A 115,343-nucleotide genomic window follows, 5' to 3' on the forward strand; every position below is an offset into this window, starting at 1 on the left:
GTTTTTTGAAATGATCAGCATTAAAAATCTTCATAAATCTTTTGGTGATTTAGATGTGCTAAAAGGTGTGGACCTTGAGGTTGAACGTGGCAAAGTAATCGTTATCATTGGTCCATCTGGATCTGGTAAAACAACTTTTCTTAGATGTATGAATTTACTTGAAGTACCTACAAATGGCTCCGTAGAAATAGATGGACATTTAATCGATTTTAATCAAAAAAAAATAAGTAAAAAATCGATCGTTTCTTTTCGAAGTTTAACTGGAATGGTTTTTCAGAATTATAACCTATTTCCTCATAAAACAGCACTTGAAAATGTTATGGAAGGTCCTATTATTGTTCAAGGAATTCCTAAACAGAAAGCAAAAGATAAATCCATTCAATTGTTAAAAAAAGTAGGTCTTGGTGACAAAATTGACTTTTATCCTTCACAATTATCTGGTGGTCAACAACAACGTGTTGGCATTGCACGTGCAATGGGTATTGAACCAAAAGTGATGCTATTTGACGAACCTACTTCAGCGCTCGATCCTGAACTTGTAGGTGATGTTTTACAAGCAATGAAAGATTTAGCCCAAGAAGGTATGACAATGGTTGTAGTAACTCATGAAATGCGTTTTGCTAAAGAAGTAGCTGATGAAGTAATTTTTATTGATCAGGGTGTCATTGTAGAGAAAGGTTCACCCTCTGAAATTTTCAACAATCCAATAGAAGAACGAACAAAACGATTTTTAGACAAAATTCAATAGATAAGTATGAACTAGTAAACCGACCCCTTTAAAAGGAAGTCGGTTTTTTTGTTTATTCGGCTTAATATACTAAACCATATAATGCTTAATGTTTGGGTGGGTATTATTTTGCAACTAATAACATTTTTATCGGCTGCGTATTATATATATTATTCGGCTAACCCTACTGCATTACAAATCAAAATGTTAAAAGCATACTTGTAACAGTACATATATTAAACGTGCATAGCTTACGCTGTGTGCGTTTTTTATTTATCTTCTATTTGCTAATCGGACTAATAAAAAAACCGTAACCAGTAACCTGTTAAAATGATTTAGCCAATACAATAACTTCAAATAAAACTATTTGAACTGAATGTGTAAAATATTCTTCCTGTAAATCAATTAGTAGCATTAAAAAAATGCCTCCTCACTAGTAATTTTGACAATTGCTTAATGAAGAGACATTTCATTTTTGATAGACTTGATGAAGTACTAAATTCAGGAATGTTGATTTATCAACGATTCAGTAGTTTATTCCATTTCTCCAACGTTATGGTATACATGTTGTACATCTTCTAAGTCATCTAGAAGATCGATTAGACGTTCGAATTTTTCAAGATCTTCACCCTCAAGGATAACCTCTGTTTGAGGAAGCATTGATAATTCTGCTACGCTAAATTCTGTAATTCCTTGTGCTTTTAATGCTTCTTGAACTGCATTGAATTGGTCTGGTTCTGCATAGATGATTGTTGTTTCTCCTTCTTCGAAAACGTCGCGAACATCTATGTCAGCTTCGATTAAAAGTTCTAAAACTTCGTCGGCAGATTTACCTTCTAAAGCAAAAACTGCTGTTGCATCAAACATGTAGGCTACTGAGCCACTAACGCCCATGTTACCTCCGTTTTTACCAAAAGTTGCGCGAACGTCTGCTGCTGTACGGTTTACGTTATTAGTTAAAGCATCAACGATAATCATTGAGCCGTTTGGTCCGAAACCTTCGTAACGTAATTCGTCATAGTTTTCTTCGCCGCCACCTTTTGCCTTTTCAATTGCGCGGTCAATAATATGTTTTGGTACACTATATGTTTTTGCACGTTCTAAAACTACTTTTAACGCACCATTAGATTCTGGGTCCGGTTCACCTTGTTTAGCAGCTACATAAATTTCACGACCAAATTTAGCATAGATGCGAGCAGTACCTTGGTCTTTTGCAGCTTTTTTCTCTTTAATGTTGTTCCACTTACGTCCCATTGGATTCACTCTCTTTCGACTAGTATAAATATAAATTGCAAAGTGGGCGTATCAAATACCCACATGGGATAAGCTATTAATTCACTGTAGTATTATACACTAAATTTAATATATTTTATAGATACAGAGAAGTGAATGATGGTTTTCTGAAACTCAGGGTGGAGATTTTACCAACATTTTACTCTTAACAAATTATAAGTTGCTCGCGTTAAGTGTATCTCCATCTTTGATTGTGCCGTATTTAAACCCTCTTTTTAACCATTTCATGCGCTGTTCTGAAGTACCATGCGTAAAACTTTCAGGAACAATATATCCCTGTGCTTGTTTTTGTAAAGTATCATCGCCAATTGCATTAGCAGCAGTCATCGCTTCTTGAAAATCCCCTTTTTCCAAGTATCCTTTACCTTGTACATAATGCGCCCAAACACCTGCATAATAATCGGCTTGAAGTTCTAATTTAACTGATAACTTATTTGCTTCTGTTTTAGAAGACTGTTGTTCTAATGCACTGACTTTAGCTGAAGTTCCTAACAAATATTGTACGTGATGACCAACTTCATGTGCGACTACATACGCCATTGCAAAATCTCCAGGTGCTTTAAATTGATTTTTTAGCTCCTGATAAAATGATAAGTCGATATATAATTTTTGATCGCTTGGACAATAAAAGGGACCTACAGCTGCACTCATATTACCGCATCCCGATTGCACACTATCGGTAAATAAAACCAGTGTAGGATCTTTGTAAATCTTGCCCTCTTTTTTAAAGACCTCTGACCATACATCTTCTGTATCAGCAAGTACTACTTTTACAAAACTTGCCAATTCCTCTTCTTCAGCTGATTGCTTATAATTAGATGTTTGATTGGTCGGAGCAACTTGGCTTGTATTATTTAGAATATCCTGTGGATTTCCACCCAACAATGTATAAATGATAACAATAATAATTCCAATTCCGCCGATTCCACCACCAATAACTGCTGGCCCTTTCATGCCACGACGATCCTCTACATTATTACTTTGTCTTCTTCCTTTCCAATCCATATCAACACCGCCCTAAAGAACTACTCTCTTTAATACATACCCGCTTATTTAGTAAATTAGACAACTTTTCTTAAAATGAATGAAGCTTTAATTTACGATAGAAAGTAAAAAAAGAGAAGCAATCTTTTACGATTTGCTTCTCATAGTCTTATCTGCTTCAATTTTATCTAATAATGCTCGACAGCCTTTTAAACATAATTGATATGTTTCCTCAAAGTCCCCTGTAAAATAAGGATCAGGCACGTCTTTTGAATCTTCTACTAAATCGAGCAGTCTAAACACTTTTTGACTCTTACTCTGGCCTAACATGGGTAATGCATTCTTTATATTGTTTTCATCCATGCAAACAATGTAATCAAAACGTTCGTAATCTTCCACCTTAATTTGGCGGCTAACTAACCCTTCGGAAGAAAGATTATATTCAGTAAGTTTTTTAATTGTCCCAGTGTGTGGTCCCTCTCCAATATGCCAATCGCCTGTACCTGCAGAATCAATATCAAAGTCTTCAAGTAAACCTTTTTCCTTAACTAAATTATAGAAAATGGCTTCAGCCATTGGAGAACGGCATATATTTCCTAAGCAAACAAATAACACTCCTGTTTTCATTAAAACGCTCCTTATATAATTCTTACATTAAAATTTAAATGGGTAAAATTGGAATTTAACTTCGCCAGTAATTGCTGAGTTTTTGATAAAACCATATTCACGACTATCACTACTATTCTGGCGATTATCTCCTAATACAAAGTAAGAATCCTTTGGTACTTTCTTTTCACCTGTTACTTGTTCTAGGGTGAAATCTTCAGTAAAATGATCGCCCATTTCTTCATATTGCTGAATCCCTTGCTTTAAATAAGGTTCCTTATATTCTTTTCCATTAATATATAATTTATCATTTTTTACTTTAATCGTATCACCTGGTAAACCAATTACTCGTTTGATATAGTGATCATCTTCTACCGGGGATTGAAAAACGATAATATCAAATCGATCTATATGGCTTGTTTTACTAATAATTATCTTATTATTATTTTCATATGTTGGTTCCATAGATTCACCTTTTACTGTAACTGGTGAAAACAAGAACTGTCTACATAATACAGCAATCACTACTGCAATTAAGATTGGCCATAGCCATGATAAAATTTCTTTACTAAAGCTTTTCTTTTCCATTTTATATCATCCTCTTATTTGTGGCTTTACTAACTACCCAACCAATATTATGCCATTCATAGAGGAGTTCTGTCATTTGATAATATAATAAAAATAAAAAAAGAGGTGTCTATTAGCTTTTGTATGAGCCAATATTCGCCTCATTAATCATCTACAGCTATAAAATTGGTTGTTCTTTAAGTGCTTCTAAATGCTTTTCTGTAATACCCAAAACCTCATACACTTTCTGTAAAGTAGTTTCTCTAACTTTACTATCACCACGTTCTATACGGCTGACAGTTTTTTGAGTGACATTTGCACGTTCTGCTAGTTGCGATTGTGTCAGCCCAACCGACATACGTTGCTTAAAAATAATTTGACTACGTTTTTCAGCCATTATTTCAAGCGGAGATTTCTCCTGTTCCACATTATGATCTTCCTGTCCAAATAAATCTACAGTAACCATCTAACCACCCCTTAAAAGAAATTGTGTAATACAGTATTCTTTTATTCCGTTACTTTTTTAAGAGTGTTGGTGACATTTTGCACCATAAAACTCCTTAGAGTTTTACTTGTGAGATCATCTCTTCTAGTTGCTCTTTTTAAAGTAACTATTGTTTCTTAGTGTTAAAATGAATTCGGTTTCGGGTAATAGAAACACTAGATTCAAGATTATTCCTTTAGTGTCACTAACAATTTAACAGCCATCCTCTGTTGGTTCATTATGCTTGCCACGCCTTTAACTTTTTTAAAAAGTCCTAAGCTTGTACAGTTACACTAAATTTACTGTTAAAAAAATGGTCAACTCTACCTGTTCACCATTCCTTTATCAAGAAAAAACTTTTACAAACTAAAATCAATCATAATAATTGAAAGACTCATATAATAAGTCTAATTTCTATCTCCCTTATTTTATATTGTAATCGAAATTTTGGAAATGTGTACCCAATGAGCAAAAATTTTTAAAATAATTTGTTTTTTCAAAACTTTAAGTTCGTTTAGGGAAATTTTAATAAAAAATTCCATACCCGCTTTAAAAAAACTATGAATCATAACTACCTCTTTGATTTAGATTTGGTTCTACTATGGTCAGTTTTTGCAAGAAATATCATTAGGGCTATTAAACTAATAGTATTTAACAATGTTCCTCCAATTAACAGGGCCCATTGAATGTTTAACGGTAAATCCTTTGTCACCGCAAATGTAATACTAAGGGAACCTACAGCAATCAAAACCATATATAGCGTTAACCCTTTAAACATTAGTCCTCGCCTCTTTCCTATAATGATCGAATCCATTTAAACGTCGCCTGAATCCACTAGGAAATGGATACTATACACGTAAAGTTAATTTTCCTTTGATGACTTTGGGTAATAGAATAAGCCTTATATTTCCAAGATATTGTTTATAATTTTTTTCAATGATATTATATGCATTTTCTTCTATAACAAAATAGTATTGAATAGTAGCTTTTGATTGGTTTAGTACACGGCACTCTTTTAAAAACATCGTCCGTTGACTTGTTATGTAGTCGTCTGTGACTTCAACAGATGCCGTTTTTAATATGGCAGCAATTTCCTCTCCCACTGTATGCTTTTCGTAAAAGTAAGTATGTAGATCAAGCTGTTTAATACACGGATTAATAAGTTCTAATTGATGCCTTTTATCTAGATATTCCTGCATTAAGAGTATTGCTAAATAATTCAAATCTTGTTCAATTCCACTAAATAATCTACGACATTCTCTAAGCACTTCTAGTTGAGAAATTGATGATTCTTTTGCGAATTGTCTGGTATTATTTGCTGCAAAAAATTGCTGTATACGATCCATTTTCTTATTAATTTTATGAGAGAGTTCCATTTTTGTATACATGGTTTCTTCTACTGGCTTCATCTTCGGATTTTGCGATTCCCTCACTACTTTATTCTTCTTTTTAGTTAATATATCCTTCGAAACTTTTATAAATTCAACACAACGGCCAAATTGTACGAAGTCCACTCTAAACTCTGCTTCCAACCAAGCAGCCGCTTGCACGTATGTGCCACTTCGAGTATTTCCCCACCATGCTTGGTATTTATATGCTGATTTAGGTAGCTTAGCATGTAGTATTTCTTCAATTTTTTCAAAAGAGAGTATGATACGCTTTTCTTGTTGTTTTGATAGGTATTCATATAGGGGTAGATACTTTCCCTGTAATGTATGACTTGCCATTTCTTCTACTCCTTCATATTCTGAAATGCTAAGTTGATTTATTTTACCATGCATATTAATAATTCTAAATATTCTTTTATTAAATACCCTAAATTCATTCAATTTTTAATCGATATCTGACTTTTGCGACTAGATTCTTAAGTATACGCAGGATGTAGGTCAAATAGCAGAGTTGTGCTCTCAATATTTCATCTTAGGCAAAATCCTTAGACCAAACCGCTGTAGCACTAAAATAAATAGAGATGTACACATTTTCTGCATACATCTCTATTAGTCATTTATTTCTTTTTCTGTTTCTGTTCTTTTAAAAACATTTCATAAAGTGGTTTTAATACTTTGGCTTCTAATTCGATATTATGTTCATATGCGTATTTCACTGCATAGCCTAGTGATATAGTCATGGCGCCCGCAATACTAGCTCCAGCTACCGTTCCAGCTGCCGGCACAAACTTTACAATTTGCCTGAAAACTGTTTTACCTATATTCCCCACAACAGTAGCAATAATCATCTCTTTTGCCCGATCTTTTGAAACAGGCTTATCATAAAGTGTTGATAATTTGACCATTAATCCTACTTGCAAGGTAGTTAGTGGAATAAAGTCTGCCCCTGGTATAGGCACTGCTCCGATAGCCGCTGCAGAAGCGCCCGCACCTAGAATCCATTTCTTTGCGGTCGCTGACTTATCCGCCATATGTTTGGCCATCAGTACTTCCTTTTTTTTATTTTCTAACTGCTCCAAAATCTTATTTTGAAGCATCACCATGTTTTCACCAGTACGTGAAGAAATAGGTGTAACTGGATATGCATAATCAGTATGGTCTTGTATATATTTCACAAGACTTGGTATATCATCTGCTGCATCAATTTTATTCAGTACTATAATGATGTCTTTGTTCACTTCACTAATTTTCTTTAATGAAGCTAGTTCTGATTCTGATAGAACCGTACCTGCTGCATTTAAAAAGAATAAAATGATATCCGCTTGATGATAGAAATCCATTGTAACAGCGGAGTTCTCCTCTTTTATATCGTCTAATCCAGGTGTATCTACAAATAGTATCTTATCTTGATAGATATATTTCTTTATTTGTTGGGTCTCACCTGGTTGTGCTCCCACATGTGCTACGTCTTTATCCATTAATCGATTGATTGTTGATGATTTTCCTGCATTGACATCACCAATCATTGCGATAAGGATTTCTTGATCTAGTTGGTCGTTTACTTCTTTTGTTTTTTCAGCGAAAATTCGATCGAATTCTTCATCGGAAAATGGTTTAAATTCATTCATAAAAACACCCCTATCGCATATAGTTTATAATTTTAAACTATATGATTTGATAGGGGATTGCAATTTTTTGAATTCTTGACTTGCGCGCTTTTGTTATATAGCTTCCTAAATCACTGCAGTCAAACCACCGTCAACCCTTATAACATCTCCAGTAATATAATCAGAAGCTTTAGCGGCTAAGAATAGCGCAGCACCTTTTAAATCTTCATCTGATCCCAGTCTTGCTAGTGGTGTTTCTTGTGTAAGATAATCTTGACTTCTTTCAATCGTTACTTTCGACATTTTCGTAGGGAAGAATCCTGGGGCAATAGCATTCACATTGATATTGTACTTACCCCACTTCGTAGCTAAATCCTTCGTTAAGGTAATCACAGCACCTTTACTTGCATTGTAGCCTACAGTATCCATTAGTTCTGGATGCGTTCCGCCTAATCCTGCTACAGAGGAGATATTAATAATTTTGCCTGATTGCTGTTTGATCATTTCACGACCAACTGCCTGGCTCATTAAGAAAGTGCCCGTTAAATTTACATCGATTACTTTTTGCCAAGCCTCAAATGGCATTTCTACCACAGAAGTCCCCCAAGTTGCTCCGCTATTATTTACCAAGATATCAATACTGCCGAATCTTTCAATAACTTCTTGTACTAATCGCTCAACTTCCGTTTGCTTCGTCACATCACACGCTATGCCAATCGCTTGAACTCCTAATCTTTTTAATTCTTCTGCCTTTTCCTCACATGCTTCAACTTTTCTAGAACAAAGTACGACATTTGCTCCTGCTTCTGCAAAACCTTGAGCAATTTGAGCACCTAATCCTCTTCCTCCACCTGTAATAATTGCTGTTTTTCCTTGTAAGCTAAACAATTCGAATATGGCCACTATACTCGCTCCCCTGTATTTACTTTTGATTGGTGTTTTTTTAGTTCAATTTTCGCAATCTGATTTCGATGTAATTCATCTGGTCCATCTGCCAATCGTATTGTACGGGAGTTTGCCCAATGTGCCGCTAACGTAAAATCAGAACTTACACCCGCAACTCCAAATGCTTGTATTGCACGGTCAATTACACGGATAGCCACATTTGGTGCAGTCACTTTAATCATAGCAATATCTGCTTTTGACTCTTTATTACCAACTGTATCCATCATATAAGCTGCTTTTAGCGTTAGTAGACGCGCTTGTTCTATTTCAATGCGAGACTCTGCTATACGTTCACGAATCACCCCTTGCTTGCTTAATGTATGATTAAGAGTTGTACGTTCTTGCACTCGAATGCACATGTCCTCCAATGCTCGCTCTGCAGCACCGATTAAACGCATGGAATGGTGGATTCTTTCTTGTGCTAAATACCTTTGCGCGATGGTAAATCCTTTTCCTTCCCCCCAAATCATATTTTCTACGGGCACCCTTACGTTGTTAAACGTTACTTCTGCATACCCTTCTGGTGCATGATCATAGCCAAATACTGACTGCATTTTTTCTATTTTGATCCCTGGAGTATCCATAGGCACTAGAATCATAGAAAGTTGTTCATGAAGTGGAGCATCCGTTTCTTTATGTTTTGCTGTGAAAATGGCAATTTTACAAAGTGGATTGCTCCCACCTGTAGTCCACGACTTACGTCCATTTAAAACATATTCATCCCCATCACGTTCAATACTTGCTTCTAAATTGGTTAACTCGCTTGAAGTAACATCTGGTTCTGTCATAGCAAAACAAGAGCGAATCTTAGCTTTTAAGAGTGGTTCAAGCCAGTGTTTCTTCTGCTGTTCAGTTCCATAACGAACCAATATCTCCATAATGCCTGAGTCAGGGGCGTTACAGTTGAAGATTTCTGGAGCAATCAACGAACGGCCCATAATTTCGCAAAGAGGCGCATATTCTAGATTTGTCAGTCCTACACCATATTCTCCATTTGGCAAAAATAAATTCCAAAGCCCCTGTTCTTTTGCCTTTGATTTTAGTTCCTCAATAATCGGCGGAATTGAGATAAAACCATTTTCTTGTTGTAGTTGTTCAGCATATACTGCCTCATTTGGATATACATATTCCTCCATAAATGTTGTAAGCTTTTCTTGAAGTGTAACCACTTTGTTTGAATACGCAAAATCCATATTCTTCTCCCCCTTTTTAACTGCTAATCCCCTTTTACCGATTATGAAATTGTTGAGATCAATGGCTATCCATATTTTTTTCTGTGAATTTCGGAAATTGGGAATCATGCATTAACTAAGTTATTTTATAAACTTGGGGGGATTATTATGACTTCAAAAGGAAAATAACTATCCAAACTGTGCAATAAAAAAAATTGCCCTTCTATTAAAAATAGAAAAGCAACACTTGAATACTATATTTTTAGTAAATAATGGACAGTTCTAGTTTTATTGCTATTTACTACGCATTTTTACTTTCGTAGTATTCTTTTAATTCGTTATAATATTTGTTTAATGATGATGTAGAAACACCGAACTCATCTGCTAAATCTTTGACTGTTATTTCAATCGGATCAAATAGACCCACTTCTCCGCCAAAACGAATAGCGCCAGCAGCAATAGCGACTGCTTTACGAGCTTTAGGTTGTCGTTCTACTACATAATCTTCCACAATATCTAATACAGTTTTTGGATCGCGGTTACGAGCTTCCAAAAACTCAAGAACTTTTAAGAATACATCTGCTTCAAAATCAGTAAACTCTCCACCCTCAAATCCATGTTCCCCAAGCTCCTTCCATAGAGTTAGAGAATGCTCCTTCCAAAATGCTTGTTCGTCCAATTGATCCTGCTCTTTAAAATTGGCTGTTACCTTTTCGAATACTTCTTGATGATCTTTTGGGAAGAAAATCATACTTGAAACGGCTAAGAAGTGATTTTCCATTTTAGAGCCATCAGGTAATGTAAAACAGAATACATGAACATCAACTGGGACAGGTTTTTCCCCTTCTCTACGTAGATGGAACATTTCATTTGTTAAAATGTTTTGAACAACCATATAGTTCTCTTCAACATCCACTACTTTAGCAATGATCATTGTTGGATGATTCCACGTTTCAATCACTTCTAATGTAGATGGACGTACCGTTTCTTTTTTCACCTTTTGCAAATAGTAATCCCAAATATCAGTTCTTTCATGGAAGAAAAAGACATCCATAGCGACAGCATCTATCATATCTTCGATTAAATAGCTATCAAGCATTTTATGCCAATTGTCTGCAAAATCTATATATGATTTATAGTCTTTTCTTAAAGGATAGACATCATAAAATGTTTGTAAGATTCTTTCTAACTCTTCCTCATATACCTCTTCAACTGTTACAGCTTCTTTTAGAGCACAGCATTTTTTGTACTTTTTACCACTACCACATGGACAGGGATCGTTACGTCCTGGCATTTTAACACGTCCTTTTAATTATAAAGTGCTTTTTTAGCATATCATTTTTCTCTCATTATCTAAAGTTTGCATCCATAGTCTACTTTTTTATTTCAAACATCATGAAATCATGGCATAAGTGTGGTACGGTTTTATTATGAAAAAATTTATTCCACTTCTCATATTATTGTTAGCCATTTTTATCTCATCTAGTCAAACTTATAATCAGCAATCAATTGTACCCTCATTACAAGAATTTTTGCCTAATAAGCCATATGAATCGTATATATCACAACTTCATTTTCACTATTACGGTATGGAAATTTCTGTTGCTACACGTGGCTATTATTATTTTCTTGAGTTTTTGGTTCGTAAGGCAACCCATTTCTTTACGTTTGGAGCTATTGGTATGGCAATTTATATTGCACTTCCCCGTAAAAAATTTAGATTTCTCATTGCAATATTGATGACTTTTCTAATTGCAGCAATTGATGAATTCCATCAATCTTTTACTGCTGGTCGTACATCTTCTTATCAAGATGTGTTATTAGATACGATTGGCGCCATTATATTAGTAGTAGTTTTCAAATGTATTCATTCACTCTTAAAAAGAAAATCCACAGAAGAATAACTTCTGTGGATTTTTCTATAACTATTTGCCAATTAAAACATCTAAGTCAATTGTTATTTCTTCAACTTTTGATTGATCAAAAGTTGCTGTTTGATGCCAGCCCATCGGTGTCATATGCAATAGCATTAGGACAAGGTTCGGCATTAAATTGACTGTTCGAGTGATTCGATTAATGGATACTTCACTAAAGTTTTCTTTAAAGCGGTCTACAGTGAGATTATTTGAATAGGACTCTTTGTCTGAATCTGCAAAGAATAATTCTCTTAGTTGCTTTAGATATCCACTTTGCGGTACTACTTTAATAACAATTCCATCAGGCTTTAAAAGTCGTCTAAATTCTGTATAATTTGCAGGTGATAAAATATTTAAAATAGCATCAAAGCTAGCCTCTTGAAAGGGGCTTTTTGCTAAATCGCCTACGCACCATATCATACCTTCATAATTCCGACTTGCCGCAATGATCCCCTCTTTTGCGATATCAATCCCTACTCCGACCATATTTTGTTTGTTTCCTTCATCAAACTGTTTTTTGATGAGTGCTAAATGTGATCCTTCTCCGCATCCTGTATCTAAAACATTTATATTCCGTCCAAATGATTTTAGTATATCTAAGATATAGTTATACAACGGTGTATAAAGTCCACTTTCGATTATTTGTTTACGAGCTTCAAACAAATCCTTTCCATACATAGACGTAGCCGGATGAGTCATAAAGTTCACGTATCCTTGTTTTGCAACATCAAATGTATGGCGATTTTCACAAGTAACCACACATTGCGCTACTGTCATTTCCTTATGACAAACAGGACAAGCAAAGATTGTTTGTTGTTCTCGCATATAATTTGCACTTATTTCTCTTTTTGATAATGACACAAAAACACCTCGATTACCTTCTTCGCTTCCATCAGTATACACTACAATTTACAACAAGGAGAAAATACTAGCGTTACTTTAAAGAAGGAACTGGATTTTCTGTTGGTAAAAGTTTTTCTTTATTCGGTGAAACAAGTGAATACTTTTCCCACTTACGGCTCTTCCATCTAAAGAATACAATTATTGCTCGGCACCATTCGTCTGCTGCTATAGCAAGCCAAACACCAACTAAACCAAAATGTAAGTTGAACACAAAAAAGTAACCTAAGGTCAAACTCATACAAACCATAGAGAAGAATCCTATAATAACTGGAAACCTTGCATCCCCTGCAGCACGTAATGTGTTTATAATCGTAATGTTAAATGTTCTCCCTGTTTCGAGTACGATACTTAATAGCAAGACAGATGTACCGATTCGAATTACTTCAGGATTATCAGTAAAAATTCGCATAAGTGGATATCGAAAAGCCATCACGAATGCAACCATTACAAGCGTAAAACCAATCGCCCACTTCACACTACTCCATAGCTGTTTATACGCATCATCTGCACGTTTTGCCCCTACATATCTGCCTACTATAATTGCAGTGCCAGAGCCAATTGCCATAGCAAATAAATACGTAAACATCGAAATATTATAAGCATATTGGCGTGCTGCTAAAGATTCGGCACCTAAATACGTAATATAATACAAGAATGTAATTTGGCATCCTTGATAAAGCACTTGTTCAAGAGCAGAAGGTACACCGATATCTAAAATTTTTTTAATATATTCTTTTGGTAAAGCTAAATAATATTTAAAGTCAATTTTAAACTCCATTACTTGGTATAAAAGCCAGAAAAACGCAACTAATGCGATAGATCGACTAATAATAGAGGAAATTGCTGCACCTTGAACGCCTAACTCTGGGAATCCAAATTTACCAAAAATTAAAATATAATTAAAGGTAATATGTAGTACATTCATGGCAACAGATACGTACATTGTTTGTCTAGTCCAGCCATGTACACGTACTATTGCTGCTGTTGCATTGATCAATGCTTGGAGGAATATTCCACCGCCGATTATAACCAAATATTTATCTGCATAAATCAGTACATCACCATGCAAATTCATTGCAGTCATCATTTGTTTGGAGAAAAAAACAAAAAACAAGCTCAATAAAAGTCCAATTACAAGGTTCATAGTGATAGCCACTGCAGTTATTTTAGGAACCTCTTCGAACCGTCTAGATCCTAAATATTGAGCTACAACAATAGAGGCACCATTACCGATTACTTCTAATATGAGAATCGTTATTTGAATAAATTGATTAGCTGCACCAACACCGGCCACTGCATCATCAGCAAGAGCGCTTAGCATAAACGTATCTGCTACGCCCATTAAAGTAAATAAAAGAACTTCTAAAAAAATGGGCCATGTTAAATGGAATAAGCTTAACTTTTCCTTTTTTCTTAAAACTTGTTCCATATTTTCGCCAATCTCCTTTTCATTCTCAAATTTTCAAACAAAACGTATACTATCACATCATTAGGTGCCTAGCTATAAGTTTTTGAAAAAAAAATCCGCTGATTTCTCAGCGAATTTAATATTATGCTTATATAAATTTCTTATACGCCCCAGTTATCAACATGAAAGCGCTTTGCTAACCATTTTCAAATTTAAGACACAAAGTAACTTATTAATAAGCCTAATGATGAAAGTAAACCGTAAAGTGTATTGGTTATCGCTGTAGACTTCATGGCAAGACCTTGTTTTGCAGGTTCATGTTCTCCTTCTCTAAAGCTCTTAATAGCTGTTATCGGTTTTTTGATACTTACTAGCACAACTAATAACCAAGGACTAACAATTCCCATCACAATTAATACAATCATCCATAAATAAGAAACCACAAATGATAGGGCTAAAAGAGTGATTGCCTTTTCACGCCCCAAAAGAATGGCTAATGTTTTTCGACCACCAATAGTATCTTCTTTAATATCACGAATATTATTGGACATATTAATGCCACCAACTAGTATTCCAACAGGGATTGAGACAAGCACACTAGTCATGCTAACTGTACCAGCTTGTATAAAGTAAGAAATCAATACAAAGGCAAAACCCATACTAAGCCCTGCAAATAATTCTCCAAAAGGAGTATATGCAATCGGATGTGGCCCTCCTGTATATAAATAACCAATTGCCATCCCTGCTACACCTATGGCAACAAGCCACCAACTACTACTTATACAAATATAAATACCTAACACAACTGCAATGGCATAAAGTAATAATGCAAAGTTTAATACAGTTTGAGGTTTTGTTCCGTGGCGAACTAATGCGCCACCAATTCCAACAGATTCAGCTGTATCTAATCCACGTTTAAAATCGTAGTATTCGTTAAATAAGTTTGTCGCGATTTGAAGACATAAACAGCAAACAAGCATTGCGATAAATAGTAACCAATTTATTTTGACATCGAACATAGCAAGTACTGTCCCTAAAATAACTGGGGAAAATGTAGCAGTTAGCGTATGAGGACGCGTTAGTTGCCACATAAGTTTCGCAGTACTGATCTCCTCGATCTGTTGATTACGATTTTTACTCATAATCTACTTCCTTTCAATCTTTATATACAACTACTAATCTTAACTGATTTTTCTCATCTATGCCAAAATTACTTTTGGAAATCATAAATATCATTTGAAATAAGATATTCTATATTGGAAAATCTATCATTTCATCTCACAATTTTTTTGAATCACTATTTAATTTTTATGCTATTTTTTTGTTACTTTTACATATAATGCAGAATGAAAACGAAGGGGGATGTGAGTATATGTGTGGAATTACAGGATGGTGCAACTTTAAAAAGGACTTATCAACACAACAATCCTTATTACATACGATGACGAAAACACTACAACAAAGAGGGCCAGATGCAGATGGATTTTGGATTGATGGACCAATAGCCTTTGGACATCAACGTTTATCCATTATTGACTTAGAAGGCGGCAAACAACCGATGAGTTATGAAAAAGAAGGGCGCCTTTACACTATTACTTACAACGGTGAATTGTATAACACTGATGAATTGCGAAAAGAGTTGCAACAAAGAGGATATCACTTTCATACAACTTCAGACACAGAAGTTTTGCTTGTTTCATATATAGAATGGCGTGAACAATTTGTCGAAAAGATTAATGGTATCTTTGCTTTAGGTATTTGGGATGAGAAAGATAAAAGTTTGATACTTGTCCGTGATCGACTCGGTGTTAAACCTTTATATTATAGTCATACACAAGACCATTTACTTTTTGCTTCAGAGATAAAAGCATTACTTGCCCATCCCGATGTGCCCGCTAATGTTGGATATGAAGGTTTAGCAGAATTATTTGGTTTAGGTCCTTCTCATACTCCAGGCAAAACTATTTACAAGCATATCCAAGAACTCCGGCCAGGTCACTTCTTAAAATATGATTTAAACGGCCTGAAAATAAGCCGTTACTGGAATGTGAAAAGTAAAATACACGAAGATTCCTTTGATGAAACAGTTGCAAATGTCAAAGATTTAGTTGTTGACGCTGTGGAACGACAACTTGTATCAGATGTGCCGATCTGCACCTTATTATCGGGTGGACTTGACTCTAGTATTATTACAGCTATCGCCGCAAATAAATTTAAAGGTACTGACAAATCACCTCTCCATACGTACTCCATCAATTATGAAGACAATGCACAATTTTTTAAAGCAAATCACTTTCAACGATCCGACGACACTTTCTGGATTGATAAAATGTCTACAGTCTTCCATACAATCCATCACTCAAAAGTAATCCCTCAAGAAACACTTATTAAGGAACTAACAGAGTCTGTCTATGCAAAGGATATGCCAGGAATGGCCGATATTGACTCTTCCCTTCTGTGGTTTAGTAAACAGATTAAAGAAACGTTTAAAGTAAGTCTATCTGGAGAATGTGCAGATGAAATTTTCGGTGGTTATCCATGGTTCTATGACAAAAATACTGAAGGTTTCCCCTGGATGCGTTCGACCAAGGAACGAATTAATTTATTAAGACCCGAATGGCGTCAAAGACTTAATATAGAAGAATATGTACAGCAAGCATACGATGTTGCTAGAAAAGAAACACCTATTTTAGAGAACGAATCTCCAAATGATGCAAAAAGAAGAGAACTTTTTTATTTGAATATGACATGGTTTATGCCGACATTACTAGACAGAAAAGATCGCACAACCATGCGTGCTGGACTTGAAGTACGAGTTCCATTTGCAGATCACCGCCTTGTCGAATATGTATGGAATATTCCCTGGGAAATAAAAAATTGTGGAAATATGGAGAAAGGTGTCTTAAGAAAGGCTATGGAAGATTTGTTGCCAAATGAAGTTCTATACCGTAAAAAAAATCCATACCCAAAAACGCATAATCCTGCTTATACAGAAGGCGTCGGCAAATGGCTCTCCTCTATTTTGCAAAACAAAAATTCAGTTCTTCTTGAGTTTTTTAACAACAAACAACTGGAGTCATTGATTGAAACAGGTGGTTCATCCTTTACAGCTCCTTGGTTTGGCCAATTAATGACAGGACCTCAATTACTCGCATACCTTATTCAAACTCATATATGGTTTGAAGAGTACAATATCAACCTAACAAATTGACATTTTATAAACATATATATAATATGTTTATATAAAACCAAACAATATATATAGACGTTTATAAAAGGGGTTGTACAATGGGCACAGAGTTATTCGAAAACGCATCTATTCAAGAACTCAAAAAAGGATACACAGAAGAGGAGCATTACTTTACTTGCTTATTATGTAGCAAAAAAATAGAAAAGGGCATTATCTATCCATATAATGAACAATTATTTGAAGCAAAGAAAATGATGCAAACACATGTTAAAGACGAACATACATCAGTTTTTGACCATCTCATTAATTTAAATAAGAGAATGACAGGGTTAACAGAACATCAAACAAACTTACTTCGTCTTTTCTATTCCGGCAAAACAGATCGTGAAATACAAAACGAGCTGGAAATTGGTAGTGTCTCAACCATTCGACAACATCGCTTTGCATTAAAAGAAAAAGAACGGCAAGCAAAAACCTTTTTAACAATGATGGAATTATTAAGAGAAAAAGATACTACTAATGAATTCGTACCAATTGAATCTACAGCAACAATGGTAGACGAACGTTACAATATTACCAATAAAGAACAACAAGAACTAATCGCAAAGTATTTCCCAGATGGTTCAGATAAAGCTATCTTAAGATTTCCCAAAAAGGAGAAGCATAAAATTGTCATACTTAGAGAAATCACTTCTCACCTATCAAAAGATATAATCTATACAGAAAAAGAGCTAAACGAGATTTTAAAAACCTATCATGAAGACTATGTGCAAATTCGACGATACCTAATCGAATATGGCTTCATAGACCGCAAAGAAGATGGCAGTGAATATTGGGTAAAAAAATAAACTACTTTTAAAGAAAGCAGGGTTCTCACAATGGATCATAAAAAAGAGCTCAAAGAACAATACAAAGAAATCCCTATTCAATCAGGTGTCTTTAAAATAACAAACAGAGTAAATGGTAAAATCTACATCGGTAGCTTCAACAACCTTAAACGCCTAAACGGATTGAAATTCCAACTTAAAACAAACACTTTTACCAACCCATTACTTCAAAAAGAATGGAATCAATTTGGTTCAGATGCCTTTACCATTGAAACAGTCGAAATGCTTAAAAAACCTGAAAAAGGTTACTTCGATGAAAAGAAAGAACTCGAAAAGCTAGAGCTAAAATGGATTGAGAAGCTACAACCATTTGGGAGCAAAGGGTACAACAAAGTAGTTGAAATCCAGTAACCCATTTGATAAGATATAACCAATTGAATAGCAACTATGATTTCTAGGGTTCCGCAAGCGCTGCTTGGTCTGGTCCGAGAGAAATCTCATAGCGCTGTTGCTATGCCACGGAAGGATAAAAGCCTGGGAGACACTGATTAATTCAGTTATCTCTCAGGCTTTTTTCTGTATAGAAAGGATGATGTATTTTGAACAAACACTGGTTGATCGTTTTGCTAGCTGTTTTATGTGAATTATTTTGGGTCGTTGGTTTAAAGCACTCACATAGTTTTTTTGCTTATGGAATAACATTCTTTGCAGCAGCACTAACCTTTTATCTACTATTACTTGCGGGGCGTTATTTACCAGTAGGCACCGCGTATACTGTTTTTGTAGGACTTGGAACTGCCGGTACAGTACTTGTTGATGTACTATTATTCGGTGAATCACTCAGCTTTTCTAAAATTCTATTGCTAGTCATCCTATTAATAGGTGTTATCGGCCTAAAAACCGTCACTACAAAAGAAACAAAGGATGGTGCTTCATAATGGCATGGATTGCAATTATTGTGGCGGGCTTTTGCGAAGTTTTTGGTGTCGCTATGATGAATCGTTGGCAAGAAAAAAAGAATATCTCTACTATACTATTATTAATCCTTAGTTTTGGACTTAGTCTTCTACTCCTTTCATATGCCATGAATACTGTATCCATGAGTACCGCATATGCAGTTTGGACTGGTATTGGTGCTTCAGGTGGAGCTTTAATCGGTATGCTGTTCTTTGGTGAATCGAAAGATTGGAAACGAATACTATTTATCGCCATGATTCTGATTTCTACAATAGGCTTAAAATTACTCTCTTAATCGTAAATTTTAATAAAGCCACTAAAAATCTCTTACTTTATTACTCTACTTTCTGAATTTTTTCATATATAATATGCAACAGAGCATTATTTTAAGAGAGGAAGATCAATGTGAACGTATTTGAAGTGACAACACAAGAAGACTTGCAAAGAGAATTTGATATTCGGTTGAAAGTTTTTGTAGAAGAACAAAAAGTTCCTCAAGAAGAAGAAATCGATTCTTATGACCATCTTGATGGTGAATGCCATCATTTCCTTGTGACAACTGATGATAATAAAGCAATCGGTACAGGCCGCATTCGCATAATTGAAGGTGTTGGTAAAATCCAACGTGTAGCGGTATTAGAAGAGTATCGTTCACATGGGATTGGTAAAATCATCATCCAAGCTTTAGAAGAAAAAGCAAAAGAACTTGGCGCTTCAAAAGTAAAACTTGATGGACAAGTACAAGCACAAGGATTTTATGAAAAATTAGGCTACGAAGTAAAATCTGATGTCTTCCTTGATGCTGGTATTGAACACGTATTAATGGTTAAAACATTCGCATAAAATATCATAACAGCTATCTTCAATAATTAATCATACATTGAAGATAGCCTTTTTTAGGATGTAGTAGTCTTCTTTGGTTTCACTAAAGTATAAATAATACCCCCGAATATAAGAAAAATACCGAGTGTTTGCCATAGAGTTGGTCTAAATTCTAATAGTAAGATATCTAGTAAAATTGCAACAACTGGATCGACAAACACTAACGCTGAGACAATGATAGTCGGTAAATTTCGTAGACTATCAAAGAATAAATAGTATACAAAACCTGTGTGGATTAAACCTGTTCCCAAGATATAAAACCAATTCCAGCCCGTCAAACCATGAAAAACACTAAAATCCATGAAAGGTAACAACATCACTATCCCAACTGTTGTCTGAATAAAGGTCATTGCATAAGAACTTAATTGCGCAATACCCTTTCCTAAAAACATGGTCATTGCATAGCAAAATGCAGAGAGAATTGCCCAAACAAAACCAGAATTAAATAATGCCGATAATGATGTAAATTCCTTCATGCCAATAATTAATACACTACCTAAAAAACATACAACAATCGCGATTATAGAGCTAAGTGACATCTTTTCTTTTAGAAATAAGCTCCCTAAAATGAGAACAAAAATTGGCGCTAAATTATAAATTGAAATAGCTATTGAGATGGACATTTCTTCAAATGCTTTAAACAAAAACACCCAATTAAGTACAATAAATACGCCACAGATGATTGTTTGAAGGACTTCTCTTTTAGACCACTTTTCCACCTTATATGTACCAGTATATAGCCACATCCCACCAAGAAAAACCGTCGCACAGATACAACGTATAAAAACGAGTTCTTCTGCAGGGATTCCTGTGTTCACTGTAAAGAAACCAATGGAGCCAAATATCGCCATCGCAATGGTCATTTTCAATATTGCCGTTATAGATACATCCAACCTAAAACTCCCTCACTTTATTTAAATCCTAATTTTGATTAATCATAACATTTTCTATAATAAAACTACTGCCCAAAACAAAAAAGCTACAGAACTTTTTCTGTAGCTCTCTTCATGTGTCTATTCGATAGGAATCCAAAGCTCTATTTCATTATTTTCTATCTTCTCATGAATATGGTATTTTTCAAAACACGGAGCTTTCCTGAAGCTAATTCCTTTTACGCTTAATAATGCCTCAAAACTTTCTGGGATTTCTTCGATGCCCTTCTCTACAATTCCGACCAAATAGCGGCCTGCAGAGATTAATACTTGATCAGGAGCGTGCATACCTTTTACAGCATTTGTAACTAAGCCTGCTACGTAATGCAATCCATCATCATTCATTGATACACAAACACCATATGAAGTTTTAGGCCTTGAATTCATCTTTTTTAATTCATGTTCAAGTTTATTCCATAAGACAGGAACATCTACCCGATTTCCACTTTGAACTGCGAATCCTTTAACAATAAAACCTTCAATTTCTTCGAATCGCGCAAACATTTAATAGACACCTCAATTCACCATCGTACTAAAAGGGAATCCCAACCTAATTAGCTTTTGTCTCTCTTTTGTTCCATTTTACTAGGTAGCATTAATACGCCAATAGCAAAAGCAATAATGCCTATATATAAAATATATTTAAAGAAATTAGCTTCTACAATACCAAGAGGATGCGCTAAGCCCATAATTAATAATATTAACCCCGCATAAAATACAAATAATCTCATTGGATTTCTTGCCTCCTTATGCGTGAATGATATTACGTTTTCTAGAATGTACAGTTCTTACTTCATTCACTAATTTGCATACTGTTACTATTCCCATTTTCCTTCTTATAAAACATTTTATTTTAAAATTTTAATGTTTACTTATTTTTTCAAATGGTAAGGAACAGTAATAACTACTACGTTTCTTCTATAGAGTAGTGAAGTTCGGATTAGTAAACTTGATTGGTTATGCAATATGTTTTGCCATCCCTTTCTCGGTATAAACTGCGGAATAACAATTGAAACTTGGCGATTTTCTTGCTTTGCTTTTTTTTCAATTTTATCAACCAATTTTGTAAGAGGTGATATTAAGCTGCGATAAGGCGAATAAAGTGCTAACAGTTTGACATCAGGAAATCTTTTTTCCCATTTTTCTTCGAATGCGTGCAGATCCTCTTTATCAAACGCTACATAGATGGCGATTAGATGCTCAGGCGATAGTAATTTTGCATAGCTTAGCGAATGTTCAACAACCTTGCTGATTCCTCCAACTGGTAACAAGACAACATTGCCATCAATAGATGGGAGCACATTGTTCAATTTATCAACACGAAGTTGTTCCCCCACCAAAATGTAATGGTTTTTAATACGATGGAACATATAAATTAACACTGGTAAAAAGATAAGCACCGGCCAAACATGATCAAATTTAGTGATGAAGAAAATCATCGCTACAACAAATGAGATGACAGCACCAATTGTATTTATCGTAAATTTACCAATCCATCCTTTTGGCTTTTCTCTCCACCATTTCACCATCATACCCGTCTGAGCTAAAGTAAATGGTATAAATACCCCAACAGCATATAAAGGGATTAGTTTCTCTGTTGAACCCTGTGTAAACAAGATGAGAATCATTGCAAATACACCTAACATAATAATCCCATTAGAATAGCCAAGACGGTCGCCTCTAACTTGGAACATTCTAGGAATATATCTATCTTTTGACAGATTTACAGCAAGTAACGGAAATGCAGAGAAACCAGTATTAGCTGCCAATACTAATATAAGCGCCGTTACCCCTTGAATAACAAAATAAAAGAATGTGCGTCCAAAGACTTCTTTTGAAATTTGCGATACAACGGTTTCTGTTGGACTAGGAGTGATACCTAAATAATAGGCAAGAAATACGATTCCACAGAATAAGACTGCAAGTAATCCTCCCATAATCACTAGCGTTTTGGATGCATTGACAGGAGCTGGATTTTTGAAATTAGGAATCGCATTCGAAATTGCCTCAACACCTGTTAAAGCAGAACTTCCGGAAGCAAATGCTTTTAAAAGGATGAATAGACTCACTCCCGCAACAGGTGTTCCTATTGCTGCATGAAGATCAGGAGAGAATTGTCCTGTTATGATTTTGTAAATTCCTACTACAATTAAAAGAACTAATGCTGCAACAAATAGATAAACAGGATAAGCTAAGACTGAAGCCGATTCTGTGACACCTCTTAAATTAATAATGGTCAAAATTAATATAAATACAATGGCTATTTCCACTCTATATGTGTGCAAAATTGGAAACGCTGACGTAATTGCATCCGTACCTGCTGATACACTAACAGCAACTGTTAAAATATAATCCACTAAAAGGGATCCACCTGAAACAAGACCAGGATTTATGCCTAAATTTTCTTTAGAAACAACATACGCACCGCCACCATGTGGATAGGCAAATATAATTTGTCTGTAGGACAAGATTAATGCTACTAATAGTACAACAACAAACGCTGCGATTGGGATGGAATACCAAAACGCGATTGCTCCAAGAGTCATCAATACGATTAATATCTGCTCAGGTCCATATGCTACAGAAGACAAAGCATCAGATGACAAGATAGCAAGTGCCTTCGTTTTACTTAGTTTTTGTTCACCTAACTCATTTGATTTTAAAGGTCTTCCGATTAACATTCGTTTTAATTTCACTTGAAAACATCCTTCTCTAAAAAAATTGGTTCACATTCAAAGCTGAATGAAAAAGAAAAAAGCCTACAAGTCATTACGAAAAAGACTTGTAGACATTATTGTTTTGCCTAACAAGCTCCACTTTTCTTCTTCTAACGCTTACGAGGTTAGCTGTCGGATTCGGACTATGAAGTAGCCCTACCTTTTAAAAGGATTCACCCCAAGGATGTAAACTATACATCCGGACGTAATCGGTTCCCCCGCGGAATTAACTTCAGCGATTTAGAAATATGAAACTTAAAACATAATTTGTGAGGTAATAGTACGCTTATTTTTTTGAAAAGTAAATAGTCAAATACATACTTTTTTGGGTGTTTTGAATTATTTTTTGGAATCCATTTGAAGCTAACTAGAAAGTATTAAGTATTCTTCCATTCAAGCTTTTTATGCGACTTTGTTTAGCAAAAAATTTCAAAGGTAAAATGCTTTTCTAATAGTTGCGGATAATATATATAAACTAATTCATAAATTAAATACCCAAAACTCCGCAGATGTTAACATCAATATTAATCGCAAAAATAAAACAGCATAATCTTTGCATATTTATTACAAAGACCATGCTGTTTTTTATTTTACAAGAATAGGTTGCTCTTTAAGAATCGAGTGTAAATCTTCTAAACTTTTAATCTCATACTTTGGTCGAATGGCTGTAGTATTTTGCTTAAGATGTGGATTAAACCAACAAGTGTCAATCCCTGCAAGCAAGCCACCTTGCATATCAGATGAAAGAGAATCTCCAATGATTAAAGTAGATTCATGATCAAACTCTGGAATTCGCGCAAATACATAATCAAAGTATTCCTTCATCGGCTTTTGATAGCCAGTATCCTCTGATACGAATATATCTTTGAAATATGGATATAGGCCAGATTCAGTTAATCGCTTATATTGCGTTTTTGATACACCGTTTGTCACAATGTATAAATGGAATTTCGTTGATACATTTTCAATTAACTCTTTTGCACCATTGATAAAATCATGATTTTCCGCTAATAACGCTTGATAACGTTCGCCCATTTTCTTGCCATCGACTTCTTTGCCATACACTTTAAAAAGAAGGCCAAAACGTGTATTAATAATTTCTTCACGTGAAATCTCTCCACGTTCATATGCAGCCCATAAACCATGATTAATCTCTTTATAACAACCTTCTACATCATCTGTTAAATCTAGGCCATTTTCAGCAAATAGACGATGCAAAGCTTCATTCTCTGCACTTGCAAAATCTAATAATGTATCATCTACATCAAATAATAATGTTTGATATTTGCTCAAAATATTCCCCCCCAATACTATTTTAGTTATAACAGAAATTAAGGGGAAAAGACATAGACTAGTTGTAATATAATTTTTATATTTTTTTCTAACCTTCTTACCTTTTCTTATGAAGAATAATCTTAAAGTGGAAAATATCCAAAATGAAAATGAGGCCCTATATAGGTAACCTCATTTTCACTCAAATTATAGTATACATATTTCTATTTAACCGATGTAGCAATTCGCAAAGCTTCTATTGGATCCTTTACATTTTCAATTGAGTAAACAATTGCATTACTTTGCCATTTCACCGTATTCCCAGTTGATGATGTGGAACTTAAATGAATTGAACCATTTGGCTTTGGTATTGGTAATGTATTTTTTTCTAAAAATTCTACCGCTTGTTTTGCCAGATCAAGACCTTTTTCAGGATTAGTTGTTCTTGCCTGAGTGGCAATTGCCCATCTTCCTTCATTCCATCCAGTAAATTGAGATCCTGCAGCTGCATCTTGGTAACCTATGATATTATGACCAAGGCTCACCTTTTGTCCACCCGTTTTGCTAAAATCTTCAAAACCGATGACATCGTTTGCTTCTTTTTCGTTACTGTACTTTTTCACCTCATACTTAGCAACCACCGAATCCTTCGGAGCCTGATCCAAAGTTTTATCATTAACTGGTGTATTCTTATCTGTTTGATAGTAAACGATTGTGTATTGATTATTACTTGTTGTTGTTTTTGCTGTTAGATATTTCCCGTTCTCTATAGGAAGTTTATTCGGAACAAGCACTGGTAAATCAGTTTTTAATTGTTTTCTTATAGAAGCAATGACACTGTCATTCTTATTTTCATTTTCTGTTGTTGATTGAACATCTTTTGGGTTTTCTGTTTCTGCATTAGGATTAGTTGTTCCTGTAGGATTAATATTACCTGTTGAGTTTGTTGTTTTACTATTTTCACTCTTCTCAACTACTGTTGTTTTTTCATTTTCATTATCAGTATTGCTTTTATCTGTATTTTGATTTGCGTTTCCTGAACAAGCGCCCAATAAATTTACTACCAAAAAGCAACTTACGACCTTCGCAGGATATTTCATTATAAGCACCTCTTTTTCTTCTGTTATTTTTTACAATTCCCTCTCCTATTGTTTATAAACATTGCATGGTATTATTCAAGGAAAACCTAAACATTTATGGCATAATTGATAATAAAAGGAGGGGTAAAATGCACTCAAAATTCAAACTAACTATAGATTCAAACGTTTATATTCATAATGCACCGGATTCGTTCACATTAGAAGATATAGAAACTTCAACAGCAAAGCCATATAACCGCGTGATTGCATTTGTATTTACAATAGAAGAACTCACTGCATATTTAAAACTATGTATCGACAATCAATTAATTACCGAACAAGGATACCTATTTTTAGTCTATCCTAAAAAAGGAAATAAAATGTACAATACTTTCATTCATCGAGATGAAATATTTCCTGCAATAGCAGTAGATGAACAAAAATATATTGCAAATAGCGATTATAAATTCGCCATGCTCTCCTCTTTAAATGATACATTCTCCATATTAACTATTAAAGTGGATAGCAAGCAAAAAGGAAAGAAGAAATCAATTAAAAGTCAATGTGTCGATGATTATATTCAAATGATTCCAAAAGTGAGGGAGTTTTTATCACAAGACCAAGAACTATTTTCATTTTATGAGTCGCTAACACCTGGATATCAAAAAGATTGGGCACGCTATGTATACAGTGCGAAAAAAGAAGAAACGAAGCAAAATCGGTTAGAGGAAATGAAAAAAATTTTAGGTCAAGGGTTTAAAACAAAAGATCTTTACCGCCAAGCACAAAAAAATTCATAATCATTAAGGAGAATGACAAAGTGAAAGATGTTAAATCGTTTTTAATGTTCCAAGGACAAGGAAAAGAAGCAATCGAGCAATATCAACAATGGTTTCCGGACCTTCATGTGGCGAACGTTTCATATATGCCAGATTCCACGCAAATAGCAATGGCTGTGCTTGACTTTAAAGGTTATCAACTATTGTTGAACGATAGTCCGATTAAACACAATTTCAGTTTTACTCCTTCCATCTCACTCTTTATAGAATGTGACACAAAAGAAGAAATTGAACGCTATGCAAAAGAAGTAGCTTCTAATGGTGGAATTCCATTAATGGAATTAAACAACTATGGCTTCTCTGAACTATTTGTTTGGATTCAAGACCGTTTTGGCGTGTCTTGGCAATTCACTTATAATCCTTCCGTTTAATCAAAAAGAAGGCATCCTCTTTTGGATTGCCTTCTTTTACTTTCATTTACTATAAGTGTATTCTTTTGTTGTTATAGAAGTTCCTCGTGTCAGACTGAGGTAGCCATTGACACATGATGTGGCATCAATAATATGAATGCCTTCTTATTATCGTTGCATCTCTTTTGTTGGTCCCAATACTCCAGGTACTGGAAGTCCCGCTTGACGAAGTAAAACTGTCATTTGTCCGCGGTGGTGTGTTTGATGGTCGATTAACGAACGTAGTAGTTTACCACGCAAAGTTGGGCCTCCAAAGCCGTTAACTGCTTCTTCTAGGCCCGCATCAGTTAATTTGGCTACTTCCTTTTTAAAGCCTTCTGCAAGTTGTTCGTAAGCATCGATAATCTCCGCTATATCTGTTGGCATTTCTTGGTTTTTCCCTGGTCCAGGTACTTGTAGTTCCGCTAAATGGCCGAACGCTGCACCAACACTAACTAAATGCCATGCTAACCAACCTAGTGTATTATGACCTTCTACAATTGCTTGGTCGAATTTATCATTTGTAATAGCTTTTAAAACTTTTAGCGTTCCTTCTGAGGATACTGTCCAATCTTCTAGAAAATCATCTATTTTCCGATACATACCGATCCCTCCATATAATAAACAATTAGTAAGAATTCCATCTTATCGAAATGCTCAAACACATGCGATTTTCAAAGGTGTTATATCCTTTTAACATATCTTCTATTTTAATGCATTTTGAATATGTGCTAAATGGTGTTTCACATGCCATGCAGTGAAACTAATATTTTCCTCTATTGAAGAGATACCACCTACGGGATGGTTCAATGTTCGCTTTAATTGTTCATCATTCAAGTTTTCCAGTAAATAAATGAGGCTTTCAAAAAGACCCTCAATCAGTTTTAGTTGACCGCCAATAGGTAAATCATAATCTGGCAACTTTGCCCATTCTGCTTCTTCATAAGGTTTAATTGTTGGCGTTTCCTCTGTGAGGGCAAGTTTAATACGAATATAACTGTTCATACTACAATCCGCAATGTGGTGCACGAGTTGGCGAATTGTCCATCCATTCTCGCGATATGTTTTTTGTTGTTCTTCATCACTCAAGCCTTTAACAGCCTTGTTTAATTGATCTGGTAGGATTCGAATATCCTCAATCCATTGTGCTATTTTGTCGCTCGAAATAACCTCTTCGCTTTGGTACTCACCAATTGGGTATCGTTCATTTGCCATTACGTTTACCTCACTTTCTTTTACTATTTAATTTTGAAATTCATATGTACATAGCAACTTTATCTTTTCGATTTAAAGATTTATATCGTAATTTTCTACATTATATCACTTTATAATTTCTATAAATAATTAATATCAAATATTCAGTCGCATAAAAAGGCCATCTTAGAAAAGTCTTTTCTAGATAGCCCTTTATCAAAAAGTATATTACTATATTCCATTTTAGTAAGGAGCGAGCTATAAGGTACCTTTATCTAATCTTCTACACTTTCACTAGTTGATACTAAAAATATTACTACATTTAGTACAAAGAATATAAAGGGCTTTAATGCAGCTTCAACACCTTGTCCTACCATTAAGTGTGTTGTAGTGGCACCGACCATTAAAACAGCCAATGCTCCACTAGAAATCGGTATAAAACCTTTTTTTACAATACCGATCAATAATCCAATAGCTGATGTGATTTCAATGGCTCCTACTCCATACATTATTAACTTTCCATAACCATAGACTTCGGTGAAATTTTTAACAATCATTGGGTTTGACATTAATTTCTTATAGCCGAAATACAAGAATGCAAGTGCCAACAATAGTTGAATTAGTCCAATTAGAGATTTCTTTAAAATCGCAACTCCTCCTCTATTACATAGTAAAGTGAAACTTCAATCAGTGGGGGTTCCGACGTACAGGACGTACTAGTGCTAATGTTGTGATTGTCGTGGCGTTTTTAGTTGGCCATCCCCCACTGATTGTTAGTTGAACCAATCGGGCATTTACGGGCAGTTATCTCAACCGCTGCTTTTTCGAATTCTCTAAAGCTTTGAGGCGAGAGTCAAAAACCAGTTAATGCGGGATAAATGCTTTACTATATACATAGTCCGAGGCTTAAGAGTTTAGAAGCAGAAGTCAAAAATAGATTATAATCGACTTTTTACTTTATTACGAAGGCGAAATAGTGAACTGTAAATAAGGCCTACATCTCATATCATAAAAAAATTGCTTTTCTATTTTTAATAGAAAAGCAATTTTGAAGACTTTGAACAACCAGTTCTCTTTTATTATTAAGCCGCTCTTGTATTAGAATTCTTTACTTTTCTGAATCTAGGGCTATTCCATAATTCAGTCCATTTCTTTATGGCGAATACGACGACAATGAGACCCAGTAAAAGCATGATGACAGATAGCACACCATTTAATGGTTTATAACCAGTAGAAGCTGAGTTCCAGTAGACGTTTTTAATCATCCAGTAGCCTGCATAGTTTACTGTCACATATAAGTAAACTAAAGGAACTAAACATGTTAGTGCGTACCAGCGTTTGTCCGCAATTTTCAAGACTACCGTCGTACCAATTACTAACCCAATGGTTGCCATTAGCTGATTGGATACACCAAATAATACCCAAATTGAGCTAATATCGCCAGAGTACAATAAATACCCCCATATGAAACAAGCAAGAGCACTTGCAAATATTGAACCAGGTAACCAATCAACTCGTTTTAAAGGTTTATATACATCGCCAAAGAAATCTTGGATTAAATAACGTGCTACACGTGTTCCTGCATCAATTGCAGTTAAGATGAACACGGCTTCGAACATTATAACGAATTGATAGAAATATGCTGCCATGTCATAGAACCATGGAATCTTTGCAAAAATATAACTCATTCCGACAGCTAGTGTTACAGCTCCTCCTGTACGTCCTTCTAAATCCATTCCGATCTCCTGAGAAAGTTCAGGTAGATGTACAGTTTGCATTCCTAATGTTTTGAATACTTCTGGGCTTGAATTAATAGCAAAGTAATCACCAGGCATTAATGCTGTTGCAGCAATCAATGCCATAATCCCCACTAAACATTCAACAAGCATCGCACCAAAACCTATTGCTCGTATATCTTCCCATTTATTAATCATCTTTGGTGTTGTACCAGACCCTACAAATGCATGGAATCCTGAAATTGCACCACAAGCAATTGTGATGGATACGAATGGCCATACAGGACCCGCAATTACTGGTCCGCCACCATGGATAAATGGAGTAAATGCTGGGAATTGAATAATTGGATTGACAAAGAATACACCTATAATTAATGCAATAAATACACCAATTTTCATGAAACTACTTAAATAATCACGTGGCGCTAATAATAACCACACTGGTAATGCTGCTGCAAAGAATGCATATATAGGTAAAATAATAGCCAGAGTCTTAATATCAAAATTCAAAAATTCCCCTAATACAGTATCTTTTATATAAGGTCCCATAAATACGCCAACCATTAATAATATAAATCCTAATGTAGAAGTGGCAACTAGATTGCCAGTCTTTTTATAAGCAATACCTACAAGCATTGCAATTGGAATGGTAATTGCAACGGCAAAAGTTCCCCAAGGATTATGCACAAGTGCATTTAAAACAACCATCGACAAACCAGCCATTGTAATCGTAATAATAAATAACATCGCTAAACCAGTACAAAAACCAGCCACAGGTCCAAGTTCATCTTTTGCTACTTCTGATAAAGATTTCCCCTTTTTCTTCATAGAAGCAAATAAAACAACAGCATCATGGACTGCTCCCCCAATGACAGCTCCGATCAATAACCACAATAATCCTGGCAAATAACCAAACTGCGCAGCTAGAATTGGACCAACTAGTGGACCTGCTGCAGCTATTGCAGCGAAATGATGCCCAAAGGTTACCCACTTATTAGTTGGAACATAGTCTTTACCATCTGCCAACTCATGTGCTGGTGTTGGTTTTGAATCATCAATTTTCAAAACCTTATTGGTAAAGAAATATCCATAAAGACGATATGCAATTACTAAAATACAAATAGAACCAATAACAACTGAAACCGCGTTCATTTTTTCATCTCCTTTTGACTCATGCAACATAATAATATGAATCTATACGTTCACTAATTATAAAAAGTTGAAAATATAGAATTTTTAGAATAAATCTATTATATAACAGTATAAAGTGATAGATAAAGAGTTTTTTATATTTTTTCAATTTTATTATTCAACATTAACATATCTGTATAATTGCTAAAAAGATATCGCAAAACATTATTTTTCACACATTTTTATTAATTATATATAGAAAAATAATATAAATTCCCTTAAAATGGCATGATAAACGGCGTCTCTTGTTATATTATCTGTATCACTTATCATTCCCTAGCTAATTTCTTTGGATAAAGTAAAACAAAATATCCCTAGTTATTTTGTAAAATTATTATTAATTAATCCCACTTAAGGTATCAACACTTTATGGAATAGCATAAACTAACGATATTAGTTAAGAAATGAATGCAATTAGTTTAGAAAGGAGTACAAAATGAAAATCACAAAAATTGGTTCTATCTATCAACTGTGCTTTATGCCGAGGCTTTTTCCTGTAAATTGTTACCTAATTGAAGAAAACGATCGTCTTACGCTAATCGATACGGCACTTTCCTTTAGTGCAAAAGGAATTATAAAGGCTGCCGCGCAGATAGGAAAACCTATCGCAAACATTGTTCTGACACATGCTCATGGTGATCATGTTGGTTCCTTGGATACGTTAAAGGCTTTACTACCAAATGTCACTGTAAGTATTTCGAAGCGTGATGCTCGATTGTTAAATGGAGATAAAACACTTTTGGATGGTGAACCAACTTCACCAATTCGAGGTGGCGTTCCAAAGAAAATTCAAACAAAACCTGATATATTGCTGAAAGACGGAAATCTTATAGGTTCACTTGAAGTTGTCACAGCCTCAGGACACACACCTGGTTCTATTGCGTTATTCGATACAAGATCTGGCAACTTAATTGCTGGTGATGCTTTTCAAGTTAGAGGTGGCATAGCCGTTTCAGGCGTTATTAAACCAACATTCCCATTTCCAGCCTTCGGAACTTGGAATAAAGAATTAGCAATTGAAAGCGCAGAAAAACTTCTAAGTCTAAATCCCAGTTTGTTAGCAGTTGGTCATGGAGATATGATTGAAAAACCTGTGCAGGTTATAAAACGCGCTATTATTGAAGCTTCTTAGGCTTGGAGGAAAGGAAGTTAAGCAAATATGGCCATTCGAAAGAAGTTGGATTTTAATGCGATTCTTCTAAAAACAACAGAACTAGTTGACGCAAAGGGGCTAGACAAATTATCTTTTAGTTTACTTGCCAAAGAACTACAGATTCGTCCACCTTCCTTATATAATCATGTCAATAGTCTTGCACAATTGAGACAGTCATTAGCTATTTGTGGTCTAAAAAAACTTTATGAATACATGACCCATGCAGCGATAGGAAAATCAGGCGATGAAGCCATTCGATCAATCAGTCATGCCCATGTTCAATTCGTTAGAAACCATCCAGGTCTTTACGAAGCAACAACGCGATTTCCAGATAAAGAAGATAAAGAATTGCAACATCAACAACAACTAATCGTAGAGCTTGTAACGAAAGTTTTAGCATTTTATAACTTACAAGAGGAAATGGAAATTCATACTGTAAGAGGATTACGCAGTATTCTTCATGGATTTACGTCAATTGAACAATCAGGTGGGTTTGAAATACCCTTAGATATTGACCAAAGCTTTACAATATTGATTGATACTTTTATAAAAGGAATACATTCTATTGCAAATGAAGGCTGAAGATTAAATAGAAAGAGGTCCAAAAATGTTTGAGATGATGAATATTGGATTACGCCTATTTATCGAACTATTTGGTCTTTTGATATATGGTTATTGGGGATTTCAAGTGGGAAATACAGCTATTCAAAAAAGTATATTTTGCATTTCAGTTCCACTAATGGTTGCAATAATTTGGGCTATGTTTGGTTCACCTAACGCAAGTTTCACGTTACCTATAGCAGCCCATTTCGTAGTAGAAATGATCATTTTCCTACTGCCTGTTGTGTTATTGATAAACGTTAATAAAGTCGTTCTAGCATATGTTTTCGGTGGAATTTTCATTGTAAATAAAATAGTTCTTCTCTATTATGGTTCATAAAATTATTGCCTTATATAAACAAAACAATAGATCAATACCACTTTCGGAGTTCTTACTCATAGAAAGTGGTATTGGTATTTATATAATTTAATTATTCAAAAAGGCTTGTATCGTTTTATTCCGATTTGTACTATGGCAGATAGCTGAAATTACAGCTACTCCATCAGCTCCAGCTTGTCGTACTTCTGGCACTGTTTGTTCTGTAATTCCACCGATTGCAACAATCGGAAATTCTGGATACATTACTCTTGCCTCGTGCAAAAAAGTTACGCCTGCAGGTTTCTTTGCATCAGTTTTAGATTTGGTTTCATAAATCGGGCCAATCCCAACATAATCTGCAAATCCTAAAACAGCTTGTTCTAATTCATCTTTTGTATGAACTGAAACGCCTACAATTTTGCCTTCAAATTTTGTACGTATCTTTTTGAGAGCAATATCGTCCTGTCCCACATGTACCCCGTCAGCGTTGATCTTCAAAGCAAGTTCTACATCATCATTTACAATAAAAGGAACACGATAGTGCTTACATAACATTTGGCAGGCTAATGCAAACTGCTCAAGTTCTTGCCCTTTTAATGCACCATCACCTTTTTCACGTAATTGGAAAAAGGTGATTCCTGCTTTAAGCGCTTCTTCTAACACATCGAGCGGACGATCAACGCAATTCTGCGTCCCCATTATAAAGTAAACCGATAAATCATTTCGATTCAACAACTATCACCTCACAAATTCCGTTTCCATTTTGATAGGCAAAGTGATTTGTTGGACCATGGCCATGACCAATGTTTAAAGGATTTTGAATAGCTAATTGCACAAACTTCTTTGCTTCAATAATTGCTTCACGGATAGTATAACCTCGTCCCAAAAATGCAGTAACAGCAGACGAAAATGTGCAGCCAGTTCCATGTGTATGTTTTGTATCAATGCGCTTTGTTGTCATGGAGAATGAAGTGCCATCTTGGAAGTAAACCGTATCAATTGCATCGATTCCTTCTAAATGTCCACCTTTCATCACAACACAAGCTACGCCCATATCAAGAATTACTTTAGCAGCGCGTTCTATATCGTCTGCTGATCTGATAGTAACTCCACTAATTTCCTCTGCCTCTGGAATATTTGGTGTAAGTACTGTGGCTAAAGGTAACAATGAAGATTTTAAAGCATTCACCGCTTCCGTTTGAAGAAGCGATGCACCACCTTTTGCAATCATGACTGGATCTATAACAAGCTGAATATCTTGATCCTTTAGGCTCTTTGCAACAGCTTCAATAATTTCTGAAGAAAAAAGCATCCCTGTTTTAACAGCTTTTACAGGTAAATCTTGTATTACCACTTCTATTTGCTGTTGAACAAATTCAGCAGATGTAGGGAAGATTCCTTCCACACCCAATGTATTTTGTGCTGTTAAGGCAGTGATTGCAGATGTACCAAAGACATCGAGCTCTTGAAATGTTTTTAAGTCCGCTTGAATTCCTGCGCCTCCACTACTATCTGATCCAGCTATAGTCATTACTATGTTCATCGTTGTTCACCTCTAGAAATATCATGTAATGCATTTAGAACTTCCACTTGGAAAGAGCCAAGTTGATTTGTTGTTGAGGCAAGCTCTGCAACAGTTTTATAGTCTTGCAAAACATCACGTAAAACAGTCAATGGATCACCCTCTACTGCTAATGCTCCACTACAAACAGCACTCAGCAAGCAGCCTGTTCCTGTTACTTGTGTCATTAACAAATTTCCTCCATCGACACTATACGTTTGCTCTCCATTCGTTAAAATATCTGAAGGACCCGTTACAATCACCATGCAATTAAACTTTTGCGCAACTTGTTTGGCTACCTTTTCAACATCGATTTCACCAATGCCGCTATCTACACCTTTCGCTTGCCATTTTACACCTGCAATACTTGCTAGTTCACCAGCATTACAACGGATTAAATTAAATTTCACTGTTTGCAGTAATTCCTGTACAGTTTGTTGCCTGTAAGTTGTAGCCCCTACGCCAACTGGATCAAGAACAACGGGTATTCTTTTCTCATTTGCTTTACGACCTGCAAGCAGCATCGCTTCCTTTGTACGTGAATTGATTGTTCCAATATTAAGTAATAATGCGGATGCGTTTGAAACCATTTCTTCTACTTCTGACGCTTCATCCGCCATTACAGGAGAAGCACCTATTGCAAGGAGGCCATTCGCTGTAAAATTTGCTACAACATAATTCGTAATACAATGAACAAGCGGGCTTGCCTTTCGAATTTTAGATATACTCATAATTTGCCACTTCACCTTTCCAATCTTCTAATGTCCAAGGCATCTCCCAAAACTTCCACTCATAATAGCAACTCTTTTTGAAGTGTGCTTTAAATAGCTGAACTTTTTCGGGTTGTTCTTCCGCAAAACGATTCATCATGGATTTTTGTAATTCGATTTTTTCTTCATAATCCGGGTTGCTATACATGGCAATCCATTCTTCATAAAGCTTGATACCAGGTTTTAGATCTTTGTACTTTTCTCCAATCTCTTGGTACAACCAAGGACATGGGAACATGGCTGCAAAGGCTTCCGCAACATCACCATTATAAGCTGCATTGTACATATGGCTTACATAGTTGTATGCGGCTGGTGCTGGTTCAAATATTTCAAGTTCATGTTCAGTAACACCAAGCTCTTTAAATACTGTACGATGTAATTCAAGCTCAGCTTCATTGATATAACGCGCGTTTTCTAGAAAATATGTCGTGTCTTCATTTGTATTAGCCTTTGATGCCGCAATAGCAAGCACTTTCGTATAATGCTTTAAATAAAAGGCATCTTGCATCATATAAAACTTAAATTTTTCAATTGGCAATGTACCCTCAACCAATCCTTTGACAAACGGATGTTCAAAGCTTCCTTCGAAGTATAAATCTGTCTCTTTTCTTACTTCCTCACAAAATGTCATTCTAAGTCCTCCTCGTGAATTACCGTAGAATGCAAAAAGTCTCTATGTATCGACATAGAGACTTTAAAGTTAGTCATTGCTCCCTACGTCAGTATTAACTGTCAGGTTCTAAGGGTCAGGTTTTACCTTCTCAACACAAAAGTGTCCCCCCGCATAAATATTTGGTTGGGTACAAAAAAGCTCGCTAAACTAAGCGAGCTACTGTACAAAAGTTACTATTTATGTACTTTGCTCCCTACGCCAGTGTTAACTGCCAGGTTCTAAGGGTCAGGTTTTACCTTCTCAACGCGATTCACGTTCCCCTGCAAATATTTAAGTTGGCTTTATCGTAGCATTTATCATGCAGCTACTCAAGGATAAATTTACCTTTTATCCCGCAGTAACGGGCAGTAAGATTCCCACCTTAAGGTTTAGAAATTTCAAAGAAGTGCAAGGTTGTGAAAAAACTGCCCGTAAAAGCCTGATTGGTAAGATACAGTGAAACTTACCGATGCGTTAGCAGAGGTCTAGTTGAACCAATCGGGTTCGTACTGTCGATTGATTGCAAGCGTACGCTTGTGATCTTAGCGACAGTAGAACGGGACTAACAATCAGTGGGAGTGAACCCCAATGATTGAAGTTTCATTTTCACTTTATTCTTCACCAATACCAGAGGTGTTCATCAAGACAATTCTCCATCCATCTGGGTCTTCAATTGTAACGCCGGATTCTTCCCAATAACCGTTCTCTGGTTTAACAGGACCATACCCCATATTTTTTAACCTATATGTGATTTGTTCAATTGTTTTATGGTCAGGAATATAGAAGACTAGCAGATTATCCTTTGTAGGAGCTGGACAGGGACTACCATCTCTATGTTGAGTGAATTCTAAATGATAGTCAAAGCCAGGAAGTCCAATCATTACCCCTGTATATCCCCTGTGCCCCTCAAATGAGCCGATATTTTTCAACCCTATTCCTTTGCAATAGAAATCCACTACTTTTTCAAGTTGATCGGTTGGGCGTGCAATTCTAATTTGTGCTACTTTCATTCCATTTGGCCAATTACTATCCATCCCTTCATCCCCTTGTCTCTCATCTATATTTTTAAAAATTTACCAATTAACTACTAAGCATTATAACAAAGGATGAATAGAAGTACCTTCAGCAATTAGGCTGATTCGAATACAAATCTAATATTCCACTTTGGAATCAAAATCCCTTTTTCAATAATATCTCTACAATCAAATTCTCTGTTATCCTCGTGTAAAGGAGCTGATTAAATGAGTAAATGGAATGCAGTTTTATATGATCAAAAACACGAGTTTGTTTCGAAATTTGGTGGCGGTTTAGTTGAAGTACTTGCACCCAAAAAGGAGAAACTATTTTAGATTTAGGCTGCGGGTAGATTGTGTAATAAAGCGTTTTTCTGCTGTTTCCCCAAAATTCTCTGTTTTAGCTGCCATTATAAAAGTTCTTAACCATTCAGTTTCCATAGACCCTCCTAGTATTTAAATACATTTATAGTAGAAAACCGTAGTATCTAAATTGCCATTAGCAGATTTTGCATACAAAGGAATTCTCCCTGCTTCCATAAAGCCTAAAGATTGATATAACTTATTTGAAGGATCTCCTTCTCTAGTATCGAGTAAGATAAGTGATCTATTTTCTAATTTTGCTTGTTTTTCTGCAATTTGCATAAGTTGACGCCCAATCCCTGATCTTCTGAACTGAGGATGGGTCATTAATTTTCCAATCTCTGCTCTGTGGGTGCCATTTTGTCTTGATTCTAAGAATAATTGAATGCTCCCTACAATTTGACCGTCCATTCGTGCAACAAATAATTTAACAGTCGAATTTAATACATTTTTCCAATAATAAACTGCATCTTCAAGTTTTAAAGGTGGTAAAAAACCGATTGATGCCCCTTCATCCACAACTTCCTTTAAAAGGCTTGAAAGTTCAATTATCTCTTTATCCATAAATTTCAATTCTTCTATTTCCACATAATTTTTCAAATGTGATCCTCCTTAAATTTTTATCATTTTATTTTACATACTATTCGGATAATTAGCATTAGAGAATGTTAAAGTTTATCATATAAAAAAGATGGCATTTCTACATTAGTAGAACACCATCTCTTCATAAAACTTATTTACTTTTAAAGATACATTCTCATCCATTCCATATAGTTACCAACTACGGATTCTAAGAATTTCACTGTACCTTCATCTGTTAAGTTTCCTTCAGCGTCAAATTTAGTATGAGCTGCTCCAACATATACTTCGTTTCCTTGTAGAACAGGTGAGCCAAGACCTTGTGCAAATAAAATATCGCGTAAATGCATTTGTGCTTTTACTGTTCCAAGAATGCCCATTGACGCACCCATAATCCAAGATGGTTTACCAATCATCACTTTATCTACACGTGATAACCAGTCAATTGCATTACCAAGGACGCCTGGGATAGATGAATTATATTCTGGTGTTACCCAAAGAACAGAATCAGCAGCTTTTACTTTTGCTTTAAAATCAAGTACAACTTGAGGTGCTTCATTTTCGATATCTTGGTTATACATTGGAAGTTCATTTAAACTTAAAATTTCTAAGTCAAATTTGTCTGCAAAATGTTTTTGAACAAACTTAGCTAACATCATATTATAAGACTCTTTGCGAATACTACCAACAATTGCAACTACTTTCATGGTATTGCCTCCTATACAAACTATTTCTATACAAGAATATTCGTAATTCGAGATAATTTCAACTAATTTGCATAATAAGGATGTACAATATGTAAACAGATAAGGATGAAATTCCCACCCTTATCTATTTTTACTTTCTTTAGTAATATGGTGATTTATATCCCCTTCATCTCCCATTAGCTCAGATATAGTGACAAATTTATACCCTTCTTCCTCTAGCTTAGGTAATATTTGTTCTAGCGCTTTAATGGTTTGTGAGCGATTACCGCCCCCATCATGAAAAAGAACTACATCTCCTGGTGATGCCCCGTCTAATACTTTTTTCGCAATCCTGTTAACTCCTGGGTTTTTCCAATCTTGTGTATCTAGATGCCACGACCATATAACGACTTTAAAACCATTTTTCTGCGCCGTGTTAATCATTTCATCTGTATAAATTCCACCAACAGGACGGAAAAGTGTCGGTGAAAATCCCGTAATGCCACTAATAATACTATTCGTTTTTTCAAGTTCTTCATCTAGTTTTGGTGATCTTGCCTTAAACATATGGGAATAAGTATGGTTTGCTAATTCGTGTCCCTCTTTATATTGACGTTTAATAATTTCAGGGTATTTTTCTGCGCTTTTACCTAATACAAAAAAGGTGGCTTTTGCATGGTATTTAGAAAGTAACTCTAAAATTTCGGGAGTGTATCTTGGATCTGGGCCATCGTCAAATGTTAAAGCAATTACTTTCTCTTCTGTTTGAATATCCCACAACACTTGACCCGTTTGCTCATAATATCTTCTACCCTTATCCGCTGCATAACTAAACCTTGCGCAAAATATGGAGATGACCAAAACGCTAACAGTCAAAATTATTATATTGTTTCGTTTCAAAATATCACCCCCATTTAATTTTTTTCAAAAGAACACTGTGACTTTAATATTTGCCGAACTAAACAAATTATGCCCTTAAAAGTATTTACATTTAATGCATTGGAAGTTTATTCAAAATGTAATTCTTACGTTTATTTATGAAGAAAAAGGTAAGAATTGATATTAAGTTGTATTTTGATTAAAACAGGAGATGAGAAAATCTAATGTCAAATATTAATCCAATACCTAAAGATGAAGGAATCGATCATAGCATCAGCCTTTTAAAAGAAGGATATTTGTATATCTCAAACAGGCGTGACCAGTTCCATTCGCCTATTTTCGAAACTCGTTTACTTGGTAAAAAAGTAATTTGTATTACTGGAAAAGAAGCTGCAGAATTATTTTATGATAATAAAAAGTTCAAAAGAAAAGATGCAGTTCCTAATAAAGTGGTTAAAACATTGTTTGGCGAGAATAGTGTACTAACATTGGATGGAGATGCACATAAAAGGCGCAAGGAAATGTTCATGTCTGTGATGACACCCGATGATCTAAAAAAGCTAACAGAAATTGCGGATAATCAATGGGCAATGGTCATTGATAAGTGGAAACAACAAGATCAGGTTATTTTATATGAAGAAGCACAAGAAATCCTATGCAAGATAGCATGTGAATGGACCGGTATTCCAATACCCAAAGACCAAATAGAACAATTAACAAAAGATTTAGTAGCTATGTTCGAGTCCCCAGCAACAATAGGGTTAAATAGTTTATTTACTAAAAATGCGCGCAATCGTGTAGAAAAGTGGCTCTGTGAACTCATTGATTCTATTCAAGAAGGTACAGTTGTTGTGGATGAAAAAACGATTTTGCACAAATTTGCTATGTATCGTGATGCAGAGGATAACCGCATCGATAGCAAAACAGCGACTGTGGAAATTCTAAATATACTTGCCCCTATGGTGGCTATTTCAATCTTTATCAATTTTCTCGCACATGCAATCCATCAATATCCTAATAAAAAGAGAAAACTTGAAGATCATAAAGAGTATGCTCATATGTTCATACAAGAGGTTCGCCGTTTCTATCCGTTTATCCCATTTGTTGCCGCTTTAGTAAAAGAAGATTTTATATGGAATGACTATCATTTTGAAAAAGATACATTAACACTGCTAGACCTTTACGGCACGAATCATGATCCCGAAATTTGGGAGAACCCTAATTTGTTCTATCCTGAGCGTTTTGCAAATTGGGAAGGAAGCCCTTTTGAATTGATTCCTCAAGGAGGCGGCGATTATTTTTTGGGACATCGATGTGCTGGTGAATGGGCAACAAACGAGCTGATGAAAGTCAGTTTAGAGTATCTCGTCAATAAACTGGATTATGAATTTCCAACTCAAGATATAAGTTTTAGCTTAAACAACATGCCTAGTATCCCCAACAGTAAGATAATCCTTCAAAATGTGAGTCCAAAAGTTAGAATTTAGTCTGCAAATTACAAAAAGAAAAGGACCATGTTATAGGTCCTTTTCTAAAATCCTTATGCAGGTTTTAAAGTATGATTCATCACTAATTCATTGTAAAGCTGTAAATCTTCTTGATATAAGTCATTATATGTTGCTAAGCTATGTTTTCTTATCATATTAAAAGTATTTTCATCTACAAGATGTAATATTTGATTGAACTTTTCTGCATTGTCCCAAGCAGTTTCTTCAAAAGTGATATTCATTTGATGTTCATCAAGAAGTGACGCTAAAAGTTGCTCATCATTGTAAATCTCACTTAACGTATATTGATCTTTCATTTCGAAAAACTCAAGTGTTTTTGAAAGTGAAGCAAGTAACGCCTCGCGATCGATTGCATGGCCTAATTCATGCATCGTAATAGTTTTTACATAAACTTCAAGTGGAACCAGGGATTGTAATTCATTCTTTGCCTCTTCTAAACGCTTGGCATCAAACCCGATATAATTCCTAATAAAATTATAGCTCATATTAATTCCTGAATGATCTTGTCTAAGTTCTAAGTCCATCTCCAAAGCATTCATAGTAGAAAGAATTATCTCAAAAAGATATTTATCTATAGAATGATCCTTCATTATATTGTCATTTCCCCTTATATTCTATTTGCATAAAAGAAACTTAATAATAATAAAAAACGCAAAAATTTACCAAACGAGATATACTATATACTATTATTTATGTATTTTCAACTAAAATATGTCAATAAAAATAATTTTAAAAACAAAAAAGGTGTTTGTAGTTGGTCAATCCAACTACAAACACCTTTACTTAGTATTATTTTGAACTCGCTTTTTAACCTAAGAAATTAATCATAGAATAACTTTTATTTATCATCATTCTTGCTACGGCGATTCCGGCTTCTAGCTTCTCCGCCTTTTCGACCAGCTTCTTCTCTACTCATTTTTTGATCGTCATCATTTTGGTTATCGTCGTTATCATTGTTATTGCGTTGGTTGCTTCTTGCTTCTCCACCTTTTTGACCAATTTCTTCATAGAAATCACGGTCATGGTTTTCAGCTGTCGCTTCTCCGCCTTTTTGACCTATTTCTTCGTAGAAATCACGGTCATGGTTTTCAGCTGTTGCTTCTCCGCCTTTTCGGCCAATCTCTTCATAAAATTCACGACCGTGGTTTTCAGCTGTTGCTTCTCCGCCTTTTCGGCCAATTTCTTCATAAAATTCACGATCATGATTTCTGGAGGTAGCTTCTCCGCCTTTACGTCCCGCTTCTTCTACAGTCATGTTACCATCATTGTTTCTGTTGCGATTGTTTTCTTTAGCCATTAGAAATTCCTCCCATAATTTTAATTTTTTTTATTTTGAACTTATTATTGTAAGCTCACTTTTTATATTCCCCTCTTCTAAAAGAGTAAACATTTATTTTTAGAATTTTAATATGTTAGTAGATAGTAGAAATCAAAAATTATAGTTAAAAAATCGAGTAGAATAATGATTATATTCTACCCGACTTTTAATTATTTCTTTTTATGGATTTGGGCGGCCTTCTGAGCCATCATGTTGCGAAAATTTCACTTCATTTTCTTTACTTAATGCATGGCGTCTTTGCGCTTCAGTAGAAATTGCTTCATTCGCCGCGATTTCATGATTAAGAGTTAGCAGCGAATTCGATTCCTCTTCTATTCCTGCTGATGAAACCGAATTGATTGAATCCAATATATCATTTTCAATAATTCGTGTTATTAATTCTTTCAAGGATGTATTTTCTATTTGTGCTCTGCGACTAAGTTCTTTAACTTGCTGATCCGATAATTGAATGGTTACTTCTTGAGTCATTAAGTATTCCCTCCTTCTCACTAGAATTATTTACTTCATACCGCTCTTGGGAGGGAAATAAACCTAACTGCGTTAATCTTCAAAAAGCCTTTATTATCTTATTTAACACAAACTAAAAGATTCAAAAGAATACTTCTTTTCTTCATACTTACCACCAATAATCAATTCGCTTCACAGGTATCGATTGAAAAATATTCTCTATGGAATCTAAATTTGTTTTTTCTACTAAAATAAGTTTGAGCTCTTTATCATCAATTAATTTCAAAGTTAATGTTCCACCATTGTCATCTAATGTATGCCACGATTGCAATTCATTGATTGTTACTTCAACAATCGCATCAAATCTAATCACATTGTTTCCTTTTTTCTTCAAAAACTGTTCACGTGAATTGATTCGATCGAATTCTTCTTCTATCTTTTTTCCTCTTGGTACAATCCATACTCTTCTAAACAAACTATATAAGATTTTTACAACTATTATATCTAATCCTCTATTTAAAGTTAGTTCCTTCATTCCATAGAGTTGTCTTCCGATTTGCCCTAACCATAATTCCTCTTGTTTAATATAAACTTTATAATAACGATCCCTGATAAAAGTATTTCCTTTAATAGCATAAAAAAACTCCATCTATACTCTCCCAATCATATAACTAACCCTTAATATTTCCCCATATTGTAACATCACTTTTATCATTTGATGCATGTTTACATAGGAATTTCCTCTTTTCATTTTCATGCGTGTGAGGTTAAAGGAAATAGAAAATGCTTTGGCACATTTTTTAATAATGGTCGTACAAACAATGTATCTTCATGATTCATAATATACTCTATGTGGAGGCTTTCACAATCGTAATCTGGCGTGAAATGGAAATGTACTTGTTCTGTATGTTCTGAAACTATTTTATTTAGAATCTTATCCAAGTTAACCTTTTTTGCGCTGATTATATCAAATATATGGAGATGATTGGTATCTTGTTTTAAAAGTAGGATGATATCATCTTCTTCGCTATAATAAATTGCATCATGAAATACTTGAATTATATAAAACATTAATAGGTGTTCATTGTTCTTCACGCTTAAAGTTGACGATACAGGTACTCTTTTTTTGGCGAATTCTTTAATCTTTTGGAAATCTTCTTGAGCATTTATGTCTAAACGCCTAATTACGTCTGAGTTAGCTTGATGTTTTTTTAAACTTGATGTTTTTAAAGTAAAACTACTTTCTAATACTTTATTAAATCCAAATTTCGGGTAAAAATCTAAAACTGAATCGTTAGCAAATAAGTAAATAAAATCATATTCCTCTTCATATTTTTCAATGATATAATTCAATAATTTTCTAGATAGACCCAGATTACGATAATTGGGATGTGTCATCACGGTTCCTACTTGTATGGCTTTATATTCTTGATCCTTTAATACAATTGTCATTTTGTTAATTGCAGCATTTGCAATGATTTGTTCTTTATTAACAAATGAGTAACAAATATAATCATCGTTCCAATATCCTTTTTCATACCATTTGTTAAAATCTATCCCAAACACAAGTTTCGCCAATTTATTAAAGCTTTCCCTATATACCTTATTGTGTTTATAGTCGCTTACTAATGAATAATTTGCCATAGAAACCTCTTTTCAAAATCATTTTGTTAGTTGGTTTATTCTATACAGTTTTCTTCTATGCGATTTAGTCCACTCATATTCTATTTAGCAAGTAGAATATTTACTATTCATATTTTTTGTCAATTATTTAGCATATTTCAATTATGTAATTTACTATTAATATCTATTGCAATCATTTCGAATATCATATATTATTTTCCTCAGGCTGATAGCGCCTCATAAAACAATTTAAAAACCTTGAAAGAATTCTATGAATTTCTTAAATCTTCTTAAAAAGGTGGAAAGTATATGAGACAAACTAACAATAGATATACAGTGAATGCTGTAGGTACAAACGGCCAAATTTACTTAACAAATTGCAAAGACAAAACTGAGTTAAAGCAATGGATTGCAAAGCATGAGCATCATATCATCAAAGAGGAACTGCAAATTATTGATAAAAAGAGAATTCAACTTTTTAAGTTATTCTCACTAAGAAAATAAATCAATAAGCATGAATTCTATTTAGTATCTTCAAGGGTTTTATCAGATTCATTTTCCTCAAATAAAAACGAATTCCCGAGTAATGGAATTCGCAAATTTTTTTATTTACTTTTAGTCGATTAAATATTTCTCTTTAGAAGTTAACAAAAGCACCAGTTCATCAAAAGACTAATGATGCTCTGAGATTATTAATGCCATTCTCTAAATAAGCTTTTAGACAGGTCAACATATATACCCAACCTTCTTTTTGGCCTATCATTTTGTTTAGTATTTTCGTGCCGCCTTCTTTAAAGCCAGATTCAGTTACTTCAATGATTGTATTATTATTATCCGAATGGGTAAATGCGATTGTTACAACCGTTTCTTCCTCTTGACTACCCCATTTAAATATAATTTTCTCATTGTCCTCCACTTCTAATACATATACAGTTACTTCTGCATCATATTCATCATATTTCCAAGTTATCCTTTTATCTTTCTCTACTCTTTCCGAACCTGATGAAAACCAATAATTGGCCATTTTTTGTGGATCTACTATTGCTTCGAATACCTCATTAACTGGTTTAGCTATTTTTAATTTCGTCGTTACTTGCATATCCATATCATCCAACCTACCTTTCGATGTCCCTTAAGTTTTGAACCTACTACTATTTTGCACAAACTCTTTTCAATTAGTACTCATTAAAAAATGGCTTTTAGCATTTTGACTATCATTCTTGGTATAAACAGAAGTATATTAAAAATTACTTCGCCAATAATCGATCCCAAAATTTCACTAAAGAAATCTTTTATACTATTATTTTCCTTCTTTTTCTTTTTCACTTTCTGTTCCTCTGACATAATAACCTGCCTCACAAACAATTATTTATTATCATTATCTTTAGTGACGTGGTGCAAATAAAATAATCGAAGCCCCAATTAGACAGATAGCTGCTCCAAGAAAATCATATAAATCTGGCGTTTTTCTATCAATTCCCCATCCCCACAAAATAGATAGAACTATAAATACTCCACCATACGCTGCATAGACTCTACCGAAAGATGGAAAGTGTTGAAATGTAGCAATCACACCATATATCACTAAAACAATTCCCCCTATAACTCCCCAGTAGAAAGGCCTTCCTTCTCTTAACGATAACCAAATCAAATAGCCTCCACCTATTTCTGCAAGACCTGCCAATATAAATAACATAATTGCATAAAACATACATTCACTTCCTCAATTACCATACTCATATATTAGTCATTATAGCGTTTTCCATTATTAAAAAGAAAATATGAGAAAATATGTAAAGCTCTAGGCTACCATCACTAATTAATGTGGGCGTAAACAATATAGTAAGATATGTGTTTAATCGGAAGGAGAAAAACAATTGAATAATCTACAAAATGAAGGAGAAAATCAATCGTTACTAAATTCTCTAAAACAAGGTGGATATATTTTGTATGCTAGACACGGAGAAGCAAATGTAGGGATGGATCAACCATATATTGATCTTTCGAATTGTTATACACAAAGAAATTTGTCCGAAACAGGAAGGAGTCAAGCTATACTGTATGGAAATACATTAAGAAGATTGCAAATACCTATAGAATATCCTATCCAAGCTAGCCCCTTATGCCGAACCATGGAAACTGCTTCACTAGCCTTTGGCGGCACGAATATACAAGCAGATAGACTAGGATATGAAATCAATACTTTAAGTAATCATTTAAACTGGTGGGAACAACTTATGATTTTAAATGATCTCCAATCAGTACTAGAAATCCCCCCAAGCGCTGGCAAAAATAGAGTGATCATTGCTCATAGTTTTCCAAACGGCCTTGGCTTAGGTAGTATCCCGTATATGGGAACAGTTGTTGTGAAGCCACTTGGAAGAGGGAATGGTTATGAGATCGTAGCAAGAATTCCTTTAGAACAACTTCAAAACCTATCATAAAGGATGGAGAGAATGTATCCATCCTTTTTGTTTTTTTAATAAAAACTTTTCATGAATGCATATCCAACTTAGTCATAATTTGAACTTGTAAATTCTACAAATAATTGAGCGGATGCACATAATGAAGCATTAGCCTTCCATGCAAGTCCTACCTCGCGCTCACAATCTATATCAGCAATTTCAAAACGGTGTACAGGTAAAGCCTCTAAACCCGCATAATAAGGTAAAATACCAACTCCAAGATTGGCAGAAATAAGCCCTGCCAAAGTTGGGACTGCTGTTCCTTGGAATACAATATTCGGTGTAAATCCCGCGTCACGACACCATGACATCAGCTGGTGTTGCATCAATAAATGATCTTTATATCCGATAAATGGCTCATCACGTAAAGCTTGAAATGATATGGATTGCTCTTTACTCAATGAATGATTAATGGAGCAATAGCCATAAAGCTGTTCTTTCTTTATGGGTACCCAGTTGAAATGACCAAAAGTACGACTAAAGCTCGTGACAAGGCATAAATCTACTTTGTTATCTTCTAAAAGTTCTAATCCTTGTCTTGAATTGCATTGTAGTAAATCAAATTGAACATCTGGATAACGCTCTTTAAAATCCCTAAGAATTCCAGGCAAAATAGTCGTACCAATTGTTTGCAAAAATGCAAGCCGAATCGTCCCATGCTTTGGGTCTTTCATACTTTGAAGCTCCTTCACACCACGATCAAGTTGCTGAAGGCTTTCTTCCACAAAGCCTAAAAACTTTTCTCCGTAGACACTAATTTCAATTGAGCGACCAATACGATTAAATAATGGAACATCAAGCTCCTGCTCCAATTTATGAATTGCCTTCGTAAGTGCAGGCTGTGATACATGTAAAAGATGGGCCGCATGATTATAATTTTTTGTCTGCGCAATTACCTGAAAATAGCGAAGTTGATGCATTTCCATAAAGACACCTTCCTTCAATAATCAATGGTTATTGAATCAATAATAACTCAGTATTAGACGTTATGGGTAGAACGGCGTACCATAACATTGTAGGAGGGAAATTCTAATGGATATTTCAACTTCAAATATAAATAAAATAACATTAGGGATGTTAATTGGGAGTCTCGTCACTTTCGCAAACCTTTATGGCCCCCAAACTTTTATCCAACATTTCACGCATGACTTTCAAATGAATGCATCTGAATCTAGTTTGGTATTATCTATATCTACTTTTACCCTTGCATTCGGTATGCTTGTGATGGCAGCTGTTTCAAATACCTGGGGTCGTAAAAACATTATGGTATTCTCACTTGTGAGCTCATCCATTATTTATTTACTTGTTGGTTTTGCACAAAATTTTGAAGTACTTTTAATATTACGTGCAATCCAAGGGTTTGCTACAGCTGGTTTTCCTGCGATTGCTGTTACGTATTTAGCAGAAGAACTATCTGGCAACCAATTCCCAAAAGCGCTTGCTGTCTATATAACTGGTAGTGGATTTGGTGGTTTCTTTGGCCGAATTGTTTCTAGTTCCGTAATGGATTTAACCAACTGGCATTTCGCTGTATTTGTACTTGCCATTTTAACTTTACTTCTTTCTATTGTTTTTATCCTTCTAGTTGAACCATCAAAAAACTTTGTGTCGCAGCAATTTTCGGTTAAAAATTGGCTAGGAGGCATTATTGCTGCTTGTAAAGATACAAAACTATGGTTCTTTTATGGCCTTGGCTTCCTTGCGCTTGGTGTTTATGTGGCTATGTTCAACTATATTAGTTTCCCATTGATCAAGGATTTTTCATTGAGTCAAACTCTTGTCGGCTTCGTCTTTGTCTTTCAGTTGATGGGCTCTATCGGTTCAATGACAGTCGGCAAATTAAGCGATCGTTATTCACGCGGTCAAATGCTTTGTGTTAGCCTAGTGGTTGTTCTAATTGGTATTAGCTTAACAGCAATCCATTCCTTACCAGTTGTATTACTCGGTTTATTTATACTAGCTTGCGGCTTCTTTGCATGGCACAACTTGGTTAGTGGTTGGGTAAGTAGCTCAGCTATACCTAATGCAAAAGCTTATGCATCTTCTCTTTACCTATTATTCTATTATGTAGGCTCTAGCGTTGTCGGAACAATTGGCGGGCACTTCTATGATACAAATGGTTGGAACGGGGTTGTAAAAATCATGATCGTTTGCTGTATTATTAGCTTCGCCTTACTTGGACTTGTAGAAGTAAAACTTAAAAAAAGACAAAACATGCTGCAGCATAAAAATGTCACTTAAAAAAATAACGTATTCTTATAAAGGGAGGCATATCTTAGTGAAATGCCTTCCTTTTTACTTTTTCTAAAGCTAGCTCTAAAGTTACGGAATTTTCATTCATTATGGTAAAATTGTCAATGAATAAAATCATTGGAGGTAAAGACAATGTTGGCTAATTTTGAAGAAAATTTACTGAAGTATGCAAAACTTTTAGTAGCGAAAGGAATTAACGTTCAACCTGGTGATTGGGTGAAGATGACTATTACAGTCGATCAAGCTCCATTAGCACGTTTAATCACGAAAGAAGCTTATGCATTAGGTGCTGAAAAAGTCATTGTCAAATGGTCTGATGATGAAATTAGTAAACTCCATTATTTACACCAACCTGAAGAAGTATTAACAGACATACCTGAATACGAAATTCAAGAATCGGAAGATCATGTCTTAAATCATCGCGTAAGTCGTCTTTCAATTGTATCTAGTGATCCTGGTTTATTAAATGAAGTAGACCCTGCAAAGGTAGCTGCTTATCAAAAGGTAGCAAGTAAAGCATTCTTGGCTCAACGTAAGGCAACTCAAAATGATGACTTGAAGTGGACTGTTGCAGCAGCTGCTGGAGCTGGTTGGGCTGCACATGTTTTCCCTGATTTGGCTACATCTGAAGAACAAGTAGATGCATTATGGGATCAAATTTTCAAAACTTGCCGTGTCTATGCGGATGATCCAATATTAGCTTGGGATGAGCATAAAGCTACACTGAATGATAAGGCTACAAAGTTAAATGAAATCCAATTTGATGCATTACACTATACAGCGCCTGGTACAGATTTAACTTTAGGTTTACCAAAGAATCATATTTGGGCAAGTGCTGAAAGTTACAATCCAAAAGGCGAAGAGTTTATCGCCAATATGCCAACTGAAGAAGTTTTCACTGCTCCAGATACACATCGTATGGACGGCGTCGTTCGAAGCACAAAACCCTTAAGCTATGCTGGCACATTAATCGAAGGCATTGAAGTTCACTTTAAAGATGGCAAAATTGTTGAAATTTCCGCTGAAAAAGGCGACGATACAATCAAGAAATTAGTACATGACAATGAAGGTGCAACTGGCTTAGGAGAAGTTGCCCTTGTCCCAGATCTATCACCAATTTCACAATCTGGCATTACATTCTTTACAACGCTTTATGATGAAAATGCCTCTAACCACTTAGCAATTGGCGCAGCTTACCCTACTACAATTCAAGGTGGGACTAAAATGAGTCAAGAAGAACTGCTAGCAAACGGCATGAATACTTCTACTGTACACGTTGACTTCATGATTGGATCTGACAAAATGGATATTGACGGTATCAAACAAGATGGTACAGTTGTTCCAATTTTCCGTAATGGTGATTGGGCAATTTAAAAATAAGTTGATATAACAAAAATTAGAGTGATGGTTAACATCACTCTAATTTTTTAATTTGTGCCTATTACATATGAACTTGGTGCTCTTTTTCTGGATTCGACTTGTATAGCCAATAGTTAAGAGGCTTTTCCATAAATTTCATATAAAAACCAATGATTTTACCAATCATGTATGCGGCAATAACAGTACCGATACCAATTGATCCTAATTCATGAATGGTTACTAAACATACGATTGTCGCTAAAATAACATTTGCAATATCACTTATAATTTTTGCTTTACCAAATATCCATTTAAAACGGTCACTAATCACGTATGTTAAAGCATCATATGGCATCAATGGTAGTTTGGAATTCAAATAAAATACTAAACCAAAAGCTACAACAAATAGACTAATAATCATATAAATCCAACTATCTACTGCTGAGTTTGGCGTTGGTAAAAAGGTTCGAGTAATCCATAATGTTGCATTAATAAAGAAACCAAAGATAAAGGCAACAATTAGCTGTACACAAAAATCTTTTAAATTTATTCGATGATTAATAATAATTTGGATTACGATAAATACTATATTTGCAAGAATGGTCGTTATACCAACAGAAATCCCTGATGCAAGTGCGATTGCATAAGCAAGTGAAGATACAGGTGACACACCTAAATTTGCCACAATCGAAAAGCTAATACCTAGCGCCAAAATAAAAAGCCCTACTATGTATATAGTCAAGCGCTTGGCGGTAATTCCTCCATTTTCCATTAGATAATTCCTTCTTTCTTCTATTATTGTATCAACAAAATCCTTGAAAAAGTTAAAAATTCTTGGAACAATTTCGTCATCATTTAAAGTTCCAATCTTCTCTACTGTGTATAGTTTATCTTTTCTGTAACAATTATAATTACAGATTAGTTCCTAGATTATGATGTATTAAGTTTGTTATCTACTTAAATGCTTTTTTACTTAGTTATTTCCACCGCTAATTAGTAAAATAACATTTACTATTTCATATTATTATAATTGATTATTCCTAAATTTAGTTATAAAATTATTACTAAATTAAACTAAGGAGAAAGTTCATGATTGAAGAATTGGCAAATGAATATATATCGTTAATTCCAAATATCTTTGGAAATTTTAGCGAATTAAATAATGATGTTACAGAACTCTCTCATATGCAAAATCACGTGATTGAATATTTATATATGCAAAATAGAGCATTAAATTTAAAAGAAATTGGCACAGGGCTACAAGTGGCAAAACAACAAATAACGCTAATTGTAAAAGAGTTAGAAATGAACGGCTATCTCAGCAAAACACCTGATTTAAAGGATAAACGTGCTGTATTAGTTTCACTCACACCTAAAGGGAAAGAGATTCTAGATTATAAATGGATGAAGATTTATCAAAAGTTTAGTCACAATCTTGCAAAGTTAAGCGAAGAAGAACAAGTAGATTTGAAGTTTGCTCTTCACAAAGTCAATGTATTACTTAAAAAGATGGACGAATAACAGGCAGACGATTAGGAGAGATCATATTGGATTTAAGCGCAACAAAGAAAATAAATTTAACAGAAGAAAAAGAAACCCTTCTCATTACCTTGTATGCAAAAGCACTCGACAGCCGCTCCCAAACTTCAATTCTCAGAGATTTTAAAGCTGAAGAGATGGTTCAGATGATTGACTATGATTTTGAGAAACTGAAAAACTTTGGAAATGACATCATGGTTGTAAGGGCTAAACAGTTGGATGAATGGCTAAGCGCGTTTCTAATAAAACACCCAGATGCCACTATACTCAACCTTGGTTGTGGCCTTGATACAAGAATAGCACGTATCAATCCCCCATCATCAGTGCACTTTTTTGATGTAGATTTTCCAGAAGTAATCGAATTACGCAAGTCCTTTTTTCCAAAAAAAACAGGATATGAAATGATTCCTTCTTCAGTGAATGAGATGGACTGGTTAAACCAAATCCCAAAAGACAAACCTACCATGATTATTATTGAAGGTATGTTAGAATACTTGACAGAACTTGAAGTCAAAGCACTATTGAATCGATTGACTAACTATTTTCCAAATGGACAAATTGCATTTGATGTGATGAACTCATTTGCTACTAATTCGAGTAAAAAGCAATTAAAAGAGACAACAGGTGCCATACACAAATGGACTGTTGATCATATGCAGGAAGTGGATCAATTGGACAGCACACTAAACAGAATTGCCACACTGTCCGTTTTTAAATCAAAGTATATGAAAAAGCTTCCGCTAAAAACCCGTATACTCTATAACTCCTTGTGTTTAATTCCAAGTTTTAAAAATATGATGCGCTTAATCATGTATCGTTTCTAATGATTTGCTTCTAGATTGAAAAAGCCATTCATAATTTAAAATGATGAATGGCTTTTTCATATCGGATCTTAAACCTATTTCACTGTATAGAATTATCTAGTGACTCACTTAACCACGATTTTAGATATTCAATGAACCTTTTTGTAGCGGGCGGAAGGGTTTTAAAAGATGCAGCTGCTAAACCGATTGTACGATAGCTTTCGTGTTCAAGATTAAGAACACAGATATCATTTGGAACTCGATACAAAGCCATTTCAGGGAGTATTGCTATTCCCATTCCATGTTGGACCATAGAGAATATGGCTTGGTCATCTGCAAGTTCGAATTTTATATTAGGCGTTATGTTATTTTCCTCTAAAAGACGCCTTAGATCATTATCGCTCCCTTTTTTTGGCATGATTAATGGTTCCTTTTCAATCATTTTAAGTCGAATTTTATTTTGTTGGACAAGTGGATGTTCAGTATAGAGAAGGCAAAGCATTCTATCCTTTTTCAAAGGGATAACCTCAAAGTGATGCAAAGTTGGTAAAGAAACAAAGCCAAAATCAACTATGCCATTCGATATCCAATTCTCAATATCATCGTAATCTCCTTCTAATAATGTAATTTCTATCGAAGGGTAAACTTCATTGAAATTTTTTAAAATTCCAGGTAGCCATTGAGCTGAAACACTCGAAAAAGTTCCAATTCGCACTTTACCGATTGTCAGACCTTTTATATTCGCTATTTCTTGATGCATCTCTTCATTCCATTTTAAAATTTCCCGTATGTATTTTAGAACATGTTCTCCATTACTAGTCAAATTGATACCTGACCTTCCTCTATTTAGAAGCGATAGCCCCCACTCTGATTCAAGGCTGGCAATGGCATGACTGACGGCAGACTGAGTTAAGCCAAGCGCTTCTCCAGCCTTTGTAAGACTTCCAAATTCTACAACCGCACTAAAAATTTCAAACTTCGCAAGCGACAAGTTCCTCACTCCGTTACATGAATTTTTTTCATCCAGTTACTTAAAAACATTCATTTTTCTTATTTGAATTTTACTTTTATACTAGTGATTAATCAATACACAAAATAAGGTTAGGTGGTCATAAATGAATTTGGCGAAAGTACCTGATATTACAAAAAGTACAAGAATGAATACGCAATTCAAAGCAAATTTCATCATGTTAATCGTCACAATGTTTTGGGGTTCATCTTATTTATTTATGAAGATGGGGCTTGAATCAATTCAAGGATTTAATTTGGTCGCATTACGCTTTGGAATAGCCTTTATTTTAGCAGGAATTGCATTTTATAAACGCTTCATACATATCAATTTTCAAATTATTAAATATGGATTTATCTTGGGGACAATCTTGTTTTTTGCTATTTCCGTTGTGACAATAGGAGTAGAATCGACCTCTACTTCTAATGCAGGATTTTTGTTTAGTCTTACTGTTGTCTTTGTTCCGTTATTATTAGCTTTATTTTTTAGAAAAAGACCTGAGAAAAAAACTGTTATTGGCGTAAGCTTTTCTATTGTAGGAATCGCTCTTTTAACTTTAAATCATGGATTACAAATTAGCTCTGGAGATACACTCATTATTTTAGGGGCATTGTTATATGCTGTATACACGATTATTACTGATAAATTAACGAAAAACTCAGATTCTATCTTGCTAGGCATTTTACAACTTGGATTTACTGGGGCATGGGGGTTAGTATTTTCATTCATTTTTGAAACCCCTCATCTCCCTGACACAGCGCATTCGTGGGTTTCAATTTTGGCATTGGGTATATTTTGTAGTGCATTTGGATTTATTGGTCAAACCGTAGCTCAACAATATACAACACCAACACACACAGGTCTTATATTTTCATTGGAACCCGTTTTCGCGGCATTATTTGCATTTATGTTCGCCGGTGAAGTATTGGAAGCAAAAGGTTACCTAGGTTCAATCCTTGTCTTAATCGGTATTTTAGTTGCGAAAATTGATTTTAATAAGAGTAGCATGAAAAGAAAGTGCAACGAAACAGTTGAATCTAAGGCTTAGGTTTATAACTAATATAACTATAAAATACGGTCATACATTGAGTAATTTAAGACTCCTAATGTATGACCGTTTTTTGTAATGGAAGAACCTTTTCTTTAGTTGGAAAAAGTCTATTTATCGACCCTATTACTTCGCCAATTTTGAGGCTTTAAATACGATCTAAACTTTCGTATTACCTCTTTCCCAACAAATATCGCACCAACCCAGAAGAAGATTTCAGCTAACACAATAGAAGCCGTGATACTAGCTGTTTTTAAACCAATGGAAAATGGAAGAAAAGGAATAATGAGAATTAGTAGATAACATAAGCAAGAGATAATAATAAACAGCCATCCTAATTTATTTTTCATGGATACCCTCCAGTATATCTATATCTTAACTAAACTATATTTAAAGTATAAAAGACAATGCAAGCATTTAATGATAAATATATATCATCTTTATATTTATACGCTACTTAACTTAACTTAATTTTATATATCCTCCTTTGCAAATCCAATTATTTACATTTTAATGGACGTATAGCATCTCTCTAAATAGTCCCTAATTCAAAATCTACTTATGTATGGGAATATGTAAAGAAATGTGAAAATAAAATTCATACCTTTTACGTATTGAAAGTCAAAACGTTTTAATTGATAATGATAATCAATTGCAATTAAATTTTATAAGGGGGGTTTATAGTTATGCAATTTTTAAAGAAGAACCGTTACGTAACACCTTTACTCACATTACTCCGTATCTATCTTGGATGGCAATGGTTAAGTGCTGGTTGGGGGAAAATCTATAGCGGGAAATTTGATGCAAGTGGATTTTTGTATGGTGCAACGAAAAATATGTCTGGTGATCACCCAGCTGTTCAACCTTGGTGGGGGAACTTTTTAAAAGAGGTTGCAATACCAAACATAAATCTTTTTAATATAATCGTTCCTTGGGGGGAATTTTTAGTCGGTATCGCCTTGATTTTAGGGATTTTCACCTCATTTTCTATTCTAATGGGACTTACTATGAACTTTGCTTATATGTTATCTGGAACAACAAGTACAAATCCCCAAATGGTTTTACTAGGGTTGTTAATACTTGTAGCGGGGATAAACGCTGGAAAGATAGGATTAGATTATTGGATTAATCCAATATTAGAAAAGGTATTTCATAAAAAAATGAAAAATGGACACTATTCTCAAAGTGCGTAATGAAAATGCCCTTCTCAATTGAGAGGGGTTTTTCTAAAAAGTGACTCCTTCTAATCATTCACAATTGGCTATATTAAAAACGAGTAATGAGGATCCCGCCAACAGCACCTGTTACTACGACTATCCATGGTGGCAGTTTCCAATAAACCAACATGAAAAATAAAATTGCTGCAAGTGCAAAGTCTATGGATGATTGAATCGAACTGGTCCAAATTGGACTATATAGTGCTGAGATTAAGATTCCGACAACAGAAGCATTTACACCAAGTAAAGCCCCTATAATCTTAGGGTTATTCCGAAGAACATTCCAAAATGGCAATGATCCAATAATTAAAAGAAATGCAGGTAAGAAAATCGCAAATGTAGCAAACAATCCGCCTTGCCAACCGTTAATAATTGTTCCGATATAGGCTGCAAATGTAAATAATGGACCTGGAACTGCTTGAGCTGCTCCATAACCTGTCAAAAATTGCTGTGTATTAAGCCATCCTGTGGGGACAAATTCTTGTTCTAACATTGGCAATACAACATGACCGCCACCAAAAACAAGGGATCCAGAACGATAAAAGTGATCAAATGCAGAAATCCATTTACTAGATGTTAGATTACTAAGAATCGGTAGAAATATTAATAGTACAAAGAATAAAATTAAACAAAAATATCCTACACGGCGTGAAATAGGAAAGAGTGTCACAGTCGTTTGATCCTTATTAATTGGTTGATCTCGATAAAGGAAGTATCCTACAATACCCGCTACAGTGATCACACCAATTTGAGTAAAGGCGGTTTGCCATAATAGCGTAATAACTAAGGCAAATAAGGCGATAGCTTTCCTTGGAATATCAGGAGTTTGATTTTTGGCCATACCTAATACTGCATGGGCTACAATAACTACAGCAACAATCTTTAAACCATTAATCCAACTAGCATCTTCAATTCCAAAAGTATGAAGCATCGATGCAAAGATCATAAGCGCAATGACAGATGGAAGTGTAAATCCAAGAAAGGATAGTATTCCTCCTATAATACCGCCTCGAGAAACGCCAATCCCAATACCAACTTGGCTGCTGGCTGGGCCAGGTAAGAATTGACTCAAAGCTACTAAATCCACATAGTTTTTTTCATCTATCCACTTTTTTCTACGAACATATTCTTCATAAAAATAACCAAGATGAGCAATAGGGCCGCCAAATGAAGTCAGTCCTAATTTTGCGGAAACCATTAAGATTTCTAACAATGTCTTCAACTTATGACTTTTTAGTTTTCCCATGACAACACCAACCTCTTAGTCTAAGTATTCCTCCTATGACCAGTACTTCTTATAAAATGCTTGTTGTTTAATAGATAACACATCATATTTATTGATTCAATGTGATGTGCTAAAAGTTTGGAATTTTTACAATCACTTAATAATCTTGTTTTAGTCCAAATACAGAAGGAGAACTATAAAGAATGCATTTTCATAAAAATAAAAAGACCATCTTTTTGTGATGGCCTTTTACAACAAAACTTTATATATATAAATACTATATAGCTTACTTTAATTTTCCTACTTCAGACAGGACTGAATTAAGTTCATCAGCTGCTTTATTTAGGGTTGTTGCATCAAGTGGTTGAGATTTTACACCTGCTTCAATGAGGTGCAATGGAGTTTCAACTTTCCCATATAAATCTGCATTTTTTTCTTTTACACCATCTTCAAACTTTTGCCAAGTCTTTTCTAGGTTTTCTCCACTTACTTTTGCTTGTGTAGCATCTTTTTCTTCAATTTGTGTCTTTAAATCTTTAATAGTTTGTTGCATTTCTTTTGCACCATCGCTGATTGAAAGAGCTGTTTTCGATACATTCGATGACTGTTCTTCTTTCGTCGTATTATTGGTATTGGCTCCATTACAAGCAGCCAATCCAAGAGAAGTTGCTAATATTATAGGGAAAATGAATTTACGAGATTTCATTTTAGTGTCCTCCTGATTTTAATTTATTATCTTTTATTTTATTGATGATTACAATCATGACAGCAATAACTAGTAATAGTAATTGAGGAATAAAACTTTCCCAAGTTGAATATAGAGCGAAAAAGTCAATATTCGGAACAGGCGCTTGAGTGGCAGGTAATAGACCCGCAAGCTGCAATCCATGGATTCCCATACCAGTGAACTTGATACATAAGTAAAACATAAGAATACTACAAACCAAGAAAAATGGACGCATTGGGATTTTTAGTCCAAGTTTTAGTATGAGATAAGATACAACAATTAGTATTAATAAACCAATAGCGATACCTATTAATAATGAAGCTAATTTTATTGAAGAAGCCATTCCGATAAAGAATAAAACGGTTTCCGTTCCCTCACGGAAAACAGCGAGAAATGAAAGAAAGGCTAAAGATAATAGGCTCCCCTTTTCCAATGCTTTTGTACTTTGGGTATGAATATATTTTTGCCATTCTGAAATGCTTGACTTACTATGCAACCAATAGCTCATGTATAGGAGCATAACGGCTGCAAAAACGCCTGTCCATCCTGATATTAGGAAATTGTTATTTCCAAATGTACCTGCGGAAAATAATAGGTTTACAATAGTTCCAAGAATTATACTGACTCCGATCCCAGTACCTACCCCTATCCAGATCCACTTACCTTTTTCTGCATGACCTGATTTCCTTAAAAATCCGAGTAATGCAACAACTACAAGTAAACCCTCTAATCCTTCGCGCAGAAGAATTGTAATAACATCCATCATGTTATAACTAGTCTTGGCAACAAGTGGTGAAAGATAATCTCGCATACTTTCAATCGTTTTTTTAGCTCCTGCAACATTGGCTGGTTTTGATGATAGCATCGCGTATGATGAAACCATATCCCTTTCCGCATCAGTATAAACTTTAGAAGACTGAGTAAGAACGACCCCTTCAATATTCAGCCATGATTTACGGAATTTCTCAATATCTCCTTTTGCTCCTTCAATATCATTGTTGTTTATTTTTGAAAGCGATTGATTAAGCAAAGTGACCAAATCAGCTACATTTCCCTTTTGAACTGAATTATTGGCATTCTTGTTTGATGTTTCCGAATACTTCCCGTCAATAAACTTGTTATTTGTATTCTCCAACTCTAACAGTGCATTTTTCACTTTGTCTTGATTAACTGGTTGTTGAGCAAAAGTAAACTCAACTTGCCCCATTTGATCTTCTATATCATGATATGCCTCTTGAGATTTGCCTTTAACTCCATCTTCAATTGATAGCCAAGTTGATGTAAAGGTTTTAAATTGCTTGGAGGCGACTTCTAAATTTCCCTTATCCACAGATTGGATACTCTGATTAAGGATTTCATTTGCATGCTTCATATCATCTATTGCACTTGCAGCAAAACTGTTTAACGGTAAGATGATTAAAGTCAAAAGTAAAATCATTAGTGTAGTGACTAGCTTGGTTCTCATATTTCCCACCTTATGCCCAAATGTATTTTTAAGCTAATTATATATTATTCGATTAAAATGAAAATCATTATCAATTAAATTTGAATAAATTATATTCCTATATATAATGAAAGTCAATATTGCATAAAAATAATATTTTGATTATAAAAAAACCTTGATACAGCATATGATTATACTGGAACAAGGTTTTTTTTAGTGTAAATATTTGTAATTAATCACACATATAAAAAAATAATATAGTTGTAACTACCATTTAACCATTTCCTATCTATGTTGCTCCACAATCGCTCCCTTAATTACAACAATCTCTATGTAACTCTTTTCAGAATCTCATTTTTTCATTTTATATCCTATATATAGAATCAAAAACCATATAGGTGCTACAATTAACGCTATTCGCATGTCCTCAATAAATCCCATTAAAACAATGACAAGTGCTAAAAACGTTAATGCTAAATAGGTTGAAATTGGATATAACGGCATTTTAAATGCTAGTTTTTCTATTTCCTTTTTATTTTTTAATTGTCTGAACCTTAATTGTGTAATCAGGATAATTGTCCAGCTGGTAATAACAGCAATCGTGGCAACTGAAGAAATATACAGAAACACTTTTTCAGGGACAATATAATTCAAAAGTACTGCAATTAATAAAAACAATGAAGAGAAAAGGATTCCACGTCTCGGACTTCCATTCTTACTAAGCTTCCCGAAAAATTTCGGACCATTATTTTGTAGTGATAAATTGTATAGCATTCTTCCCGAAGCGAATAATCCACTATTAAAAGCAGATAATGCTGCTGTTATGACGACGAAGTTAATTATATTTGCAGCACCAGGAATTCCTACCTTATCGAAAATTAACACAAACGGACTACCATTCGTTCCTATCTTATTCCAAGGATATAAAATCATCATGATTCCTAATGCACCAATATAAAAAATTAAAATCCTCCAGATTACATTGTTAATGGCTGACGGAATTGAGTGTTGAGGGTTTTTTGCCTCCCCTGCAGTTATTCCAACTAGTTCTACCCCACCAAATGAAAACATCACAAGGACCAATGACATTATAATACCGTTGATTCCATTCGGCATGAATCCTCCATGAGCCCAAAGATTGTCAAAGCCTATTGGCTGTCCTCCATTCCCAATTCCTAAAAAGATGATCCCTAGTCCAAGGAGAATCATTCCAATAATGGCTACAACCTTAATCAGCGCAAACCAGAATTCAAACTCTCCGTATGCTTTTACATTTGCAAGGTTGATCATTGTAAAGACAATTAGTACAACCAGTGCTACCAGCCAATTTGGAATATCCGGAAACCAGTAATTGATATAAACGCCTACCACCGTTATTTCTGCCATCCCAACCACAACCCACATAAACCAATAGGTCCAACCAGTTAAATAACCTGCAAAAGGTCCCAAATATCGATGTGCATATGAACTAAATGACCCTGAAACTGGTTCATCCACAGCCATTTCTCCAAGCGCTCTCATAATAGTAAAAATAACTAGTCCCCCGACTAAATAGGAGAACAAAATGGATGGACCGGCCATTTGAATGGTTGCACTTGAGCCATAAAACAGTCCAACTCCAATTGAACCACCAAGTGCTATTAATTGGATATGTCTATTGTCTAATCCCCGTTGAAGTCTCTTTTTTTGATATTCTTTACTCAATCATTATTCCTCCTTAAAAAGTATCTCTACAATCTCAAGTACTATTAAAAATAAAATATAAAATAAAAAAACGCCCTTTTGGATTAACCAAAAGGACGATTCAACTCGTGTTACCACCTTTAATTCATAAGCAACTCATATTGCTTATCTTTGTAAGTACGGTCATTTGACGATACTTTAGCACATGATTACGGGTGCTAAACCGGTGTAGCCTACTAAGGAATCCTTTTCAGTACACTGCTCCAAGATGAATTCACAATTATCCAACATGCACCTCTCATCAACCGGTAACTTTCTGTCTGCTTTCATCATTGCTACTATTTCTTATCATAGCTTTTGCTCTTATACGTATACATTGAAATGTTTTAAACAAATCTTCGTTATAAAAATATTAATTATGTATTATTTTATCTATTAATTTAAGTTTGTCAATATAAAATATTTCTCTATAACTCTCTAAGGTAAATACCCATTTTATAATTTTCCATATGGAAACTATTTATTTTCTATCCTTGATGCTTTTCGATATTTATAAAGACTTTAATTTTTTAAAAAGAAAAAATCGTATTTGAAGAAATAATTCCCTCAAATACGATTTACTTTATTATTTAGTTTACATCTTCATGATGAAATCACAATATCCACTAACTAAACTATTCGACAGTAACAGACTTAGCCAAGTTACGTGGTTTATCCACGTCGCAGCCTCTGTATAAAGCCGCATAATAACTGATTAGTTGTAGTGTTACAACGGATACAAGTGGTGTAAGAAGTGTGTGCACATGCGGTAGGACGATTGTGTCCCCAGCCTCATCCATACCTTCCATTGAGATGATACATGGGTTGGCACCACGTGCTACAACTTCTTTGACGTTTCCGCGAAGGTTTAGGCTTACTTGTTTTTGAGTGATAAGTGCGAATACTGGTGTGCCTTCTTCGATTAAGGCAATCGTTCCGTGTTTAAGTTCGCCGCCTGCAAATCCTTCAGCTTGGATATAAGAGATTTCTTTTAATTTTAATGCACCTTCAAGGCTTACGTAATAATCGACAATACGACCAATGAAGAATGCGTTACGAGTTGTAGCTAAGAAGCTGTCTGACACTTGTTTCATTACTTCTTTGTCATCAACTATAGATTGAATACCATTTGCAGCAATTGCAAGTTCTGCTTTTAGATCAAAATCTAGTTCTTTTCCTTGTGACTGAGCTTCTACATATGCAACAATTGCAAGTACCGCTACTTGTGCAACATAGGCTTTTGTTGATGCTACTGCAATTTCTGGACCCGCATGTAAAAGTAAAGTATAGTCCGCTTCACGAGATAAGGTAGATCCAGGAACGTTTGTAATCGTTAAAATAGGATGACCCAATTCTTTGATCTTCACTAACACTTGGCGGCTGTCTGCAGTTTCACCTGATTGTGAAATGAAGATGAAGAAAGGTTTTTTCGATAATAATGGCATATTATAACCAAATTCACTAGAAATATGAACTTCTACAGGAATACCCGCCATTTTTTCGAAGTATTGTTTCCCAACAAGTCCAGCGTGATAGCTAGTGCCTGCCGCGATAATATATAGACGATCTGCTTCATGTAAAGCTTTCGCAATTTCAGGAGGGATAGTTAAATCGCCTTTGTCATTTTCATAAGCTTGGATAATTTTACGAACAACGCCTGGTTGTTCATCAATTTCTTTTAACATATAGTGAGGATATGTGCCTTTTTCGATATCACTCATATCTAGCTCAGCAGTGAATGGTGCACGTTCTATTACTGTGCCATCTAATTTCTTGATGACAACTGATTCTTTACCTACAACCACTATTTCTTTGTCGTGTATTTCAACGAATTGGTCTGTCACTTGTAACATAGCCATCGCATCAGATGCCACAACGTTGAAATGTTCGCCTAAACCCACTAATAATGGACTTTTATTTTTTGCAACAAAGATTGTTTCAGGATCTTCTGCATCTAATAATGCAATCGCATATGAACCATGAACAAGTGATAATGTATGACGGAAAGCTTCTTCTGTTGTCAATCCATCATTAACGAATTTCTCAACAAGTTGTACGACTACTTCTGTATCTGTTTCAGACTTCATGTCGACGTCTTTTAAAAACTCATCTTGTAACAAATGATAGTTTTCTAATACACCATTGTGTACTAATGTGAAACGACCTGAATTACTTTGGTGAGGGTGAGCATTCACTTTGTTTGGAACACCGTGAGTTGCCCAACGTGTATGTCCAATCCCCACATTAGCTTCCACCTTAAAATCAACCGCTTCACGTAAATCTGCAATGCGTCCTTTTTCTTTAAATACAGTAATGCCCTTGTCATTACTTAATGCGATACCTGCAGAATCGTAACCACGATACTCTAGTTTTTCTAAACCTTTTAATAATATTTCCTTGGCATCTAATAAGCCATTATATCCAACTATTCCACACATAATTTTTTCCTCCGAACTTTGCAAAATTAGCCACAAAAAATCTGCTTCTCCAAATTAGGCGAAGTACATTGTTATTGTAGCTGCTATTTTGCCTTCTTACTTCTTTGTCTACTCAATCGCTCAAGTATTTTAAAAGTAAGCTATCGATCGGGCATGGGCGATCGGGAGGCATCCGCCGAAACTTTCGATACTCCTCCACCTCGTCTACTGAAGTTTTTAAGTGCTTTATTTCTTCAGTACTGGCGCTATGACTGTTTTCCGATTTAATGCTTCACAACGATCCTCCTTAGCAAAACTATACTAATTTATTAAAAAGGTATGACTTCTTAATTTCTTAGCAGTTCCATCATACTGAAAACAACTTTCATAGTCAATTACAAACCTGTAATGAAAAGGTTTTCACTTATGAAAAATAATTAATCATTATAGTATACGCTACATGCCCTCAATTTGTTGCAACTTTTTTAGTAAAAATCATTAATACTTTTTGCTTATTTATAGAAGAAGTTTAACTCTGAAATAGGAAAGCAGAAGATACATTAAATTTTACGAGAGAAAAAGCTACCCAAAGGTTGTCTTCGGATAGCTCCATACATACCTTGTAATGATATCTAATTTTAACTTTCAATTATTTCAGTAATTCCACAATTTCTCGGTTAAAGGCGGGGATATCATCTGGTGTACGGCTAGTCACCAATTGATTTTGGCAGACAACTACTTCCTTATCTTGATATTTAACCCCTGCATTTTCCATATCCACTCGAATCGATTTATACCCCGTCGCATCTCGACCATCAAGCGTTTTGGCTGTGATTAATAATTGCGGCCCGTGGCAAATTGCAAATACTGGTTTTTTTGCATCCATGAACCCTTTGGCAAAGTTAACAAATCGATCATCAGCTCTTAATTGATCCGGTGAGAATCCTCCTGGAATAAGTAATGCATCAAAATCATCTACTGCTACATCATCGATTGATTGATCAATTTTAATCTTGGTCCCATGTTTTCCTTCAACTTCGCCGCCCGCTGTTTTCTCAATTGTTACTACATTATGACCAGCTTCTTGAAGTGCCTTTACAGGTTCTGTAAATTCAACGTCTTCAACTAGATTTGTTACTACTGTTGCTACTTTAGCCAATATTAACATCTCCTTTTTGTTTGAAGGATAAAAGTCTAATTCTCATCCTATATGTATACTCTTCCACAAGAATAAAATTTTAAACATCCATCGCGATTTTAGTAGCTAAACGCTTTCTAACAAATATCTAGATCTCAATTAAACGTAAAAAGAGATATCCCAATCCTCGGGATATCTCCTTTGCAAGTTTATATGTAGGGAAATCGCATAATTATTTATTAATATGTTTATGTGATTTCTCATTATTATTAATCATTTAATCCCATTTCATCACGAACAACATCTGCAATTCGAGTACAGTACATTTCGCATAATTCACTAGAAGGTGCTTCAACCATTACACGTACTAATGGCTCTGTACCGGAAGGTCTTACTAGTACCCGTCCATCGCCATTCATTTCAGTTTCAACTTGAGTAATGATTGCTGCTACTTTTTCATTTTCTGTTACAGCATGTTTATCAGTTACTCGAACGTTAATCAACTTTTGTGGGAAAATGGTCATTTCAGAAGCAAGTTCTGATAGTTTCTTTCCTGTTACTTTCATCGTATTAACTAGTTGAAGACCTGTAAGTAAACCATCACCAGTTGTATTATGGTCAAGGAATACGATATGCCCTGATTGTTCACCGCCGAGATTGTAGTTTCCTTCACGCATCGCTTCTACTACATATCTGTCTCCTACTTTTGTTTGGACACTATGCATGCCATGCTCTTCTAGTCCTTTGTAGAAACCCATATTACTCATAACAGTTGAAACAATGGTATCTTGTTTTAACATACCTTCATCATGTAAATGTTTTCCACAGATATACATAATTTGGTCTCCATCGACAATTTGACCTTTTTCATCAACCGCGATTAAACGGTCACCATCACCGTCGAATGCTAAACCAACGTGAGCACCTTTTTCTACAACAAACTGTGCTAACTTTTCAGGATGTGTTGACCCAACACCATCATTAATATTTAAACCATTTGGTGATGAGCCCATTGTAGATAAATCTGCTTCTAAATCTGCAAATAAATGTGTAGCTAACGATGATGTTGCTCCATGAGCACAGTCAAGAGCAATATGGATGCCAGTAAAATCTTCATAAACAGTTTGTTTTAAGAATTGAATGTACTTTTGACCACCTTCAAAGTAGTCGGTTACTGAACCTAAATCTCCACCTATTGGGCGTGGAAGATTGTCATGTTCTTTATCCATAAGAGCTTCAATTTCTTCTTCTTGCGCGTCTGATAGTTTAAATCCATCTGGTCCAAAAAATTTAATACCGTTATCTGCGACAGGGTTGTGAGATGCTGAAATCATTACACCAGCTTGAGCACTCATTGCTCGTGTTAAGTAAGCAACCCCAGGAGTACTAATAACACCTAAGCGCATTACTTCAGCCCCTACTGACAGCAAACCTGCAACAAGTGCTCCTTCTAGCATTTCACCAGAAATACGTGTATCACGTCCAATTAACACTTTTGGACGTTCTTTGGTTTCTTTCGTTAAAACGTACCCTCCGAAACGTCCCAATTTAAATGCTAACTCTGGCGTTAGCTCACTATTGGCGACTCCGCGGACGCCGTCTGTTCCGAAATATTTACCCATTTTGTTATTCTCTCCTTCAAAACTGTATGCCATATTTTTGCTTAGCTTTTATGAAAGTTGATTAATATTTAGCTTGATTGAGCTTGGCGTTGCTTCCCATGTTATGCCAGAAGGGCCATCCCCTTGTACTTCTAAAGTATTAGCACCTTCTACAACATCAGATGCGTCAACATAAAGTTGCAAATCTGATGCATTCATGTTGGCAATTTTTTGCTCGTCACCTGTTACTTTTACTGATACATATTGATCTGAATCATCAATACTATAATGATCTGTATCTAAATTTCTAATACTTACTTTAACATTTTCTATTGTAGTTGAAGTTGTATTCGAAGTCTCTTTATTTTTTTGTATTTCTTTATCTTCTTGTTTGTTAGTAGGTATAGTTGATTCTTCTAATGTAACATGGACTTTAAATTGATTTGTTGAGAGTCTTGTTACGCCTTTTGGTTTAGATAAATTAACTGTTACATCATCCGATTTATCTAAATTAGAAACATCTACATCGACCGGTAGGGACCTTATTTTATCTAATTCACTTTTTGGTCCAAACAATGTAACATGGCTTGTCTCAGCTTTCAACGATTTTACCTTCATATTATCTTTTGGACTACCTTGTGCATTTAACGAAATTGGTACTTCCTTATTATACTCCCCAATGTCAACTTTTACTGGTACTGTTGCAGGGCTTATTAAAACGTCTAATTTGTTCATATCACGATCTAGTACTTTTACAGGAGCATCATTTGTAAAAGACTCTGTAATACCCGATTCACCTGATAACATAGCTTTCACATAAGCAATACTATCTACTACATCTTTTGCACCTGTAACAGTAACTACATTTGGAGTGGCTGCTATCGCTTTTATAAAATAGTTAGGAGATAATTGACTTTCATTAAAGTCAGGATCAACTTTAAAAGTACGTGTTACCTTTTCCTCAACTGTTATATCTGCTGTCGCTGGCAGGATTTGAACGTTCAACTTGTCTGAAAAACCTTTATATTTAAGTTTTACTTTATGTTGTCCAATTGTTGCTTTACTCAAATCTAAATATACATGGTAATCCTTAAATGATTTTGTTCTTATTACAACCGCCAATGGACCCCTTATCGAAACGTCCACCGTCTTTGGGACACCTGAAACAATTAAATTTTCATTATCATATTGCACTTCTACAGGAACATCATGAATCACTTCAGCTTGACGATCGGAGGTTGTGGTTGTATTGTTCTCACTTGTTGTTTCAGATTTCACCGTAAAAAAGATTAACAATGTTAACGCAAGCGCTGTAATGCGTAAAAACCATGGACTATCTATTAATTTATCCATCATTTTTTATCCCCCCTCCAGTTCCATTTGGAGGTCCCTAAGGCTTCAGTTGTTGCTCCAAACCATACACGTTTCAGTCGGGATTCAAATTCCTCAATCGATAAATCACGATGTAAATCACCGTTAATAGTTAAGCTAATGGCACCCGTTTCTTCAGAAACAATAATCGTTACAGCATCTGTTACTTCACTAATACCAATTGCAGCACGGTGACGTGTTCCAAGCTCTTTCGAAATAAAAGGACTCTCTGAAAGAGGTAAATAACAAGCAGCTGCTGCTACTTTATTCTTTTGAACGATAACAGCCCCATCATGAAGTGGCGTATTAGGAATAAAGATATTTATCAGTAGTTCTGATGAAATTTCAGAATACATTGGGATACCTGTTTCGATATAATCATTTAAACCTGTTTCTCTTTCAATTGAAATTAGTGCCCCAATACGACGCTTTGCCATATAACTAACTGACTTGGACATAGCAGAGATTAGGCGTGCTTGTTCTTCTTCCTCTTGCAAATTACTTCTAGCAAACAACTTACCCCGGCCTAATTGTTCTAGCGCCCTACGTAATTCAGGTTGGAAAATAATAATAATTGCTAAAAACCCATAATCAATAACCTGTTTCGTCATCCAGCCTAATGTAGTAAGACCAAAATATACGGTAATTATTCGAATAATAATAATAACGAATATTCCCTTTAATAGCTGAACTGCTTTTGTACCACGAATCAGTGTTAATATATTATAAATAACCAACCAGACTAATAGAATATCAATTATATTTAATATAATTCTTACCCATTGGTTGTTCGTAAACTGTGTAAATTCATTAATAAACGACATGTGGATCCCCCACTTTTCTAGCGAGTACATATATAAATATTATAACACAACTACTATACTTTCTGCCCGTTTGAAGCAGAAAAGCCCACTTACAAAAGTAGACTTCCCCATTAGTTTATTCACTTTTATCAATAAAAGACCAAACAGTTTTGGCACTACTTTTAATTTTATACCAAAGCCATTCGAATACTTGATCAACTTCCTCAATTTGCCCAGTAACATTTGCTGTTGAAGCCATGTATTTACCATTAATAATAGTAATATTTCCGTCAACTTCACCATTCACTATAACATTTCCATTCTTTACAACAATGTCGCCTTTTACAGTTTTACCTTTAGGAACAATGACAGTTTGGCCTTCTACTTGTAGGTTAGGTTGTTTTGTGAATGCAAATTCTTGATCGTTATTATATCCCGAAAAAAGTGAAGCACTCATTAAAATGCAGAACATTGCTGCTGCGACCAAAATTGGATGTCTACGTAGCCATCGTTGTGCACTACTTCGAATTTTTCTTTTAGGGAGTCTTTGCATAACATGCTCTACGAAATTTGGAGGTGCTTCTATAACGGCTGCACTTTTCACGAACGCAATAGTAGTTGTTAACTCTTGCATGTGCCTTTGGCAATCCTCACAATTTCGCATATGTGCCTTCAGCTCTTGCTCATGTTCGCGACTTATATCTCCATCTAGATATTCATGCATAAGTTGTACGATATGCTCAGGGCATCTACTCATAGTGAAACCTCCTCCTACAACTTGCTCAATTGCTTTCTCAGCGCTTCACGTCCACGGTGAATGCGTGTTTTTACAGTCCCAAGTGGCATATCCAAAATCTCGCTAATTTCTTGTAGTGGTAATTCCTCGATATACTTTAGAATAATGACAGTTCGGTACTTATCTGGCAAGCAACTAATTTCATATTGAATTCTTTCTTGCAACTCCATTCGTTCAACTTCTTCCTCAGGAAGCCGATCTGATGAAGAAATTTGTGAATACATAGTAAGTCCCTCTGTGCCTGTCACTTCTGCATCTAAGTAATAGTCCGGTTTCTTTTTCCTTATTCGGTCTATACATAAATTCGTAGCTATACGAAATAACCATGTTGAGAATTTTCTTGATAAATCAAAAGTATGCAAATTTGTATACGCACGTATGAAAGCCTCTTGAGCTATATCTTCTGCTTCGTGTTGATTATTAAGCATGCGGTAGCATATTTGATATACCTTTTGCTGATAGAGACTCACAATATCTGAATACGCATGTTGGTCACCTTTCAGCACTTGTTTTATTCTTTTGTTAATTAACGCATCCATGTGATTTCCCCTCCGCCATGCGGCTGCTATAATATACGAACAGATTCCTCATTGGGTTTCATTTTTTTATCCTTTTTATTTTTTATTTAGGACCCTGTTAATATTTATATATTGCTAAAAAGACATTACTTCCATTATACCAATACTTTCCTTTTATTTGTTGGAGTTTTTTAAATTCACCACATAAGTTAAAATTTTACATATCTTATTAAGTTTACAGAATACTTGAGAAACAAATAAAAAAGATGAGCAAATTTGCTCATCCTTTTTATTATTAAACTAATGTCTCTCCAAATAATGACCCCATTAAAGCTACTGCCACATCTGCTGTTTTATTTCTTTCATCAAGTATAGGATTAACTTCTACGAACTCTGCTGATGTTATTAAGCCCGACTCTTGTAACATCTCCATCGCTAAATGACTTTCTCGATAAGTAATCCCACCAGGTACCGGTGTCCCAACACCAGGTGTATAAATTGGATCAATGCCATCTAAATCAAGTGATAAGTGAACACCATCCACATTTTGTCCTTTTAAATGAGTAATGGCATCTTGGAGGATATGTGTCATGCCTAGCCGATCAATTTCATGCATTGAATATACTTTTATTTGTTTATCTTTAATCAGTTTTTTTTCCCCTTCATCAACTGACCGCGCTCCAATAATTACAATATTTTCGGGCTTTATTTTGGGTGCATAATTTAAGACATTCACCAAACTCTCATGTCCCAGGCCAATGCTAATAGCTAAGGGCATTCCATGAATATTTCCAGATGGGGAAGTTTCGCTTGTGTTCATATCTGTATGGGCATCATACCAGATGACTCCTAGATTTTTATAATGATTTGAAATTCCAGCTAAAGAACCTATAGCAATACTATGGTCTCCACCTATTACTAATGGAAATTGTCCTTTTTCTACCACTTTATGAACCTGGTCTGCTAATTTCTTGCTTACATCAACCACTGCTTCTAAATTGCGTAATGAAGTTTTATCTGGTGTTTCTACCTTTGAACGGTCAATGGATATATCCCCTTCATCAATTACTGTATGTCCCAGTGCTTCTAAACGTTCAACCACACCAGCATAACGAATCGCACTTGGTCCCATATCGACTCCTCTACGTATTTGTCCCAAATCCATTGGAACACCAATAATTGATATATTAAATTTCTCCATAATACTCCCCCTTTTTAAAATTCTATTAATGTAACTTGAGGAATATAAATGGCTTAACAAAACAATTTATCTGTAAGTCAAAATTGTACAAATATATCTATAAAAGATTAAAGAAGTTTCTTGTTAGGCATTTTCATCGTTAATGCAGATTTTGCTTACCATGTTCCTTATCTCTAGTAAATCTTTTAAAACAATAATACAAAAAGACAAAAAACCTTCTTCCTAAAATAAGAAGAAGGTTTTCACTATTATATGATGAGTCATGCAGGATTCGAACCAGCGACCCTCTGATTAAAAGTCAGATGCTCTACCAACTGAGCTAATGACTCATAAAATAAAAATGGCTGGGGTACCTGGATTCGAACCAGGGCATGACGGAATCAAAATCCGTTGCCTTACCGCTTGGCTATACCCCAAAAGATGGTGGAGGGGGGCAGATTCGAACTGCCGAACCCGAAGGAGCGGATTTACAGTCCGCCGCGTTTAGCCTCTTCGCTACCCCTCCGATTTTATGGTGGAGGATGACGGGATCGAACCGCCGACCCTCTGCTTGTAAGGCAGATGCTCTCCCAGCTGAGCTAATCCTCCATATGTATACTTTTCTCAAAATGGTGACCCCTACGAGATTCGAACTCGTGTTACCGCCGTGAAAGGGCGGTGTCTTAACCGCTTGACCAAGGGGCCATCATAAATGCTTACGTCTCTCTCGGACAAGTATTATAATAACATCTTTCGACTTTTTTTGCAACACTTAATTTAAAAATAATTTTTAAGCTTATTTGCCCCAAAAATAGAAAGCTTCCAACCGGGCTTGAACCGGTGACCTCTTCCTTACCATGGAAGCACTCTACCTACTGAGCTATGGAAGCAATAATAGCGGTAGCTCTCATATAAGACAACTCCCTGACTAAATTACATTGTATAATGCTCCATAATTTTTGTCAATGTAGATAAAATAGTTATGTGCTAATAATTTTACCTGCTTACTCTATAAAAGAGCAACGTTTATTCACGTTGCTCTTTCATTCACTATAATCGGAAAAGACGTCAAAATGAAAAAGGTGGGATTTTTTTGTCATTCATTTTTGGCGTAACTAATTTATCTGTTTTAGGTTTTTCATGTAATTTAGCGATTTCAGGATTCTTTAAATAAGTAGCGGAATCTAAATTATTATTTAATGCTGCCTCTTCATTAAGTTTTTCTCTTCTCTCCATGTATCTTCCTCCAGTTAGATTATTTTAGCCTCTTTTTTCATTTTTCTTTTCATTAATTGTTTCATTCATCGAACGATAAATTTGTGTATTGATTGAGCCTTGAACAATTTGTTCTAAAAAGAAGTTGCCTATTAATTCTAAATACTCTTCATCATCGTACATTCTTTTATTTTGTATTTCCATCTCCGCTAATCCATCGTATGTTGAAATAATCGAGTACGTATGATCAGGACCTGTTATCGGGACTAAAATATCTACCTTATGGTTATAGTTTTCGTTTCGATACTTTTTTATTTGTTGGATATTTTCAATTCCTTCGTTAAATTTATCTTGCTTAATCTCAAATGTTTGATGAACATAAACAGTCATTTAATTCATCTCCTGTAATAACTTTATTGAGTCTTTATTGTTCTTCAACTAATAGGAATTTTCAAAAAACTTGTCCTACAAACCAACCATTATGAATAGCATGTGTTACAAACAACTTTTTAAGGAGCTAAAATATGAGCATTTTTCTTAGTTATGTTTTCCTTGGAATATCTCTTGGTGCCCCAATTGGTCCAATTAATGCGGCGCAAATAGATAAAGGCATTAAAGGTGGATTTTTTCACTCTTGGCTTGTTGGCATAGGCGCTATGTGCGCAGATGCTATATATATGCTGACAGTATACTTTGGAATAATAAATTTTTTAGGTACTCCATTTATGCAAACATTATTATGGTCTTTTGGCTTTTTTGTACTTGTGTATACAGGGATTGAAAGCATAATCAGTGTAGGTAAAACCATTGAAAGAAGTAATGATAGCAATATTTCTCTTACTAAATCATATTTTTTGGGTTTTTTTATGTCTTTATTAAATCCACTAACGATTCTTTTCTGGCTAGGTATTTATGGCTCGGTACTAGCTAAAACCATTACAGCATATGAGACAGCCGATGTTATTCTTTACAGTTTAGCTATTTTCATGGGACTATTTTTATGGGATATTACCATGGCATGCGTAGCGAGTAATTTTAGAAAGTATTTAACAACTAAACTTCTTGCTTTCATTTCTATTATGTCTGGATTATCTCTTATTGGATTTGGCGTTTATTTTGGTATTGAAGCGGTGAAGCTATTATTGAATCATTAATAAATTCCTCTCGGAAATATGTTTTTTTCTTTTTTCTTATTTTTAGATTTTCCAAAGTGCATAATAAGAACCACAGTCAAAATAAGCAAAAGAAAAACTATACTTACAAAAAATCCAGGTCTGCTCGACTCATGAATTAATGTACCACTAACTGCTAACAGTATTAAAACCATACCAATAATTCTTTTAACATGGTCGAAACCAGTAGCTTTTATTAGTTTTGGAAAGGAAATGAGTATAAACACCCAGTTATATAAAAGCATTAACCCTGCAGCTGTTGTAATGTATTCATACACAGAATTTGGCATTATACGCGATAAAATAATGGAAATAATCATCCCGCTAATTGTTAATGCTAATGCATAAGGAGGGACTTTAAGCTTTCCTTTTTTTGAAAAAACCTTTGGAGCGTCACCATCTTCTGACATCGTCACTAGCATACTGGTGACAGCAAATAAAGACGCAGCCATAGTTGAAAAACCTGCAATAATAATGCCTGCAATAAACACATGAGGGAAAAATGAAAGATTAAACTTATCTAGAGCAATTATAAAAGGACTCTCCTCTGTATTAAATTTATCAACCACAACTAAGCTTGTTGCTAAAAATATGGAAATTAAATATATGATTGTTAAAATAATTAACATGATTGTACTAGATTTATGAATGTCTTCTTTCTTTTTAAGTCTCATCGATAAAATTCCCATGATTTCTATTCCACCAAATGCATAAAAACCGAAAATTAACGAAGACCAAAGACCGGTAATACCATTTGGCAAAAAATCTTTAACTGAATTGTGGACAAGAAAGTCATTCCTACTCCCTCCAAAAAATCCAAACGGAATAGCTATAGCCAAACAAATAAACATAAAAATAGCTGCAATCTTGATGACTGCAAATACGTTTTCAACCCTCTCAAAGCCTTTTGTACCTATTAATACAACGGTGATCCCAAGAATGGCATATACAGAGGCAAATATCCAAAGTGGGACAGTTGGAAACCAAAATCGAGTTAAAAGGGAAAGTGCTGTTAACTGGCTACCAGATATAAGCATTTCAGAAAACCAATAAACCCAACCACTACTAAAACCAGCCCATCGTCCATATGCTAGTTTTGCATAAGAACGAAACGACCCCTTCTGAGGATTTTGTGCTGACATTTTGCCAAGTGCGTTAGACACTATGTATGTGCCAAGACCAGCGAGGATAAAAGAAATAATAATGGAGGGGCCGGTTTTGGATATACCAATTCCTGATCCCAGAAAATAACCTGTTCCAATAATACATCCAACACCAATAAGGGACATTTGCCACCATGCCAATTTCTCTTCTTTCGTATTTCCTTGATTGCCTTTATCTCGAATTGGTATTTCCATAATTGAACTCCTTTCTTCAATTCCCATTTATTATTCTCAGAGAGAATATTATTATTCAACATACATTGTAAAGAAAAGAATTAGCTTTAAACTTGCAGTAACCTACATTCTACTAAATAAAGCGTATATAAAAGGATAAATTACAAATTGAATCATTTAAAAGAGGGCAAGGAAATTAGCGGTAATTGATAGTGTTTTAACAAACACTTTTTGACATCAAAAATTGAGAATTATTGAGGTGAAAAGTATGGCGGAAGCAAAAAACCTCCTTGATTAAATGATTAATCTAATCAAGGAGGCTATCTTTATGTTTTATTATTATTTTCCGGTATGTACATATTGAGATAATCTTTTAAATATATATTTAAAACCATTACTACAATATTGGTTAGTTTCTCGGCTTTCCTATACAATGAAAGAATTCTACCCGCTGCAATAATGCAAAAAAAAATGGCTCCGAAGGCAGGACTCGAACCTGCGACCCTCTGATTAACAGTCAGATGCTGCTACCAACTGAGCTACTTCGGAACAATATTATTATGTTATTTCTTATATTATTTCTTACACATTTATTATTATAACAGGATATTAAAAAGTTGCAAGTAATTTCAGTGAAATAATTAGATAATTTTGTCTAATTCAATTGAAGAATTATTTATCCCCAAAAAAAATATTAGTTCATAAAGTCTCTATATATTATGTAGGAATACTAAAAAGGGTACTACTGAGTATTCAGCAGTACCTTAGTCAGCCTAGCAACGTCCTACTCTCGCAGGGGGACAGCCCCCAACTACCATTGGCGCTAAAGAGCTTAACTTCTGTGTTCGGCATGGGAACAGGTGTGACCTCTTTGCCATCATTACTAGACTATTTATAAAGAAAGAATTGTTCTTTCAAAACTGGATAAACTTTCATTGAAGTTCTTAAAATAACGTTTGGTTAAGTCCTCGATCTATTAGTATTCGTCAGCTCCATGTGTCACCACACTTCCACCTCGAACCTATCTACCTTGTCGTCTTCAAGGGATCTTACTTACTTGCGTAATGGGAAATCTCATCTTGAGGGGGGCTTCATGCTTAGATGCTTTCAGCACTTATCCCGTCCACACATAGCTACCCAGCGATGCTCTTGGCAGAACAACTGGTACACCAGCGGTGTGTCCATCCCGGTCCTCTCGTACTAAGGACAGCTCCTCTCAAATTTCCTACGCCCACGACGGATAGGGACCGAACTGTCTCACGACGTTCTGAACCCAGCTCGCGTACCGCTTTAATGGGCGAACAGCCCAACCCTTGGGACCGACTACAGCCCCAGGATGCGATGAGCCGACATCGAGGTGCCAAACCTCCCCGTCGATGTGGACTCTTGGGGGAGATAAGCCTGTTATCCCCGGGGTAGCTTTTATCCGTTGAGCGATGGCCCTTCCATGCGGAACCACCGGATCACTAAGCCCGTCTTTCGACCCTGCTCGACTTGTAGGTCTCGCAGTCAAGCTCCCTTGTGCCTTTACACTCTGCGAATGATTTCCAACCATTCTGAGGGAACCTTTGGGCGCCTCCGTTACTCTTTAGGAGGCGACCGCCCCAGTCAAACTGTCCGCCTGACACTGTCTCCTACCCCGATATAGGGGTACGGGTTAGAATTTCAATACAGCTGGGGTAGTATCCCAAGGACGCCTCCACCGAAGCTGGCGCTCCGGTATCTCAGGCTCCTACCTATCCTGTACAAGCTGTACCAAAATTCAATATCAGGCTACAGTAAAGCTCCACGGGGTCTTTCCGTCCTGTCGCGGGTAACCTGCATCTTCACAGGTACTATAATTTCACCGAGTCTCTCGTTGAGACAGTGCCCAGATCGTTACGCCTTTCGTGCGGGTCGGAACTTACCCGACAAGGAATTTCGCTACCTTAGGACCGTTATAGTTACGGCCGCCGTTTACTGGGGCTTCGGTTCTCACCTTCGCTTACGCTAAGCAATCCCCTTAACCTTCCAGCACCGGGCAGGCGTCAGCCCCTATACGTCACCTTACGGTTTTGCAGAGACCTGTGTTTTTGCTAAACAGTCGCCTGGGCCTATTCACTGCGGCTCTCTCGGGCTTGCACCCTACTAGAGCACCCCTTCTCCCGAAGTTACGGGGTCATTTTGCCGAGTTCCTTAACGAGAGTTCTCTCGCTCACCTTAGGATTCTCTCCTCGACTACCTGTGTCGGTTTGCGGTACGGGCACCTCCTACCTCGCTAGAGGCTTTTCTTGACAGTGTGAAATCAGGAACTTCGCGGTAAACCGCTCGCCATCATAGCTCAACGTTATAGAGAGCGGATTTGCCTACTCTCACGCCTTACTATTTAGACGCACATAACCAACAGTGCGCTTACCCTATCCTACTGTGTCCCCCCATTACTCAAATGGTAGGGAGGTGGTACAGGAATATCAACCTGTTATCCATCGCCTACGCCTATCGGCCTCGGCTTAGGTCCCGACTAACCCTGAGAGGACGAGCCTTCCTCAGGAAACCTTAGTCATTCGGTGGATGGGATTCTCACCCATCTTTCGCTACTCATACCGGCATTCTCACTTCTAAGCGCTCCACCAGTCCTTCCGGTCTGACTTCACAGCACTTAGAACGCTCTCCTACCACAGACATCATAGATGTCTATCCACAGCTTCGGTGAATTGTTTAGCCCCGATACATTTTCGGCGCAGCGTCACTCGACCAGTGAGCTATTACGCACTCTTTAAATGGTGGCTGCTTCTGAGCCAACATCCTGGTTGTCTAAGCAACGTCACATCCTTTTCCACTTAACAATTACTTTGGGACCTTAGCTGGTGGTCTGGGCTGTTTCCCTTTTGACTACGGATCTTATCACTCGCAGTCTGACTCCCGTGCATAAATCATTGGCATTCGGAGTTTGTCTGAATTCGGTAATCCGGGATGGACCCCTAGTTCAAACAGTGCTCTACCTCCAAGATTCTCTATCACGAGGCTAGCCCTAAAGCTATTTCGGAGAGAACCAGCTATCTCCAAGTTCGATTGGAATTTCTCCGCTACCCACACCTCATCCCCGCACTTTTCAACGTGCGTGGGTTCGGGCCTCCAGTAAGTGTTACCTTACCTTCACCCTGGACATGGGTAGATCACCTGGTTTCGGGTCTACAACCACATACTCATTCGCCCTATTCAGACTCGCTTTCGCTACGGCTCCGTCTTTTCAACTTAACCTTGCATGTAATCGTAACTCGCCGGTTCATTCTACAAAAGGCACGCTATCACCCATTAACGGGCTCTAACTACTTGTAGGCACATGGTTTCAGGATCTCTTTCACTCCCCTCCCGGGGTGCTTTTCACCTTTCCCTCACGGTACTGGTTCACTATCGGTCACTAGAGAGTATTTAGCCTTAGGAGATGGTCCTCCCAGATTCCGACGGAATTTCACGTGTTCCGCCGTACTCAGGATCCACTCAGGAGAGAATGAACTTTTGACTACAGGACTGTTACCTTCTTCGGTAGGTCTTTCCAAACCGCTTCGTCTAATTCATTCCTTTGTAACTCCATATAGAGTGTCCTACAACCCCAAGAGGCAAGCCTCTTGGTTTGGGCTGTTCCCGTTTCGCTCGCCGCTACTAAGGGAATCGAAATTTCTTTCTCTTCCTTCAGGTACTTAGATGTTTCAGTTCCCTGAGTCTGCCATCATGACGCTATGTATTCACGTCAAGATACTATTCCATTACGAATAGTGGGTTTCCCCATTCGGAAATCTCCGGATCAAAGCTTACTTACAGCTCCCCGAAGCATATCGGTGTTAGTGCCGTCCTTCATCGGCTTCTAGTGCCAAGGCATCCGCCATGCGCCCTTAATAACTTAACCTATAAGTTATTAAGCCTAAAAATTTAAAACTTAATATAAAAAAATGTGTTACTTAAGAATTTTTCAATGTCGTTTTATCCAGTTTTCAAAGAACAATGTTTTGAAAGCGATGAGCCTTCAAAACTGAACAGCAAGCGTTAATCTTAGAGAACCACGTTCTCTATTCCGAAATATTCCTTAGAAAGGAGGTGATCCAGCCGCACCTTCCGATACGGCTACCTTGTTACGACTTCACCCCAATCATCTATCCCACCTTCGGCGGCTGGCCCCAAAAGGTTACCTCACCGACTTCGGGTGTTACAAACTCTCGTGGTGTGACGGGCGGTGTGTACAAGGCCCGGGAACGTATTCACCGCGGCATGCTGATCCGCGATTACTAGCGATTCCGGCTTCATGTAGGCGAGTTGCAGCCTACAATCCGAACTGAGAACGGTTTTATGAGATTAGCGTGCTCTCGCGAGTTAGCGACTCTTTGTACCGTCCATTGTAGCACGTGTGTAGCCCAGGTCATAAGGGGCATGATGATTTGACGTCATCCCCACCTTCCTCCGGTTTGTCACCGGCAGTCACCTTAGAGTGCCCAACTAAATGATGGCAACTAAGATTAAGGGTTGCGCTCGTTGCGGGACTTAACCCAACATCTCACGACACGAGCTGACGACAACCATGCACCACCTGTCACCAATGTCCCCGAAGGGAAAACTCTATCTCTAGAGCGGTCACTGGGATGTCAAGACCTGGTAAGGTTCTTCGCGTTGCTTCGAATTAAACCACATGCTCCACCGCTTGTGCGGGCCCCCGTCAATTCCTTTGAGTTTCAACCTTGCGGTCGTACTCCCCAGGCGGAGTGCTTAATGCGTTAGCTGCAGCACTAAGGGGCGGAAACCCCCTAACACTTAGCACTCATCGTTTACGGCATGGACTACCAGGGTATCTAATCCTGTTTGCTCCCCATGCTTTCGCGCCTCAGCGTCAGTTACAGACCAGAAAGTCGCCTTCGCCACTGGTGTTCCTCCAAATCTCTACGCATTTCACCGCTACACTTGGAATTCCACTTTCCTCTTCTGCACTCAAGTCTCCCAGTTTCCAATGACCCTCCACGGTTGAGCCGTGGGCTTTCACATCAGACTTAAGAAACCACCTGCGCGCGCTTTACGCCCAATAAATCCGGACAACGCTTGCCACCTACGTATTACCGCGGCTGCTGGCACGTAGTTAGCCGTGGCTTTCTAATAAGGTACCGTCAAGGTACGTTCATTTCCTAACGTACTTGTTCTTCCCTTACAACAGAGTTTTACGATCCGAAAACCTTCATCACTCACGCGGCGTTGCTCCATCAGACTTTCGTCCATTGTGGAAGATTCCCTACTGCTGCCTCCCGTAGGAGTTTGGGCCGTGTCTCAGTCCCAATGTGGCCGATCACCCTCTCAGGTCGGCTATGCATCGTCGCCTTGGTAGGCCGTTACCCCACCAACTAGCTAATGCACCGCGGGCCCATCCTGTAGTGACGCGAAAGCGCCTTTCAACATTCCACCATGAAGTGAAATGGATTATCCGGTATTAGCTCCGGTTTCCCGAAGTTATCCCAGTCTACAGGGCAGGTTGCCCACGTGTTACTCACCCGTCCGCCGCTAAATCAGAGGAGCAAGCTCCTCATCATTCGCTCGACTTGCATGTATTAGGCACGCCGCCAGCGTTCGTCCTGAGCCAGGATCAAACTCTCCATAAAGTAAAGTTTGAAAGCTCATTAGCTTTGCTAGCGCATCATCAAAGATGATGTCTATTGTTTGTCCTTGCCACCAACAAAAGTTAGTGAACAAAGTTTATTGATTAACGTCTTGCTTGTTCAGTTTTCAAGGTTCATATCTTGTCGTTATCTTAACGACTTACATATCTTATCACATCTGTTTTTAAAAGTCAAAAACTTTTTAGAAGTTATAAGTTTTCATTGTTTTCTCTTTACGAGTCAACGTTGATAACTATACGCCGTTTCCAACGCAATGTCAACACTTTATACCTAAAAGTCTTAAATGACTGTACAAATCATATATATAGCCAGGAGGTGAACATTCTGATAAAAAGAATTCTTGCATCGATGATAATTATGCTTGCTTTATTGTTAATCTTTATACCTTCTAAAAATTCTATATTAGAAGTTTTTCGTTTAACAGATGAACCCAATGTTATAACCAAGGGGAATTATGGAATGTCTTTAACCATTGATTTATCCTATGCAGACGCAGATTTTATCAAGTGGTTAAATGAAGCTAAAACTCCATATCCATTATTAATGGTCGACACTGATTTATTAGAGAGGTCGCCAACTCTTGTTAAAGTAATCAAATCGAAAAACATACCTATAGGATTATTAGGAAAAAACAGCGAATATTACGAAACAGATCCTTCTCTACTTGAAAAAGAAATTAGTATATTTCACACTATTATGAAGCAACCTCCTCTTTGGTTTAGAACGAAGGATTATGTTTTCCTTCCTGATGTAACAAAGGTTTTGTGGAAGGAACAAATAAATATGTTAGCCGCTTCAAAAGTTCTAACAAGTAGAGAAGAATTAAAACTTTCGAAAGGTGATATCGTTGCTATTCCGTATCACCAAGAAGATCGTTACCAACTGAAAGAAATTAATCAGTTAATTGAGAGTAATAATTTCCTGCCTATAGAAGAGACAATCTTTGGTTACTCAATCAAAACAAAAAAATCGCCACAATAAAAGTTCATGAAAAATCTAAAGTCTAATTGTAAAAAGGGACTACCATAAGTGTATCGTTTACACAAGGTAGCCCCTTTTTTGACTAATTTTTGTTATTTCGTTTTCGATGTTTGACGACTTTTTGCATTATTATTTTTCTTTTCTTCCGCTTTGCGTGCATAACGGCGTTCTTCACGTTTCTTTATATCCTCTGCTGATTGCGCGTTATATTTTGGTAACTCCAATAGTTGGAATGCATTTACCGCTATAATTGGGAATAATAAAATAGTAATGTATTCATTACCACCTGATGTTCTTACCCAAAGTGCGATTAACCATTCAATAATACTTACAAAAATCATAAAGAATAACGCTGAAATCAATATATGCTTTTTGCCCGTCATTTTCACTTTTTGAATCGCTGTCACAATTGCCGAAGCGATTAATACGAGTAATAACCCTATGTATAGAATCCAGTCTCCAGTATTATGTGCATATGGCTTGAAACGGAAAAGAATAACATCTAATAATGCAACAATCATTAATAATATTTGTACCCAATTCCATAAAGTTAATGAGCGGCAAATATTAACACCTATTTGATGGACCGTTAAATAAGCAAAATAACCCATTTGGCAAACCATACTCATAGTAAATCCAAGAAAGATAAACCATAATAATGCTCCAATCGCTTCTCCCCATTGACCTTTTGAAAATTGGAGAGCATAAAAATCGCCCCAACGAACGATTAAACTCATTAATCCGGTCACAATTCCACCAATTATGAGTGCTCTAAATGCAAATTTAACCCAGTTTCGTATCGTCACGACTCAAAAGCCTCCGTTTTTATAAGTTCTTGTTTCATTCTAACAACGAATTTAGAAAAAATCTATTTCTTCCCTCATTACATACATATTCCCCTCGACAATTGTGAACAATAATTGAAACGACTTATGCAAAAAGTGAGGGAAGGTATATGTTGAAAAAAGCCTTAAGTTTCACAGTTCTACTCCTTGTATTGTCTGGTTGTTCCGCAGCTGCTCCGCAATCCACTCAATCTTATGATGATATAAAAAAATCCACTCTTGATGCATTACAAACGGAAGAAGGGAAAAAGGTATTCAGGAAATTGTTGGAAGACCAATCAATTCGTGAGTTACTTGTATTAGACCATAATGATGTTAATACAGCAATCCAAGATACGCTACTTTCAAAAAAGGCAGAAGAATACTGGAAAAGGCAATTTGAAGATCCTAAGTTTCGGGAGACCTTTGCCAAAAGCTTAAAAAAAGAACAACAAGATTTACTCAAGGAATTGATGAAAGACGCTTCGTTCCAAAAAGATTTAGAGCAGTTCTTCTCACAACCCGATATGCAAAAACAAATGGAAAAAATAATGAAATCAGCAAACAATAAAGAAGATATGCAAAAAGTCATCGCAGAAGTCATCAATAGTCCTATGATGCAAGAAAAATGGGCGAAACTTATTCAATCAGCTGGTAGTGGAAAAAGTAGTGAGAAATCTTCTGGTGGCAGTAGTGATGGTGGCAGTGGTGGTAGTTCATCCGACAATAAACAAGGGCAGGGCTAAGTAGCAGCAAAAAATATAAAAAAGGATGAATCAATTGGATTCATCCTTTTTTATTTATTCTTTATTTAATTTATCAATTACATGTTGTGCTATTTCAAGATAAATTTGTCCTGTCGAATGGTTCTTTGCATATACTGATGGAGCAAAATCAACATCATTCCAATCCGGTTGGCCTAGAGGTATTTGTCCTAATAATTCTGTGCGAAGTTCATCGGCTAGTTTAGGACCGCCACCTTGACCAAATACATATTCACGTTCTCCTGATACGTCTGATTGGAACCAAGACATATTTTCAATAACACCTAAAATATTATGATTTGTTTTAATCGCCATAGCACCTGCACGAGCTGCAACGAATGCTGCCGTTGGATGCGGAGTTGTCACTACAATCTCATTAGATTCAGGTAGCATTTGGTGAATATCAAGTGCTACATCCCCTGTACCTGGAGGTAAGTCTAATAATAAGTAATCAAGGTCTCCCCAATCCACATCTCGGAAGAATTGATCTAATACCTTTCCAAGCATTGGGCCACGCCATACAACTGGTGCATTGTTCTCTACAAAGAAGCCCATAGATATCATTTTAACGCCAAAGCGCTCAACTGGAATGATACGATTTTCTTCTACTACAGGCATTGTTTGTACACCCATCATATCTGGAACACTAAAGCCATAGATATCAGCATCAATCAAACCAACTTTTTTACCTAATCGAGAAAGTGCGACAGCTAAGTTAACAGAAACAGTTGACTTACCAACTCCACCTTTCCCTGATGCAATAGAGATGAATTTTACTTTATTTAATGGTGACAGTAAGTCTTGTGCTTCTCTTCGTGTAGCAGTACCGCGAAATTTTTCAATATCTCCTTCTGGAAGTTCCGAGAAACGAATACCAACTGTTTTACATCCTGCACCCTTTAATACATTAACGATTTCCATTTGAAGAGCAAGTTGTTCAGGTGTATTAGTTTTCGCTATAGCGATTTTTACACTGACATGTTCCTTTTCTTCTTTAATTGAAACTTCAACTATACCGCCTGTTTCAGTTAATGTTTTATGTAGAAAAGGATCTTTTAATTCTCCAACTAATTCTCGAACTTGTTGTTCATTAATCACTGTAGACACTCCTCTAATTATCATTTCGACTATAGTATATCATAACGCTTTCATATTAATATGTCGCGTTATTTATTCTACAACAGAATCTGAATAACGCTCGATACCTGCTACGATTGCTTCTGCCATTTTGTCTTGATAACTTGGGGAGGAAAGTAACTCTGCTTCCTGAGGATTACTTAAAAAACCTGTTTCAACAAGTACTGAAGGCATTTGGGCCTTTTTGAGTAAATAGACTTGCTTAATAGCAAGTGCCTCACGATCTGTATTCTTAAGCTGTTCTCTAATCGAAGTTTGTATTGAATTGGCTAACAGTTCACCTGCTGGATGTCCATCCTTATGATAAAACACTTGAGCTCCGTGCCACTTTGATTCTGGAATTGCATTTGCATGGATAGTAATAAATAAATCCGGGTTTGCTTTTTTAACCAAATCTTCTCTTAGATAGATATCTTCCTTCTTTCGTTCCCGTAATGTACTAAACTCTGCATTTGGCGTATGCTCCGCAATTACATCGTCGTCTTTTGTACGAGTCATAATTACTGTCGCACCCTTTTCCTTTAAGAGCTTTTCCACCTTTTTTGCAATTGCTAATGTAATATCTTTTTCAATGAGTTCTGACGTTGAAGCACCACCGTCTATTCCACCATGCCCAGCATCTACTACAATTTTTACTCCACCTAAAGTTTCTGAAATGAAAAAACCGCGCTCAGAAGCTTTTGTTTCATAAACAACTAGTAGTATGCAGGCTACTAATACTACACTCCATATGAGCCATCGCTTCAAACATAGCCACCACCTTTTTACACTAACATATGCCTGCTTATGAAAAGATATGTCGCTAGAAGGAAAATGCAAAATAACATCTCGATTATCTTTTTAATAGATTTTTAATAATATTTTCATCTTGTATTTATCCACAATTTCTATTAAAGGTCTTATTCTAAATACAGTAATATGTAAACTTGTTGATTCTTCAATTTGAGGAGGAATTAAAAACATGAATTATCAACTTTTCCATCAAATAAATGGAATGGCAGGACAGTCCAAATTACTAGATCTTTTAATGGAATTTCTTTCTAATAGTCTTCCTTATGTGGTAGTCTGTCTTTTGTTATTTCTCTGGTTTATAGGCAATAAACGAAAAGGTATTGAATTAAGATATACATCTTTATATGCTACTTTTTCTGCAATAATTGCATTAATAGTTAATGCAGTTATTCATTTTATCTATTATCACCCACGGCCATTTGTAGCGCACCATGTACATCAATTAGTTCCACATGTTGCAGATTCTTCTTTTGTTAGCGATCATGCTGTATTAGTATTTGCTATTTTCTGGACATTGTTTTTACGAAAGGCACCTTTGAAATATCTCATACTAATTTGGGCTACACTGGTTGGAATATCTCGTATTTATATCGGGGTTCATTATCCCGCTGATGTAATAGGAAGTATATTACTTTCCTTCGCTACAAGTAGTGTAGTCATTCACTTTTCTAATAAATTGGAACCACTTGTACAATTACTATTCCGCATTTACCATCAATTAATAAGTGGGAAAAAGCTAACAAAGAATTATATAGATAGAATATAAACTATTAAAAAAAGTGACCCGCATACGGTCACTTTTTTAATTCAAAATAAATTACTTAGACAAAATTGCATAGAACCCTACCTGCAAAAATCCATCTCGTGCAAATTTACAAGCTGATAAGAATTTAGAAACTACTATGCATTTTCCTGTATTTGCTCTAATCTTTGTTCTTTAATCATAACACTACCAACAACGCCGATAAGCGAAAACACTACAGCAATAATGAGTCCATAGTGGTAGCCTAACAAAATAGAACTATGATGGAAATGGTCTAACACTTTTCCGAAAAGGGCTGGTAATAATACCGCACTGATAAATCCACCTGTATTAGCAAAACCTGTTGCGACCCCTACTTCTTTTATTTGAAACGATTTCCGAACAATAGCAAACGTTAAAGAACTTGCACCACACCCAAATCCAATAATAAAAAACAGGAGTACCACTAACATAAATGAAAAGTTTCCAGCAAAGAATAAAGTCATCCAACTTAGGAAAATAACAATTTGAATAATAAGATACGTACCTTTCATATTTTCCCTTCGACTAATAAACCAACTTGTTAATGGGGCACCTATAATTGCTCCAATAAGTCCGTACATAATAAGTTGACTAGCTGATGAACGACTTAATTCAAAGACATCCATTCCATACGGAACGCCCCAAGAACCGATAAATCCAATATACGTACCAACTATTCCGAAATGACAAAAGAACGTAGCCCAAGCTTGCCGAGTAGAAAACAATCGTTTTAAAATGACCATTGTTTTTTCTCCCTTAATCTCGCGGCTTTGCTTAGTAGCCTGTTCCTCTTCAAATGCCATTCGTTTCGGTTTTACTAAGAGTACAAAATAAAGAAGTAAAGCTAAAAAAGATAAAACTATACCGGTTGAAAAAAATGCTGTTCTCCATCCAAACATCGAAATCCCATATGAAAATGGAACTGTTGCCAATAATGAGCCAAGACTTCCGGCCATCCCTGCTACACCTAACAATCGTGTAAATTCCCCAACTTTAAACCATTGATTTAATATTAAAACTAGATTAACCCAAATGGTTGAATCGCCAATTCCAGCCATAAGTCTTGAGATATATAATATGTATTCATTCGGCGCTAAACTATAAATAACTGTTCCCAATCCACTAAGAAGTGCTCCTATAATCAAGAAGCGATTAGGTCCAAATCGATCGGATAACAAACCGACTGGTATTTGTAATCCTGAATAAGCCAAAAACTGAATACTTGTCATTAAACCCACAGCCGAAGCCGTAATGCTAAAATCATTCATTAGTTGATTTGCAATTAAACCAGGTGCTGTTCTTTGGCTTACAATGAGTAAATAAGCAATTAATACTGAGCAAAAAACAATCCATCTATAAGAACTATTCTTTTTTTCCAATTTTCACTTCTCCTATGTTAAATTCTCTTTTTATTATACTTTTTTATTTATGGAAATTTCATAATCCTTACAAATTTTTTCTTAGTGTCCAATTTCCCGTATTGATTTATAGCTCAAATTTATTTTTAAGTATTAAAAAAGACTCTCCCCACATAAGTGGGAAAAGCCTTTGAAACGCCAATAATTAACGTTTTGAGAATTGTGGTGCACGACGAGCGCCGCGTAAACCTGGTTTTTTACGTTCTTTCATACGAGGGTCACGAGTAAGTAGACCTGCTGATTTAAGTGCTGGACGGAAATCAGGGTCAACTGTTAGTAACGCACGAGCGATACCATGGCGAATTGCGCCAGCTTGACCTGTGAAACCACCACCGTTTACGTTTACGTAAATGTCATAGCTACCTACAGTTTCAGTTGCTACTAATGGTTGTTTAATAACTTCGCGTAAAGATGCGAATGGGACGTAGTTTTCAACGTCGCGGTTGTTGATAACGATTTTGCCTTCACCTGGTACTAAACGTACGCGGGCAGTTGAGCTTTTACGACGACCAGTGCCGATATATTGAACTTGTGCCAAGGTTGTATCCTCCTCTAATTATTATCCGCGAAGCTCGTAAGCTTCTGGTTTTTGTGCAGCATGTGGATGTTCAGAACCAGTGTAAACATGTAGTTTGTTGAACATTTGACGACCTAAAGAGTTTTTAGGAAGCATGCCTTTGATTGCTAATTCAAGCATTTGAACTGGGTATTTTTCTTTCATTTCGCCAGCTGTGCGAGTTTTTAAACCACCAGCAAATTGAGTGTGGCGGTAGTAAATTTTACCTTTTAATTTGTTACCAGTTAACTCAATTTTTTCAGCGTTGATGATGATTACGTGATCACCAGTATCAACGTTTGGTGTATAGATTGCTTTATGTTTACCACGTAAAATAGCAGCTACTTCAGAAGCTAAACGACCAAGAGTTTGGCCTTCAGCGTCAACAACTAACCATTTACGTTCTACTTCGTGACCTTTAGCCATGAATGTTGTACGCATTTTAGTATCCTCCTACAATTATCAAATTGTTTCTATTACTCTGTTCCAATTGTTTTCTTTATCCTCAAAAGCTAAGATTCGGGGCTTATCTTGTGGGGTAATGAAAATACCATATGTCATCTTACCTCAAAAAGCAATGTAAGTCAAGCATTTCAACAAAAACGCCTGGAAATGTTGCTTCAAGCATCGTAATGGACATTTTCAAGGTATAAACCTTGTGCTGGCGCCGTTTTACCGGCCTTCCCTCTATCCATAGATAAAATGATTTTGACTAACTCATCAGGATTACGTTTACCAATACCGACTTCCCATAATGTACCTGCTATTATGCGAACCATGTTATATAAAAAACCATTTCCGCAAATCACCATGTGCAATTCTTCTCCATGCCACTCGAATGCTAAGGCGGAAACTGTACGAACTTTATCTTTCACACTTGTATTTGAAGCGCAAAAGCAAGAAAAGTCATGTGTCCCCAAAATATACTTTGCGGCTTCCTCCATTGCTTTTACATCCGGCTTTATCCCATTTGTTGGTGTTGCATAAAAACGTCTAAAAGGGCTTTGGATTTCTTCACAAGACCAAATATATCGATATTGTTTGCCATGAACACTATATCGTGCATGAAAATCTTCAGGTGCTTCTTCCACTTTCATCACGCGAATATCTCGTGGCAATTGGACGTTTAATGCTCTTGCATAACGATCAAGAGGGATAGACAATGTTGTATCAAAATGGATTACTTGCCCTGTTGCATGGACTCTCGCATCGGTTCGACCACTTGCAGTTACATGGATGATTTCTCCTTTATGCATTTTCGTCAGTACCTTTTCAATTTCTTCTTGTACAGTTCTCTTATTTGGCTGTACTTGGTATCCAGAAAAATCGGTACCATCATATGCGATTGTGGCTTTCATTCTTCTTTTCATCGTTATGCATTTCTCCCATATACACTAACTACGTAAATAAGCTAATATAGCCGACACAATCACAATAGAAAGGATTGCTACAGTATCACCTATATGCCATTTCAACTTTCGATAGCGTGTTCTTCCTTCTCCGCCACGATACCCTCTTACTTCCATCGCTGTTGCTAAATCTTCAGCACGTTTAAAGGCACTTACAAACAATGGAACTAATAATGGTACAACAGCTTTTACTCGATCTTTAATTGGCCCTGAGGTAAGATCAGAACCTCTTGCCATTTGAGCTTTCATAATTTTGTCGGTTTCATCCATTAATGTTGGTATAAAGCGCAATGAAATAGACATCATTAATGCTAATTCGTGAACAGGTAACTTTAATTTTTTCAATGGATTTAATAATACTTCCATTCCATCGGTAATTGATATAGGTGATGTAGTTAGCGTTAAAATCGAAGTGACAAACACTAATACTAAGAAACGAATAGAAATATAGATACCCTGTCTTAATCCCTCTTCATAGATATGAATAAACTTCCATTCAAATATTAATGGACCTTCTTTAGTAAAGAATATATGCAATAAGAAAGTAAAAGCCATAAGTATTAAAACAGGCTTTAGTCCATTAATTAAAAAATACATCTTTATACGAGACATTAAAATGATGAGAAGCGTGAAAAGTAATAATGCAATATATGTTGGCGTATTATTTGCCAAAAATACCACTATGATAAACGCAAATACAAATATTAATTTGGAACGTGGATCTAATCTGTGTATAAAGGAATCTCCAGGTATGAAACGACCAAAAATCATCTTTTCCATCATTGGTGATCACGCTCCTCTCGTATTACTTGCGCAATCGTCTTAGCTAATTGTTCTTCAGTCAGGCATAGCTTTGGAAGTTCTCGCCCAATTTTCTGCTCAAGCTTCTTTTGAAAGTGAATTATTTGAGGCACTTCCAAACGATAGTGAGAAAGTTTTTCAGCATCACTAAAGATCTCCAAAGGCGTTCCTGTTAATACACAGTGTCCCTCGTGCATGATAGCAATAAGATCTGCATAACGAGCTGCGTCTTCCATACTATGTGTCACTAGGATTGTCGTTAAATGACGTTCCTTGTGTAGTTGATAAAACAAGTCCATAATTTCTTTACGTCCTCTAGGATCTAAGCCTGCAGTTGGCTCGTCTAATACAATCACTTCTGGTTCCATTGCTAAGACACCAGCAATTGCAACACGGCGCATTTGACCACCTGATAAGTCAAATGGTGACTTTTCAAGAACCGCTTCTGGTAATCCAACTAATTTTAATAAGGTATGTGCACGCTCAATAGCTTCTTTCTCAGATACACCAAAATTCATCGGTCCAAAGATAATATCTTTTAATACAGTCTCCTCGAATAACTGATGTTCTGGAAACTGAAATACTATACCTACTTTTTGGCGCACCAATCGCAAATCCTTATCCTTTTTCCCTGCAGTAATTAACTTATCACCAATGCGTATTGATCCTTCTGTGGGTTTTAATAGCGCATTTAAATGCTGTAAAATTGTCGATTTTCCTGATCCCGTATGTCCAATAATTGCTTGAAAACTACCAGAAGGAATAGCTAAATCCACATCATATAACGCTCTTTTTTCAAATGGCGTATTGGGCGCATAAGCAAAACTTACTTTTTGAAGTTCGATATCCATAAATCATTCACCAACTGTTCTTCTGTCATATGTTCTCCTAGAAGTTGTACACCTTCTGCTTGTAAGTGTTTAGTCAGCTTCATAGCAAATGGTAAATCCAATCCTAGTTCAACTAATTGATCACCTAAACCAAAAATTTCAGATGGAGTGCCTTCAGCAAACTTCTTGCCCCCATTCATAAACAATAAACGATCAGCCATAATTGCCTCTTCTAAATCATGAGTAACGGATAACACGGTTAATCCAGTCTTCTCTCGTAAATTTCGGACAACAGACAATACCTCTTGTCGACCTTGAGGATCAAGCATAGATGTTGCTTCGTCTAAAATGAGTAAGCGTGGTTGTAAGGCAAGCGCACCTGCAATAGCAACACGCTGCTTTTGACCACCTGATAGATGCTGAGGTTCATGATTTAAAAAATCGTCCATTTTAACTTGATGTAATGCCTCATGTACACGTTTAACCATATCATCATGAGGAACACCATTATTTTCTAATGCAAATGCAACATCATCTTGTACGGTTGCTCCCACAAATTGATTATCCGGATTTTGAAAAACCATACCTATATTTGAACGCGCTTCCCATAAATTGTTTTCATCTAATATTTGTCCCATAAACTGGACATTTCCTTTTTGAGGATAAATGAGACCATTAATAAGACGGGTAATGGTTGATTTACCTGAGCCATTGTGGCCAACAATTGCAATCCATTCGCCTTCGTCTACTTTAAAAGAAACATCTTCTACTGCGTTTTTTACTTCAGGATGATCCGGTGCATATGTAAATGTCACGTTATTCAGTGATAAGATTTCATGCATGTCTGTAGTACTCCTCTCGCTCGTCTAGTCAATCTCTGCTCATCTATAACTTACACTGTTTTATGTATGATTACTAGTTGGAAATACTTTTGTTAAAAAAATACGACTTCGTCAATAATGACAAAAGTCGAAAATAAAAAATTATTCTTAAAATAAATAAAAAAGCGCGCACCCCATTCAGAGAAATGCGCAAATTGGATATCTCCCGTTCAAAGGTTGCTCAGACCTTTAACGTGAATGGGGTGCGTAGAGCTAAACGAGACAGCACTTATGTCTGCTCATCATAACGCTCAGCTTTTAAATTTGTCGTATAAATCACTAGTTTTTGAAAAAAAGAGGGTGTAAGTTCAAATTATTGTGAACAAGTACACCCTCTCTTCGCATCGTTATAATTAAACTAATTCAATTACAACTACAGGCGCACCGTCACCACGGCGAGGTCCCATTTTCATAATGCGAGTATAACCGCCTTGACGGTCAGCGTAGCGTGGTGCTACATCATCAAATAACTTTTGTAGTGCAAAAACTACAGTTTCATTACCTTCAGCATCAGTTGAAGTTGCTACTTCATGACGGATAAATGCAGCTGCTTGACGACGAGCGTGTAAGTCACCGCGTTTACCTAGAGTAATCATTTTTTCAACTACTGAGCGTAATTCTTTCGCACGAGTTTCTGTTGTTTCGATGCGTTCGTTGATGATTAGATCTGTAGCTAAATCACGTAACATCGCTTTACGTTGAGAACTTGTACGTCCAAGTTTTCTGTAACCCATGGATATTTCCCTCCTTCGTTCAATTACTGATCATACATATTATAAAGTCGCTTAGTCTTCTTCTCGTAACCCTAAACCAAGCTCTTCTAACTTCGCTTTTACTTCTTCTAATGATTTACGACCTAAGTTACGAACTTTCATCATATCGTCTTCAGACTTGTTAGCAAGTTCAAGAACAGTATTGATGCCTGCACGTTTTAGGCAGTTGTAAGAACGAACAGAAAGATCTAGTTCTTCGATAGTCATCTCTAAAACTTTTTCTTTTTGATCTTCTTCTTTTTCAACCATGATTTCAGCAGTTTTTGCCTCATCAGTTAAACCAACGAAGATATTTAAGTGCTCGGTTAAAATCTTAGCTCCGAGCGAAATCGCCTCTTTTGGACCGATGCTGCCATCTGTCCACACATCAAGTGAAAGTTTATCGTAGTCAGAAGATTGTCCAACACGAGTATTTTCAACTGTGTAGTTGACGCGTGAAACTGGAGTGTAAATAGAGTCGATCGGGATCACGCCGATAGGAAGATCCTCACGTTTGTTTTGATCAGCTGAAGTATATCCACGTCCACGTTGTGCATACATACGCATACGAAGATGACCATTTTTAGCAACTGTTGCAATGTATAGATCTGGGTTTAATACTTCTACGTCACTGTCATGTGTAATATCAGCAGCAGTTACTACCCCGTCACCTTTAAAATCAATTTCAATGACTTTTTCTTCGTCAGAGTAGATTTTTAAAGCTAACTTTTTAATGTTCAAAATAATTGAAGCAACATCTTCTACAACGCCTTCAATAGTAGAGAATTCGTGTAGTACGCCGTCAATTTGGATTGAGGTAACAGCAGCTCCTGGTAAAGAAGACAGAAGGATACGACGTAGTGAATTACCCAAAGTAGTGCCATACCCACGTTCAAGTGGTTCTACAACAAATTTGCCGTATTTTAAATCATTGCTGATCTCAACGGTTTCAATCTTTGGTTTTTCAATTTCGATCATTCAATTTACCCTCCTTCAAAACATCGAATATATGGTATTATTTCCAATAAAATCGAATGTCAATCAATCTTAAAGATTTTAAATACTATTTGTGTATAAAAAGTGTACTCAATACTACAAAGAGTTGCAAATATTATACACGACGACGTTTTGGTGGGCGGCAACCATTATGAGGAACTGGAGTTACGTCTTTGATAGCTGTAACTTCTAAACCAGCAGCTTGAAGTGCACGGATAGCAGCTTCACGGCCAGCACCAGGACCTTTAACAGTTACTTCTAAAGTTTTTAAACCATGTTCTAAAGATGCTTTAGCAGCAGTTTCAGCAGCCATTTGCGCAGCAAAAGGTGTAGATTTACGAGAACCTTTGAAACCTAGTGCACCTGCAGAAGACCAAGAAACAGCATTACCTTGCATATCAGTGATGGTTACAATTGTATTATTAAATGTAGAACGGATGTGTGCAATACCTGATTCGATATTTTTTTTCACACGACGTTTACGAGATTGTTGTTTACGTGCCATGTTAAGAAGAAACCTCCTTTACTTATTATTTTTTCTTGTTAGCTACAGTTTTACGAGGACCTTTACGCGTACGCGCATTGTTTTTAGAATTTTGTCCACGAACTGGTAAGCCACGACGGTGACGGATACCGCGGAATGAACCGATTTCCATTAGACGTTTAATGTTAAGTGAAATTTCTCGACGAAGATCACCTTCAACTTTGTATTTATCTAATTGTTCACGGATTTTGTTTAGTTCGTCTTCAGTTAAATCACGAACTCGAGTATCTTCAGAAACACCAGCGTCAGCAAGAACTTTCTTAGCTGTAGTGTTACCGATACCGTAAATGTATGTTAATGAAATTACAACGCGTTTTTCGCGTGGAATGTCAACACCAGCAATACGTGCCATATACGATGTGCACCTCCTTAAAATTATCCTTGTTTTTGTTTGTGTTTAGGATTTTCACAGATTACCATTACTTTACCGCGTCGGCGAATAACTTTACATTTTTCGCAGATCGGTTTCACAGATGGTCTCACTTTCATCTAACCTAACCTCCTTAGTGGTCCGGAGTGCAAAAGATTATTTAAAACGGTATGTGATACGACCGCGAGTTAAGTCATATGGAGATAACTCAATTGTTACCTTATCTCCAGGTAAGATGCGAATAAAGTGCATACGAATTTTGCCCGAAACATGAGCAAGAACTGAATGACCATTTTCTAATTCTACCTTAAACATCGCGTTTGGCAAAGTCTCAACAACTGTGCCTTCGATTTCAATTACATCGTCTTTCGCCATCGACCCTGTCTCCCTTCTATATGCTATTCAGGAATTATTGTCAAATTCTATCGGAATTTGCTGCAAGTTTTGCTTGTCGCCTCAAACATATTTTTGGATTGTATGAGAGATGTTCGAAAGACGCTCATCAGGCTTCGCTTCTCGATCCAAGATAATGTGCAAGGATAAACAATTTCTCACACGATCCCCGGCTACCTGGATGAGATCCTGCATACCCGTTCACACAGATACTTTTCCACGAAACCCATTATACCCTTTCAGAATAAAGATTGCATCAAGATAAAAGTACCAAGATACAAATTATTCATCTGGAATAGACAGGGTACAATATGCTTTTGCAGCTCTCGAAAATAACTTTCCGCTATGCTACCACATACTCTCGCGGTTGCAGACATGTGCGCCGTTCACGAGTATTAGTTGCGGTTGCCTTTTAATAGAGCATCAACATCAGCAAATACATCTTCGATATCTTGCTGACCATTAATGTTAGTTAAAACATTTTTATTGCTATAAAAATCAAGTAATGGTTGAGATTGCTTGATATTTACTTCCAGACGGTTATTAACCGTTTCCGGATTATCGTCTGCTCTTTGATAAAGTTCTCCTCCATCTTTATCACATTTTCCTTCCTCTTTAGGAGGATTGAAAACTAAATGATAAGAAGAGCCACATACTTTACAGATACGACGACCTGTTAAACGTTTAATCAATTCTTCTTGCTCTACTTCAATGTTTATTACGTACTCTACTTTTTTGCCTAGATCTGATAGAATTCCATCTAACGCTTCAGCTTGAGCAGTAGTTCGTGGGAAACCATCTAGTAAGAATCCTTGATTACAATCAGGTTGGCTTAAACGTTCGCGAACAATACCAATCGTTACTTCGTCAGGCACTAGAGCACCTTGATCCATAAACGATTTAGCTTTAAGCCCTAATTCCGTACCGTTTTTAATTGCTGCACGGAACATATCGCCTGTAGAAATATGAGGGATGTCGTACTTCTCAACAATTTTGTCTGCTTGAGTACCTTTACCAGCACCAGGCAAACCCATTAAAACGATATTCATACGGTGTGCCCCCAAATATTAGTATGATGGTTTTTAGGAACGAAAACCGTTCCAAAAAACCAACCTTTATTTCATGAAGCCTTTGTAGTGCCGTTTTACAAGTTGTGATTCTAATTGTTTCATCGTTTCTAGTGCAACACTAACTACGATTAGCAAACTAGTACCGCCAATTTGTGCAGAAGATGGTAGATTCGCAATATTGATAAACAAGATTGGTAGAACCGCCACTACTGACAAGAAAATAGCACCTGCAAATGTTAAGCGATATAAAACAGATGTTAAATAATCTTGAGTGCTTTTACCTGGACGAATACCTGGAATATATGCACCTTGCTTTTTCAGATTATCAGCAACTTTTTCTGGATTTACTTGAACAAACGCATAGAAGTAAGTAAACGCTACAATTAACGCTACATAGATGATCATCCCAATAGGTTGAGAATAATCGAACGTTCTTTCGATAAATCGAGTAATATTGTTATCTTCAAAGAAAGTAGCAATCGTTCTTGGTGTTACTAAAAATGCAACAGCAAAGATTACTGGAATAACCCCGGCAGAGTTAACTTTCAAAGGAAGATGAGATTGTTGTGCTCCACGTTGCGCACCAGAGCCTTTAGCATATTGAATTGGAATTTTACGATTTGCTTGTTGGAAGTAAATAACACCAACTACAATAGCAAGTGCTGCTAATACAATCACTACAAGAGTAATAATGTTGATAAACAATTGTTCACCAGCATTTTCAAACTGTTGAGCATAAATTTGGTTCACTGTATTTGGTAATGCAGCAACGATACCTGCGAAGATAATAACGGAAATACCATTTCCTACACCTTTATCTGTAATCTGTTCACCTAACCAAAGTAAAAATGCTGTACCTGCAGTTAACACGATTGCAATTGTAAGATACGTCATTACTCCTTCTTCTTTAATCAATGAACCGCCGTACATACGGTTAAAACCGTAAGACATAGCGATTGATTGAATAAAAGCAAGGATTATTGCAAAGTATCGAGTAAATTGGGCGATTTTACGTCGACCAACTTCACCTTGTTTAGACCACTCAGTGAACCTTTTTACAACATCCATTTGTAATAGTTGAACAATGATTGAAGCAGTAATGTAAGGCATAATCCCCATCGCAAAAATAGAGAAGTTCTTAAGAGCTCCACCGCCAAAAGTATTCAAGAAACCAACCAAACTATATTGATCAGTTTGTTGTAATACTTGAGCATCTACATTTGGTACCGGAATAAATGATCCTATACGGAAAATCACCAACATCAAAAGGGTGAAAATGATTTTATTTCTAATATCTCTCACACGCATAAAGTTAGCGATTGTTCGGAACATTAGATCACCTCAATGTTTCCGCCGGCATTTTCAATTGCTTCTTTTGCAGACGCAGAGAATTTATGAGCTTTTACTGAAAGCTTTTTATCAAGAGAACCATTTCCAAGAACTTTGATACCTGCTTTTTCATTACCCACTACACCAGTTTCTACAAGTAAAGCTGGTGTAATTTCTGTGCCTTCTTCAAAACGATTTAACACGTCAAGGTTTACGATAGCGTATTCTTTGCGGTTAATGTTTGTAAATCCACGTTTTGGTAAACGACGGAATAAAGGGTTTTGACCACCTTCAAATCCAGGACGAACACCGCCGCCTGAACGTGAATTTTGACCTTTATGACCTCTACCAGAAGTTTTACCGTTACCAGTCGCAATACCACGACCTACACGGTTACGTTCTTTACGTGAACCAGTAGCTGGTTCTAACTCATGAAGTTTCATTAGATGGCACCTCCTTGTTAATAGATTTTAAATTATTTTTCAGTAACTGTTACTAAATGAGCAACTTTATTGATCGCACCGCGAATTGCCACATTATCAGCATGTTCAACAGTTTGATTTAATTTACGTAAACCTAATGCTTCAATAGTTTTACGTTGCGCTGGTTTAGCACCAATTATACTTTTAGTGAGGGTAATTTCTAGTTTGTTTGACATATTATTTCCCTCCCTTAACCTAATAATTCTTCTACTGTTTTACCACGAAGTTTTGCAACTTGTTCGGCTTGTTTTAGTTCAGATAAACCTTTAATAGTTGCACGCACCATGTTGATTGGTGTGTTTGAACCTAAAGATTTAGAAAGAATATCAGAAATACCAGCAAGTTCTAGTACGGCACGTACTGGACCACCAGCGATAACACCTGTACCAGGAGCAGCAGGTTTAATCATGATATGGCCTGCACCAAAGTTTCCGATTACTAAGTGTGGTGTAGTACCACCTACACGTGGAACTTCGATTAGGTTTTTCTTTGCATCTTCAACAGCTTTGCGAATAGCATCAGGTACTTCTTGAGCTTTACCAGTACCAAAACCAACATGGCCATTACGATCTCCAACTACAACTAATGCAGTGAAGCGGAAACGACGTCCACCTTTTACAACTTTAGCAACGCGGTTGATTGTAACAACGCGTTCTTCAAGTTCTAGTTTGTTTGCGTCAATATTAAGACCCATGAAAAGTGTACCTCCTTCTTATTAAAATTCCAAACCGTTTTCGCGAGCAGCATCAGCTAAAGCTTTTACGCGTCCATGATATAAGTAACCACCACGGTCAAATACGATTGCTTTAATATTTTTTTCTACAGCACGTTTAGCGATTGTTTCACCAATTTTTATAGCAGCTTCCACATTGCTTGCAGTACCTTCAAAATCTTTATCCATAGTTGAAGCTGAAGCAAGTGTTACGCCTTGAGTATCGTCGATGATTTGAGCGTAAATGTGTTTATTTGAGCGGTATACATTTAAACGAGGACGTTGTGTAGTACCAGTAATTTTAGCACGTACGCGAGCATGACGTTTTTTACGAACTTGATTTTTATCTTGTTTCGTAATCACAAAGGGTCACTCCTTTCTAATGCTTATGCAGCATTATTTACCTGTTTTACCTTCTTTACGACGAACGTGTTCGCCTTCGTAACGAATCCCTTTACCTTTATAAGGTTCTGGAGGACGTACGTCACGGATGTTTGAAGCTAGAGCTCCAACTTTTTCCTTTGAAATACCTTTAACAATAACTTTAGTGTTAGAAGGTACTTCAACTTCTAAACCATCTTCTGGTGTGAATTCAACTGGATGAGAGTAACCAACGTTCAATACAAGTTTTTTACCTTGTAATTGAGCACGATAACCAACCCCAACAAGTTCTAATGATTTAGCGAATCCTTCAGAAACACCTGTTACCATGTTAGCAAGTAAAGCACGAGTTGTACCGTGGTTTGTTTTGTGTTCTTTAGATTCAGAAGGACGAGTTAAAGTAATAACATTACCTTCTTGTTCGATTTTAATATCTTTGTTAAAAGCACGAACTAATTCGCCTTTTGGTCCTTTTACAGTTGCTACGTTATCAGCATCAATTGTAACTGTAACACCTGCAGGCACCTCGATCGGTTTTTTACCTATACGAGACATTAATGTTGCACCTCCATTCTTTTGTTGCTAATTACCAAACGTATGCTAGAACTTCGCCGCCAACTTTTTTAGCGCGAGCTTCTTTATCAGTTAATAAACCTTGTGAAGTAGATACTAAAGCGATACCTAGACCGTTCAATACTTTAGGCACTTCATTAGTTTTAGCGTAAACACGTAAACCTGGTTTAGAAATACGTTTTAAACCTGTAATAACGCGTTCGTTATTTTGACCGTATTTTAAGAAGATACGGATAATACCTTGTTTGTCATCTTCAACATATTCAACGTCACGAATGAAACCTTCACGCTTAAGAATTTCAGCGATTTCTTTTTTGATATTAGAAGCTGGAAGCTCTAATTTTTCGTGACGGACCATGTTAGCATTACGAATGCGTGTAAGCATATCTGCAATTGGATCTGTCATAGTCATTACAATTTACCTCCTTCCCAAATTAGGGGATTACCAGCTGGCTTTTTTAACGCCAGGAATTTGTCCCTTGTAAGCAAGTTCACGGAAACAAATACGGCAAAGTTTAAATTTACGATATACAGAGTGTGGACGACCACAGCGTTCACAACGAGTATATTCTTGAACTTTAAACTTAGAGCCACGTTGTTGTTTAATGATCATTGATTTTTTAGCCACGTTCTTAGCCTCCCTATATTATTTTTGGAATGGCATACCGAATTGTGTTAACAACTCGCGAGCTTCTTCATCTGAGTTCGCAGTAGTAACGATAACGATATCCATACCGCGTACTTTTGAAACTTTATCATAGTCGATTTCAGGGAAGATTAATTGTTCTTTCACACCAAGTGTGTAGTTACCGCGACCATCAAATGCTTTTTTAGAAACACCGTGGAAGTCACGTACACGAGGAAGTGAAATTGAAATTAATTTATCCAAGAAGTCATACATACGTTCACCACGTAGTGTAACTTTTGCACCGATTGGCATACCTTCACGAAGACGGAAGCCAGCGATAGATTTCTTAGCTTTAGTAACAACTGGTTTTTGACCAGTAATTAATGTAAGTTCTTCAACAGCAGCGTCAAGAACTTTTGAGTTTTGAACTGCGTCACCAACACCCATGTTGACAACGATTTTTTCAACTTTTGGTACTTGCATAGTTGAAGTATAACCAAATTTACTCATAAGAGATTTAGAAACTTCGTTTACATACTTTTCTTTTAGGCGGTTCATGTTTGTACCTCCCTTCTAATTTAAACTTATTTATCGATAACTGTACCTGATTTTTTTGCTACACGAACTTTTTTGCCATTTTCTTCTTTAAAACCTACGCGAGTCGGCTCGCCAGATTTAGGATCGATAAGCATTACGTTCGATACGTGAATTGCTGCCTCTTGGCTGACAATTCCTCCTTGTGGATTAAGTTGGTTAGGTTTTACATGTTTTTTAACGATGTTAACACCTTCAACTAAAACACGGTCTTTTTTAGGGAAAGCTGCAAGGATTACTCCTGTTTTGCCTTTATCTTTTCCTGTAATAACCATTACTTTGTCGCCTTTTTTAACGTGCATTCTGTCGCACCTCCTTGATTGGCACTTTCATGTAATTAAAGAACTTCCGGAGCTAATGAAACGATTTTCATGAAACTGTTGTCACGTAACTCACGTGCAACTGGTCCGAAAATACGTGTTCCGCGTGGTGATTTATCATCTTTAATGATTACACATGCGTTTTCATCAAATTTGATGTAAGTACCGTCTTTACGACGAACACCGCTTTTTGTACGAACGATAACAGCTTTAACTACTTCGCCCTTCTTGACAACGCCACCTGGTGTTGCTTTCTTTACTGTACAAACGATCACATCACCAATGTTAGCTGTTTTACGACCAGAACCACCAAGAACTTTAATAGTTAGAACTTCTTTCGCACCTGAGTTGTCGGCAACTTTCAAACGACTTTCTTGTTGAATCACTTAGGTTACCTCCCTTCGGACTATGAATTCCGAAATATATTAGATAATAACCGCTTTTTCTACAACTTCAACTAAACGGAAACGTTTAGTAGCTGATAGCGGACGAGTTTCCATAATGCGTACGATATCTCCAACTTTTGCTGTGTTGTTTTCATCATGCGCTTTGAACTTTTTAGAGTATTTTACACGTTTACCATAAAGCGAATGCTTTTTGTAAGTTTCAACTAAAACAGTGACTGTTTTGTCCATTTTATCTGAAACTACGCGGCCTGTGTAAACTTTGCGTTGGTTACGCTCAGTCATGCTTGCAAACCTCCTCTTTATCAGTTATTTGCACTGATTTCTCTTTCGCGAATCACAGTTTTCATTCGCGCGATCGCTTTTCGTACTTCACGAATGCGAGCTGTGTTTTCTAATTGACCAGTCGCCAATTGGAAGCGAAGGTTAAAAAGCTCTTCTTTCAGTGATTTTACTTTAACTTCGATTTCTGCAGTTGTAAGTTCACGGATTTCATTAGCTTTCATTAGATTCACCACCAATTTCTTCACGTTTAACAATCTTACATTTAACAGGCAATTTATGTGATGCTAAACGAAGTGCTTCACGAGCAATCTCTTCTGAAACGCCACCGATTTCAAACATAATTCTACCTGGTTTAACTACGGCTACCCAACCTTCAGGAGCACCTTTCCCGGAACCCATACGTACTTCAAGAGGCTTTTTAGTGTATGGTTTGTGAGGGAAAATTTTAATCCAAACTTTACCGCCACGTTTTGTATAACGAGTCATAGCAATACGAGCAGCTTCGATTTGACGGTTAGTAATCCAACTAGCTTCTAGTGATTGTAAACCATATTCACCGAATACAACTTCTGTACCGCCTTTAGCTTCACCACGCATTTTGCCACGGTGTACACGACGGTATTTAACGCGTTTTGGCAATAACATATTATTTGCCTCCTTCCTCAGAGTTCTTCTTAACTGGAAGGACTTCACCGCGATAGATCCATACTTTAACACCTAATTTACCATAAGTTGTGTCAGCTTCTGCATGAGCATAATCAATGTCAGCACGAAGAGTATGAAGCGGAACAGTTCCTTCGCTGTAGTGTTCAGCACGAGCGATATCAGCGCCACCAAGACGGCCAGATACCTGAGTTTTAATACCTTGAGCACCTGCACGAATTGTACGTTGAATTGCTTGTTTTTGTGCACGACGGAATGATACACGGTTTTCTAATTGGCGAGCAATGTTTTCAGCTACCAATTTTGCATCAAGATCAGCACGTTTGATTTCAACGATATTGATGTGTACGCGTTTGCCAGTCATTTCGTTAAGGCTTTTACGAAGTGATTCAACTTCAGTACCGCCTTTACCGATAACCATACCTGGTTTCGCAGTGCTAATTGTAATGTTTACTTTATTTGCAGCACGTTCGATTTCAACTTTAGAAACCGATGCTTCTTTTAAACTAGTTTCGATGAATTTACGAACTTTAATGTCTTCGTGAAGTAATGTAGCATAGTCTTTTTCTGCGTACCATCTAGATTCCCAGTCACGAATGACACCGACACGTAATCCTATTGGATGTACTTTTTGTCCCACGTATTATCCCTCCTTCTTCTCAGATACCACTAATGTAATGTGGCTTGTACGTTTATTAATTGCGCTTGCACGTCCTTGAGCACGTGGACGGAAACGTTTCAACGTTGGACCTTCGTCAACGAATACTTCTGAAATTACTAAATTGTTAACGTCTAAATCATAATTGTGTTCAGCGTTAGCAACTGCAGATTTTAGCACTTTTTCAACAACAGGAGATGCTGCTTTTGGAGTGTGACGTAAAATCGCAACTGCTTCGCCAACTTGCTTGCCTCGGATTAAATCAACTACTAAGCGGACTTTACGAGGAGCAATTCGAACTGTGCGAGCAATAGCTTTAGCTTGTTGCATCAGGATTTACCTCCCCTCAAATTAGCGTACTGAAGTTTTCTTATCATCTGCACCATGACCTTTGAAAGTACGAGTTGGTGCAAATTCGCCTAGTTTATGACCTACCATATCTTCAGTCACGTATACTGGAACGTGTTTACGTCCATCATATACAGCGATTGTTTGACCGATAAAGTTCGGGAAGATTGTAGAGCGGCGAGACCAAGTTTTGATCACTTGTTTTTTTTCTGAATCTTGTTGAACTTCCACTTTTTTCATTAAGTGTTCATCAACAAAAGGTCCTTTTTTCAAGCTACGACCCATTTTGGAACCTCCCTCCGTGATTCCACCACGGTTCGACCATTGAACCGTAGTTTAATCACTTTATTTTTTACGACGACGAATGATAAGTTTGTCGGATTTGTTTCTCTTGTTACGAGTTTTGTAGCCAAGAGCTGGTTTACCCCAAGGAGTCATTGGTGATTTACGTCCTACTGGAGCTTTACCTTCACCACCACCATGTGGGTGATCGTTAGGGTTCATTACAGAACCACGTACAGTTGGGCGTTTACCTAACCAACGAGTACGTCCAGCTTTACCAATGTGGATAAGTTCGTGTTGTTCATTACCAACTTCACCGATTGTAGCACGGCAAGCGCCAAGAATCATACGAACTTCGCCAGATTGTAGACGAACGATTACGTATTTATCTTCTTTACCTAGAATTTGAGCAGATGTACCAGCAGAACGTACTAGTTGACCACCTTTACCAGGTTTCATTTCAATATTGTGGATTGTTGTACCCATTGGGATGTTTGATAATGGTAGGGCGTTACCTACTTTAATATCAACATCTGGACCAGATACAATTGTCATTCCAACTACTAGACCTTTTGGTGCTAGGATATAACGTTTTTCACCATCAGCATAGTTAATTAATGCGATGTTTGCAGATCGGTTTGGATCATACTCGATAGTAGCAACGCGTCCTGGAATGCCATCTTTCAAACGTTTGAAATCGATGACACGGTATTGACGTTTGTGGCCACCACCATTATGACGAACAGTGATTTTACCTTGGTTGTTACGACCAGCTTTGCGTTTTGTAGATTCTAACAATGATTTTTCAGGTTTGTTAGTAGTAATCTCAGCAAAGTCAGATGACGTCATGTTACGACGACCATTTGAGGTAGGCTTATACTTTTTAATCGCCATTTGTGTTCCCTCCTTCTTTATTGTTCACATTGAACGATATTACATTTCGAATAATTCAATTTCGCCTTCAGCTAATTTTACGATAGCTTTACGACGTTTGTTTGTATAGCCACCGAAGCGACCAACGCGTTTGTATTTACCTTTGTAGTTCATGATGTTGACTTTTTCAACTTTCACGCCAAAGATTTCTTCAACAGCGTCTTTAACTTCTGTTTTGTTGGCACGAGTGTCAACTTCAAAAGTATATTTGTTTTCTGCCATTTGTTCTGAAGAACGCTCAGTAATGACAGGACGTTTAAGTACTTCACGTGCTTCCATTAACCAAGCACCTCCTCAACTTTTTGTACAGCAGCTTGAGTAAATACAACTTTATCATGACCTACAAGATCAAGAACGTTGATACCAGCAGCTGTTAGAACTGTTACTCCAGGGATGTTACGAGCAGATAATGCTACGTTTTCATCTAGGTCAGCAGTTACAAATAATGCTTTAGATCCGATAGAAAGATCAGTAAGAACTTTTACGAAATCTTTTGTTTTTGGTGCATCTAATTTTAGAGCATCTAAAACTACGAAGTTTGTTTCAGCAACTTTTGATGATAATGCTGATTTAAGTGCTAAGCGACGAACTTTTTTAGGAAGTTTGTAGCTGTAGCTACGAGGTGTAGGACCGAATACGATACCACCGCCACGCCATTGTGGAGAACGGATAGAACCTTGACGAGCACGACCTGTACCTTTTTGACGCCATGGTTTACGACCACCACCAGAAACTTCTGAGCGGTTTTTAACTTTGTGTGTACCTTGACGTAGTGAAGCGCGTTGAGCGATTACAGCGTCAAATAATACTGATTGATTTGGTTCAATTCCGAAGATCGCATCGTTTAATTCGATTTCGCCAACAGAAGAACCTGTTTGACTAAGTACGTTTACTTTTGTCATTCCTGTTTCCTCCTTTCTTCGGAAAATTAGTTAGCTTTAATAGCAGATTTAACTGTTACTAATGATTTACGAGAACCAGGAACATTACCTTTAACAAGTAGCAAGTTACGTTCTGCATCAACTTTAACAATTGTTAAGTTTTGGATTGTAACTGTATTTCCACCCATTTGACCAGGTAATTTTTTTTGTTTAAATACGCGGTTCGGAGCAACTGGACCCATTGAACCTGGACGACGGTGGTAACGAGAACCGTGAGCCATTGGTCCACGAGATTGTCCGTGGCGTTTAATTACACCTTGGAAACCTTTACCTTTTGTAACTCCTGTTACATCTACTACATCGCCTTCTGCGAAAATTTCAACTTTGACTTCTTGACCAATCTCGTACTCAGCTAAGTTTACATCGCGAATTTCACGAATGAAGCGCTTAGGAGTAGTGTTTGCTTTAGCTACATGTCCTTTTTCAGGTTTGTTTGAAAGCTTTTCGCGTTTATCATCGAAACCGATTTGGATTGCTTCGTAGCCATCTGTTTCAGCTGTTTTCTTTTGAAGTACTACGTTTGGAGCAGCTTCAATAACAGTAACAGGGATCAAATCACCATTCTCAGCAAAAACTTGCGTCATACCGATTTTTCTACCTAAGATTCCTTTGGTCATTCGTCACACCTCCTGTGAATTTTTGAATATATTTTTTACCATTATAGTTTGATTTCGATATCAACGCCTGATGGTAAATCTAATTTCATTAACGCATCAACAGTTTGTGGTGTTGGGTTAACGATATCAATTAGACGTTTATGTGTACGCATTTCGAATTGTTCACGAGAATCTTTATACTTGTGAACCGCACGAAGAATAGTGTAAACACTTTTTTCAGTTGGAAGTGGTATCGGACCTGATACACTTGCACCTGAACGTTTAGCAGTTTCCACAATTTTTTCTGCGGATTGATCAAGAATTCTGTGATCATATGCTTTTAAACGAATACGAATCTTTTGCTTTGCCATTATTTTCCCTCCTTTTCGCCTATTCCCTAGACATTCTCCACGGAAATTTCCCACACACGCGCCATGGCAATGCGGCCGGGTGTGCCGGCAACCTCCCGCTTCATCGCAGTCAAAGACCAACATTTAATATTATACACGCGATTTCACGATTTGGCAAGTGATTTCATTAAATTCTTTATGTTTGTTGGAATATTATCAAACGCATTTTCATACTACTTTTTTTCACGTCTCCAAGTATATAAAAAATAATCGTCTTTGACAATTATTTTGAATTTATTTTTCACATGAATATATTTCAATTAATTGAGATTCAAAGCTGATTCATCATATTTTCTACCAAGAGTTTAAATTAATAATTACTATAACTATTTGTTTTACTATAACTAATAATAGTATTAAACCTTTACCATCTTACATAGTAATATATTAATTACAGTAAAAAAAGAACCATCCCGTGTGCACTCGGGATGGTTCTATAAAACGTATGATCTTTTTAATTACTAAAATTATTTAGTGATTGAAGATACAACGCCAGCGCCTACAGTACGGCCACCTTCGCGGATTGAGAATTTAGTACCTTCTTCAATAGCGATTGGGTGAATAAGTTCTACGTTCATTTCAGTGTTGTCACCAGGCATTACCATTTCTACGCCTTCTGGTAGAGTGATTACGCCAGTAACATCAGTTGTACGGAAGTAGAATTGTGGACGGTAGTTAGAGAAGAATGGAGTATGACGGCCACCTTCTTCTTTTGATAATACATAAACTTCAGTTTTGAAAGTTGTATGTGGAGTGATTGTACCTGGTTTAGCTAGTACTTGTCCACGTTGGATATCTTCACGTGCAACACCACGAAGTAAAGCACCGATGTTATCGCCAGCTTCAGCATAGTCTAATAGTTTACGGAACATTTCAACACCAGTTACAGTTGTTTGTTTAGTTTCTTCAGCGATACCAACGATATCAACAACGTCACCAACTTTTAATTGACCGCGTTCTACACGACCAGTTGCAACAGTACCACGACCAGTAATAGAGAATACGTCTTCGACTGGCATCATGAATGGTTTATCAGTTTGACGTTCTGGAGTTGGGATGTAGCTATCTACAGCGTCCATTAATTCAACGATTTTTTCTTCCCATTCTGGTTCGCCTTCAAGAGCTTTAAGAGCAGAACCTTTGATTACAGGAACATCGTCGCCTGGGAAATCGTATTCAGATAGTAAGTCACGAACTTCCATTTCTACTAATTCAAGTAATTCTTCGTCATCTACCATATCGCATTTGTTTAAGAATACAACTAAGTAAGGAACACCTACTTGACGAGATAATAGGATGTGTTCACGAGTTTGTGGCATTGGGCCATCAGCAGCAGATACTACTAAGATACCGCCATCCATTTGAGCAGCACCAGTGATCATGTTTTTAACATAGTCAGCGTGTCCTGGGCAGTCAACGTGAGCATAGTGACGTGTTTCAGTTTCATATTCAATGTGAGAAGTATTGATTGTGATACCGCGTTCTTTTTCTTCAGGAGCGTTATCAATTTGATCGTATGATTTAGCTTCCCCACCCATTTTTTTAGAAAGAACTGTAGCGATAGCAGCTGTTAAAGTAGTTTTACCATGGTCAACGTGTCCGATTGTACCAATGTTAGCATGTGTTTTAGAACGGTCGAATTTTTCTTTAGCCATTTTAAAATTGCCTCCTTAGGGTTTTAAGTTTTAGTTTATAGTCATGCACCTTTAAGGAGTAGGGCCCTACCCCATAAGATGACATAGCTTACATGTTATTTATACTTGATAACTAGGCAAAATTCAATTAAAAAATGTATTTTTAATTATTCACCTTTGTTTTGTTTAATGATCTCTTCACCAATTGATTTTGGTACTTCTTCATAATGGTCAAATACCATTGAGAATACACCGCGACCTTGAGTAGCTGAACGTAAAGTTGTTGCATAACCAAACATTTCAGCAAGTGGAACCATTGCACGAACAACTTGAGCGTTACCGCGAGCTTCCATACCTTCTACACGACCACGGCGAGAAGTGATGTTACCCATAATATCACCAAGGTATTCTTCTGGCATTACAACTTCTACTTTCATAATAGGTTCTAAAAGAACTGGGTTACATTTAGAAACTGCGTTTTTAAGAGCCATTGAAGCAGCTACTTTGAATGCCATTTCGTTTGAATCGACATCATGGTATGAACCATCGAATAATTTCGCTTTGATATCGATTAATGGGAATCCTGCAAGGACACCATTTTGTAAAGAGTCACGAAGACCTGCTTCTACAGCTGGAATGTATTCACGAGGAACTACACCACCAACGATAGCGTTTTGGAATTCAAAACCTTTACCTTCTTCGTTTGGTTCGAATTCGATCCAAACGTGACCGTATTGACCACGACCACCTGATTGACGTACGAATTTACCTTCAACTTGAGCACCAGTGCGGAAAGTTTCACGGTAAGATACTTGAGGAGCACCAACGTTACACTCTACTTTGAATTCACGTTTCATACGGTCAACAATGATATCTAGGTGAAGTTCACCCATACCAGAGATGATTGTTTGGCCAGTTTCTTGGTCTGTATGCGCACGGAATGTTGGATCTTCTTCTTGTAGTTTTTGTAAAGCTTGTCCCATTTTATCTTGGTCAGCTTTAGACTTTGGTTCTACAGAAAGTGAGATAACTGGTTCAGGGAATTCCATTGATTCAAGAATAACTAGGTTTTTCTCATCACATAGAGTATCACCTGTAGTAGTATCTTTAAGACCTACAGCAGCTGCGATATCCCCAGCGTATACACGATCAATTTCTGCACGGTGGTTAGCGTGCATTTGTAGAATACGACCTACACGTTCACGTTTACCTTTTGTTGAGTTTTGTACATATGAACCTGACTCTAAAATACCAGAGTAAACACGGAAGAATGTAAGTTTACCAACATAAGGGTCAGTCATAACTTTAAATGCTAGAGCTGCAAATGGTTCTTCATCTGAAGAATGACGTACGATTTCTTCATCTCCATCAACTGAAGTACCTTTAATTGATTCAACGTCTGTTGGAGCAGGTAGGTAATCAATAACTGCATCAAGCATTAATTGAACACCTTTGTTTTTGAAAGCTGTACCACATGTTACTGGGTAGAATTCAACACTTAAAGTTGCTTTACGGATAGCTGCTTTAAGTTCTTCTTTAGTAATTTCTTCACCAGCGAAGTATTTTTCCATTAAATCTTCATCAAGCTCTGCAACTGCTTCAATCAATTTTTCATGGTATTCATCAGCTTGTGCTTTATATTCTTCTGGAATTTCACGAACTTCAGCGTTTGAACCATCATCGCCTTCTTTGTAGAATGTAGCGTTCATTTCTACAAGGTCAATGATTGCATTAAATTCATCTTCAGCACCGATTGGCAATTGGATTGGATGAGCATTAGCTTCTAAACGATCATGTAATGTTTTTACAGAATATAAGAAGTCAGCACCGATTTTATCCATTTTGTTGATGAATACAATACGAGGTACGCCGTACGTTGTAGCTTGACGCCATACTGTTTCAGTTTGTGGTTCTACACCTGATTGAGCATCAAGTACGGTTACAGCACCATCTAGTACACGAAGAGAACGTTCTACTTCAACAGTGAAGTCTACGTGTCCTGGTGTATCGATAATGTTAACTCGGTGACCTTTCCATTGAGCTGTTGTAGCAGCAGAAGTGATAGTGATACCACGTTCTTGTTCTTGCTCCATCCAGTCCATTTGAGAAGCACCTTCGTGAGTTTCACCGATTTTGTGAATCTTACCAGTGTAATAAAGGATACGCTCAGTTGTTGTTGTTTTACCAGCATCAATGTGAGCCATGATTCCGATATTACGAGTATTCTCAAGGGAGAACTCTCTAGTCATGCGGTCTTTCTCCTTCCATATTGGATTAAGATTAATATGTGATTACCAACGGTAGTGAGCGAATGCTTTGTTCGCTTCTGCCATTTTGTGCATATCTTCGCGTTTTTTAACTGATGCACCAGTGTTGTTAGAAGCATCTAGAATTTCATTTGCTAGACGTTCTTCCATTGTTTTTTCACCACGAAGACGAGAGTAGTTTACTAGGTAACGAAGACCAAGAGTAGTACGACGATCTGGACGTACTTCAACTGGCACTTGATAGTTAGCACCACCTACACGGCGAGCACGAACTTCAAGAACTGGCATTACATTGTTTAATGCAGCTTCAAATACTTCTAATGGATCTTTACCTGAGCGTTCTTTTACTAATTCGAAAGCTCCGTATAAGATTTTTTGAGAAGTACCTCTTTTACCATCTACCATCATTTTATTAATTAAACGAGTTACTAGTTTTGAATTATAAATTGGATCTGGTAACACGTCACGTTTGGAAACAGGACCTTTACGAGGCATTTGTTTTCCTCCTTTCAGCATAAAGCTTATTTACATTATTTTTTTTCTTTTGGTTTTTTTGCACCATATAGAGAACGAGATTGCATACGGCCATTTACTGCAGCTGTATCTAATGCGCCACGTACGACATGGTAACGTACCCCTGGTAAGTCTTTTACACGACCGCCACGAATAAGAACAACACTGTGTTCTTGTAGGTTATGGCCTTCACCAGGAATGTAAGCATTAACCTCGATTTGGTTTGTTAAACGTACACGAGCGTATTTACGTAACGCTGAGTTTGGTTTTTTTGGAGTCATTGTACCAACACGTGTACAAACACCACGTTTTTGTGGAGAGTTAACATCAGTCAATGATTTAGCAAAGCTGTTGTAACTTTTGTTTAACGCTGGTGATTTTGATTTTTTACTTTTGGATTGACGAGGCTTACGTACTAATTGGTTAATTGTAGGCATCGATTTTTCCTCCCTTCATTACATATCTTTAAATCCACACATCCAGGTGGTTCATTTTAAGGCAAAAACAAAGTTTTTGCGTGATCATCGCAAAAACTACTAATCAGTAATCGCACTTACTGCAGCACCTACATGAATTCCGCAGGCTCTACCAAGTTCTCTTTTCGAGTCTACAAATACAACGGGAATACCATTTTCTTGTGCTAATTGCACCGCATGCGTGGTCATTCGAACGTCTGCATCTAGAGCAACGAAAACTTCGGTAACATGACCAGTTTGTAATGCTTTTACTGTTTGTTTCATACCAATGATTGTTTTTTTAGCCTGTTTGACTTTTTCATAAGACATTTTCATATCCTCCGAAATGATAGACAATCAACTATCAACCTAAAATATAGTATCACCCATTAACAAACTTGTCAATGAATAATATTAAAATACCAAGGAGAAGAATGATCTCCCCCTTGGATTTTATTTATAAGTTATTCGGCAGCAATTGTTTCTTCTGCTTTTTCTACACCACTTTCAGCCATTTTAATTTGGCGATAGCGTTGCATACCTGTACCAGCAGGAACTAGCTTACCTAAGATAACATTTTCTTTAAGACCTAGTAATTCATCACGTTTACCTTTGATTGCAGCATCTGTTAACACACGAGTTGTTTCTTGGAATGATGCAGCAGATAAGAATGATTCTGTTTCAAGAGAAGCTTTTGTAATACCAAGAATAACCGGGCGACAAGTTGCAGGGATTTTCCCTTCATGCACAGCTTCAGCGTTAGCTTCAGAGAATTGGTGAATATCAAGTAATGTACCTGGAAGTAATTCTGTTTCACCAGCTTCGATAACACGAACTTTACGAAGCATTTGGCGAACCATTACTTCTACGTGTTTATCTCCGATTTCTACCCCTTGCATACGATATACCTTTTGAACTTCTTTTAGAAGATATTCTTCTACTGTTGAAACATCTGTTACTTTTAATAATTCTTTTGGATCAATAGAACCTTCTGTAAGAATTTGACCGTGTTTAACTTGATCATTTAATTGTACTTTTAATCGAGCATTGTACGGAGCCAAATATTTACGAGTTTCAACTGCACCTTGAATTGTAATTTCTTTTTGTCCTTCACGAACTTCATCAATATCCGTCACGATACCTGCAATTTCAGTAATTACTGCTTGACCTTTAGGGTTACGTGATTCGAAAATTTCTTGGATACGTGGAAGACCTTGAGTGATGTCGGCACCCGCTACCCCACCTTGGTGGAATGTACGCATTGTTAATTGAGTACCTGGTTCACCGATAGATTGAGCAGCGATAATACCAACTGCTTCACCTACTTCAACCTTATCACCTGTTGCCAAGTTCATGCCGTAACATTTTTTACATACACCATGTTTAGTGTTACATGTGAACGCTGAGCGGATTGTAACTTCTTCAATTTCAGCTTCTACGATTTGTCGAGCAAGCTCTTGAGTAATTAATTGGTCTTTCGCAACAATTACTTCGTTTGTTTCTGGATGACGAATTGTTTTCTTCGCATAACGGCCGATAACACGTTCTTCTAGTGTTTCAATGATTTCTGTTCCTTCTTTAATAGAAGTAATTGCTAAACCACGGTCAGTACCGCAATCATCTTCACGGACAATTACATCTTGTGCAACGTCAACTAGACGACGAGTAAGGTAACCTGAATCGGCTGTTTTAAGCGCTGTATCGGCAAGACCTTTACGAGCACCGTGAGTAGAGATGAAGTATTCCAATACTGTTAAACCTTCACGGAAGGAAGATTTGATTGGAAGTTCGATAATACGACCAGCTGGGTTGGCCATCAGACCACGCATACCGGCAAGTTGAGTAAAGTTAGATGCATTACCACGGGCACCAGAGTCACTCATCATAAAGATAGGGTTTTCTGCAGGTAGTGAGTCCATCAGTTTAGATTGGATTTCGTCTTTTGCAGCACTCCAGAATGAAATAACGCGATCATAACGTTCTTCTTCAGTAATTAAACCACGACGGAATTGTTTCATTACTTTATCTACTTGTTCTTGAGCATGGTGTAAAATTTCTTGTTTACCTGGTAATACGATGATATCTGAGATACCGATTGAAATACCAGCTTTTGTAGAATATTTGAAACCAAGGTCTTTAAGACGGTCAAGCATTTTAGATGTTTCAGTAATGTGATAACGAGCAAATACCTCAGCAATAACCTTACCTAGATATTTTTTCGTAAATGGTTTAATTATTTCTTGGGATGCAATATGTTCTTTAACTTTTTCTGTTGTTGAAACAAAATATTTATCTGGTGTACCATTTTGTAAATTATCAGATGTTGGTTCATTGATGTATGGGAAAGAATCATCAAGAATTTCATTGAAGATTACTTTACCTACCGTTGTAACCAATAATTTATTGTTTTGTTCTTCGGTAAATGTTTTGTTATTTAAAGATGAAGCTTTGATTGCGATACGAGAATGCAAGTGAACTTCATGATTTTCATAAGCAATATTTAACTCTTCAGGACCATAGAAGATTGAACCTTCACCTACAGCACCTTGACGTTCAAGAGTTAAATAGTAGTTACCCAATACCATATCTTGAGAAGGTGTTACAACTGGTTTACCGTCTTTAGGGTTCAAAATGTTTTGAGCTGCAAGCATTAGTAAACGAGCTTCAGCTTGAGCTTCAGCTGAAAGTGGTACGTGAACAGCCATTTGGTCACCATCGAAGTCAGCGTTATATGCTGTACATACTAATGGATGAAGACGAATTGCTTTACCTTCAATTAAAGTTGGTTCAAATGCTTGAATACCAAGTCTGTGAAGAGTTGGTGCACGGTTAAGTAATACTGGATGTTCTTTCATGATTTCTTCAAGTACATCCCATATTTCTGGGTGCATACGTTCAATTTTGCGTTTTGCTGACTTGATGTTGTGTGCAAGACCGCGTTCCACAAGTTCTTTCATCACAAAAGGTTTAAACAATTCGATTGCCATTCCTTTTGGAAGACCACATTGGTACATTTTAAGTGATGGACCTACTACGATTACTGAACGGCCAGAATAGTCAACACGTTTACCAAGTAAGTTTTGACGGAAACGTCCTTGTTTACCCTTTAACATATGAGAAAGAGATTTTAATGGACGGTTACCAGGACCAGTAACCGGACGGCCACGTCGACCGTTATCAATTAAAGCGTCAACTGCTTCTTGAAGCATGCGTTTTTCGTTTTGAACGATAATTCCAGGAGCTCCTAAATCAAGAAGGCGTTTTAAACGATTATTACGGTTAATAACACGACGATATAAGTCATTTAAGTCAGATGTTGCGAAACGACCGCCATCAAGTTGTACCATAGGACGTAATTCTGGAGGAATTACAGGAAGTACATCTAAAATCATCCATTCAGGACGGTTACCTGAGTGACGGAATGATTCAACAACTTCTAAACGTTTAATAGCACGCGTGCGGCGTTGACCTTGTGCTGTTTTAAGTTCTTCTTTAAGTGCATCTGTTTCTTTATCAAGATCAATTTCTTGAAGTAATTGTTTGATAGCTTCTGCACCCATTGCTGCTTCAAAAGTTTTACCGTATTTTTCGCGATATGCACGATATTCTTTTTCAGAAAGTAATTGTTTTTTCTCAAGAGGAGTGTCTGCTGCGTCAATTACTACATAAGAAGCAAAGTAGATAACTTCTTCTAGTGCACGTGGTGACATGTCCAAAATAAGCCCCATACGACTTGGTATACCTTTAAAGTACCAAATATGAGTGACCGGAGCTGCTAATTCTATATGGCCCATACGTTCACGACGTACTTTTGCACGAGTTACTTCTACACCACAGCGATCACAAACTACACCTTTATAGCGTACGCGTTTGTATTTACCGCAATGACATTCCCAGTCCTTTGTAGGTCCGAAAATGCGTTCACAGAACAAACCGTCTTTTTC

Annotated in this window: 129 protein-coding genes, 7 tRNA genes, 3 rRNA genes, 4 riboswitches and 1 other annotated feature (1 of these 144 only partly in view); of the genes, 26 read left to right on the plus strand and 113 right to left on the minus strand. The window is 36.4% G+C overall.

Features of this window, described 5'->3' with window-relative positions:
• Positions 1–10: 10 nt before the first annotated feature.
• On the plus strand, positions 11–748 hold the full coding sequence (locus ACWV26_RS18665; protein WP_455896167.1) for an amino acid ABC transporter ATP-binding protein: 738 nt from the start codon (positions 11–13) through the stop codon (positions 746–748).
• 513 nt (positions 749–1,261) lie between these two features.
• On the opposite strand, the gene ACWV26_RS18670 is transcribed toward ACWV26_RS18665, so the two are convergent.
• The 10 genes from ACWV26_RS18670 to ACWV26_RS18715 all read right to left on the minus strand — a co-directional run bounded on the left by ACWV26_RS18670 (position 1,262) and on the right by ACWV26_RS18715 (position 11,067).
• Complete coding sequence (locus tag ACWV26_RS18670) at positions 1,262–1,981, minus strand: YebC/PmpR family DNA-binding transcriptional regulator (protein ID WP_455896168.1); 720 nt, start codon at positions 1,979–1,981, stop codon at positions 1,262–1,264.
• Between the two features lie 192 nt (positions 1,982–2,173).
• Entirely contained in the window at positions 2,174–3,025 is an 852-nt protein-coding gene (gene ypfJ / locus ACWV26_RS18675) for a KPN_02809 family neutral zinc metallopeptidase (RefSeq protein WP_455896169.1), read from the minus strand.
• A 126-nt stretch (positions 3,026–3,151) separates the two neighbouring features.
• Entirely contained in the window at positions 3,152–3,631 is a 480-nt protein-coding gene (locus ACWV26_RS18680; RefSeq protein WP_455896170.1) for a low molecular weight protein-tyrosine-phosphatase, read from the minus strand.
• Between the two features lie 27 nt (positions 3,632–3,658).
• Complete coding sequence (gene lepB / locus ACWV26_RS18685; protein WP_455896171.1) at positions 3,659–4,198, minus strand: signal peptidase I; 540 nt, start codon at positions 4,196–4,198, stop codon at positions 3,659–3,661.
• A gap of 157 nt (positions 4,199–4,355) precedes the next feature.
• Positions 4,356–4,643 carry a helix-turn-helix domain-containing protein gene (locus tag ACWV26_RS18690; RefSeq protein WP_455896172.1) on the minus strand — a complete coding sequence of 96 codons (288 nt, stop codon included), beginning with the start codon at positions 4,641–4,643 and terminating at the stop codon, positions 4,356–4,358.
• 866 nt (positions 4,644–5,509) lie between these two features.
• Positions 5,510–6,388: a DUF7662 domain-containing protein gene (locus ACWV26_RS18695; protein WP_455896173.1), complete on the minus strand. Its 879-nt coding sequence runs from the start codon at positions 6,386–6,388 to the stop codon at positions 5,510–5,512.
• Positions 6,389–6,666: 278 nt separating this feature from the next.
• Positions 6,667–7,677: a GTPase gene (locus tag ACWV26_RS18700; protein WP_455896174.1), complete on the minus strand. Its 1,011-nt coding sequence runs from the start codon at positions 7,675–7,677 to the stop codon at positions 6,667–6,669.
• A gap of 105 nt (positions 7,678–7,782) precedes the next feature.
• Positions 7,783–8,559, minus strand: coding sequence for an SDR family oxidoreductase (locus tag ACWV26_RS18705; RefSeq protein ID WP_455896175.1), 777 nt, complete (start codon positions 8,557–8,559; stop codon positions 7,783–7,785).
• Positions 8,559–9,794, minus strand: coding sequence for an acyl-CoA dehydrogenase family protein (locus ACWV26_RS18710; protein WP_455896176.1), 1,236 nt, complete (start codon positions 9,792–9,794; stop codon positions 8,559–8,561). Before ACWV26_RS18710 ends, ACWV26_RS18705 begins: the two co-directional genes overlap by 1 nt.
• 280 nt (positions 9,795–10,074) lie before the next feature.
• Positions 10,075–11,067 carry an SEC-C metal-binding domain-containing protein gene (locus tag ACWV26_RS18715; RefSeq protein ID WP_455896177.1) on the minus strand — a complete coding sequence of 331 codons (993 nt, stop codon included), beginning with the start codon at positions 11,065–11,067 and terminating at the stop codon, positions 10,075–10,077.
• A 136-nt stretch (positions 11,068–11,203) separates the two neighbouring features.
• Here ACWV26_RS18715 and ACWV26_RS18720 point away from each other — a divergent pair, with 136 nt between their 5' ends.
• Positions 11,204–11,677, plus strand: coding sequence for a VanZ family protein (locus ACWV26_RS18720; protein ID WP_455896178.1), 474 nt, complete (start codon positions 11,204–11,206; stop codon positions 11,675–11,677).
• 21 nt (positions 11,678–11,698) lie between these two features.
• Here the strand turns inward: ACWV26_RS18720 and ACWV26_RS18725 are convergent, their stop codons facing one another.
• The 3 genes from ACWV26_RS18725 to ACWV26_RS18735 form a co-directional block, all read right to left on the minus strand.
• Positions 11,699–12,550, minus strand: a complete 852-nt coding sequence (locus tag ACWV26_RS18725) for a putative RNA methyltransferase (RefSeq protein ID WP_455896179.1) — start codon at positions 12,548–12,550, stop codon at positions 11,699–11,701.
• 73 nt (positions 12,551–12,623) lie between these two features.
• Positions 12,624–14,021, minus strand: coding sequence for an MATE family efflux transporter (locus ACWV26_RS18730; protein WP_455896180.1), 1,398 nt, complete (start codon positions 14,019–14,021; stop codon positions 12,624–12,626).
• Positions 14,022–14,212: 191 nt separating this feature from the next.
• The gene (locus ACWV26_RS18735; protein WP_455896181.1) at positions 14,213–15,142 is read right to left on the minus strand and encodes a 1,4-dihydroxy-2-naphthoate polyprenyltransferase; all 930 of its coding nucleotides are present in this window, start codon (positions 15,140–15,142) and stop codon (positions 14,213–14,215) included.
• 230 nt (positions 15,143–15,372) lie between these two features.
• Between ACWV26_RS18735 and asnB the strand changes: the two genes are divergently transcribed.
• From asnB to ACWV26_RS18765, 6 genes are all read left to right on the plus strand, one after another.
• Positions 15,373–17,211 (plus strand): asparagine synthase (glutamine-hydrolyzing), encoded by a 1,839-nt coding sequence (gene asnB / locus ACWV26_RS18740; protein WP_455896182.1) that lies wholly within the window; start codon positions 15,373–15,375, stop codon positions 17,209–17,211.
• 77 nt (positions 17,212–17,288) lie between these two features.
• Positions 17,289–18,038: a DUF2087 domain-containing protein gene (locus tag ACWV26_RS18745; RefSeq protein WP_455896183.1), complete on the plus strand. Its 750-nt coding sequence runs from the start codon at positions 17,289–17,291 to the stop codon at positions 18,036–18,038.
• 30 nt (positions 18,039–18,068) lie between these two features.
• Positions 18,069–18,428, plus strand: coding sequence for a GIY-YIG nuclease family protein (locus tag ACWV26_RS18750; protein WP_455896184.1), 360 nt, complete (start codon positions 18,069–18,071; stop codon positions 18,426–18,428).
• A 32-nt stretch (positions 18,429–18,460) separates the two neighbouring features.
• Positions 18,461–18,560: riboswitch (guanidine-I (ykkC/yxkD leader) on the plus strand.
• Between the two features lie 56 nt (positions 18,561–18,616).
• Entirely contained in the window at positions 18,617–18,955 is a 339-nt protein-coding gene (locus ACWV26_RS18755; RefSeq protein ID WP_455896185.1) for a DMT family transporter, read from the plus strand.
• A complete protein-coding gene (locus tag ACWV26_RS18760) occupies positions 18,955–19,269 on the plus strand; it encodes a DMT family transporter (protein WP_455896186.1) in 315 nt (104 codons plus the stop codon). Before ACWV26_RS18755 ends, ACWV26_RS18760 begins: the two co-directional genes overlap by 1 nt.
• Positions 19,270–19,379: 110 nt before the next feature.
• Positions 19,380–19,817: a GNAT family N-acetyltransferase gene (locus ACWV26_RS18765; protein WP_455896187.1), complete on the plus strand. Its 438-nt coding sequence runs from the start codon at positions 19,380–19,382 to the stop codon at positions 19,815–19,817.
• 53 nt (positions 19,818–19,870) lie between these two features.
• On the opposite strand, the gene ACWV26_RS18770 is transcribed toward ACWV26_RS18765, so the two are convergent.
• The 6 genes from ACWV26_RS18770 to ACWV26_RS18795 all read right to left on the minus strand — a co-directional run bounded on the left by ACWV26_RS18770 (position 19,871) and on the right by ACWV26_RS18795 (position 25,877).
• Positions 19,871–20,719, minus strand: a complete 849-nt coding sequence (locus tag ACWV26_RS18770; RefSeq protein ID WP_455898301.1) for a DMT family transporter — start codon at positions 20,717–20,719, stop codon at positions 19,871–19,873.
• 150 nt (positions 20,720–20,869) lie between these two features.
• Positions 20,870–21,292, minus strand: coding sequence for a GyrI-like domain-containing protein (locus ACWV26_RS18775; protein ID WP_455896188.1), 423 nt, complete (start codon positions 21,290–21,292; stop codon positions 20,870–20,872).
• A gap of 50 nt (positions 21,293–21,342) precedes the next feature.
• Positions 21,343–21,519 (minus strand): hypothetical protein, encoded by a 177-nt coding sequence (locus tag ACWV26_RS18780; protein ID WP_455896189.1) that lies wholly within the window; start codon positions 21,517–21,519, stop codon positions 21,343–21,345.
• 141 nt (positions 21,520–21,660) lie between these two features.
• The gene (locus ACWV26_RS18785; protein ID WP_455898302.1) at positions 21,661–23,469 is read right to left on the minus strand and encodes an APC family permease; all 1,809 of its coding nucleotides are present in this window, start codon (positions 23,467–23,469) and stop codon (positions 21,661–21,663) included.
• Between the two features lie 135 nt (positions 23,470–23,604).
• A riboswitch (cyclic di-AMP (ydaO/yuaA leader) is annotated at positions 23,605–23,753 on the minus strand.
• A 337-nt stretch (positions 23,754–24,090) separates the two neighbouring features.
• Entirely contained in the window at positions 24,091–24,798 is a 708-nt protein-coding gene (locus ACWV26_RS18790; RefSeq protein WP_455896190.1) for a YjjG family noncanonical pyrimidine nucleotidase, read from the minus strand.
• A gap of 203 nt (positions 24,799–25,001) precedes the next feature.
• Positions 25,002–25,877 (minus strand): hypothetical protein, encoded by an 876-nt coding sequence (locus tag ACWV26_RS18795; protein ID WP_455896191.1) that lies wholly within the window; start codon positions 25,875–25,877, stop codon positions 25,002–25,004.
• Positions 25,878–26,005: 128 nt separating this feature from the next.
• Between ACWV26_RS18795 and ACWV26_RS18800 the strand changes: the two genes are divergently transcribed.
• Both ACWV26_RS18800 and ACWV26_RS18805 read left to right on the plus strand, forming a co-directional pair.
• Positions 26,006–26,656 carry a YdeI/OmpD-associated family protein gene (locus ACWV26_RS18800; RefSeq protein ID WP_455896192.1) on the plus strand — a complete coding sequence of 217 codons (651 nt, stop codon included), beginning with the start codon at positions 26,006–26,008 and terminating at the stop codon, positions 26,654–26,656.
• 20 nt (positions 26,657–26,676) lie between these two features.
• Entirely contained in the window at positions 26,677–27,066 is a 390-nt protein-coding gene (locus ACWV26_RS18805) for a VOC family protein (protein ID WP_455896193.1), read from the plus strand.
• 147 nt (positions 27,067–27,213) lie between these two features.
• On the opposite strand, the gene ACWV26_RS18810 is transcribed toward ACWV26_RS18805, so the two are convergent.
• The 4 genes from ACWV26_RS18810 to ACWV26_RS18825 all read right to left on the minus strand — a co-directional run bounded on the left by ACWV26_RS18810 (position 27,214) and on the right by ACWV26_RS18825 (position 31,166).
• Entirely contained in the window at positions 27,214–27,687 is a 474-nt protein-coding gene (locus ACWV26_RS18810) for a DinB family protein (RefSeq protein WP_455896194.1), read from the minus strand.
• A 102-nt stretch (positions 27,688–27,789) separates the two neighbouring features.
• Complete coding sequence (locus tag ACWV26_RS18815; protein ID WP_455896195.1) at positions 27,790–28,299, minus strand: YfiT family bacillithiol transferase; 510 nt, start codon at positions 28,297–28,299, stop codon at positions 27,790–27,792.
• A 254-nt stretch (positions 28,300–28,553) separates the two neighbouring features.
• A complete protein-coding gene (locus tag ACWV26_RS18820) occupies positions 28,554–28,889 on the minus strand; it encodes a DoxX family protein (protein WP_455896196.1) in 336 nt (111 codons plus the stop codon).
• Positions 28,890–29,360: 471 nt separating this feature from the next.
• On the minus strand, positions 29,361–31,166 hold the full coding sequence (locus tag ACWV26_RS18825; protein WP_455896197.1) for a carbon starvation CstA family protein: 1,806 nt from the start codon (positions 31,164–31,166) through the stop codon (positions 29,361–29,363).
• A gap of 475 nt (positions 31,167–31,641) precedes the next feature.
• Between ACWV26_RS18825 and ACWV26_RS18830 the strand changes: the two genes are divergently transcribed.
• From ACWV26_RS18830 to ACWV26_RS18840, 3 genes are read left to right on the plus strand one after another with little or no spacing between them, the layout of a single operon-like run.
• On the plus strand, positions 31,642–32,337 hold the full coding sequence (locus ACWV26_RS18830; protein ID WP_455896198.1) for an MBL fold metallo-hydrolase: 696 nt from the start codon (positions 31,642–31,644) through the stop codon (positions 32,335–32,337).
• 27 nt (positions 32,338–32,364) lie between these two features.
• A complete protein-coding gene (locus ACWV26_RS18835; RefSeq protein ID WP_455896199.1) occupies positions 32,365–32,940 on the plus strand; it encodes a TetR/AcrR family transcriptional regulator in 576 nt (191 codons plus the stop codon).
• 25 nt (positions 32,941–32,965) lie between these two features.
• Complete coding sequence (locus tag ACWV26_RS18840; protein ID WP_455896200.1) at positions 32,966–33,298, plus strand: YrdB family protein; 333 nt, start codon at positions 32,966–32,968, stop codon at positions 33,296–33,298.
• Positions 33,299–33,385: 87 nt separating this feature from the next.
• Here the strand turns inward: ACWV26_RS18840 and thiE are convergent, their stop codons facing one another.
• The 8 genes from thiE to ACWV26_RS18880 form a co-directional block, all read right to left on the minus strand.
• Complete coding sequence (gene thiE, locus ACWV26_RS18845) at positions 33,386–34,009, minus strand: thiamine phosphate synthase (protein ID WP_455898303.1); 624 nt, start codon at positions 34,007–34,009, stop codon at positions 33,386–33,388.
• Positions 33,996–34,820, minus strand: a complete 825-nt coding sequence (gene thiD, locus ACWV26_RS18850; RefSeq protein WP_455896201.1) for a bifunctional hydroxymethylpyrimidine kinase/phosphomethylpyrimidine kinase — start codon at positions 34,818–34,820, stop codon at positions 33,996–33,998. Before thiD ends, thiE begins: the two co-directional genes overlap by 14 nt.
• The gene (thiM, locus tag ACWV26_RS18855) at positions 34,817–35,569 is read right to left on the minus strand and encodes a hydroxyethylthiazole kinase (protein ID WP_455896202.1); all 753 of its coding nucleotides are present in this window, start codon (positions 35,567–35,569) and stop codon (positions 34,817–34,819) included. The genes thiD and thiM overlap by 4 nt, the downstream gene beginning before the upstream one ends.
• Positions 35,556–36,239: a thiaminase II gene (tenA, locus tag ACWV26_RS18860; protein ID WP_455896203.1), complete on the minus strand. Its 684-nt coding sequence runs from the start codon at positions 36,237–36,239 to the stop codon at positions 35,556–35,558. The genes thiM and tenA overlap by 14 nt, the downstream gene beginning before the upstream one ends.
• Before the next feature lie 63 nt (positions 36,240–36,302).
• Positions 36,303–36,400: riboswitch (TPP riboswitch) on the minus strand.
• A 54-nt stretch (positions 36,401–36,454) separates the two neighbouring features.
• Positions 36,455–36,553, minus strand: a riboswitch (TPP riboswitch).
• A 318-nt stretch (positions 36,554–36,871) separates the two neighbouring features.
• On the minus strand, positions 36,872–37,294 hold the full coding sequence (locus ACWV26_RS18865; protein ID WP_455896204.1) for a VOC family protein: 423 nt from the start codon (positions 37,292–37,294) through the stop codon (positions 36,872–36,874).
• A gap of 435 nt (positions 37,295–37,729) precedes the next feature.
• Complete coding sequence (locus ACWV26_RS18870) at positions 37,730–38,236, minus strand: GNAT family N-acetyltransferase (RefSeq protein ID WP_455896205.1); 507 nt, start codon at positions 38,234–38,236, stop codon at positions 37,730–37,732.
• Positions 38,237–38,379: 143 nt separating this feature from the next.
• On the minus strand, positions 38,380–38,922 hold the full coding sequence (locus ACWV26_RS18875; RefSeq protein ID WP_455896206.1) for an NADPH-dependent FMN reductase: 543 nt from the start codon (positions 38,920–38,922) through the stop codon (positions 38,380–38,382).
• Positions 38,923–39,042: 120 nt separating this feature from the next.
• On the minus strand, positions 39,043–39,801 hold the full coding sequence (locus ACWV26_RS18880) for a polysaccharide deacetylase family protein (RefSeq protein WP_455896207.1): 759 nt from the start codon (positions 39,799–39,801) through the stop codon (positions 39,043–39,045).
• A gap of 203 nt (positions 39,802–40,004) precedes the next feature.
• Here ACWV26_RS18880 and ACWV26_RS18885 point away from each other — a divergent pair, with 203 nt between their 5' ends.
• Entirely contained in the window at positions 40,005–41,267 is a 1,263-nt protein-coding gene (locus ACWV26_RS18885; RefSeq protein WP_455896208.1) for a cytochrome P450, read from the plus strand.
• A 53-nt stretch (positions 41,268–41,320) separates the two neighbouring features.
• On the opposite strand, the gene ACWV26_RS18890 is transcribed toward ACWV26_RS18885, so the two are convergent.
• The 5 genes from ACWV26_RS18890 to ACWV26_RS18910 all read right to left on the minus strand — a co-directional run bounded on the left by ACWV26_RS18890 (position 41,321) and on the right by ACWV26_RS18910 (position 44,718).
• Positions 41,321–41,812, minus strand: a complete 492-nt coding sequence (locus ACWV26_RS18890; RefSeq protein ID WP_455896209.1) for an integrase — start codon at positions 41,810–41,812, stop codon at positions 41,321–41,323.
• A 314-nt stretch (positions 41,813–42,126) separates the two neighbouring features.
• Entirely contained in the window at positions 42,127–42,585 is a 459-nt protein-coding gene (locus tag ACWV26_RS18895; RefSeq protein ID WP_455896210.1) for a KGG domain-containing protein, read from the minus strand.
• Positions 42,586–42,786: 201 nt separating this feature from the next.
• The gene (locus ACWV26_RS18900) at positions 42,787–43,095 is read right to left on the minus strand and encodes a hypothetical protein (RefSeq protein WP_455896211.1); all 309 of its coding nucleotides are present in this window, start codon (positions 43,093–43,095) and stop codon (positions 42,787–42,789) included.
• A gap of 148 nt (positions 43,096–43,243) precedes the next feature.
• Positions 43,244–43,723 carry a hypothetical protein gene (locus tag ACWV26_RS18905; protein ID WP_455896212.1) on the minus strand — a complete coding sequence of 160 codons (480 nt, stop codon included), beginning with the start codon at positions 43,721–43,723 and terminating at the stop codon, positions 43,244–43,246.
• Between the two features lie 104 nt (positions 43,724–43,827).
• Positions 43,828–44,718, minus strand: coding sequence for a GNAT family N-acetyltransferase (locus ACWV26_RS18910; protein WP_455896213.1), 891 nt, complete (start codon positions 44,716–44,718; stop codon positions 43,828–43,830).
• 288 nt (positions 44,719–45,006) lie between these two features.
• Between ACWV26_RS18910 and ACWV26_RS18915 the strand changes: the two genes are divergently transcribed.
• Positions 45,007–45,201, plus strand: coding sequence for a hypothetical protein (locus tag ACWV26_RS18915; protein WP_455896214.1), 195 nt, complete (start codon positions 45,007–45,009; stop codon positions 45,199–45,201).
• A gap of 160 nt (positions 45,202–45,361) precedes the next feature.
• Here the strand turns inward: ACWV26_RS18915 and ACWV26_RS18920 are convergent, their stop codons facing one another.
• The 3 genes from ACWV26_RS18920 to ACWV26_RS18930 all read right to left on the minus strand — a co-directional run bounded on the left by ACWV26_RS18920 (position 45,362) and on the right by ACWV26_RS18930 (position 46,408).
• Positions 45,362–45,802, minus strand: coding sequence for an SRPBCC family protein (locus ACWV26_RS18920; RefSeq protein ID WP_455896215.1), 441 nt, complete (start codon positions 45,800–45,802; stop codon positions 45,362–45,364).
• Positions 45,803–45,882: 80 nt separating this feature from the next.
• Complete coding sequence (locus ACWV26_RS18925; RefSeq protein WP_455896216.1) at positions 45,883–46,041, minus strand: hypothetical protein; 159 nt, start codon at positions 46,039–46,041, stop codon at positions 45,883–45,885.
• A 40-nt stretch (positions 46,042–46,081) separates the two neighbouring features.
• Entirely contained in the window at positions 46,082–46,408 is a 327-nt protein-coding gene (locus ACWV26_RS18930; RefSeq protein WP_455896217.1) for a YnfA family protein, read from the minus strand.
• A gap of 166 nt (positions 46,409–46,574) precedes the next feature.
• On the opposite strand from ACWV26_RS18930, the gene ACWV26_RS18935 reads away from it, so the two are divergent.
• Entirely contained in the window at positions 46,575–47,141 is a 567-nt protein-coding gene (locus ACWV26_RS18935; protein ID WP_455896218.1) for a histidine phosphatase family protein, read from the plus strand.
• A gap of 68 nt (positions 47,142–47,209) precedes the next feature.
• Here the strand turns inward: ACWV26_RS18935 and ACWV26_RS18940 are convergent, their stop codons facing one another.
• A complete protein-coding gene (locus tag ACWV26_RS18940) occupies positions 47,210–48,088 on the minus strand; it encodes a LysR substrate-binding domain-containing protein (protein WP_455896219.1) in 879 nt (292 codons plus the stop codon).
• Positions 48,089–48,194: 106 nt separating this feature from the next.
• Between ACWV26_RS18940 and ACWV26_RS18945 the strand changes: the two genes are divergently transcribed.
• Together ACWV26_RS18945 and ACWV26_RS18950 are read left to right on the plus strand one after the other, a co-directional pair.
• Entirely contained in the window at positions 48,195–49,403 is a 1,209-nt protein-coding gene (locus tag ACWV26_RS18945; protein WP_455896220.1) for an MFS transporter, read from the plus strand.
• Between the two features lie 144 nt (positions 49,404–49,547).
• A complete protein-coding gene (locus ACWV26_RS18950) occupies positions 49,548–50,789 on the plus strand; it encodes an aminopeptidase (RefSeq protein WP_455896221.1) in 1,242 nt (413 codons plus the stop codon).
• 67 nt (positions 50,790–50,856) lie between these two features.
• On the opposite strand, the gene ACWV26_RS18955 is transcribed toward ACWV26_RS18950, so the two are convergent.
• Positions 50,857–51,546 (minus strand): YczE/YyaS/YitT family protein, encoded by a 690-nt coding sequence (locus ACWV26_RS18955; RefSeq protein WP_455896222.1) that lies wholly within the window; start codon positions 51,544–51,546, stop codon positions 50,857–50,859.
• Between the two features lie 317 nt (positions 51,547–51,863).
• Here ACWV26_RS18955 and ACWV26_RS18960 point away from each other — a divergent pair, with 317 nt between their 5' ends.
• Complete coding sequence (locus ACWV26_RS18960; protein WP_455896223.1) at positions 51,864–52,295, plus strand: MarR family transcriptional regulator; 432 nt, start codon at positions 51,864–51,866, stop codon at positions 52,293–52,295.
• Between the two features lie 26 nt (positions 52,296–52,321).
• The gene (locus ACWV26_RS18965) at positions 52,322–53,137 is read left to right on the plus strand and encodes a class I SAM-dependent methyltransferase (protein WP_455896224.1); all 816 of its coding nucleotides are present in this window, start codon (positions 52,322–52,324) and stop codon (positions 53,135–53,137) included.
• 79 nt (positions 53,138–53,216) lie between these two features.
• Here ACWV26_RS18965 and ACWV26_RS18970 read toward each other — a convergent pair whose 3' ends face one another.
• The gene (locus tag ACWV26_RS18970) at positions 53,217–54,107 is read right to left on the minus strand and encodes a LysR family transcriptional regulator (RefSeq protein ID WP_455896225.1); all 891 of its coding nucleotides are present in this window, start codon (positions 54,105–54,107) and stop codon (positions 53,217–53,219) included.
• Positions 54,108–54,273: 166 nt separating this feature from the next.
• Here ACWV26_RS18970 and ACWV26_RS18975 point away from each other — a divergent pair, with 166 nt between their 5' ends.
• Entirely contained in the window at positions 54,274–55,173 is a 900-nt protein-coding gene (locus tag ACWV26_RS18975) for a DMT family transporter (RefSeq protein ID WP_455898304.1), read from the plus strand.
• 110 nt (positions 55,174–55,283) lie between these two features.
• Here the strand turns inward: ACWV26_RS18975 and ACWV26_RS18980 are convergent, their stop codons facing one another.
• The gene (locus ACWV26_RS18980; RefSeq protein ID WP_455896226.1) at positions 55,284–55,523 is read right to left on the minus strand and encodes a transporter suffix domain-containing protein; all 240 of its coding nucleotides are present in this window, start codon (positions 55,521–55,523) and stop codon (positions 55,284–55,286) included.
• A 330-nt stretch (positions 55,524–55,853) separates the two neighbouring features.
• Between ACWV26_RS18980 and ACWV26_RS18985 the strand changes: the two genes are divergently transcribed.
• The gene (locus tag ACWV26_RS18985; protein WP_455898305.1) at positions 55,854–56,366 is read left to right on the plus strand and encodes a DoxX family protein; all 513 of its coding nucleotides are present in this window, start codon (positions 55,854–55,856) and stop codon (positions 56,364–56,366) included.
• 73 nt (positions 56,367–56,439) lie between these two features.
• Here the strand turns inward: ACWV26_RS18985 and ACWV26_RS18990 are convergent, their stop codons facing one another.
• From ACWV26_RS18990 to ACWV26_RS19085, 20 genes are all read right to left on the minus strand, one after another.
• Positions 56,440–57,636: a chromate transporter gene (locus tag ACWV26_RS18990; RefSeq protein ID WP_455896227.1), complete on the minus strand. Its 1,197-nt coding sequence runs from the start codon at positions 57,634–57,636 to the stop codon at positions 56,440–56,442.
• Positions 57,637–57,901: 265 nt separating this feature from the next.
• Positions 57,902–58,321, minus strand: coding sequence for a hypothetical protein (locus tag ACWV26_RS18995; RefSeq protein ID WP_455896228.1), 420 nt, complete (start codon positions 58,319–58,321; stop codon positions 57,902–57,904).
• Between the two features lies 1 nt (position 58,322).
• Complete coding sequence (locus tag ACWV26_RS19000; protein WP_455896229.1) at positions 58,323–59,807, minus strand: FTR1 family iron permease; 1,485 nt, start codon at positions 59,805–59,807, stop codon at positions 58,323–58,325.
• Between the two features lie 330 nt (positions 59,808–60,137).
• Positions 60,138–61,490: an amino acid permease gene (locus tag ACWV26_RS19005; protein WP_455896230.1), complete on the minus strand. Its 1,353-nt coding sequence runs from the start codon at positions 61,488–61,490 to the stop codon at positions 60,138–60,140.
• 88 nt (positions 61,491–61,578) lie between these two features.
• Positions 61,579–61,830, minus strand: a binding site (T-box leader).
• Between the two features lie 313 nt (positions 61,831–62,143).
• Positions 62,144–63,946: a glutamine--fructose-6-phosphate transaminase (isomerizing) gene (glmS, locus tag ACWV26_RS19010; protein ID WP_455896231.1), complete on the minus strand. Its 1,803-nt coding sequence runs from the start codon at positions 63,944–63,946 to the stop codon at positions 62,144–62,146.
• A gap of 628 nt (positions 63,947–64,574) precedes the next feature.
• The gene (locus ACWV26_RS19015) at positions 64,575–65,084 is read right to left on the minus strand and encodes a type 1 glutamine amidotransferase domain-containing protein (RefSeq protein ID WP_455896232.1); all 510 of its coding nucleotides are present in this window, start codon (positions 65,082–65,084) and stop codon (positions 64,575–64,577) included.
• 248 nt (positions 65,085–65,332) lie between these two features.
• Complete coding sequence (gene glmM / locus ACWV26_RS19020) at positions 65,333–66,685, minus strand: phosphoglucosamine mutase (RefSeq protein WP_455896233.1); 1,353 nt, start codon at positions 66,683–66,685, stop codon at positions 65,333–65,335.
• Positions 66,686–66,733: 48 nt separating this feature from the next.
• A complete protein-coding gene (locus ACWV26_RS19025; protein ID WP_455896234.1) occupies positions 66,734–68,020 on the minus strand; it encodes a CdaR family protein in 1,287 nt (428 codons plus the stop codon).
• Positions 68,017–68,859 carry a diadenylate cyclase CdaA gene (gene cdaA, locus ACWV26_RS19030; RefSeq protein ID WP_455896235.1) on the minus strand — a complete coding sequence of 281 codons (843 nt, stop codon included), beginning with the start codon at positions 68,857–68,859 and terminating at the stop codon, positions 68,017–68,019. The genes ACWV26_RS19025 and cdaA overlap by 4 nt, the downstream gene beginning before the upstream one ends.
• Positions 68,860–68,974: 115 nt before the next feature.
• Positions 68,975–69,595 carry a zf-HC2 domain-containing protein gene (locus ACWV26_RS19035; protein ID WP_455896236.1) on the minus strand — a complete coding sequence of 207 codons (621 nt, stop codon included), beginning with the start codon at positions 69,593–69,595 and terminating at the stop codon, positions 68,975–68,977.
• Between the two features lie 14 nt (positions 69,596–69,609).
• A complete protein-coding gene (sigW, locus tag ACWV26_RS19040; RefSeq protein ID WP_455896237.1) occupies positions 69,610–70,173 on the minus strand; it encodes an RNA polymerase sigma factor SigW in 564 nt (187 codons plus the stop codon).
• 274 nt (positions 70,174–70,447) lie between these two features.
• On the minus strand, positions 70,448–71,353 hold the full coding sequence (gene rocF / locus ACWV26_RS19045) for an arginase (RefSeq protein ID WP_455896238.1): 906 nt from the start codon (positions 71,351–71,353) through the stop codon (positions 70,448–70,450).
• A gap of 256 nt (positions 71,354–71,609) precedes the next feature.
• Positions 71,610–71,682 (minus strand) — tRNA-Lys (locus tag ACWV26_RS19050).
• A 12-nt stretch (positions 71,683–71,694) separates the two neighbouring features.
• A tRNA-Gln gene (locus ACWV26_RS19055) sits at positions 71,695–71,769 on the minus strand.
• Between the two features lie 5 nt (positions 71,770–71,774).
• Positions 71,775–71,858 (minus strand) — tRNA-Tyr (locus tag ACWV26_RS19060).
• Between the two features lie 7 nt (positions 71,859–71,865).
• Positions 71,866–71,941 (minus strand) — tRNA-Val (locus ACWV26_RS19065).
• A 21-nt stretch (positions 71,942–71,962) separates the two neighbouring features.
• Positions 71,963–72,037: transfer RNA gene (locus ACWV26_RS19070), tRNA-Glu, on the minus strand.
• A 112-nt stretch (positions 72,038–72,149) separates the two neighbouring features.
• A tRNA-Thr gene (locus ACWV26_RS19075) sits at positions 72,150–72,222 on the minus strand.
• Between the two features lie 178 nt (positions 72,223–72,400).
• Complete coding sequence (locus ACWV26_RS19080) at positions 72,401–72,568, minus strand: hypothetical protein (protein ID WP_455896239.1); 168 nt, start codon at positions 72,566–72,568, stop codon at positions 72,401–72,403.
• A 24-nt stretch (positions 72,569–72,592) separates the two neighbouring features.
• On the minus strand, positions 72,593–72,937 hold the full coding sequence (locus tag ACWV26_RS19085) for a hypothetical protein (RefSeq protein WP_455896240.1): 345 nt from the start codon (positions 72,935–72,937) through the stop codon (positions 72,593–72,595).
• Positions 72,938–73,071: 134 nt separating this feature from the next.
• Between ACWV26_RS19085 and ACWV26_RS19090 the strand changes: the two genes are divergently transcribed.
• Positions 73,072–73,701 (plus strand): LysE family transporter, encoded by a 630-nt coding sequence (locus ACWV26_RS19090; RefSeq protein WP_455896241.1) that lies wholly within the window; start codon positions 73,072–73,074, stop codon positions 73,699–73,701.
• Here the strand turns inward: ACWV26_RS19090 and ACWV26_RS19095 are convergent.
• From ACWV26_RS19095 to ACWV26_RS19115, 5 genes are all read right to left on the minus strand, one after another.
• A complete protein-coding gene (locus ACWV26_RS19095; protein ID WP_455896242.1) occupies positions 73,698–75,077 on the minus strand; it encodes an amino acid permease in 1,380 nt (459 codons plus the stop codon). The genes ACWV26_RS19090 and ACWV26_RS19095 overlap by 4 nt on opposite strands.
• A 451-nt stretch (positions 75,078–75,528) precedes the next feature.
• Positions 75,529–75,605 (minus strand) — tRNA-Asn (locus tag ACWV26_RS19100).
• Between the two features lie 222 nt (positions 75,606–75,827).
• Positions 75,828–75,944 (minus strand): 5S ribosomal RNA (rrf, locus tag ACWV26_RS19105).
• Between the two features lie 68 nt (positions 75,945–76,012).
• A 23S ribosomal RNA gene (locus ACWV26_RS19110) occupies positions 76,013–78,942 on the minus strand.
• A 181-nt stretch (positions 78,943–79,123) separates the two neighbouring features.
• A 16S ribosomal RNA gene (locus ACWV26_RS19115) occupies positions 79,124–80,671 on the minus strand.
• The 16S, 23S and 5S rRNA genes sit together here with 1 tRNA gene alongside, the layout of an rRNA operon.
• Positions 80,672–81,148: 477 nt before the next feature.
• Here ACWV26_RS19115 and ACWV26_RS19120 point away from each other — a divergent pair.
• Positions 81,149–81,670 (plus strand): hypothetical protein, encoded by a 522-nt coding sequence (locus tag ACWV26_RS19120; RefSeq protein WP_455896243.1) that lies wholly within the window; start codon positions 81,149–81,151, stop codon positions 81,668–81,670.
• A 92-nt stretch (positions 81,671–81,762) separates the two neighbouring features.
• On the opposite strand, the gene ACWV26_RS19125 is transcribed toward ACWV26_RS19120, so the two are convergent.
• The gene (locus ACWV26_RS19125; protein ID WP_455896244.1) at positions 81,763–82,476 is read right to left on the minus strand and encodes a KinB-signaling pathway activation protein; all 714 of its coding nucleotides are present in this window, start codon (positions 82,474–82,476) and stop codon (positions 81,763–81,765) included.
• A 149-nt stretch (positions 82,477–82,625) separates the two neighbouring features.
• Here ACWV26_RS19125 and gerD point away from each other — a divergent pair, with 149 nt between their 5' ends.
• Positions 82,626–83,240 (plus strand): spore germination lipoprotein GerD, encoded by a 615-nt coding sequence (gene gerD / locus ACWV26_RS19130; RefSeq protein WP_455896245.1) that lies wholly within the window; start codon positions 82,626–82,628, stop codon positions 83,238–83,240.
• A 54-nt stretch (positions 83,241–83,294) separates the two neighbouring features.
• Here gerD and ACWV26_RS19135 read toward each other — a convergent pair whose 3' ends face one another.
• Positions 83,295–84,356, minus strand: coding sequence for an Mrp/NBP35 family ATP-binding protein (locus ACWV26_RS19135; RefSeq protein ID WP_455896246.1), 1,062 nt, complete (start codon positions 84,354–84,356; stop codon positions 83,295–83,297).
• A gap of 72 nt (positions 84,357–84,428) precedes the next feature.
• Positions 84,429–85,142 carry an N-acetylmuramoyl-L-alanine amidase CwlD gene (gene cwlD / locus ACWV26_RS19140; protein WP_455896247.1) on the minus strand — a complete coding sequence of 238 codons (714 nt, stop codon included), beginning with the start codon at positions 85,140–85,142 and terminating at the stop codon, positions 84,429–84,431.
• A 214-nt stretch (positions 85,143–85,356) separates the two neighbouring features.
• Between cwlD and ACWV26_RS19145 the strand changes: the two genes are divergently transcribed.
• Entirely contained in the window at positions 85,357–85,953 is a 597-nt protein-coding gene (locus tag ACWV26_RS19145) for an undecaprenyl-diphosphatase (protein ID WP_455896248.1), read from the plus strand.
• 134 nt (positions 85,954–86,087) lie between these two features.
• Here the strand turns inward: ACWV26_RS19145 and ACWV26_RS19150 are convergent, their stop codons facing one another.
• The 42 genes from ACWV26_RS19150 to rpoC all read right to left on the minus strand — a co-directional run.
• Positions 86,088–87,350, minus strand: coding sequence for an MFS transporter (locus ACWV26_RS19150; RefSeq protein ID WP_455896249.1), 1,263 nt, complete (start codon positions 87,348–87,350; stop codon positions 86,088–86,090).
• Positions 87,351–87,534: 184 nt separating this feature from the next.
• Positions 87,535–87,927, minus strand: coding sequence for a 30S ribosomal protein S9 (gene rpsI / locus ACWV26_RS19155; protein ID WP_455896250.1), 393 nt, complete (start codon positions 87,925–87,927; stop codon positions 87,535–87,537).
• Positions 87,928–87,948: 21 nt separating this feature from the next.
• Complete coding sequence (gene rplM, locus ACWV26_RS19160; RefSeq protein ID WP_455896251.1) at positions 87,949–88,386, minus strand: 50S ribosomal protein L13; 438 nt, start codon at positions 88,384–88,386, stop codon at positions 87,949–87,951.
• Between the two features lie 179 nt (positions 88,387–88,565).
• Positions 88,566–89,315 (minus strand): tRNA pseudouridine(38-40) synthase TruA, encoded by a 750-nt coding sequence (truA, locus tag ACWV26_RS19165; RefSeq protein ID WP_455896252.1) that lies wholly within the window; start codon positions 89,313–89,315, stop codon positions 88,566–88,568.
• Positions 89,316–89,339: 24 nt separating this feature from the next.
• The gene (locus ACWV26_RS19170) at positions 89,340–90,137 is read right to left on the minus strand and encodes an energy-coupling factor transporter transmembrane component T family protein (protein ID WP_455896253.1); all 798 of its coding nucleotides are present in this window, start codon (positions 90,135–90,137) and stop codon (positions 89,340–89,342) included.
• Entirely contained in the window at positions 90,134–91,006 is an 873-nt protein-coding gene (locus ACWV26_RS19175; protein ID WP_455896254.1) for an energy-coupling factor ABC transporter ATP-binding protein, read from the minus strand. Before ACWV26_RS19175 ends, ACWV26_RS19170 begins: the two co-directional genes overlap by 4 nt.
• The gene (locus tag ACWV26_RS19180) at positions 90,982–91,827 is read right to left on the minus strand and encodes an energy-coupling factor ABC transporter ATP-binding protein (protein ID WP_455896255.1); all 846 of its coding nucleotides are present in this window, start codon (positions 91,825–91,827) and stop codon (positions 90,982–90,984) included. Before ACWV26_RS19180 ends, ACWV26_RS19175 begins: the two co-directional genes overlap by 25 nt.
• A gap of 392 nt (positions 91,828–92,219) precedes the next feature.
• Entirely contained in the window at positions 92,220–92,600 is a 381-nt protein-coding gene (gene rplQ / locus ACWV26_RS19185; RefSeq protein WP_455896256.1) for a 50S ribosomal protein L17, read from the minus strand.
• Between the two features lie 51 nt (positions 92,601–92,651).
• Complete coding sequence (locus tag ACWV26_RS19190; protein ID WP_455896257.1) at positions 92,652–93,596, minus strand: DNA-directed RNA polymerase subunit alpha; 945 nt, start codon at positions 93,594–93,596, stop codon at positions 92,652–92,654.
• Positions 93,597–93,729: 133 nt separating this feature from the next.
• On the minus strand, positions 93,730–94,119 hold the full coding sequence (rpsK, locus tag ACWV26_RS19195; protein ID WP_455896258.1) for a 30S ribosomal protein S11: 390 nt from the start codon (positions 94,117–94,119) through the stop codon (positions 93,730–93,732).
• A 25-nt stretch (positions 94,120–94,144) separates the two neighbouring features.
• Positions 94,145–94,510, minus strand: coding sequence for a 30S ribosomal protein S13 (gene rpsM / locus ACWV26_RS19200; RefSeq protein ID WP_455896259.1), 366 nt, complete (start codon positions 94,508–94,510; stop codon positions 94,145–94,147).
• Positions 94,511–94,533: 23 nt separating this feature from the next.
• Complete coding sequence (gene rpmJ, locus ACWV26_RS19205; protein ID WP_000868344.1) at positions 94,534–94,647, minus strand: 50S ribosomal protein L36; 114 nt, start codon at positions 94,645–94,647, stop codon at positions 94,534–94,536.
• Between the two features lie 37 nt (positions 94,648–94,684).
• Positions 94,685–94,903, minus strand: a complete 219-nt coding sequence (infA, locus tag ACWV26_RS19210; RefSeq protein WP_455896260.1) for a translation initiation factor IF-1 — start codon at positions 94,901–94,903, stop codon at positions 94,685–94,687.
• Between the two features lie 413 nt (positions 94,904–95,316).
• Positions 95,317–95,970: an adenylate kinase gene (locus tag ACWV26_RS19215; RefSeq protein WP_455896261.1), complete on the minus strand. Its 654-nt coding sequence runs from the start codon at positions 95,968–95,970 to the stop codon at positions 95,317–95,319.
• Positions 95,971–96,036: 66 nt separating this feature from the next.
• Positions 96,037–97,323 (minus strand): preprotein translocase subunit SecY, encoded by a 1,287-nt coding sequence (secY, locus tag ACWV26_RS19220; protein ID WP_455896262.1) that lies wholly within the window; start codon positions 97,321–97,323, stop codon positions 96,037–96,039.
• Positions 97,323–97,763: a 50S ribosomal protein L15 gene (gene rplO, locus ACWV26_RS19225; RefSeq protein ID WP_455896263.1), complete on the minus strand. Its 441-nt coding sequence runs from the start codon at positions 97,761–97,763 to the stop codon at positions 97,323–97,325. The genes secY and rplO overlap by 1 nt, the downstream gene beginning before the upstream one ends.
• 32 nt (positions 97,764–97,795) lie before the next feature.
• A complete protein-coding gene (rpmD, locus tag ACWV26_RS19230; RefSeq protein WP_455896264.1) occupies positions 97,796–97,978 on the minus strand; it encodes a 50S ribosomal protein L30 in 183 nt (60 codons plus the stop codon).
• Positions 97,979–97,992: 14 nt separating this feature from the next.
• Positions 97,993–98,496 carry a 30S ribosomal protein S5 gene (gene rpsE, locus ACWV26_RS19235; protein WP_455896265.1) on the minus strand — a complete coding sequence of 168 codons (504 nt, stop codon included), beginning with the start codon at positions 98,494–98,496 and terminating at the stop codon, positions 97,993–97,995.
• Positions 98,497–98,517: 21 nt separating this feature from the next.
• Complete coding sequence (gene rplR, locus ACWV26_RS19240) at positions 98,518–98,877, minus strand: 50S ribosomal protein L18 (RefSeq protein ID WP_455896266.1); 360 nt, start codon at positions 98,875–98,877, stop codon at positions 98,518–98,520.
• 33 nt (positions 98,878–98,910) lie between these two features.
• Entirely contained in the window at positions 98,911–99,450 is a 540-nt protein-coding gene (rplF, locus tag ACWV26_RS19245; RefSeq protein WP_455896267.1) for a 50S ribosomal protein L6, read from the minus strand.
• Positions 99,451–99,481: 31 nt separating this feature from the next.
• Positions 99,482–99,880, minus strand: coding sequence for a 30S ribosomal protein S8 (gene rpsH, locus ACWV26_RS19250; RefSeq protein WP_102693556.1), 399 nt, complete (start codon positions 99,878–99,880; stop codon positions 99,482–99,484).
• A 30-nt stretch (positions 99,881–99,910) separates the two neighbouring features.
• A complete protein-coding gene (locus ACWV26_RS19255; protein ID WP_068450148.1) occupies positions 99,911–100,096 on the minus strand; it encodes a type Z 30S ribosomal protein S14 in 186 nt (61 codons plus the stop codon).
• Between the two features lie 18 nt (positions 100,097–100,114).
• Positions 100,115–100,654: a 50S ribosomal protein L5 gene (gene rplE, locus ACWV26_RS19260; RefSeq protein WP_455896268.1), complete on the minus strand. Its 540-nt coding sequence runs from the start codon at positions 100,652–100,654 to the stop codon at positions 100,115–100,117.
• Between the two features lie 26 nt (positions 100,655–100,680).
• Positions 100,681–100,992: a 50S ribosomal protein L24 gene (gene rplX, locus ACWV26_RS19265; RefSeq protein ID WP_455896269.1), complete on the minus strand. Its 312-nt coding sequence runs from the start codon at positions 100,990–100,992 to the stop codon at positions 100,681–100,683.
• Between the two features lie 35 nt (positions 100,993–101,027).
• Positions 101,028–101,396, minus strand: a complete 369-nt coding sequence (gene rplN, locus ACWV26_RS19270; protein WP_397536571.1) for a 50S ribosomal protein L14 — start codon at positions 101,394–101,396, stop codon at positions 101,028–101,030.
• Positions 101,397–101,435: 39 nt separating this feature from the next.
• Positions 101,436–101,699, minus strand: coding sequence for a 30S ribosomal protein S17 (rpsQ, locus tag ACWV26_RS19275; protein WP_455896270.1), 264 nt, complete (start codon positions 101,697–101,699; stop codon positions 101,436–101,438).
• A 20-nt stretch (positions 101,700–101,719) separates the two neighbouring features.
• Positions 101,720–101,920, minus strand: coding sequence for a 50S ribosomal protein L29 (rpmC, locus tag ACWV26_RS19280; RefSeq protein ID WP_066790908.1), 201 nt, complete (start codon positions 101,918–101,920; stop codon positions 101,720–101,722).
• On the minus strand, positions 101,910–102,344 hold the full coding sequence (gene rplP / locus ACWV26_RS19285; protein ID WP_455896271.1) for a 50S ribosomal protein L16: 435 nt from the start codon (positions 102,342–102,344) through the stop codon (positions 101,910–101,912). Before rplP ends, rpmC begins: the two co-directional genes overlap by 11 nt.
• Before the next feature lies 1 nt (position 102,345).
• The gene (gene rpsC / locus ACWV26_RS19290) at positions 102,346–103,002 is read right to left on the minus strand and encodes a 30S ribosomal protein S3 (protein ID WP_455896272.1); all 657 of its coding nucleotides are present in this window, start codon (positions 103,000–103,002) and stop codon (positions 102,346–102,348) included.
• Positions 103,003–103,005: 3 nt separating this feature from the next.
• Positions 103,006–103,350 (minus strand): 50S ribosomal protein L22, encoded by a 345-nt coding sequence (gene rplV, locus ACWV26_RS19295; RefSeq protein WP_455896273.1) that lies wholly within the window; start codon positions 103,348–103,350, stop codon positions 103,006–103,008.
• A 21-nt stretch (positions 103,351–103,371) separates the two neighbouring features.
• Positions 103,372–103,653 carry a 30S ribosomal protein S19 gene (gene rpsS, locus ACWV26_RS19300; RefSeq protein ID WP_455896274.1) on the minus strand — a complete coding sequence of 94 codons (282 nt, stop codon included), beginning with the start codon at positions 103,651–103,653 and terminating at the stop codon, positions 103,372–103,374.
• Between the two features lie 60 nt (positions 103,654–103,713).
• Entirely contained in the window at positions 103,714–104,544 is an 831-nt protein-coding gene (rplB, locus tag ACWV26_RS19305; protein ID WP_455896275.1) for a 50S ribosomal protein L2, read from the minus strand.
• Positions 104,545–104,583: 39 nt separating this feature from the next.
• Complete coding sequence (rplW, locus tag ACWV26_RS19310) at positions 104,584–104,862, minus strand: 50S ribosomal protein L23 (RefSeq protein ID WP_455896276.1); 279 nt, start codon at positions 104,860–104,862, stop codon at positions 104,584–104,586.
• Positions 104,862–105,485, minus strand: a complete 624-nt coding sequence (gene rplD / locus ACWV26_RS19315) for a 50S ribosomal protein L4 (protein WP_455896277.1) — start codon at positions 105,483–105,485, stop codon at positions 104,862–104,864. The genes rplW and rplD overlap by 1 nt, the downstream gene beginning before the upstream one ends.
• A gap of 26 nt (positions 105,486–105,511) precedes the next feature.
• Positions 105,512–106,141 carry a 50S ribosomal protein L3 gene (gene rplC / locus ACWV26_RS19320; protein ID WP_455896278.1) on the minus strand — a complete coding sequence of 210 codons (630 nt, stop codon included), beginning with the start codon at positions 106,139–106,141 and terminating at the stop codon, positions 105,512–105,514.
• Between the two features lie 41 nt (positions 106,142–106,182).
• Positions 106,183–106,491, minus strand: a complete 309-nt coding sequence (rpsJ, locus tag ACWV26_RS19325) for a 30S ribosomal protein S10 (protein ID WP_004233624.1) — start codon at positions 106,489–106,491, stop codon at positions 106,183–106,185.
• Positions 106,492–106,997: 506 nt separating this feature from the next.
• A complete protein-coding gene (tuf, locus tag ACWV26_RS19330) occupies positions 106,998–108,185 on the minus strand; it encodes an elongation factor Tu (RefSeq protein WP_455896279.1) in 1,188 nt (395 codons plus the stop codon).
• Between the two features lie 146 nt (positions 108,186–108,331).
• On the minus strand, positions 108,332–110,413 hold the full coding sequence (fusA, locus tag ACWV26_RS19335; RefSeq protein WP_455896280.1) for an elongation factor G: 2,082 nt from the start codon (positions 110,411–110,413) through the stop codon (positions 108,332–108,334).
• A 42-nt stretch (positions 110,414–110,455) separates the two neighbouring features.
• The gene (gene rpsG / locus ACWV26_RS19340; protein WP_455896281.1) at positions 110,456–110,926 is read right to left on the minus strand and encodes a 30S ribosomal protein S7; all 471 of its coding nucleotides are present in this window, start codon (positions 110,924–110,926) and stop codon (positions 110,456–110,458) included.
• 35 nt (positions 110,927–110,961) lie between these two features.
• On the minus strand, positions 110,962–111,381 hold the full coding sequence (gene rpsL / locus ACWV26_RS19345; RefSeq protein WP_102693539.1) for a 30S ribosomal protein S12: 420 nt from the start codon (positions 111,379–111,381) through the stop codon (positions 110,962–110,964).
• Between the two features lie 99 nt (positions 111,382–111,480).
• A complete protein-coding gene (locus tag ACWV26_RS19350; RefSeq protein ID WP_455896282.1) occupies positions 111,481–111,729 on the minus strand; it encodes a 50S ribosomal protein L7ae-like protein in 249 nt (82 codons plus the stop codon).
• A 134-nt stretch (positions 111,730–111,863) separates the two neighbouring features.
• Positions 111,864–115,343 carry the 3' portion of a DNA-directed RNA polymerase subunit beta' gene (rpoC, locus tag ACWV26_RS19355; RefSeq protein WP_455896283.1) on the minus strand. The gene runs 123 nt beyond the window's last position, so 3,480 of the gene's 3,603 nt are visible here — the last part of the coding sequence; its start codon lies beyond the right edge, outside the window; the stop codon is at positions 111,864–111,866.

Source organism: Rummeliibacillus sp. JY-2-4R, assembly GCF_053847205.1.

Bases quoted from the DNA above. Each gene is read 5' to 3' on its own strand.
- ACWV26_RS18665 (WP_455896167.1), top strand. From the start codon at position 11: ATGATCAGCATTAAAAATCTTCATAAATCTTTTGGTGATTTAGATGTG.
- ACWV26_RS18670 (WP_455896168.1), bottom strand. From the start codon at position 1,981: ATGGGACGTAAGTGGAACAACATTAAAGAGAAAAAAGCTGCAAAAGAC.
- ypfJ (WP_455896169.1), bottom strand. From the start codon at position 3,025: ATGGATTGGAAAGGAAGAAGACAAAGTAATAATGTAGAGGATCGTCGT.
- ACWV26_RS18680 (WP_455896170.1), bottom strand. From the start codon at position 3,631: ATGAAAACAGGAGTGTTATTTGTTTGCTTAGGAAATATATGCCGTTCT.
- lepB (WP_455896171.1), bottom strand. From the start codon at position 4,198: ATGGAAAAGAAAAGCTTTAGTAAAGAAATTTTATCATGGCTATGGCCA.
- ACWV26_RS18690 (WP_455896172.1), bottom strand. From the start codon at position 4,643: ATGGTTACTGTAGATTTATTTGGACAGGAAGATCATAATGTGGAACAG.
- ACWV26_RS18695 (WP_455896173.1), bottom strand. From the start codon at position 6,388: ATGGCAAGTCATACATTACAGGGAAAGTATCTACCCCTATATGAATAC.
- ACWV26_RS18700 (WP_455896174.1), bottom strand. From the start codon at position 7,677: ATGAATGAATTTAAACCATTTTCCGATGAAGAATTCGATCGAATTTTC.
- ACWV26_RS18710 (WP_455896176.1), bottom strand. From the start codon at position 9,794: ATGGATTTTGCGTATTCAAACAAAGTGGTTACACTTCAAGAAAAGCTT.
- ACWV26_RS18715 (WP_455896177.1), bottom strand. From the start codon at position 11,067: ATGCCAGGACGTAACGATCCCTGTCCATGTGGTAGTGGTAAAAAGTAC.
- ACWV26_RS18720 (WP_455896178.1), top strand. From the start codon at position 11,204: ATGAAAAAATTTATTCCACTTCTCATATTATTGTTAGCCATTTTTATC.
- ACWV26_RS18730 (WP_455896180.1), bottom strand. From the start codon at position 14,021: ATGGAACAAGTTTTAAGAAAAAAGGAAAAGTTAAGCTTATTCCATTTA.
- ACWV26_RS18735 (WP_455896181.1), bottom strand. From the start codon at position 15,142: ATGAGTAAAAATCGTAATCAACAGATCGAGGAGATCAGTACTGCGAAA.
- asnB (WP_455896182.1), top strand. From the start codon at position 15,373: ATGTGTGGAATTACAGGATGGTGCAACTTTAAAAAGGACTTATCAACA.
- ACWV26_RS18745 (WP_455896183.1), top strand. From the start codon at position 17,289: ATGGGCACAGAGTTATTCGAAAACGCATCTATTCAAGAACTCAAAAAA.
- ACWV26_RS18750 (WP_455896184.1), top strand. From the start codon at position 18,069: ATGGATCATAAAAAAGAGCTCAAAGAACAATACAAAGAAATCCCTATT.
- ACWV26_RS18760 (WP_455896186.1), top strand. From the start codon at position 18,955: ATGGCATGGATTGCAATTATTGTGGCGGGCTTTTGCGAAGTTTTTGGT.
- ACWV26_RS18770 (WP_455898301.1), bottom strand. From the start codon at position 20,719: ATGACCATTGCGATGGCGATATTTGGCTCCATTGGTTTCTTTACAGTG.
- ACWV26_RS18775 (WP_455896188.1), bottom strand. From the start codon at position 21,292: ATGTTTGCGCGATTCGAAGAAATTGAAGGTTTTATTGTTAAAGGATTC.
- ACWV26_RS18780 (WP_455896189.1), bottom strand. From the start codon at position 21,519: ATGAGATTATTTGTATTTTATGCGGGGTTAATATTATTAATTATGGGC.
- ACWV26_RS18785 (WP_455898302.1), bottom strand. From the start codon at position 23,469: ATGTTAATCGGAAGACCTTTAAAATCAAATGAGTTAGGTGAACAAAAA.
- ACWV26_RS18795 (WP_455896191.1), bottom strand. From the start codon at position 25,877: ATGAAATATCCTGCGAAGGTCGTAAGTTGCTTTTTGGTAGTAAATTTA.
- ACWV26_RS18800 (WP_455896192.1), top strand. From the start codon at position 26,006: ATGCACTCAAAATTCAAACTAACTATAGATTCAAACGTTTATATTCAT.
- ACWV26_RS18810 (WP_455896194.1), bottom strand. From the start codon at position 27,687: ATGTATCGGAAAATAGATGATTTTCTAGAAGATTGGACAGTATCCTCA.
- ACWV26_RS18815 (WP_455896195.1), bottom strand. From the start codon at position 28,299: ATGGCAAATGAACGATACCCAATTGGTGAGTACCAAAGCGAAGAGGTT.
- ACWV26_RS18825 (WP_455896197.1), bottom strand. From the start codon at position 31,166: ATGAACGCGGTTTCAGTTGTTATTGGTTCTATTTGTATTTTAGTAATT.
- ACWV26_RS18830 (WP_455896198.1), top strand. From the start codon at position 31,642: ATGAAAATCACAAAAATTGGTTCTATCTATCAACTGTGCTTTATGCCG.
- ACWV26_RS18835 (WP_455896199.1), top strand. From the start codon at position 32,365: ATGGCCATTCGAAAGAAGTTGGATTTTAATGCGATTCTTCTAAAAACA.
- ACWV26_RS18840 (WP_455896200.1), top strand. From the start codon at position 32,966: ATGTTTGAGATGATGAATATTGGATTACGCCTATTTATCGAACTATTT.
- thiD (WP_455896201.1), bottom strand. From the start codon at position 34,820: ATGAACATAGTAATGACTATAGCTGGATCAGATAGTAGTGGAGGCGCA.
- thiM (WP_455896202.1), bottom strand. From the start codon at position 35,569: ATGAGTATATCTAAAATTCGAAAGGCAAGCCCGCTTGTTCATTGTATT.
- tenA (WP_455896203.1), bottom strand. From the start codon at position 36,239: ATGACATTTTGTGAGGAAGTAAGAAAAGAGACAGATTTATACTTCGAA.
- ACWV26_RS18865 (WP_455896204.1), bottom strand. From the start codon at position 37,294: ATGGATAGTAATTGGCCAAATGGAATGAAAGTAGCACAAATTAGAATT.
- ACWV26_RS18875 (WP_455896206.1), bottom strand. From the start codon at position 38,922: ATGAAAGTAGTTGCAATTGTTGGTAGTATTCGCAAAGAGTCTTATAAT.
- ACWV26_RS18885 (WP_455896208.1), top strand. From the start codon at position 40,005: ATGTCAAATATTAATCCAATACCTAAAGATGAAGGAATCGATCATAGC.
- ACWV26_RS18890 (WP_455896209.1), bottom strand. From the start codon at position 41,812: ATGGACTTAGAACTTAGACAAGATCATTCAGGAATTAATATGAGCTAT.
- ACWV26_RS18895 (WP_455896210.1), bottom strand. From the start codon at position 42,585: ATGGCTAAAGAAAACAATCGCAACAGAAACAATGATGGTAACATGACT.
- ACWV26_RS18900 (WP_455896211.1), bottom strand. From the start codon at position 43,095: ATGACTCAAGAAGTAACCATTCAATTATCGGATCAGCAAGTTAAAGAA.
- ACWV26_RS18905 (WP_455896212.1), bottom strand. From the start codon at position 43,723: ATGGAGTTTTTTTATGCTATTAAAGGAAATACTTTTATCAGGGATCGT.
- ACWV26_RS18910 (WP_455896213.1), bottom strand. From the start codon at position 44,718: ATGGCAAATTATTCATTAGTAAGCGACTATAAACACAATAAGGTATAT.
- ACWV26_RS18915 (WP_455896214.1), top strand. From the start codon at position 45,007: ATGAGACAAACTAACAATAGATATACAGTGAATGCTGTAGGTACAAAC.
- ACWV26_RS18920 (WP_455896215.1), bottom strand. From the start codon at position 45,802: ATGGATATGCAAGTAACGACGAAATTAAAAATAGCTAAACCAGTTAAT.
- ACWV26_RS18925 (WP_455896216.1), bottom strand. From the start codon at position 46,041: ATGTCAGAGGAACAGAAAGTGAAAAAGAAAAAGAAGGAAAATAATAGT.
- ACWV26_RS18930 (WP_455896217.1), bottom strand. From the start codon at position 46,408: ATGTTTTATGCAATTATGTTATTTATATTGGCAGGTCTTGCAGAAATA.
- ACWV26_RS18940 (WP_455896219.1), bottom strand. From the start codon at position 48,088: ATGGAAATGCATCAACTTCGCTATTTTCAGGTAATTGCGCAGACAAAA.
- ACWV26_RS18945 (WP_455896220.1), top strand. From the start codon at position 48,195: ATGGATATTTCAACTTCAAATATAAATAAAATAACATTAGGGATGTTA.
- ACWV26_RS18950 (WP_455896221.1), top strand. From the start codon at position 49,548: ATGTTGGCTAATTTTGAAGAAAATTTACTGAAGTATGCAAAACTTTTA.
- ACWV26_RS18955 (WP_455896222.1), bottom strand. From the start codon at position 51,546: ATGGAAAATGGAGGAATTACCGCCAAGCGCTTGACTATATACATAGTA.
- ACWV26_RS18960 (WP_455896223.1), top strand. From the start codon at position 51,864: ATGATTGAAGAATTGGCAAATGAATATATATCGTTAATTCCAAATATC.
- ACWV26_RS18975 (WP_455898304.1), top strand. From the start codon at position 54,274: ATGAATACGCAATTCAAAGCAAATTTCATCATGTTAATCGTCACAATG.
- ACWV26_RS18980 (WP_455896226.1), bottom strand. From the start codon at position 55,523: ATGAAAAATAAATTAGGATGGCTGTTTATTATTATCTCTTGCTTATGT.
- ACWV26_RS18990 (WP_455896227.1), bottom strand. From the start codon at position 57,636: ATGGGAAAACTAAAAAGTCATAAGTTGAAGACATTGTTAGAAATCTTA.
- ACWV26_RS18995 (WP_455896228.1), bottom strand. From the start codon at position 58,321: ATGAAATCTCGTAAATTCATTTTCCCTATAATATTAGCAACTTCTCTT.
- ACWV26_RS19000 (WP_455896229.1), bottom strand. From the start codon at position 59,807: ATGAGAACCAAGCTAGTCACTACACTAATGATTTTACTTTTGACTTTA.
- glmS (WP_455896231.1), bottom strand. From the start codon at position 63,946: ATGTGTGGAATAGTTGGATATAATGGCTTATTAGATGCCAAGGAAATA.
- glmM (WP_455896233.1), bottom strand. From the start codon at position 66,685: ATGGGTAAATATTTCGGAACAGACGGCGTCCGCGGAGTCGCCAATAGT.
- ACWV26_RS19025 (WP_455896234.1), bottom strand. From the start codon at position 68,020: ATGATGGATAAATTAATAGATAGTCCATGGTTTTTACGCATTACAGCG.
- cdaA (WP_455896235.1), bottom strand. From the start codon at position 68,859: ATGTCGTTTATTAATGAATTTACACAGTTTACGAACAACCAATGGGTA.
- ACWV26_RS19035 (WP_455896236.1), bottom strand. From the start codon at position 69,595: ATGAGTAGATGCCCTGAGCATATCGTACAACTTATGCATGAATATCTA.
- sigW (WP_455896237.1), bottom strand. From the start codon at position 70,173: ATGGATGCGTTAATTAACAAAAGAATAAAACAAGTGCTGAAAGGTGAC.
- rocF (WP_455896238.1), bottom strand. From the start codon at position 71,353: ATGGAGAAATTTAATATATCAATTATTGGTGTTCCAATGGATTTGGGA.
- ACWV26_RS19080 (WP_455896239.1), bottom strand. From the start codon at position 72,568: ATGGAGAGAAGAGAAAAACTTAATGAAGAGGCAGCATTAAATAATAAT.
- ACWV26_RS19085 (WP_455896240.1), bottom strand. From the start codon at position 72,937: ATGACTGTTTATGTTCATCAAACATTTGAGATTAAGCAAGATAAATTT.
- ACWV26_RS19090 (WP_455896241.1), top strand. From the start codon at position 73,072: ATGAGCATTTTTCTTAGTTATGTTTTCCTTGGAATATCTCTTGGTGCC.
- ACWV26_RS19095 (WP_455896242.1), bottom strand. From the start codon at position 75,077: ATGGAAATACCAATTCGAGATAAAGGCAATCAAGGAAATACGAAAGAA.
- ACWV26_RS19120 (WP_455896243.1), top strand. From the start codon at position 81,149: ATGTCTTTAACCATTGATTTATCCTATGCAGACGCAGATTTTATCAAG.
- gerD (WP_455896245.1), top strand. From the start codon at position 82,626: ATGTTGAAAAAAGCCTTAAGTTTCACAGTTCTACTCCTTGTATTGTCT.
- ACWV26_RS19145 (WP_455896248.1), top strand. From the start codon at position 85,357: ATGAATTATCAACTTTTCCATCAAATAAATGGAATGGCAGGACAGTCC.
- rplM (WP_455896251.1), bottom strand. From the start codon at position 88,386: ATGCGTACAACATTCATGGCTAAAGGTCACGAAGTAGAACGTAAATGG.
- truA (WP_455896252.1), bottom strand. From the start codon at position 89,315: ATGAAAAGAAGAATGAAAGCCACAATCGCATATGATGGTACCGATTTT.
- ACWV26_RS19170 (WP_455896253.1), bottom strand. From the start codon at position 90,137: ATGATGGAAAAGATGATTTTTGGTCGTTTCATACCTGGAGATTCCTTT.
- ACWV26_RS19175 (WP_455896254.1), bottom strand. From the start codon at position 91,006: ATGGATATCGAACTTCAAAAAGTAAGTTTTGCTTATGCGCCCAATACG.
- ACWV26_RS19180 (WP_455896255.1), bottom strand. From the start codon at position 91,827: ATGCATGAAATCTTATCACTGAATAACGTGACATTTACATATGCACCG.
- rplQ (WP_455896256.1), bottom strand. From the start codon at position 92,600: ATGGGTTACAGAAAACTTGGACGTACAAGTTCTCAACGTAAAGCGATG.
- ACWV26_RS19190 (WP_455896257.1), bottom strand. From the start codon at position 93,596: ATGATCGAAATTGAAAAACCAAAGATTGAAACCGTTGAGATCAGCAAT.
- rpsK (WP_455896258.1), bottom strand. From the start codon at position 94,119: ATGGCACGTAAACAACAATCTCGTAAACGTCGTGTGAAAAAAAATATC.
- rpsM (WP_455896259.1), bottom strand. From the start codon at position 94,510: ATGGCACGTATTGCTGGTGTTGACATTCCACGCGAAAAACGCGTTGTA.
- rpmJ (WP_000868344.1), bottom strand. From the start codon at position 94,647: ATGAAAGTGAGACCATCTGTGAAACCGATCTGCGAAAAATGTAAAGTT.
- infA (WP_455896260.1), bottom strand. From the start codon at position 94,903: ATGGCGAAAGACGATGTAATTGAAATCGAAGGCACAGTTGTTGAGACT.
- ACWV26_RS19215 (WP_455896261.1), bottom strand. From the start codon at position 95,970: ATGAATATCGTTTTAATGGGTTTGCCTGGTGCTGGTAAAGGTACTCAA.
- secY (WP_455896262.1), bottom strand. From the start codon at position 97,323: ATGTTCCGAACAATCGCTAACTTTATGCGTGTGAGAGATATTAGAAAT.
- rplO (WP_455896263.1), bottom strand. From the start codon at position 97,763: ATGAAACTTCATGAGTTAGAACCAGCTACTGGTTCACGTAAAGAACGT.
- rpmD (WP_455896264.1), bottom strand. From the start codon at position 97,978: ATGTCAAACAAACTAGAAATTACCCTCACTAAAAGTATAATTGGTGCT.
- rpsE (WP_455896265.1), bottom strand. From the start codon at position 98,496: ATGGGTCTTAATATTGACGCAAACAAACTAGAACTTGAAGAACGCGTT.
- rplF (WP_455896267.1), bottom strand. From the start codon at position 99,450: ATGTCTCGTATAGGTAAAAAACCGATCGAGGTGCCTGCAGGTGTTACA.
- rpsH (WP_102693556.1), bottom strand. From the start codon at position 99,880: ATGACTATGACAGATCCAATTGCAGATATGCTTACACGCATTCGTAAT.
- rplE (WP_455896268.1), bottom strand. From the start codon at position 100,654: ATGAACCGCCTAAAAGAAAAGTATGTAAACGAAGTTTCTAAATCTCTT.
- rplX (WP_455896269.1), bottom strand. From the start codon at position 100,992: ATGCACGTTAAAAAAGGCGACAAAGTAATGGTTATTACAGGAAAAGAT.
- rpsQ (WP_455896270.1), bottom strand. From the start codon at position 101,699: ATGACTGAGCGTAACCAACGCAAAGTTTACACAGGCCGCGTAGTTTCA.
- rpmC (WP_066790908.1), bottom strand. From the start codon at position 101,920: ATGAAAGCTAATGAAATCCGTGAACTTACAACTGCAGAAATCGAAGTT.
- rplP (WP_455896271.1), bottom strand. From the start codon at position 102,344: ATGTTATTGCCAAAACGCGTTAAATACCGTCGTGTACACCGTGGCAAA.
- rplV (WP_455896273.1), bottom strand. From the start codon at position 103,350: ATGCAACAAGCTAAAGCTATTGCTCGCACAGTTCGAATTGCTCCTCGT.
- rpsS (WP_455896274.1), bottom strand. From the start codon at position 103,653: ATGGGTCGTAGCTTGAAAAAAGGACCTTTTGTTGATGAACACTTAATG.
- rplB (WP_455896275.1), bottom strand. From the start codon at position 104,544: ATGGCGATTAAAAAGTATAAGCCTACCTCAAATGGTCGTCGTAACATG.
- rplW (WP_455896276.1), bottom strand. From the start codon at position 104,862: ATGGAAGCACGTGAAGTACTTAAACGTCCTGTCATTACTGAGCGTTCT.
- rplD (WP_455896277.1), bottom strand. From the start codon at position 105,485: ATGACAAAAGTAAACGTACTTAGTCAAACAGGTTCTTCTGTTGGCGAA.
- rplC (WP_455896278.1), bottom strand. From the start codon at position 106,141: ATGACCAAAGGAATCTTAGGTAGAAAAATCGGTATGACGCAAGTTTTT.
- rpsJ (WP_004233624.1), bottom strand. From the start codon at position 106,491: ATGGCAAAGCAAAAGATTCGTATTCGTTTAAAAGCATATGATCACAGA.
- tuf (WP_455896279.1), bottom strand. From the start codon at position 108,185: ATGGCTAAAGAAAAATTCGACCGTTCTAAAACACATGCTAACATTGGT.
- fusA (WP_455896280.1), bottom strand. From the start codon at position 110,413: ATGACTAGAGAGTTCTCCCTTGAGAATACTCGTAATATCGGAATCATG.
- rpsG (WP_455896281.1), bottom strand. From the start codon at position 110,926: ATGCCTCGTAAAGGTCCTGTTTCCAAACGTGACGTGTTACCAGATCCA.
- rpsL (WP_102693539.1), bottom strand. From the start codon at position 111,381: ATGCCTACAATTAACCAATTAGTACGTAAGCCTCGTCAATCCAAAAGT.
- ACWV26_RS19350 (WP_455896282.1), bottom strand. From the start codon at position 111,729: ATGTCTTATGAAAAAGTCAAACAGGCTAAAAAAACAATCATTGGTATG.